The 113,692-nt window shown below is 60.6% G+C and carries 112 protein-coding genes, 1 tRNA gene and 5 pseudogenes (2 of these 118 cut by a window edge); 63 read left to right on the top strand and 55 right to left on the bottom strand.

The genetic code is table 11. The features are described 5' to 3' along the window. The 4 genes in view from coaE to NV382_RS13325 are tightly spaced (at most 10 nt apart) and all read right to left on the bottom strand, a layout consistent with a single transcriptional unit that may run on beyond the window. Positions 1-73, bottom strand: the beginning of a protein-coding gene (gene coaE / locus NV382_RS13340) for a dephospho-CoA kinase (RefSeq protein WP_260597220.1). The gene continues 521 nt to the left of window position 1, outside the view; 73 of the gene's 594 nt are visible here — the first part of the coding sequence; the start codon lies at positions 71-73; its stop codon lies beyond the left edge, outside the window. A gap of 10 nt (positions 74-83) precedes the next feature. Next, positions 84-896 (bottom strand): shikimate dehydrogenase family protein, encoded by an 813-nt coding sequence (locus tag NV382_RS13335; RefSeq protein WP_260597219.1) that lies wholly within the window; start codon positions 894-896, stop codon positions 84-86. Next, complete coding sequence (locus NV382_RS13330) at positions 893-1,483, bottom strand: Maf family protein (RefSeq protein ID WP_260597218.1); 591 nt, start codon at positions 1,481-1,483, stop codon at positions 893-895. The genes NV382_RS13335 and NV382_RS13330 overlap by 4 nt, the downstream gene beginning before the upstream one ends. Then, positions 1,480-2,304 (bottom strand): pyruvate, water dikinase regulatory protein, encoded by an 825-nt coding sequence (locus tag NV382_RS13325; protein ID WP_260597217.1) that lies wholly within the window; start codon positions 2,302-2,304, stop codon positions 1,480-1,482. Before NV382_RS13325 ends, NV382_RS13330 begins: the two co-directional genes overlap by 4 nt. A 396-nt stretch (positions 2,305-2,700) precedes the next feature. Between NV382_RS13325 and hemE the strand changes: the two genes are divergently transcribed. The 4 genes from hemE to NV382_RS13305 all read left to right on the top strand — a co-directional run bounded on the left by hemE (position 2,701) and on the right by NV382_RS13305 (position 6,484). Next, on the top strand, positions 2,701-3,654 hold the full coding sequence (gene hemE / locus NV382_RS13320; protein WP_260600413.1) for a uroporphyrinogen decarboxylase: 954 nt from the start codon (positions 2,701-2,703) through the stop codon (positions 3,652-3,654). Further along, complete coding sequence (locus NV382_RS13315; RefSeq protein WP_260600412.1) at positions 3,654-4,100, top strand: CopD family protein; 447 nt, start codon at positions 3,654-3,656, stop codon at positions 4,098-4,100. Before hemE ends, NV382_RS13315 begins: the two co-directional genes overlap by 1 nt. A 252-nt stretch (positions 4,101-4,352) precedes the next feature. Beyond that, positions 4,353-5,609 (top strand): transcription termination factor Rho, encoded by a 1,257-nt coding sequence (gene rho, locus NV382_RS13310; protein WP_260597216.1) that lies wholly within the window; start codon positions 4,353-4,355, stop codon positions 5,607-5,609. 143 nt (positions 5,610-5,752) lie between these two features. Continuing rightward, positions 5,753-6,484 (top strand): YjbE family putative metal transport protein, encoded by a 732-nt coding sequence (locus tag NV382_RS13305; RefSeq protein ID WP_260597215.1) that lies wholly within the window; start codon positions 5,753-5,755, stop codon positions 6,482-6,484. Between the two features lie 118 nt (positions 6,485-6,602). On the opposite strand, the gene NV382_RS13300 is transcribed toward NV382_RS13305, so the two are convergent. Both NV382_RS13300 and NV382_RS13295 read right to left on the bottom strand, forming a co-directional pair. Continuing rightward, a complete protein-coding gene (locus NV382_RS13300; RefSeq protein WP_260597214.1) occupies positions 6,603-7,295 on the bottom strand; it encodes a dienelactone hydrolase family protein in 693 nt (230 codons plus the stop codon). Beyond that, a complete protein-coding gene (locus tag NV382_RS13295; protein ID WP_260597213.1) occupies positions 7,292-7,774 on the bottom strand; it encodes a methylated-DNA--[protein]-cysteine S-methyltransferase in 483 nt (160 codons plus the stop codon). Before NV382_RS13295 ends, NV382_RS13300 begins: the two co-directional genes overlap by 4 nt. A 50-nt stretch (positions 7,775-7,824) precedes the next feature. Between NV382_RS13295 and NV382_RS13290 the strand changes: the two genes are divergently transcribed. Genes NV382_RS13290 through NV382_RS13265 form a run of 6 tightly spaced genes read left to right on the top strand, consistent with a single transcriptional unit; the run spans position 7,825 to position 13,535 of the window. Next, a complete protein-coding gene (locus NV382_RS13290; protein WP_260597212.1) occupies positions 7,825-8,058 on the top strand; it encodes a DUF6489 family protein in 234 nt (77 codons plus the stop codon). A 3-nt stretch (positions 8,059-8,061) separates the two neighbouring features. After that, complete coding sequence (gene mnmE, locus NV382_RS13285) at positions 8,062-9,336, top strand: tRNA uridine-5-carboxymethylaminomethyl(34) synthesis GTPase MnmE (protein WP_260597211.1); 1,275 nt, start codon at positions 8,062-8,064, stop codon at positions 9,334-9,336. Between the two features lie 56 nt (positions 9,337-9,392). Next, on the top strand, positions 9,393-11,228 hold the full coding sequence (gene mnmG / locus NV382_RS13280; RefSeq protein ID WP_260597210.1) for a tRNA uridine-5-carboxymethylaminomethyl(34) synthesis enzyme MnmG: 1,836 nt from the start codon (positions 9,393-9,395) through the stop codon (positions 11,226-11,228). Continuing rightward, complete coding sequence (gene rsmG, locus NV382_RS13275) at positions 11,225-11,842, top strand: 16S rRNA (guanine(527)-N(7))-methyltransferase RsmG (RefSeq protein WP_260597209.1); 618 nt, start codon at positions 11,225-11,227, stop codon at positions 11,840-11,842. The genes mnmG and rsmG overlap by 4 nt, the downstream gene beginning before the upstream one ends. Continuing rightward, on the top strand, positions 11,839-12,627 hold the full coding sequence (locus NV382_RS13270) for a ParA family protein (RefSeq protein ID WP_260597208.1): 789 nt from the start codon (positions 11,839-11,841) through the stop codon (positions 12,625-12,627). The genes rsmG and NV382_RS13270 overlap by 4 nt, the downstream gene beginning before the upstream one ends. Continuing rightward, entirely contained in the window at positions 12,624-13,535 is a 912-nt protein-coding gene (locus NV382_RS13265; protein ID WP_260597207.1) for a ParB/RepB/Spo0J family partition protein, read from the top strand. Before NV382_RS13270 ends, NV382_RS13265 begins: the two co-directional genes overlap by 4 nt. A gap of 333 nt (positions 13,536-13,868) precedes the next feature. Here the strand turns inward: NV382_RS13265 and holA are convergent, their stop codons facing one another. From holA to NV382_RS13245, 4 genes are read right to left on the bottom strand one after another with little or no spacing between them, the layout of a single operon-like run. Further along, entirely contained in the window at positions 13,869-14,882 is a 1,014-nt protein-coding gene (gene holA, locus NV382_RS13260; protein ID WP_260597206.1) for a DNA polymerase III subunit delta, read from the bottom strand. 4 nt (positions 14,883-14,886) lie between these two features. Beyond that, complete coding sequence (lptE, locus tag NV382_RS13255; protein ID WP_260597205.1) at positions 14,887-15,408, bottom strand: LPS assembly lipoprotein LptE; 522 nt, start codon at positions 15,406-15,408, stop codon at positions 14,887-14,889. Next, complete coding sequence (leuS, locus tag NV382_RS13250) at positions 15,405-17,954, bottom strand: leucine--tRNA ligase (protein ID WP_260597204.1); 2,550 nt, start codon at positions 17,952-17,954, stop codon at positions 15,405-15,407. The genes lptE and leuS overlap by 4 nt, the downstream gene beginning before the upstream one ends. Before the next feature lie 16 nt (positions 17,955-17,970). Further along, positions 17,971-18,405, bottom strand: a complete 435-nt coding sequence (locus tag NV382_RS13245; RefSeq protein WP_260597203.1) for a DUF3576 domain-containing protein — start codon at positions 18,403-18,405, stop codon at positions 17,971-17,973. 225 nt (positions 18,406-18,630) lie between these two features. Here NV382_RS13245 and NV382_RS13240 point away from each other — a divergent pair, with 225 nt between their 5' ends. Next, the gene (locus NV382_RS13240) at positions 18,631-19,320 is read left to right on the top strand and encodes a hypothetical protein (protein ID WP_260597202.1); all 690 of its coding nucleotides are present in this window, start codon (positions 18,631-18,633) and stop codon (positions 19,318-19,320) included. On the opposite strand, the gene NV382_RS13235 is transcribed toward NV382_RS13240, so the two are convergent. Next, positions 19,293-19,868, bottom strand: coding sequence for a thiamine phosphate synthase (locus tag NV382_RS13235; RefSeq protein ID WP_260597201.1), 576 nt, complete (start codon positions 19,866-19,868; stop codon positions 19,293-19,295). The two genes, NV382_RS13240 and NV382_RS13235, sit on opposite strands and share 28 nt — an antisense overlap. A 22-nt stretch (positions 19,869-19,890) precedes the next feature. Here NV382_RS13235 and NV382_RS13230 point away from each other — a divergent pair, with 22 nt between their 5' ends. Beyond that, positions 19,891-20,559, top strand: a complete 669-nt coding sequence (locus tag NV382_RS13230) for a YggS family pyridoxal phosphate-dependent enzyme (protein ID WP_260597200.1) — start codon at positions 19,891-19,893, stop codon at positions 20,557-20,559. After that, positions 20,556-21,236: an HAD family hydrolase gene (locus NV382_RS13225; RefSeq protein ID WP_260597199.1), complete on the top strand. Its 681-nt coding sequence runs from the start codon at positions 20,556-20,558 to the stop codon at positions 21,234-21,236. The genes NV382_RS13230 and NV382_RS13225 overlap by 4 nt, the downstream gene beginning before the upstream one ends. On the opposite strand, the gene NV382_RS13220 is transcribed toward NV382_RS13225, so the two are convergent. The 5 genes from NV382_RS13220 to NV382_RS13200 all read right to left on the bottom strand — a co-directional run bounded on the left by NV382_RS13220 (position 21,233) and on the right by NV382_RS13200 (position 26,983). After that, entirely contained in the window at positions 21,233-21,757 is a 525-nt protein-coding gene (locus NV382_RS13220) for a YdcF family protein (protein ID WP_260597198.1), read from the bottom strand. The two genes, NV382_RS13225 and NV382_RS13220, sit on opposite strands and share 4 nt — an antisense overlap. Positions 21,758-21,764: 7 nt before the next feature. Continuing rightward, entirely contained in the window at positions 21,765-22,826 is a 1,062-nt protein-coding gene (ribA, locus tag NV382_RS13215; protein WP_260597197.1) for a GTP cyclohydrolase II, read from the bottom strand. Further along, positions 22,823-23,617, bottom strand: coding sequence for an exodeoxyribonuclease III (locus NV382_RS13210; RefSeq protein WP_260597196.1), 795 nt, complete (start codon positions 23,615-23,617; stop codon positions 22,823-22,825). The genes ribA and NV382_RS13210 overlap by 4 nt, the downstream gene beginning before the upstream one ends. Before the next feature lie 225 nt (positions 23,618-23,842). After that, positions 23,843-24,457, bottom strand: coding sequence for a LolA family protein (locus NV382_RS13205; RefSeq protein WP_418066699.1), 615 nt, complete (start codon positions 24,455-24,457; stop codon positions 23,843-23,845). A 213-nt stretch (positions 24,458-24,670) separates the two neighbouring features. Beyond that, positions 24,671-26,983 (bottom strand): FtsK/SpoIIIE family DNA translocase, encoded by a 2,313-nt coding sequence (locus NV382_RS13200; RefSeq protein ID WP_260597195.1) that lies wholly within the window; start codon positions 26,981-26,983, stop codon positions 24,671-24,673. A 110-nt stretch (positions 26,984-27,093) separates the two neighbouring features. Here NV382_RS13200 and NV382_RS13195 point away from each other — a divergent pair, with 110 nt between their 5' ends. Then, entirely contained in the window at positions 27,094-28,311 is a 1,218-nt protein-coding gene (locus NV382_RS13195) for a UbiH/UbiF/VisC/COQ6 family ubiquinone biosynthesis hydroxylase (RefSeq protein WP_260600410.1), read from the top strand. A 118-nt stretch (positions 28,312-28,429) separates the two neighbouring features. Here the strand turns inward: NV382_RS13195 and NV382_RS13190 are convergent, their stop codons facing one another. Together NV382_RS13190 and NV382_RS13185 are read right to left on the bottom strand one after the other, a co-directional pair. Continuing rightward, positions 28,430-29,059, bottom strand: a complete 630-nt coding sequence (locus NV382_RS13190) for an LON peptidase substrate-binding domain-containing protein (RefSeq protein WP_260597194.1) — start codon at positions 29,057-29,059, stop codon at positions 28,430-28,432. Next, a complete protein-coding gene (locus tag NV382_RS13185; RefSeq protein WP_260600409.1) occupies positions 29,056-29,952 on the bottom strand; it encodes a tetratricopeptide repeat protein in 897 nt (298 codons plus the stop codon). Before NV382_RS13185 ends, NV382_RS13190 begins: the two co-directional genes overlap by 4 nt. A gap of 180 nt (positions 29,953-30,132) precedes the next feature. Between NV382_RS13185 and NV382_RS13180 the strand changes: the two genes are divergently transcribed. The 5 genes from NV382_RS13180 (at position 30,133) to NV382_RS13160 (ending at position 35,175) form a co-directional block, all read left to right on the top strand. Then, positions 30,133-30,207 (top strand) — tRNA-Gly (locus tag NV382_RS13180). Between the two features lie 433 nt (positions 30,208-30,640). Beyond that, positions 30,641-32,461, top strand: coding sequence for an ATP-dependent nuclease (locus NV382_RS13175; protein ID WP_260597193.1), 1,821 nt, complete (start codon positions 30,641-30,643; stop codon positions 32,459-32,461). A gap of 1,769 nt (positions 32,462-34,230) precedes the next feature. Further along, positions 34,231-34,566 carry a GrlR family regulatory protein gene (locus tag NV382_RS13170; RefSeq protein WP_260597192.1) on the top strand — a complete coding sequence of 112 codons (336 nt, stop codon included), beginning with the start codon at positions 34,231-34,233 and terminating at the stop codon, positions 34,564-34,566. A gap of 185 nt (positions 34,567-34,751) precedes the next feature. Beyond that, positions 34,752-35,033 carry a hypothetical protein gene (locus NV382_RS13165; RefSeq protein ID WP_260597191.1) on the top strand — a complete coding sequence of 94 codons (282 nt, stop codon included), beginning with the start codon at positions 34,752-34,754 and terminating at the stop codon, positions 35,031-35,033. Between the two features lie 16 nt (positions 35,034-35,049). Further along, the gene (locus tag NV382_RS13160) at positions 35,050-35,175 is read left to right on the top strand and encodes a hypothetical protein (RefSeq protein ID WP_260597190.1); all 126 of its coding nucleotides are present in this window, start codon (positions 35,050-35,052) and stop codon (positions 35,173-35,175) included. A gap of 169 nt (positions 35,176-35,344) precedes the next feature. Here NV382_RS13160 and NV382_RS13155 read toward each other — a convergent pair whose 3' ends face one another. The 3 genes from NV382_RS13155 to NV382_RS13145 all read right to left on the bottom strand — a co-directional run bounded on the left by NV382_RS13155 (position 35,345) and on the right by NV382_RS13145 (position 37,514). Next, entirely contained in the window at positions 35,345-35,605 is a 261-nt protein-coding gene (locus NV382_RS13155; protein ID WP_260597189.1) for a hypothetical protein, read from the bottom strand. Between the two features lie 789 nt (positions 35,606-36,394). Then, positions 36,395-37,141 carry an eCIS core domain-containing protein gene (locus NV382_RS13150; protein ID WP_260597188.1) on the bottom strand — a complete coding sequence of 249 codons (747 nt, stop codon included), beginning with the start codon at positions 37,139-37,141 and terminating at the stop codon, positions 36,395-36,397. Positions 37,142-37,334: 193 nt separating this feature from the next. Further along, positions 37,335-37,514: a hypothetical protein gene (locus NV382_RS13145; RefSeq protein ID WP_260597187.1), complete on the bottom strand. Its 180-nt coding sequence runs from the start codon at positions 37,512-37,514 to the stop codon at positions 37,335-37,337. Between the two features lie 405 nt (positions 37,515-37,919). Here NV382_RS13145 and NV382_RS19595 point away from each other — a divergent pair, with 405 nt between their 5' ends. Beyond that, complete coding sequence (locus tag NV382_RS19595) at positions 37,920-38,120, top strand: DUF6771 family protein (protein ID WP_312026742.1); 201 nt, start codon at positions 37,920-37,922, stop codon at positions 38,118-38,120. Positions 38,121-38,418: 298 nt separating this feature from the next. On the opposite strand, the gene NV382_RS13140 is transcribed toward NV382_RS19595, so the two are convergent. Continuing rightward, positions 38,419-39,141 carry a M90 metallopeptidase family protein gene (locus NV382_RS13140; RefSeq protein WP_260597186.1) on the bottom strand — a complete coding sequence of 241 codons (723 nt, stop codon included), beginning with the start codon at positions 39,139-39,141 and terminating at the stop codon, positions 38,419-38,421. A 311-nt stretch (positions 39,142-39,452) separates the two neighbouring features. Here NV382_RS13140 and NV382_RS13135 point away from each other — a divergent pair, with 311 nt between their 5' ends. Further along, positions 39,453-40,271 carry a MipA/OmpV family protein gene (locus NV382_RS13135; RefSeq protein ID WP_260597185.1) on the top strand — a complete coding sequence of 273 codons (819 nt, stop codon included), beginning with the start codon at positions 39,453-39,455 and terminating at the stop codon, positions 40,269-40,271. An 822-nt stretch (positions 40,272-41,093) separates the two neighbouring features. On the opposite strand, the gene NV382_RS13130 is transcribed toward NV382_RS13135, so the two are convergent. Further along, positions 41,094-41,732, bottom strand: coding sequence for a carbonic anhydrase (locus tag NV382_RS13130; RefSeq protein WP_260597184.1), 639 nt, complete (start codon positions 41,730-41,732; stop codon positions 41,094-41,096). A 279-nt stretch (positions 41,733-42,011) separates the two neighbouring features. On the opposite strand from NV382_RS13130, the gene NV382_RS13125 reads away from it, so the two are divergent. Next, positions 42,012-43,661: a putative bifunctional diguanylate cyclase/phosphodiesterase gene (locus NV382_RS13125; protein ID WP_260597183.1), complete on the top strand. Its 1,650-nt coding sequence runs from the start codon at positions 42,012-42,014 to the stop codon at positions 43,659-43,661. Positions 43,662-43,707: 46 nt separating this feature from the next. Here the strand turns inward: NV382_RS13125 and NV382_RS13120 are convergent, their stop codons facing one another. Next, positions 43,708-43,995: a hypothetical protein gene (locus NV382_RS13120; RefSeq protein ID WP_260597182.1), complete on the bottom strand. Its 288-nt coding sequence runs from the start codon at positions 43,993-43,995 to the stop codon at positions 43,708-43,710. A 191-nt stretch (positions 43,996-44,186) separates the two neighbouring features. On the opposite strand from NV382_RS13120, the gene NV382_RS13115 reads away from it, so the two are divergent. Continuing rightward, entirely contained in the window at positions 44,187-44,555 is a 369-nt protein-coding gene (locus NV382_RS13115; protein WP_260597181.1) for a hypothetical protein, read from the top strand. Positions 44,556-44,635: 80 nt separating this feature from the next. On the opposite strand, the gene NV382_RS13110 is transcribed toward NV382_RS13115, so the two are convergent. After that, the gene (locus NV382_RS13110; protein ID WP_260597180.1) at positions 44,636-44,902 is read right to left on the bottom strand and encodes a DUF6894 family protein; all 267 of its coding nucleotides are present in this window, start codon (positions 44,900-44,902) and stop codon (positions 44,636-44,638) included. Positions 44,903-45,288: 386 nt separating this feature from the next. Between NV382_RS13110 and NV382_RS13105 the strand changes: the two genes are divergently transcribed. Further along, a complete protein-coding gene (locus tag NV382_RS13105; protein WP_260597179.1) occupies positions 45,289-46,053 on the top strand; it encodes a Crp/Fnr family transcriptional regulator in 765 nt (254 codons plus the stop codon). A gap of 13 nt (positions 46,054-46,066) precedes the next feature. Here NV382_RS13105 and NV382_RS13100 read toward each other — a convergent pair whose 3' ends face one another. Both NV382_RS13100 and NV382_RS13095 read right to left on the bottom strand, forming a co-directional pair. Continuing rightward, positions 46,067-46,330, bottom strand: a complete 264-nt coding sequence (locus NV382_RS13100; RefSeq protein WP_260597178.1) for a DUF6894 family protein — start codon at positions 46,328-46,330, stop codon at positions 46,067-46,069. 220 nt (positions 46,331-46,550) lie between these two features. Beyond that, positions 46,551-46,724, bottom strand: coding sequence for a hypothetical protein (locus tag NV382_RS13095; RefSeq protein WP_260597177.1), 174 nt, complete (start codon positions 46,722-46,724; stop codon positions 46,551-46,553). Between the two features lie 233 nt (positions 46,725-46,957). On the opposite strand from NV382_RS13095, the gene NV382_RS13090 reads away from it, so the two are divergent. Further along, a complete protein-coding gene (locus tag NV382_RS13090; protein ID WP_260597176.1) occupies positions 46,958-47,113 on the top strand; it encodes a hypothetical protein in 156 nt (51 codons plus the stop codon). Positions 47,114-47,312: 199 nt separating this feature from the next. Here the strand turns inward: NV382_RS13090 and NV382_RS13085 are convergent, their stop codons facing one another. Together NV382_RS13085 and NV382_RS13080 are read right to left on the bottom strand one after the other, a co-directional pair. Continuing rightward, positions 47,313-47,693: a response regulator gene (locus NV382_RS13085; RefSeq protein WP_260597175.1), complete on the bottom strand. Its 381-nt coding sequence runs from the start codon at positions 47,691-47,693 to the stop codon at positions 47,313-47,315. A gap of 52 nt (positions 47,694-47,745) precedes the next feature. After that, positions 47,746-48,747 (bottom strand): sensor histidine kinase, encoded by a 1,002-nt coding sequence (locus NV382_RS13080; protein WP_260597174.1) that lies wholly within the window; start codon positions 48,745-48,747, stop codon positions 47,746-47,748. 519 nt (positions 48,748-49,266) lie between these two features. Between NV382_RS13080 and NV382_RS13075 the strand changes: the two genes are divergently transcribed. Further along, positions 49,267-49,401: a hypothetical protein gene (locus tag NV382_RS13075; RefSeq protein ID WP_260597173.1), complete on the top strand. Its 135-nt coding sequence runs from the start codon at positions 49,267-49,269 to the stop codon at positions 49,399-49,401. Positions 49,402-49,574: 173 nt separating this feature from the next. After that, on the top strand, positions 49,575-49,787 hold the full coding sequence (locus NV382_RS13070; protein WP_260597172.1) for a hypothetical protein: 213 nt from the start codon (positions 49,575-49,577) through the stop codon (positions 49,785-49,787). A 270-nt stretch (positions 49,788-50,057) separates the two neighbouring features. On the opposite strand, the gene NV382_RS13065 is transcribed toward NV382_RS13070, so the two are convergent. Both NV382_RS13065 and NV382_RS13060 read right to left on the bottom strand, forming a co-directional pair. Further along, a complete protein-coding gene (locus NV382_RS13065; protein ID WP_260597171.1) occupies positions 50,058-50,747 on the bottom strand; it encodes a hypothetical protein in 690 nt (229 codons plus the stop codon). Between the two features lie 87 nt (positions 50,748-50,834). Next, positions 50,835-50,990, bottom strand: coding sequence for a hypothetical protein (locus NV382_RS13060; protein ID WP_260597170.1), 156 nt, complete (start codon positions 50,988-50,990; stop codon positions 50,835-50,837). Between the two features lie 666 nt (positions 50,991-51,656). Here NV382_RS13060 and NV382_RS13055 point away from each other — a divergent pair. From NV382_RS13055 to NV382_RS13035, 6 genes are all read left to right on the top strand, one after another. Continuing rightward, positions 51,657-52,268, top strand: coding sequence for a hypothetical protein (locus tag NV382_RS13055; protein WP_260597169.1), 612 nt, complete (start codon positions 51,657-51,659; stop codon positions 52,266-52,268). Further along, positions 52,268-52,735, top strand: a complete 468-nt coding sequence (locus NV382_RS19730) for a recombinase family protein (protein ID WP_418066698.1) — start codon at positions 52,268-52,270, stop codon at positions 52,733-52,735. The genes NV382_RS13055 and NV382_RS19730 overlap by 1 nt, the downstream gene beginning before the upstream one ends. Positions 52,736-53,595: 860 nt before the next feature. After that, the gene (locus tag NV382_RS13050; RefSeq protein WP_260597168.1) at positions 53,596-54,354 is read left to right on the top strand and encodes a PEPxxWA-CTERM sorting domain-containing protein; all 759 of its coding nucleotides are present in this window, start codon (positions 53,596-53,598) and stop codon (positions 54,352-54,354) included. Positions 54,355-55,376: 1,022 nt separating this feature from the next. Beyond that, on the top strand, positions 55,377-56,054 hold the full coding sequence (locus NV382_RS13045; protein WP_260597167.1) for a hypothetical protein: 678 nt from the start codon (positions 55,377-55,379) through the stop codon (positions 56,052-56,054). Positions 56,055-56,900: 846 nt separating this feature from the next. Further along, the gene (locus NV382_RS13040) at positions 56,901-57,281 is read left to right on the top strand and encodes a GGDEF domain-containing protein (RefSeq protein WP_312026782.1); all 381 of its coding nucleotides are present in this window, start codon (positions 56,901-56,903) and stop codon (positions 57,279-57,281) included. Between the two features lie 204 nt (positions 57,282-57,485). Next, on the top strand, positions 57,486-57,887 hold the full coding sequence (locus NV382_RS13035) for a response regulator (protein ID WP_260597166.1): 402 nt from the start codon (positions 57,486-57,488) through the stop codon (positions 57,885-57,887). Positions 57,888-58,000: 113 nt separating this feature from the next. Here the strand turns inward: NV382_RS13035 and NV382_RS13030 are convergent, their stop codons facing one another. From NV382_RS13030 to NV382_RS13010, 6 genes are all read right to left on the bottom strand, one after another. Further along, positions 58,001-58,885, bottom strand: a complete 885-nt coding sequence (locus NV382_RS13030; protein WP_260597165.1) for a hypothetical protein — start codon at positions 58,883-58,885, stop codon at positions 58,001-58,003. 949 nt (positions 58,886-59,834) lie between these two features. Then, a complete protein-coding gene (locus NV382_RS13025) occupies positions 59,835-60,188 on the bottom strand; it encodes a hypothetical protein (RefSeq protein WP_260597164.1) in 354 nt (117 codons plus the stop codon). Beyond that, positions 60,100-60,450, bottom strand: coding sequence for a PilZ domain-containing protein (locus NV382_RS19725; RefSeq protein ID WP_418066697.1), 351 nt, complete (start codon positions 60,448-60,450; stop codon positions 60,100-60,102). The genes NV382_RS13025 and NV382_RS19725 overlap by 89 nt, the downstream gene beginning before the upstream one ends. A gap of 113 nt (positions 60,451-60,563) precedes the next feature. Further along, positions 60,564-60,824 (bottom strand): hypothetical protein, encoded by a 261-nt coding sequence (locus NV382_RS13020; RefSeq protein ID WP_260597163.1) that lies wholly within the window; start codon positions 60,822-60,824, stop codon positions 60,564-60,566. Between the two features lie 252 nt (positions 60,825-61,076). Continuing rightward, on the bottom strand, positions 61,077-61,250 hold the full coding sequence (locus NV382_RS13015) for a hypothetical protein (protein WP_260597162.1): 174 nt from the start codon (positions 61,248-61,250) through the stop codon (positions 61,077-61,079). Positions 61,251-61,327: 77 nt separating this feature from the next. Beyond that, complete coding sequence (locus NV382_RS13010) at positions 61,328-61,891, bottom strand: FxDxF family PEP-CTERM protein (protein ID WP_260597161.1); 564 nt, start codon at positions 61,889-61,891, stop codon at positions 61,328-61,330. A gap of 601 nt (positions 61,892-62,492) precedes the next feature. Here NV382_RS13010 and NV382_RS13005 point away from each other — a divergent pair. Continuing rightward, positions 62,493-62,756: a hypothetical protein gene (locus NV382_RS13005; protein WP_260597160.1), complete on the top strand. Its 264-nt coding sequence runs from the start codon at positions 62,493-62,495 to the stop codon at positions 62,754-62,756. Between the two features lie 23 nt (positions 62,757-62,779). Here NV382_RS13005 and NV382_RS13000 read toward each other — a convergent pair whose 3' ends face one another. Continuing rightward, on the bottom strand, positions 62,780-63,085 hold the full coding sequence (locus NV382_RS13000) for a hypothetical protein (RefSeq protein ID WP_260597159.1): 306 nt from the start codon (positions 63,083-63,085) through the stop codon (positions 62,780-62,782). Positions 63,086-63,652: 567 nt separating this feature from the next. On the opposite strand from NV382_RS13000, the gene NV382_RS12995 reads away from it, so the two are divergent. Then, positions 63,653-64,126 carry a PilZ domain-containing protein gene (locus tag NV382_RS12995; protein WP_260597158.1) on the top strand — a complete coding sequence of 158 codons (474 nt, stop codon included), beginning with the start codon at positions 63,653-63,655 and terminating at the stop codon, positions 64,124-64,126. 3,069 nt (positions 64,127-67,195) lie between these two features. Further along, entirely contained in the window at positions 67,196-68,191 is a 996-nt protein-coding gene (locus NV382_RS12990) for a DUF1996 domain-containing protein (RefSeq protein WP_260597157.1), read from the top strand. 24 nt (positions 68,192-68,215) lie between these two features. Here the strand turns inward: NV382_RS12990 and NV382_RS12985 are convergent, their stop codons facing one another. Next, the gene (locus NV382_RS12985) at positions 68,216-68,353 is read right to left on the bottom strand and encodes a hypothetical protein (RefSeq protein WP_260597156.1); all 138 of its coding nucleotides are present in this window, start codon (positions 68,351-68,353) and stop codon (positions 68,216-68,218) included. 124 nt (positions 68,354-68,477) lie between these two features. Next, positions 68,478-69,173 (bottom strand): PEPxxWA-CTERM sorting domain-containing protein, encoded by a 696-nt coding sequence (locus NV382_RS12980; protein ID WP_260597155.1) that lies wholly within the window; start codon positions 69,171-69,173, stop codon positions 68,478-68,480. Between the two features lie 621 nt (positions 69,174-69,794). Between NV382_RS12980 and NV382_RS12975 the strand changes: the two are divergent. After that, a pseudogene (locus tag NV382_RS12975) lies at positions 69,795-70,281 on the top strand (DDE-type integrase/transposase/recombinase); the annotation flags it as partial. 244 nt (positions 70,282-70,525) lie between these two features. Here NV382_RS12975 and NV382_RS12970 read toward each other — a convergent pair. From NV382_RS12970 to NV382_RS12960, 3 genes and pseudogenes are all read right to left on the bottom strand, one after another. After that, positions 70,526-71,134 (bottom strand): PEPxxWA-CTERM sorting domain-containing protein, encoded by a 609-nt coding sequence (locus NV382_RS12970; RefSeq protein ID WP_260597154.1) that lies wholly within the window; start codon positions 71,132-71,134, stop codon positions 70,526-70,528. 346 nt (positions 71,135-71,480) lie between these two features. Further along, positions 71,481-71,726, bottom strand: a complete 246-nt coding sequence (locus tag NV382_RS12965; RefSeq protein WP_260597153.1) for a YozE family protein — start codon at positions 71,724-71,726, stop codon at positions 71,481-71,483. 44 nt (positions 71,727-71,770) lie between these two features. Beyond that, positions 71,771-72,151, bottom strand: a pseudogene (locus tag NV382_RS12960) (transposase); the annotation flags it as partial. A gap of 683 nt (positions 72,152-72,834) precedes the next feature. Here NV382_RS12960 and NV382_RS12955 point away from each other — a divergent pair. The 3 genes and pseudogenes from NV382_RS12955 (at position 72,835) to NV382_RS19720 (ending at position 76,500) form a co-directional block, all read left to right on the top strand. After that, entirely contained in the window at positions 72,835-73,830 is a 996-nt protein-coding gene (locus NV382_RS12955) for a DUF1996 domain-containing protein (RefSeq protein WP_260597152.1), read from the top strand. A gap of 1,202 nt (positions 73,831-75,032) precedes the next feature. Beyond that, positions 75,033-76,198: pseudogene (locus NV382_RS12950) on the top strand (IS3 family transposase). A 47-nt stretch (positions 76,199-76,245) separates the two neighbouring features. Then, positions 76,246-76,500: an IS1096 element passenger TnpR family protein gene (locus NV382_RS19720; protein ID WP_418066696.1), complete on the top strand. Its 255-nt coding sequence runs from the start codon at positions 76,246-76,248 to the stop codon at positions 76,498-76,500. A gap of 119 nt (positions 76,501-76,619) precedes the next feature. Here NV382_RS19720 and NV382_RS12945 read toward each other — a convergent pair whose 3' ends face one another. Continuing rightward, positions 76,620-77,672 carry a cell wall hydrolase gene (locus NV382_RS12945; protein ID WP_260597151.1) on the bottom strand — a complete coding sequence of 351 codons (1,053 nt, stop codon included), beginning with the start codon at positions 77,670-77,672 and terminating at the stop codon, positions 76,620-76,622. 272 nt (positions 77,673-77,944) lie between these two features. Here NV382_RS12945 and NV382_RS12940 point away from each other — a divergent pair, with 272 nt between their 5' ends. From NV382_RS12940 to NV382_RS12905, 9 genes and pseudogenes are all read left to right on the top strand, one after another. Next, complete coding sequence (locus tag NV382_RS12940) at positions 77,945-78,208, top strand: hypothetical protein (protein ID WP_260597150.1); 264 nt, start codon at positions 77,945-77,947, stop codon at positions 78,206-78,208. Beyond that, positions 78,126-78,371: pseudogene (locus NV382_RS19715) on the top strand (transposase); the annotation flags it as partial. The gene NV382_RS12940 and the pseudogene NV382_RS19715, both read left to right, overlap by 83 nt. Positions 78,372-78,427: 56 nt before the next feature. Continuing rightward, a complete protein-coding gene (locus tag NV382_RS12935) occupies positions 78,428-78,607 on the top strand; it encodes a hypothetical protein (protein ID WP_260597149.1) in 180 nt (59 codons plus the stop codon). A gap of 715 nt (positions 78,608-79,322) precedes the next feature. Beyond that, positions 79,323-80,429, top strand: a complete 1,107-nt coding sequence (locus tag NV382_RS12930; protein WP_418066695.1) for a PEPxxWA-CTERM sorting domain-containing protein — start codon at positions 79,323-79,325, stop codon at positions 80,427-80,429. A 362-nt stretch (positions 80,430-80,791) separates the two neighbouring features. Continuing rightward, entirely contained in the window at positions 80,792-81,499 is a 708-nt protein-coding gene (locus tag NV382_RS12920; RefSeq protein ID WP_260597148.1) for a PEPxxWA-CTERM sorting domain-containing protein, read from the top strand. 225 nt (positions 81,500-81,724) lie between these two features. Beyond that, positions 81,725-82,282, top strand: coding sequence for a hypothetical protein (locus tag NV382_RS12915; protein WP_260597147.1), 558 nt, complete (start codon positions 81,725-81,727; stop codon positions 82,280-82,282). Positions 82,283-82,837: 555 nt separating this feature from the next. Beyond that, the gene (locus NV382_RS19710; protein WP_418066694.1) at positions 82,838-83,518 is read left to right on the top strand and encodes a PEPxxWA-CTERM sorting domain-containing protein; all 681 of its coding nucleotides are present in this window, start codon (positions 82,838-82,840) and stop codon (positions 83,516-83,518) included. Positions 83,519-83,546: 28 nt separating this feature from the next. Next, the gene (locus tag NV382_RS12910) at positions 83,547-84,185 is read left to right on the top strand and encodes a L,D-transpeptidase family protein (RefSeq protein ID WP_260597146.1); all 639 of its coding nucleotides are present in this window, start codon (positions 83,547-83,549) and stop codon (positions 84,183-84,185) included. Positions 84,186-84,268: 83 nt separating this feature from the next. Next, positions 84,269-84,787: a CAP domain-containing protein gene (locus NV382_RS12905; protein WP_260597145.1), complete on the top strand. Its 519-nt coding sequence runs from the start codon at positions 84,269-84,271 to the stop codon at positions 84,785-84,787. A 48-nt stretch (positions 84,788-84,835) separates the two neighbouring features. Here NV382_RS12905 and NV382_RS12900 read toward each other — a convergent pair whose 3' ends face one another. Continuing rightward, on the bottom strand, positions 84,836-86,221 hold the full coding sequence (locus NV382_RS12900) for a sugar transferase (protein WP_260597144.1): 1,386 nt from the start codon (positions 86,219-86,221) through the stop codon (positions 84,836-84,838). Between the two features lie 105 nt (positions 86,222-86,326). Beyond that, a complete protein-coding gene (locus NV382_RS12895; RefSeq protein WP_418066693.1) occupies positions 86,327-87,283 on the bottom strand; it encodes a UDP-glucuronic acid decarboxylase family protein in 957 nt (318 codons plus the stop codon). Positions 87,284-87,583: 300 nt separating this feature from the next. On the opposite strand from NV382_RS12895, the gene xrtV reads away from it, so the two are divergent. Both xrtV and epsI read left to right on the top strand, forming a co-directional pair. Further along, positions 87,584-88,462, top strand: a complete 879-nt coding sequence (gene xrtV, locus NV382_RS12890) for an exosortase V (protein ID WP_260597142.1) — start codon at positions 87,584-87,586, stop codon at positions 88,460-88,462. Positions 88,463-88,497: 35 nt separating this feature from the next. Further along, positions 88,498-89,148 carry an exosortase-associated protein EpsI, V-type gene (epsI, locus tag NV382_RS12885; RefSeq protein ID WP_260597141.1) on the top strand — a complete coding sequence of 217 codons (651 nt, stop codon included), beginning with the start codon at positions 88,498-88,500 and terminating at the stop codon, positions 89,146-89,148. Here epsI and NV382_RS12880 read toward each other — a convergent pair. After that, positions 89,145-89,414, bottom strand: coding sequence for an XrtV sorting system accessory protein (locus NV382_RS12880; RefSeq protein WP_312026741.1), 270 nt, complete (start codon positions 89,412-89,414; stop codon positions 89,145-89,147). The genes epsI and NV382_RS12880 overlap by 4 nt on opposite strands. A 50-nt stretch (positions 89,415-89,464) precedes the next feature. On the opposite strand from NV382_RS12880, the gene NV382_RS12875 reads away from it, so the two are divergent. The 3 genes from NV382_RS12875 to NV382_RS12865 are packed head-to-tail and all read left to right on the top strand — an operon-like array spanning position 89,465 to position 92,607. Continuing rightward, a complete protein-coding gene (locus tag NV382_RS12875; RefSeq protein ID WP_260597140.1) occupies positions 89,465-90,313 on the top strand; it encodes a SurA N-terminal domain-containing protein in 849 nt (282 codons plus the stop codon). Positions 90,314-90,328: 15 nt separating this feature from the next. Then, entirely contained in the window at positions 90,329-91,414 is a 1,086-nt protein-coding gene (locus NV382_RS12870) for a glycosyltransferase family 4 protein (RefSeq protein WP_260597139.1), read from the top strand. Beyond that, positions 91,411-92,607, top strand: a complete 1,197-nt coding sequence (locus NV382_RS12865; protein ID WP_260597138.1) for a glycosyltransferase family 2 protein — start codon at positions 91,411-91,413, stop codon at positions 92,605-92,607. Before NV382_RS12870 ends, NV382_RS12865 begins: the two co-directional genes overlap by 4 nt. Before the next feature lie 24 nt (positions 92,608-92,631). On the opposite strand, the gene NV382_RS12860 is transcribed toward NV382_RS12865, so the two are convergent. Together NV382_RS12860 and NV382_RS12855 are read right to left on the bottom strand one after the other, a co-directional pair. Next, positions 92,632-93,390: a WecB/TagA/CpsF family glycosyltransferase gene (locus NV382_RS12860; protein ID WP_260597137.1), complete on the bottom strand. Its 759-nt coding sequence runs from the start codon at positions 93,388-93,390 to the stop codon at positions 92,632-92,634. Then, positions 93,390-94,934: a tetratricopeptide repeat protein gene (locus NV382_RS12855; RefSeq protein ID WP_260597136.1), complete on the bottom strand. Its 1,545-nt coding sequence runs from the start codon at positions 94,932-94,934 to the stop codon at positions 93,390-93,392. Before NV382_RS12855 ends, NV382_RS12860 begins: the two co-directional genes overlap by 1 nt. 147 nt (positions 94,935-95,081) lie before the next feature. Between NV382_RS12855 and NV382_RS12850 the strand changes: the two genes are divergently transcribed. The 4 genes from NV382_RS12850 to NV382_RS12835 are packed head-to-tail and all read left to right on the top strand — an operon-like array spanning position 95,082 to position 99,211. Further along, positions 95,082-95,723: a polysaccharide biosynthesis/export family protein gene (locus NV382_RS12850; protein WP_260597135.1), complete on the top strand. Its 642-nt coding sequence runs from the start codon at positions 95,082-95,084 to the stop codon at positions 95,721-95,723. Positions 95,724-95,731: 8 nt separating this feature from the next. Next, positions 95,732-96,970: a porin family protein gene (locus NV382_RS12845; RefSeq protein ID WP_260597134.1), complete on the top strand. Its 1,239-nt coding sequence runs from the start codon at positions 95,732-95,734 to the stop codon at positions 96,968-96,970. After that, positions 96,970-98,406, top strand: a complete 1,437-nt coding sequence (locus tag NV382_RS12840) for a GumC family protein (RefSeq protein WP_260597133.1) — start codon at positions 96,970-96,972, stop codon at positions 98,404-98,406. The genes NV382_RS12845 and NV382_RS12840 overlap by 1 nt, the downstream gene beginning before the upstream one ends. A 10-nt stretch (positions 98,407-98,416) precedes the next feature. Continuing rightward, positions 98,417-99,211, top strand: a complete 795-nt coding sequence (locus NV382_RS12835) for a CpsD/CapB family tyrosine-protein kinase (RefSeq protein ID WP_260597132.1) — start codon at positions 98,417-98,419, stop codon at positions 99,209-99,211. Between the two features lie 22 nt (positions 99,212-99,233). Here NV382_RS12835 and NV382_RS12830 read toward each other — a convergent pair whose 3' ends face one another. Together NV382_RS12830 and NV382_RS12825 are read right to left on the bottom strand one after the other, a co-directional pair. After that, positions 99,234-99,890, bottom strand: coding sequence for a glycosyltransferase family 25 protein (locus tag NV382_RS12830; RefSeq protein WP_260597131.1), 657 nt, complete (start codon positions 99,888-99,890; stop codon positions 99,234-99,236). Continuing rightward, positions 99,887-101,134 (bottom strand): glycosyltransferase family 4 protein, encoded by a 1,248-nt coding sequence (locus NV382_RS12825; protein WP_260597130.1) that lies wholly within the window; start codon positions 101,132-101,134, stop codon positions 99,887-99,889. The genes NV382_RS12830 and NV382_RS12825 overlap by 4 nt, the downstream gene beginning before the upstream one ends. A gap of 69 nt (positions 101,135-101,203) precedes the next feature. Between NV382_RS12825 and NV382_RS12820 the strand changes: the two genes are divergently transcribed. Then, positions 101,204-102,895: a glucosamine inositolphosphorylceramide transferase family protein gene (locus tag NV382_RS12820; RefSeq protein ID WP_260597129.1), complete on the top strand. Its 1,692-nt coding sequence runs from the start codon at positions 101,204-101,206 to the stop codon at positions 102,893-102,895. Here the strand turns inward: NV382_RS12820 and NV382_RS12815 are convergent. Next, positions 102,886-103,878: a glycosyltransferase family 2 protein gene (locus NV382_RS12815; protein WP_260597128.1), complete on the bottom strand. Its 993-nt coding sequence runs from the start codon at positions 103,876-103,878 to the stop codon at positions 102,886-102,888. The two genes, NV382_RS12820 and NV382_RS12815, sit on opposite strands and share 10 nt — an antisense overlap. A gap of 571 nt (positions 103,879-104,449) precedes the next feature. Here NV382_RS12815 and NV382_RS12810 point away from each other — a divergent pair. Beyond that, on the top strand, positions 104,450-105,661 hold the full coding sequence (locus tag NV382_RS12810; protein ID WP_260597127.1) for an O-antigen ligase family protein: 1,212 nt from the start codon (positions 104,450-104,452) through the stop codon (positions 105,659-105,661). A gap of 5 nt (positions 105,662-105,666) precedes the next feature. Here NV382_RS12810 and NV382_RS12805 read toward each other — a convergent pair whose 3' ends face one another. Continuing rightward, a complete protein-coding gene (locus tag NV382_RS12805) occupies positions 105,667-107,622 on the bottom strand; it encodes an acyltransferase family protein (protein ID WP_260597126.1) in 1,956 nt (651 codons plus the stop codon). A gap of 775 nt (positions 107,623-108,397) precedes the next feature. On the opposite strand from NV382_RS12805, the gene NV382_RS12800 reads away from it, so the two are divergent. The 3 genes from NV382_RS12800 (at position 108,398) to NV382_RS12790 (ending at position 112,303) form a co-directional block, all read left to right on the top strand. Then, entirely contained in the window at positions 108,398-109,393 is a 996-nt protein-coding gene (locus NV382_RS12800) for a DUF1996 domain-containing protein (protein WP_260597125.1), read from the top strand. Between the two features lie 234 nt (positions 109,394-109,627). After that, positions 109,628-110,710 carry an acyltransferase family protein gene (locus NV382_RS12795; protein ID WP_260597124.1) on the top strand — a complete coding sequence of 361 codons (1,083 nt, stop codon included), beginning with the start codon at positions 109,628-109,630 and terminating at the stop codon, positions 110,708-110,710. Between the two features lie 153 nt (positions 110,711-110,863). Then, positions 110,864-112,303, top strand: a complete 1,440-nt coding sequence (locus NV382_RS12790; protein WP_260597123.1) for an oligosaccharide flippase family protein — start codon at positions 110,864-110,866, stop codon at positions 112,301-112,303. A gap of 23 nt (positions 112,304-112,326) precedes the next feature. Here the strand turns inward: NV382_RS12790 and NV382_RS12785 are convergent, their stop codons facing one another. Together NV382_RS12785 and NV382_RS12780 are read right to left on the bottom strand one after the other, a co-directional pair. Continuing rightward, entirely contained in the window at positions 112,327-113,133 is an 807-nt protein-coding gene (locus NV382_RS12785; RefSeq protein WP_260597122.1) for a glycosyltransferase family 32 protein, read from the bottom strand. A 171-nt stretch (positions 113,134-113,304) separates the two neighbouring features. After that, positions 113,305-113,692, bottom strand: a pseudogene (locus NV382_RS12780) (IS3 family transposase); it runs 783 nt beyond the window's last position.

Below are 113,692 nucleotides of genomic sequence, written 5' to 3'. Positions count from 1 at the left end.
CGCGGGCGGTGAACATCGCCGCTACTGTCGACTTGCCCATGCCGATCGATCCGGTGAGCCCGAGGACGATCATCGGCGTACGGTCATGCGGTCAACAACGCGCGCAGTTCATCGTCGCGGTCCTGCGGCGGCGCGGCCCCGAACAGCAATTCAAAGGCCAATGCCGCCTGGCCGACCAGCATCTCCAGCCCATCCACCGTCTCCAGCGCGCGCGCGCGCGCCGCTTTCAGCAATGGGGTTTCGAGCGGGGCATAGACCACGTCATACACGACCGCATCGTCGGGCAGCGGATCAAGGTCGATGTCCAGCGGCGGCTGACCGACCATGCCGAGTGCGCTGGTGTTGACCAGCAGGGCGGCGGGCGGCAGCGGGGTGCCGAGCGGCAGGGCCTTCCCCTTCAAGCCGAACGACGACAGCAAGGCAGCCGCCTTCAACACATTGCGGTTGAGGATGGTGACCGGCCCCACGCCGATCCGCGACAGCGCGAACAGCACTGCGCGCGCCGCGCCGCCGGCGCCGATCACCACCACCGGAGCGCCGGGCAAATCGAGGTCGGAAATCGGCGCATAGAAGCCGCCGGCATCGGTATTGGTGCCGACGAACGTGCCGTCTTCGCCGCGGAACACGGTGTTGATCGCGCCGATCGACGCGCGCACGCCGCCCGGATCGGCGACATGGTCGAGCGCCGCCTGCTTGTGCGGGATGGTGATGTTGCAGCCGCGCCAGTCGGGATCGAGCTGCCGCCCAGCCAGGAACGCGCCGAGATCGTCCGCGCCTACCTGCGTGCGGCGATACTCGGCATCGATGCCCAGCGCCTCCAGCCAGAAACCGTGGATCAGCGGCGATTTGGACTGGGCGATCGGATCGCCGATCACCTCGGCATAGGGTTTCGTCATGACGCCAAAACTCCGCGAACCCGCAAATAGTCGAGCACCGGCAGCAGCGGCAGCCCGAGCACGGTAAACTGGCTGCCTTCGATCCGCGCGAACAATTGCGCGCCCGGACCCTCGATCCGGTAGCAACCGACACAGCTCGAAATCGCCGGCCATTCCGCATCGAGATAGGTCTCGATGAAAGCGTCGGACAGCGGCCGCACATACATCTTGGCGCGATCGACCACGCGCCACACCGGCTTGCACTGTTCGGCGATCACCGCGGCGCTGACCAGTTCGTGGCGCTTGCCCGACATCAGCCGCAGGTGGGCCGCCGCCTGTTCGCGCGTCTCGGGCTTGTCGAGCAAGGTGCCGTCCTCCAGCGCGACGACGGAGTCGCTGCCCAGCACCAGTGCATCGGGATCCCGCCCCGAGACGCGCAATGCCTTCAACTCGGCCAGGGCATCCGCCAGGTCGCGGGCATTCAGATCGCGCAGGCCAGCTTTGGCCGCCTCCTCGTCGACGCCGGCCGACACTGCTTCGAACGGCACGCCTGCCGCCACGAGCATCGCCCGCCGCGACGCGCTTTGCGACGCCAATACGACCTTCATTCCGAAACCGCCGATTCCCCACGCCGTTCACTGACCAGCGCGATGATCGCCGCCGCCGTTTCCTCGATCGAACGCCTGGTCACGTCGATCACCGGCCAATCATTGTCGGCGAAAATCCGCCGCGCAAACGCCACTTCACGGGTGACCGCCTCATGATCGACATAGGATGTCTCCGGCGCCTGGTTGAGCGACAGCAGACGGTTGCGCCGCACCTGGATCAGCCGTTCCGAACTGGTCGTCAGCCCGATCACCAGCGGGTGCTTCAATCGGTAGAGCAGGTCGGGCGGCGGCGATTCCACCACGATCGGGATGTTCGCCGTGCGATAGCCGCGATTGGCGAGATAGATCGAGGTCGGCGTCTTGGACGAGCGCGATACCCCTGCGAGCACGATATCGGCCTGTTCCCAATTCTCCCAGCCGATCCCGTCGTCATGCGCGATGGTGAACTGGATCGCCTCCACCCGGTCGAAATAGGCATCGTCGAGAACGTGTTGCCGCCCCGGCCGCGCCTTGGCCTGTTGGCCGAGCATACCGGAGAGTGCATGGTTCACGGCATCGAGCGGTGCCACCGCCGGCAGGCCCAAGGCGCGACACCGCGCCTCCAGCGTCCGCCGCGTGGCGTGATTGACCAAAGTGAAGATCACCAGGCCCGGATTCTGCGCAATCTCCTGCAGGATGCGTTCAAGGTGCGCCTCGGTCCGCACCATCGGCCAGAAATGGCGGATCGTCTCGACGTCGTCATATTGCGCCAGTGCCGCCTTGGCGATGTTCTCCAGCGTCTCGCCGGTCGAATCCGACAGCAGATGAAGGTGCAATCGCACGGGTCAGGACAGGTCTGTGGACAACATCGGCAGAATCGCTAGCGCAACCGCGGCCCCTCGCCAAGCGGTGGATAAGCCGCAACTTGTCCACAAATTGCTCCCACCCACCTGGTTCCATCCACAGCCTGTGGATATCGTGGACGACGTTCGGGAATCGCACGCTTTGGTCCGGCGCGTTGCGGTCAAGCTGTTGGCAGATCGGGGATGAGCGCATAAGCCCCACAACCAACGCGCCAACCACCGCTACAATCTATTCAAGATTCTAATTCTTATTGAAGTAAGGGCTCGTCCGGCTTGTCGATAACGTCCGAAATCCCCGCTCCGGAGCCCCTCCCGGCCAAGCCGCTGCTCAGCGTGTTGAAGGGTGTGCGGCAGAGCGTCCCACCGATCTGGCTGATGCGCCAGGCGGGCCGGTATCTACCCGAATATCGAGCGCTGCGGGCCGAGAAAGGCGGGTTTCTGGCGCTCGCCACCGATCCGGAAGCGGCGGCCGAAGTCACGCTGCAGCCGATCCGGCGCTTCGGGTTCGACGGCGCGATCCTGTTTTCCGATATCCTGATGGTGCCCTGGGCACTGGGGCAAGATCTGAGCTTTGGCGTCGGCGAAGGCCCGCGTCTGGCGCCGCCGCTGTCGAGCGCCACGCTGGAGGGCCTACAGGGGGCAGCAGAACGGCTGGAGCCAGTCTATGCGACCGTCGCCCGGGTCGCGGCTGCCTTGCCGCCGGAAACCACGTTCCTGGGCTTTGCCGGCAGTCCCTGGACAGTGGCGACCTATATGGTCGCAGGCCAAGGCAGCAAGGACCAGGGTGAGACCCGCCGCCTGGCCTATGGCGATCCGCAGCGCTTCGGCGAGATCATCGATGCGATCGCCGCGATGACGATCGACTATCTCTCCGCGCAGATCGATGCCGGCGTGGAAGCGGTGCAATTGTTCGACAGCTGGGCGGGATCGCTCAGCCCGGCGCAATTCGAACGCTGGGTGATCGCCCCCAATGCCACGATCGTCGCCGGACTGAAGGCGCGCCATCCCGACACGCCGATCATCGGATTCCCCAAGGGCGCCGGCGGCAAGCTGCCCGCTTATGCGCGGGAGACCGGTGTCGATGCGCTGGGGCTGGACGAGACGGTCGATCCAATATGGGCGGATGCCAATCTGCCCAAGCATATGCCGGTGCAGGGCAATCTCGATCCGCTGGCATTGATCGCCGGCGGCCCTGCGCTGGAGGAAGCGATTGATCGCGTGCTTGCGGCGTTCGACGATCGGCCGCATATCTTCAACCTGGGCCACGGCATCCTGCCGGACACGCCCATAGAGCATGTCGAGGCGCTCCTCGCGCGGGTACGACGATGATGGAGCGTTTGATCGTGGCGTATAATTGGTATCTCGCCGCGCATGTGATCTTCGTGATCTTCTGGATGGCCGGGCTGTTCATGCTGCCGCGCTATCTCGTCTACCACCAGGAAGCGCTTGCCGCCGGCCGCGCCGACGAGGCCGCTTTGTGGGTCGAGCGCGAGAGCAAGATCCGCAAGATCATCCTGACGCCGGCGATGATCATCGTCTGGCTGCTCGGCCTGACGCTGGCGACGATCGGCCAGCATTGGGCGGAGGGCTGGCTGCACGTCAAACTGCTCTTCGTACTGGGCTTGAGCGGCTATCATGGCTGGGCGGTCGGCTATGCCAGGAAGCTTGCGGCGGGGAAGCCGACGCTGAGCGGCAAAACGCTACGTATGTTGAACGAGATCCCGGCAGTGGCCGCGACGGTGATCGTCATCCTGGCGTTCGTGAAGCCGTTCTAACGCTGTCGTCACCCCGGGCTTGTTCCGGGGTCCACGGTGCATCACTACCAAAAGCGTTGCGTTTGCGGGCCGGTGGACCCCGGAACAAGTCCGGGGTGACGGGTTTCCCGTTGACTTGGCCCCCTCCCCCTCTTACCTCCTGCGACTGTCGGCACACGGTTTCTCCGCGTCGGCATCCTCCTCCCGCATCGCTTGCCCGAGTCCTTCGCGCACCCCTCCGATGCCCTCCCAGACTAGCCGGACGCTATCCCCATGCATCTCAAAGACCTCAAGAACAAGAAACCGGCCGAACTGGTCAGCATGGCCGAAGAGTTGGGCGTCGAAGGCGCATCGACGCTGCGCAAGCAGGACTTGATGTTCGCGATCCTCAAGGTCCAGGCCGAAGAGGGCGAGCAGATCATGGGGCTCGGCACGATCGAGGTGCTGCCGGATGGCTTCGGCTTCCTGCGCTCGCCGGAATCCAATTACCTGGCCGGACCCGACGACATCTATGTGTCGCCCAACCAGGTGCGCAAATTCGGCCTGCGGACCGGTGACACGGTCGAAGGCGAGATCCGCGGGCCCAAGGACGGCGAACGCTATTTCGCGCTGGTCAAGCTCACCGCGGTCAATTTCGACGATCCCGATGTCGTCCGGCACCGCGTCAATTTCGACAATCTCACGCCGCTCTATCCCGAGAGCAAGCTCACGCTCGACACGCTCGATCCGACGCAGAAGGACAAGTCGGCTCGCGTCATCGATATCGTGTCGCCGCAGGGCAAGGGTCAGCGCACGCTGATCGTGGCACCACCGCGCGTCGGCAAGACGGTGATGCTGCAGAACATTGCGCGTGCGATTTCCGAGAACCACCCGGAAGTGTTCCTGATCGTGCTGCTGATCGACGAGCGGCCGGAGGAAGTCACCGACATGCAGCGCAGCGTGAAGGGCGAGGTCGTCTCCTCCACCTTCGATGAACCCGCGCAGCGCCACGTGCAAGTTGCTGAAATGGTTATCGAAAAGGCCAAGCGCCTGGTCGAGCACAAGAAGGATGTGGTTATCCTTCTCGACTCGATCACGCGTCTCGGCCGCGCCTACAACACGGTCGTGCCGAGCTCGGGCAAGGTGCTGACCGGTGGTGTCGACGCCAATGCATTGCAGCGCCCGAAGCGCTTCTTCGGCGCGGCGCGCAACATCGAGGAAGGCGGTTCGCTGTCGATCATCGCCACGGCACTGATCGATACAGGCAGCCGCATGGACGAAGTGATCTTCGAGGAATTCAAGGGCACGGGTAACTCGGAAATCGTGCTCGATCGCAAGGTTGCCGACAAGCGCGTCTTCCCGGCGCTGGACGTCGGCAAGTCCGGTACCCGCAAGGATGAGTTGCTCGTCGACAAGGTCAAGCTCAGCAAGATGTGGGTGCTGCGCCGCATCCTCATGCAGATGGGCACGATCGACGCGATGGAATTCCTGCTCGACAAGATGAAGGATTCCAAGACCAACGAGAATTTCTTCGACAGTATGAATCAGTGACCGAGTGCGGCCGGATTTAGCGTAGCTAGATCCGGACTCGCACCGGTCCGGCCGGCGGGGTATCACCCCGGCCGACGGCGTGGGCTTTGCCCACGCCTTTTTTTTGAAGTACGTTACCAAATCATCCAATCGCGGAGCCCCCCATGAGCCTCATCGCCCTGCTGGCCGCCGCCACACCCACTGTTGAACCCATGTCGCTGGGCTGGCTATGGAGCCACATCGTCAGCGACTTTGCCAATATCGGCACGACATCGGCGCTGACTGCCTTTGCCACTGTCGTCCTGCTCGACGTGGCACTGGCCGGCGACAATGCGATCATTGTCGGCGCACTGGCTGCCGGGTTGCCGGCGGAGCAGCGCCGCAAGGTCATCCTGATCGGTATCCTCGCCGCGCTGGTGCTGCGGATCATCTTCGCCGTGGCGGTGCTCTACGGTCTCGAGAGCTTCAAGCATTACGGTCTGGTGCTAGGCGGTGGCCTGCTGCTGCTTTGGGTGGCGTGGAAGATGTACCGCGAGTTGAAGCCCAAGAGCGTCAATGGCGGCTCGCCCGAGGTGGATGGCGACGAGACTAGCGGCATCCGGCCGGCCAAGAGCTTCATTGCAGCGGCCTGGGCAGTGGCAGTGGCCGACGTATCGATGAGCCTCGACAACGTGCTGGCCGTTGCCGGCGCGGCGCGCGAGCATCCCGGGATCATGGTGATCGGCCTGATCCTGTCGGTCGCGCTGATGGGCCTCGCGGCCAACGTGATCGCCAAATATATCGAACGCTATCGGTGGATCGCCTGGGTCGGCCTGGTCATCATCGTCTATGTCGCTGGCAAGATGATCCTGGAAGGCTGGCACGATCTCCAGCCGTTCCTTGGTACGCTCGGCTAGAGAGAGACCTTCTACCTGTTCCCCGGCGAAGGCCGGGGCCCAGTCGCGGCACATGCGATAACGGGCGTCACGCCCGCAACCACAGCCGCGACTGGGACCCCCGCACCCGGCGATCAGATCACCCGAGATGCTCGGCAAAGAACGCCGCCGTCCGTCCGTCCGCTAACTCGGCTGACGCAGGCGAACGCCGTGACCCGATCTCGGTCGCGAAACCGTGATCCTCGCCCGGATAGTCGTAGAGCGTCACCTTGGGATGATCGTCCAGGCCGGCATGCATGCGCGCCTGGGCATCCTTGTCGACGAAGTGATCCTCGACCGGCACGTGTAGCAGCACGGGCTTGGCGATGGCGTGCTTCTCGCCCAACAGGCCGTCGATCCCGACACCGTAATAGCCGACGCTCGCATCCACATCGGTGCGTGTCGCGGTCATGAATGCGAGCCGGCCGCCCAAGCAATAGCCGACCGCGCCGACCTTCCCGCCGCCGATCTCTGCCCGGGCCGCGCGGATCGTTGCTTCGATATCCGCGATACCTAGGTCCTGGTCGAACGTGCCGAACAGGTCGAGCCCACGCTGCATCTGCTCGGGCACGTCGGGATCGAGTTCGATCCCGGGCGCGGTACGCCAGAACAGATCGGGCGCGATCGCCAAATAGCCTGCCGTCGCCAGCGCATCGCACTTACCGCGGATGCCGGCATTGATGCCGAACACTTCCTGGATGACGATGATCGCCGCCTTCGGCTGCCCCTCAGGTCGCGCGACATAGGCGCTAAAACTGCCATCATGGTCGAGCGTGTCGATCGTCATCGTCATAGGAGAGTCCTTCCGGAATGGAGCCGCTCATGGTCGAGCAGCCAGGGTTTGGTGGCAGGGCCTCCCCCCGCCGAATAAGCGCCCAGCGTCCCCTTGCCATCGAGCACGCGGCGACACGGCACGATGATCGGTAACGGGTTGCGGGCACAGGCTTGGCCGATCGCCCGCGCGCTCGACGCGATGGTCTGCGCAAGCTGGCCATAGCCGATCGTCTCGCCATAAGGCAGTGCGATCATCGCGGTGCGGAGAACAGCGCCTCTTTCCGTCGCTGCCGGGGCAAGGGGCAGATCGAATGTGAACAGCGTACCGGCGAACCAGGCGCGTAGCTGTGTCGCCGCGTCGGCGACCGCACCGCCGTTCGGCTGCCGCTCTGCGGTGATGTACGACAGGATGGTGATCGCGATGACATGCTCGGCGGTGCCGCTCACCTGCACCATGCCGATGGGCGTTGCGATCAGGGCGGTGTCGCGCGCATACATGGGGCAGATGATTATGCCGCGCACGGCGCCGGCTCAAGCGGAGAAGATCGATGAAGTTCAATGTCGAGGTCGATTGCACCCCGGAGGAAGCACGCCGCATGATGGGCCTGCCCGACCTGACCCCCGTGCACGAGAAGTACATCGCCTCGCTGACCGGCGCTTTGGACGGCGTCGTCCAGCCGGAGATGGTGGAAGGCATGATGCGCAGCTGGGCCCCGATGAGCGATGCCGGGCTGAGCTTCTGGCGCCAGATGCTCGAGACTTCCGGTAAGTCGACCGGCTGAACCATGGATACGATCTTCGCGGTGTCGAGCGGCGCTCCGCCTGCCGCCATCGCCGTTTTGCGCATCAGCGGCCCACGCGCTTGCGCAGCCGCGAGCCTGTTGTGCGGCGCGCTTCCCCCACCCCGCCGCGCCTCGCTACGCCGTCTCGTTGATCCTAGCAGCGCTGGGCCCTTGGACAATGCACTGGTCATCGTGTTCCCCGGGCCGAGGACGGCCACGGGAGAGGATCTGGTCGAACTCCACCTCCATGGGGGACGAGCGGTGGTTGCCGCAGTGGAGGCGTCGCTCGGCGCGATCGACGGATTGCGTCGAGCCGAGCCTGGCGAGTTCACGCGGCGTGCCCTGCAGGCGGGGATCATCGATCTGAGCGAGGCAGAAGGCTTGGGCGACTTGCTTGCGGCTGAGACAGAGACGCAACGGCGCGCAGCGTTGACCGCGGCCGAAGGGGGCATTCGTCGGCGCGTAGAGGCTTGGCTGACCCGCCTGTTGACGATTGCAGCACAGGTGGAGGCACAACTCGATTTTTCCGACGAGGACGACGTTCCCGAGGAGGATGAAAGCGCTATTGCCGATGCCTGTCGCCAGCTCGCAGGCGAGATGACGACGATCCTTGCCAAGCCGCCGGTCGAGCGGTTGAAGGATGGCATTCGCATCGTGCTCGCCGGACCTCCGAATAGCGGCAAATCAACCTTGATCAACGCGCTGGCAGAGCGCGACGCCGCGATTGTTTCTTCAATTGCCGGAACGACACGCGACAGGATCGATGTGCCCGTTCGTCGCAACGGCATCGCTTACTTACTGACGGACACAGCCGGCCTGGCGGAAGCGACCGATGATCCGATCGAAGCTCAGGGTATCGAGCGCGCACGTTTGGCCATTGAGGCAGCCGATGTGGTGTTGTGGCTTGGCGACAGCGATGCTCCTCCCGGCGCGATCTGGCTGCGTGCCCGCGCTGACGAAATTGGCCGGACCGAAACGGGAGCAGAATTCTCGATTTCTGTGCACAGGGCATTGGGATTGGATGCGCTCTGGAGCGAGATCGAACGTCGCGCCGCGGGTCTGCTGCCGGTTTTGGATGATGTTGCCCTCAATGCTCGACAGCGTGATCTGCTCTCTACGTGCACCAACGAACTTTTACTTGCCGCGCGAGCTATCGATTTATTGATGACCGCCGAACACCTGCGTCAGGCCCGGAACGCGCTCGACGCGATTACGGGGCGTGGCGATACTGAGCGCATGCTTGACGCGCTGTTCGGCGCGTTTTGCATCGGTAAGTAGCGTTCCACGTGGAACACTCTTTGACAGACCATGCGGTGAGGCATAGCGCCGTCCGCATGAACTTCGACGTTATCGTCATCGGCGGCGGCCATGCGGGGACCGAAGCTGCCGCCGCGGCAGCCAGGCGGGGCGCCAAGACCGCGCTGATAAGCTTCGACCCTGCGAAGATTGGCGCGATGTCCTGCAACCCGGCGATCGGCGGGCTTGGTAAAGGCCATTTGGTGCGCGAGATCGATGCATTCGATGGCTTGATCGCGCGGGCTACGGATGATGCGGGCATCCACTATCGCATGCTCAACCGCAGCAAGGGCAGCGCGGTTCAGGGTCCTCGTGTGCAGGCGGACCGACGGCTTTATGCGGCTGCAATCCAGCGCATGCTACATGCACAGCCTAGCCTCACCATTGTCGGTGGCGAGGCAGCCTCGCTTATCCTGAACGACAGCACAGTCGCGGGCGTGATCCTAGCGGATGGTAGATCGATCAGCGCTCCCGCCGTGGTGCTCGCGACGGGCACCTTTCTCGGCGCGCGTATGTTCCGGGGCGAGGAACGGCTGACGGGAGGACGCATCGGCGAAGCTGCCGCGAGCCGCCTTGCCGTGCAGTTGCGCGACGCACGCTTGCCGATGGCACGTCTGAAGACGGGCACCCCGCCGCGCTTGGACGGTCGGACGATCGACTGGGCCGCGCTACCCGAACAGCATAGCGACGACGAGCAATGGACGATGTCGCCATTGTCGCCCGGCCGAATCCAGCCGCAATTGTTCTGCGCAATCACCCGTACCACGCAACACACGCACGACATCATTCGGGCGAGCCTGGATCGATCGCCCTTGTTCAGCGGCGCGATCGACGGGACTGGCCCGCGATACTGCCCGTCGATCGAGGACAAGATCCACCGCTTCGGTGATCGTGACGGGCATCAGATCTTCCTTGAACCGGAAGGTCTGGACGATGTCGCGATCTATCCGAACGGCATCTCCACATCTCTGCCGAGCGACGTGCAGGCGGCAATGATACGCTCGATCCCTGGCTTGGAGCGCACGAAGATCATCGTGCCCGGTTACGCGGTGGAATATGACTATATTGACCCGCGCGCCTTGGCCCCGACATTGGAGGTGCGCGCGTTGGGCGGCTTGTTCTGCGCCGGTCAGATCAACGGTACGACCGGCTATGAAGAGGCGGCGGGCCAGGGCCTCGTCGCCGGGATCAATGCCGCAGCCCACGCACTGCAGCTCGATCCGCTACTGCTCGATCGATCGAGCAGCTATCTCGGTGTGATGATCGACGATCTCGTTCTGCAAGGGGTGACCGAGCCTTACCGCATGCTGACAGCGCGCGCGGAATATCGCTTGCGGCTGCGCGCTGACAATGCCGAGACCCGGCTGGGGGAAACCGCTGCGGCGCTTGGCGTTTTGGGGAATGACCGCAGACGGCACCAAGCATCACGCCAGGCCGATCTCTTCAAAATAGCTGGGCGATTGAACCAGCCGGTCAGTGCTGCAGAATTGATTCGCAACGGTGCGACTGAGATCGCTGGCGAGAAAAGGTCCGCAGCGGCATGGTTGCGCCTGCCCGGCGTAACGGTGATGCATGTCGCCCCGTCGCTCCTGGGCGCGTTCGATGCTGCGTTGATCGCCGAGGCAGTCGAAGACGCACGCTATGCGCCCTATATCGAGCGGCAGTCGGACGAAGTAGCACGGCTGCGCAACAATGATGCCGTCGTCCTGCCGCTCAACTTGGACTTTGCGACGATCCCAGGACTATCCAGCGAAATGGTAGAGCGATTATCGATGGCCAGCCCGACGACTCTCGGCGCGGCGGGTCGTATTCGCGGCATCACCCCTGCCGCACTGACGGCGATCCTGCTGCACGCCAAGCGACGTGCGGCATGACCGAGGATGACGCTCGCGACTGGATCGAGCAACGATATGGCGCGGCCGCGCTCGCGCGGTTGCGTCTCTTTGCCGACATGGTGGTCGAGGAGTCCGGCAACCAGAACCTTATTGCCGCCTCGACGATCGATCATCTGTGGGTCAGGCATATGCTCGATTCTGCGCAGCTGGTGCCGCTTGCGGCCGCCGCATCGGCAGGAACCTGGCTGGACATTGGAACCGGCGCAGGGTTTCCGGGGATCGTGACGGCGCTCTTGTCGGGAACTGAGACGCGTCTGATTGAACCACGCCGTCGGCGTGCGGCCTTCCTGGACCATGTTGTGGAGCGTCTGGGGTTACAGCATCAGATCAGCGTCGCCGCCATAAAGGTCGAGGCCGAGGTGTTGAAGGCGAGTGTCATCTCGGCGCGGGCAGTGTCACAGATCGACGCCCTGCTTAATTCCGCGCGGCATTGCGCCTCCAAAGAGACCATCTGGCTCCTGCCGAAAGGCAAGACCGCGCGAGAAGAGGTAGCGCAAGCGCAGCGTTCATGGCATGGAGTGTTCCACGTGGAACAAAGTGCTACGGACCCAGAATCTCTCATCGTAATCGCCAGCAAGGTGTCTCGTCGATGAATGTCATTGCGGTGGCGAATCAAAAAGGTGGCGTTGGCAAGACCACCACCGCGATCAATGTGGGGACGGCGCTTGCCGCCACGGGGCTCAATGTATTGATCATTGATCTCGACCCTCAAGGTAACGCGTCGACCGGCCTTGGCATTAATCGCGCCAGCCGCGGCAAGTCGACTTACGATATCCTGCTTGGCGAGATGCCTGTTACCGATGCGGCACTCGCGACCTGCGTGCCCAAGCTCGACATCGTACCTGCCAATTCGGATCTGTCCGGGGCCGAGATAGAGTTGGTCGAATATGAGGAGCGGACGCACCGCTTGAGCCGTGCGCTTGCCCGGTGCGAAAGCCGCTGGGACGTGGTGCTGATCGATTGCCCGCCATCGTTGGGGCTGTTGACGCTCAACGCGATGGTCGCCGCCAATTCTCTGCTCGTACCGCTGCAGTGCGAGTTTTTCGCGTTGGAAGGCCTGAGCCAGTTGCTCGGCACGGTCGAGCGCATCCGCGAGCGCTTCAATCCCGGCCTGTCGATCCTGGGCGTTGCCTTGACGATGTACGATCGCCGCAACCGGCTGACGGACCAGGTGTCGAACGATGTCCGCGCCGTGTTGGGCCGTGTGGTGTTCGACACTGTCATCCCGCGCAACGTCCGCCTTTCCGAAGCGCCGAGCCACGGATTGCCCGCGTTGATCTACGATCATCGCTGCTCGGGATCGGAAGCGTATATGGCACTGGCCCGTGAACTCATTCCGCGCCTGCCCAAGAGCGCCGACGCTGCGAAGGCCGCATGACCGACTCCCCTGCACCAGACAATGCCACGCCGATGCGTGCGAAGCCTCGATCTGGACTTGGTCGTGGGCTGAACGCGTTGCTTGGTGATATCGCGCGCGAAGAGCCGATCGGACAGAGCGAGTCGCTGTCTCCAGGACTGCGGACCTTGCCGGTGGGATCGATCAGCCCGCATCCCAATCAGCCGCGGCGACATTTCGACGAAGCGGCGCTGGAGGAACTCGCCACCTCGATCGCGGCGCGCGGGCTGATCCAGCCGATCGTCGTACGCCCGCACGGCAAGGGGTATCAGATCGTCGCCGGGGAGCGTCGCTGGCGCGCCGCGCAGCGCGCCCGGTTGCACGAGGTGCCGGTCATCGTCCGCGATTTCGACGATGCCGCGACGATGGAAGTCGCGCTGGTCGAGAACATCCAGCGCCAGGATCTCAACGCGATCGAAGAGGCGGAGGCGTATCATCGCCTGATCGACGATTACGGTCATACCCAGGAAGCGCTGGGCAAGCTGGTACACAAGTCGCGGAGCCATATCGCCAACCTGTTGCGTCTGTTGGAACTGCCACAGCCGGTGCAGGAGCGCGTCGTCACCGGTGATCTCACCATGGGCCATGCCCGTGCGCTGATCGGTGTTGCCGATGTCGAGGGGCTGGTCGATCAGGTCATCGCCAAGGGCTTGTCGGTGCGCGAGACCGAGCGGCTCGCGCGCGGCGCCAAGCCGGAGCCGCGCGGGCGATCGGCGGGTGATGGTGGGCGCGACGCAGATCTCGCGGCGCTCGAACATCAATTGGGTGACCTGCTCGGCCTGCAGGTGCGCATCGCTTATGGGGCCAAGGGCGGGTCGCTCACGCTCAACTATGCGACGCTCGACCAATTAGACATGCTTTGTCAAAGACTTAGCGGAGAGCAGATTTAACGGCTCGTTAGAGGCGCCAGCGCTTGCGATGCGCGATGTTGATCGCTTTCCACGGCGCGATGCTATGTTCCCCCTCGCGCTCCCACCTGACCCGAAATTGCGGCGGGAGCGGGAGCCAACGGCCACCCTGTTGCCGGAATAGCTCCGCCCCACAACTGTTGCAGCGTGTGAAGTGCAGCCCGGCGTTGAACACGCCGGGTTCCTCTGGGGCATGGCCCGTCATCTTGCATCGAATCGCCATCACGGCCTCCCCTGCCCTCTTATCGTCCAATAGGCGTTAAGTCAGGCTGAAGGCACGCGGCGCTTGCGCCAGCTGCTACCATCATCGGCATGTCAGCGCTGCCGTGCCGCCTGCCGTGCGATGGCCAGCATCGCCGCCTCGGCCAGCACACTGCCTGCGGTGGCGGCGCCCATCATCGCGCGCTCGGCTTCGCGCACGCGGTCGATCGCAATGGTCAGCATGGGGCTTTGCCAATGTCGGAGTGCCCGCGCGGTGATCGCTTTCTCGCGGAAGAAGATGCCATCGGTGACATGCGCGACCCCTGCCCCGCCATCCAATTGCGCGCGCAGCTCGGCCAGCGTCATCAAGCGCCGCGCGAGCTGCCGCAGCACCGGGATCGGCGATACGCCGGCTTCGTTCAGCCGTGCGAGCTCCGCCCCGAGCACGTCGGGCTTACCGTCGATCGCCGCATCGATCGCGCGGCTCATCTCGGCATCGCCGATGTCCGCGCCGATCGCGTCCAGCGCGGCATCGTCGATCTCGCGTGGCCGCTCGGCATCGGCATCGAGGAACAGCGCCAGTTTCTCCAGCTCGCGAGTCATAATCGCGCGGTCGCCGCCAGTGGCGAGCGCCAGCCGCGTCGCGGTGTCTCCGGTCGTGCTCATGCCGAACTCGCGCGCGATGGTCGAGACGAGTTTGTCCGCGTCCGCGCCCTCAGGCATGTAGAACGCGCAGACCATTGCCGCCCGTGCCACGGTGGCGAGCTTGACCAGCTTGGCGCTGCTCTTGAGCGATGGTGCAATCGCCACGACCGGGTTTCCGGCGCGTTCGGTCGCCAGCAGGAGGGTGAATGCCTCCAGGCATTCCTCGCCTGCGCCCGAAATGCGGATATGCCGCGCGCCGCCGAACAGCGATAACGAAGCCGCTTCGTCGGCAAGCCGGCCGGGATTGCTCTTGAGCAAGGCGGGCTCGAGGTCGACGCGCTCGGCGTCCGGCCCCATCTTGCGCGCCAGCCTCGTCGCCAGGTCCTGAGCGCCTGCCTCATCGGGCCCATGCAGCAGGAACAGGCGGATCGACGGGTCGGCGGCATCGATCGCCGCGCGGATCTGGTTTGTGTTGGCCTTCACGCCGTCATTGCGGCGCGGGTGCGGCAGCCGTGGATTGCGGCTGCGTCCGCTGCGCATAAAGCGCGACGCGTGCCACGATCTGATCGGCGACGATCCCCGCCAGCCGTTCAAGCGCGGTATTCTCCGCCGCTATGGTGGCATATTCCGATCCGACCACGTCGATACCGGCATCGGAGCCGGCGGTCGCGTCCAGCAGGACCGATCCATTGGCGAGATCGATAAGCTGATAGCGTGCGCGCAGCGTGCGCCGTTCGCGCGCGATACTGTTGTCGCGCCGTACGCCCAGGCCCGTGATATCGTCGTCCAGCCGTACTTCCAGGCGATAGGCGGGGGCGGTCTTGCCCGCTGACAGACGGTCGTTCAGCGCATTGGCCATCAGCCAGCCGGACTTGCCCTGGATCGGCGCGACTTCGATCCGCGTCAGCGTGGTCGCCACGGCGCCTGATCCGCCGCCGCTGTACAGCGGATGCAGGCCGCAGCCCGATAGCGTGAGGGTCAGGAGGGCGAGACTGAGGATGCGCTTCATGCGACGAGGTTTACCAGACGATCGGGTACCACGACGATCTTTTTCGGCATTGCGCCATCCAGCACGCGCTGCACGTTGACATTGGCGAGCGCCAGCGCCTCCATCGCATCCTTGGGCGTGCCCTTGGCGACCTTCACTGTGTCGCGCAGCTTGCCGTTCACTTGCAGCGCGATCGTCACTTCGTCCTCGACCAGCAACGCCGGATCGACCTCGGGCCAGGGCGCATCGGCGATCAGGCCGTCATTACCGGCCAAGGACCAGGCCTCCTCCGCCAGATGCGGCGCCATCGGTGCCACCAGCCGCATCAAGGTGGCGATGGCCGTGTCGCGCGATGCCGAGGGCTTGGCCTTCTCGATATCGTTGACCAGCGCGTACAATTTGGCGACCGCCTTGTTGAAGCCGAGCGCTTCGATGTCGAGCGCAATGCCGGCGATCGTCTGGTGCAGCTTGCGATCCAGCGCCGCATCCCTGCCCGATCCGTCGGATCGTTCGCCGTCGAACAGCCGCCACAGCCGCTGAATGAACCGCCAGCAACCCTCGATGCCGCTCTCGCTCCACGGCAGATCGCGCTCGGGCGGCGAATCCGACAGCATGAACCAGCGCACCGCGTCTGCGCCATATTGATCGACGATCGGTTCAGGATCGACGGTGTTCTTCTTGGACTTGGACATCTTCTCGACGCGCCCGACGGTGACGGCATCACCCGTTGCGCGGTCGAACACACCATCATCGCGGCGCTCGATATCGTCCGGCGCCAGCCACAACGGCTTGGCGATCACGTCCACGCCGTCGGTACCCAGCGTCTCCACCGTCCGGCTATACGTCTCGTGCGTCACCATGCCTTGCGTGAACAGCCCGGCGAACGGTTCCGCCACATCGAGATGGCCGATGTGCTTCAGCGCGCGGGTCCAGAAACGCGCATAGAGCAGGTGCAGGATCGCGTGCTCGACCCCGCCGATATATTGCCCAACCGGCAGCCACTTCTCGGCCACGGCGCGGTCGAACGGCCTGTCCTTGGGCTGGCTGGCGAAGCGGATGAAGTACCAGGACGAATCGACGAACGTGTCGAGCGTGTCGGTCTCGCGCCGCCCCGCGCCGCCGCAGGACGGGCAATCGACCTGATTCCAGCCGGTATGACGATCGAGCGGATTGCCCGGCACGTCGAAGCTGACATCCTCCGGCAACACCACCGGCAGCTGTTCGCGCGGCACCGGTACTGCACCGCATTTGTCGCAATGGATGATCGGGATCGGCGTGCCCCAGTAACGCTGGCGGCTGACGCCCCAGTCGCGCAAGCGGAACACGGTCGAGCCCTTGCCCCAGCCATCGCTCTCGGCGCGTTCGATGACGATGCGCTTGGCATCCTCGATGTCCATGCCATCCAGGAAGTGCGAATTCACCAAGGTCCCCGGCCCGGTCCACGCCTCGTTGCCGACGAATACCGGATCCTCGATCGGGCCGTCCGAAACCACGCGCTTGACCGGCAGGCGGTATTTGCGCGCGAAGTCCAGATCGCGCTGATCGTGCGCCGGCACGCCGAACACGGCGCCGGTGCCATATTCCATCAGCACGAAGTTCGCGATGTAGACCGGCAATTGCCACGTCGGATCCAGCGGATGCGTCGCGGTGATGCCAGTCGCGAAGCCGAGCTTCTCCTGCGTTTCGAGCTCGGCCGCAGTCGTTCCGCCGCGCTTGCACAAATCGATGAATGCGGCGGCCTCGGCGTTGGTCTCGGCCAGCTTGCGCGCAATCGGGTGATCGGCGGCGACGGCGACGAAGCTCGAGCCGAACATCGTGTCCGGCCGCGTGGTGAAGACGTCGACCTTTTCGCCATCCGACAGCTTGAACGAGAAGGTCAGCCCCTGGCTGCGCCCGATCCAGTTGCCCTGCATCAGCTTGACCTTGTCCGGCCACTGATCGAGCGCGTCCAGGCCGTCGAGCAGCTCGTCGGCGAAATCGGTGATCTTCAGGAACCACTGGCTGAGCTTGCGCCGCTCGACCAGCGCCCCCGAACGCCAGCCGCGGCCGTCGATCACCTGCTCGTTGGCCAATACGGTCATGTCGACCGGATCCCAATTGACCGCCGATTCCTTGCGGTAGACGAGCCCGGCCTTGAACAGATCGAGGAACAAGGCCTGTTCGTGGCCGTAATAATCCGGCTCGCACGTCGCCAGTTCGCGCGTCCAATCGAGCGCGAAACCGAGCCGCTTCAACTGCGCCTTCATCGTCGCGATATTGGCGCGGGTCCAGCGGCCGGGATGGACGCCCTTTTCCATCGCGGCATTCTCGGCCGGCATGCCGAACGCATCCCAGCCCATGGGATGGAGCACTTCATGCCCGATCATGCGGCGATAGCGCGCCAGCACGTCGCCCATCGTGTAGTTGCGCACATGGCCCATGTGGATCCGCCCCGACGGGTACGGAAACATCTCGAGCACATACGAACGGGGCTTGGGGCTGTCGTCACGCGCGGCGAAGGTGGAGCGTTGATCCCACACCCCCTGCCACGCCGCGTCCGCCTTCAGCGCATTGAAGCGCGACGCCATATCTTTGGTCTTTCTCTTATCCGGCAACAGAGGCGCGGCGCAGATCGCGGGCGCGCGTCAGGATCGCATCTTCGAGTTTCTGGACGGTCGCGGCCTTGACCGGTGCGGCAACCCACTGCCCGCCTTGGTTCACTTCACGCAGCGCCGCGACGCGCAGGCCATCGGCGCGCAGATCCTGATCCAGGATCGTCACCGTCACCTTGACGCGCTCGGTCGGCACGGCCGGGTTGATGTACCAATCGGTCACGATCACGCCGCCGTTCGAATCGGTCTGCAGCAGCGGCATGAAGCTCAACGTGTCCAGGCTGGCGCGCCAGAGATACGAATTCACACCGATGGTGGTGACGCGCGATGCCGCGAGATCGGCGCTCGGCCGTTCCCTGCCGCCACATGCCGTCAGGGCAAGCGGCAACGCGAACAGGGCAAGCATGGGGGCCGGAAGGCGGATCATCGGCGGTTTCCTGCGGGTAAGGGCAACATGTAGCGGCATCTATAGATGGTCTCGCGTCCGCCGCAAGCACGGCGGTTTCGCAAGGCCCTGTGGGCGGATTACAACACTCTGGCGTAAACTGCTTTCTGATGGTGGTGACGGCGGACCAAATCGTGATAGACGCGTTTTGGAGCAGCGGCAGGAATTTGCCGGTCAAGGGGTGTCGAAGTGGTTGTGGGTCGCGCGATGGCGGGAATGGTAGTGGGAGCGCTCGTCGCTGCCGGTATCGCCGTGGCGCCTGCGATCGGCGCCCCCGACATCACTAACCGCCCGGAAAAGCGCGTTTTTACGCCGCGTGCGATCGGATCGTTCACCCCGGCCTCGGCCGATCCGCGGCTCGCTGCGGTGTTCGCGCGGGGCGGACTCGATTCGAGCGGCTTCCGCTTCACACCGTCCGAATCGCGCCGTACCGGCACCAGGGCCGTGACCGTCGCGGTCCGTGCCCGTTCGACTCGCACCGCATTGAGCGAGCGTATCTCCACCGCGCCATCGGCGCTGAGCCTCGCGCCGATTGCTTATAATCTGGGTGTCGCGGTCGGCTGGAAGCGGTTCGCTTTGTCGAGCGACATGGCGCGGGTCGATCTTGCCGGTCTACCGGGCAGCCGCGAGACGGTCGATCTCGGCCTCAGCTATGCCGGCAAGCGCTTTAGCGGCCAGGTGAAGGCGACCGCCGACCGCCCGCTCGCGGGCACGCCCAAATTGGTCGAGGATGCACCGGCCTATGCGCTGGACGTCGGCGGCTCCTATTCGTTGACGCGCAACTTCGACGTGACCGCCGGCGTGCGCTACAAGAGCGAGCGTGACCGGTTGGAGCGGCTGAAGGACGATCGTCTCGACAGCCAGGCCGTTTATATCGGCACTGCCTTCCGCTTCTGATCGCGCGTCGGGCGCCAGGCATCGATCGCCGCCCAGCCGTAAAATCCCAGATTCGCCAGTCGCCGGTGTCGGCGTGCCTGCATGCCGCCCAGCGCGACGGCCGGCACATCCAGTCCCTGCATGATGGCAGCCGCACGTAGCGGGCCCAGCGGCTTCTTGCCGGGATGCGAGCGGGTGGCGAACACTGGCGATACCAGCAGCAGGTCGGCCCCTGCCCTGCGGCCGGCAAGCGCCTCGCTCCGGGTATGCGCCGGCCAGGTGCGAATGGCGCTGCCGTGCAATCGCGCGGCGCCGTGCACGCCGTCTTCCCCCGGCATCCTGGTCTTGCCGGCGCGGATGAGCACCAGCCGCCGGCGCCGGGCGATCGCGGCGATCGCGGCAAACAGCGCCCGGCGCTCTGCCGGGGGCGTGGCATAGTGCCGGAAGATGATACCGGCGCCCGCCGGCAAGGCCTCCAGCATCGCGAACAATTCGGTGCCGACGCGTTCGTCGGTCATCAGCCACAATCGCGGCAGCGTCTTGGGCGGGGCAGGGTGGCGGGGGCGCACACCGCACCCTATAGCGGCGGCGATGTCATCATACGATCCCACCACCGCCCTCGCCGCCGTGCGTCAGCAGATCCAGCATGCCGCCGGCCTTGCCCGCCGCAAGGCTGAGGACGTGACCCTGATCGCGGTTTCCAAAACGCAGGATGCCACCGCGATCCAGCCCTTGCTGGAGGTCGGGCAGCGCCATTTCGGTGAGAATCGCGTGCAGGAGGCGGCGGGCAAGTGGCCGGCGTTGGCCAAAGCCTATCCCGGCGTCGTGCTCCACCTGATCGGGCAGCTGCAATCCAACAAGGCGGAGGAAGCCGTCGCCTTGTTCGATTCGATTCATTCGGTCGATCGTCCCTCGCTGGTGACGGCACTGGGCAAGGCGATGGACCGGCTCGACAAGCGTCCCGATTGCTTCGTGCAGGTCAATATCGGCGATGAACCGCAAAAGGGCGGCTGCCCGATCGCGGAACTGCCGGCATTGATCACCCTGGCGCACGAGGTGGGCTTGCCCGTCGCCGGCCTGATGGCGATTCCGCCGGCGGACCTCGAGCCCGCCCCCTATTTCGCGCTGCTCGCCGCGATGGCGCGTGACCACGGCCTGGCCGGGCTCAGCATGGGCATGTCGAGCGATGTCGAAACCGCGGTGACCATTGGGGCCACGCATGTCCGGGTCGGCACCGCTTTGTTCGGAGCACGCGCATGACCGCCGCCACCGCCAACCTTTATGCCGCGATCATCTTCGATTTCGACGGCGTGCTGCTGGAGAGCGAATTCGCCGGCAACATGCAGATTGCCGATTATCTGACGCGTATCGGGCACCCGACCAGCGCCGAACAGTCGATGGCCAATTTCATGGGCCTGTCCGGCGCCGATTTCCTGGGCGCGATCGAGCGCTGGATCGGGCGTACCGTGCCCGATGACTTCCATGCCGAGCGCGAGGCCGAGAACGAACGGGTGTTGCGCGATGGGATCGGTGCCGTCGCCGGTGCGATCGACTTCGTGCGTGCGCTGCCCGCCGCCCTGCCCCGCGCGATCGCCTCGTCGAGCTCGACGCACTGGATTCGCACGCACCTCGATCACCTTGGCTTGCGCGATGCGTTCGAGCCGATGATCTTCAGTGGCAAGGAACATGTCGCGCGCGGCAAGCCGGCGCCCGATCTGTATTGGCACGCGGCCCAGGTTCTGGGCGTGCCGATCGCCGAGTGCGTCATCCTGGAGGATTCGGTCGTCGGTGCGACGGCTGCCGTCGCTTCGGGGGCGACGGTGATCGGCCTGTGCGCCGGCACGCATTGCGCGCCCGACCACGCCGATCGCCTGCGTGCCGTCGGGGTCACGCACATCGCGCACGACTTCGATGACGTTGCTCGGCTGATCGCCTAGCGTCGCCGCAGCAGATCGCGCGCTCGCGCGCCGAGTCCGGCGACGAAGTCGTACGGCAAGGCTGCGCCCTCGCGCGCGCGCATCCGCCACCACGCCGCCGTGCGGACATCGTCGCGGTAGAACATCACTGGCCGTGCACGAATGCCGTAGAAGGCGAACAGCATCATCGTCCGCGCCTGATGATAGCGGTCGGTGCAACTGATGCACTGATCATAGCCTCCGGCGCGGAAATAGGCGGCAGCGGCACGGACTGACGTCAAGGTGTCCACACTCTCCTCGTCGAGATGCAACCGTGCGGGGTCGACGGTCTTGGCGAGGATTTCGGCCATCACCGACGCTTCTGACGGTCCCACGCGGCCGGCGGCACCCGAACAGAACAGATCGGCGTTGGGGAAGCGGGCGGCCGCACCCGCGGCATAATCGATCCGCCGCCGCAATGTCGGGCTTGGCCGGCCATCCGCGCGGACGGGGGCGCCGAACACGACGATCAACTGGCGCGACGGTTTTGCGCGCTTGCTCACCGGCAGGTCACAGCTGATGGCCGGTGCGGTCGCGTTTGGTCGCCAGATAGCGCTCATTATGCGGGTTGGCGGGTAGGAAATGCGGCACGCGCTCGACCACCGACACACCCGCACCTTCGAGCTGCGCGACTTTTTCGGGATTGTTGGTCAGCAAGCGCACTTCGCGTTGCCCGAGCAGCTCGAGCATCCGCGCGGCAACCCGGAAGTTGCGCGAGTCGACCGCAAAGCCCAGCCGGGTATTGGCGTCGACCGTATCGAACCCCTGATCCTGCAGCGCATAGGCGCGCAATTTGTTGATCAGCCCGATGCCGCGGCCCTCTTGCCGCAGATACAGCAGGATGCCCCAGCCGCTCGCGGTGATCGCAGCGATCGCGGCATCTAACTGCGGCCCGCAATCGCATTTCAGGCTGCCCAGTACATCGCCGGTTAGGCATTCGCTATGCAGCCGAACCAGCGGCGGCTGACCGTTGGGCGCGCCGATCAGCAGCGCAATATGTTCGCCTGGCATTTCGGGCGTGCGGAACGCGACGATCTCCGCCGTCTCCGCGCCGGCCACGGGCAGGCGCGCGCGGGTGGCGATGGCGAGGCGCGCGGCATCCTCATGCTGGGCGATGTCGTCGACCGTGATGCTCAGCGCGGCGGTGCCACCAGGGACCGCGAAGAATGCCGGTAGCACGCCGCCGATTCGCGCGAGGCGCAATGCGGCGGCCCCCGCCTCGCTCTCGGCCAGTGGGATGGCGCGGAAAGGTCCCTTGAGCGGCGTTTGGAGGTCCAATTGCGGGTCGGCCAGCGCCGTGGCGGTGGCGAAGTCGAGCCACGGCGCGCGCTCGACGAGGACCGGGGCATCGGGCACCGCCGCGGCGCGTTGATTGGCGAGCTTGAGCGTCAGCGCGCGGCCCGCCGACAACAAGACGGCTGCGGTTCCCGCCCGGTCGAATGCCGCCAGCCGGACCGGATCGGCGGTCTCGATCGGCAGCAGCGCCAACGTGCCGTCCGATCCGCTGATCGCCACCGGCCACCCACGGCGCAAGGCGTCGATCGCAAGCGCCGTCTGCTGCGCATCGCTCAACAGGCGAACTCGGTCATGATCGGCACATGATCGGAGGGTTTCAGCCAGCTGCGGCAGTCTTCGAACACGGTGTGCGCCTGCGCCGTCGCTGCCACGTCGGCGGTCGCCCACATATGGTCGAGCCGCCGCCCGCGGTCGTTGGCGGTGAAATCGGGCGAGCGGTAGCTCCACCAGGTGTGCAACCGCGCCGGCGAGGGATGGAAGTGCCGCCCGAGATCGACCCAGGAATTGGACGCCTTGAGCGCATTCAGCGCCGCCACCTCGATCGGCGTGTGACTGACGACGTTCAGCAATTGCTTGTGGCTCCACACATCGGCCTCGAGCGGTGCGATGTTAAAATCGCCGGTCAAGATCGTCGGGGTGGCAAGCTCGGCCGACCAGCGCGTCATGCGGTCGACGAAATCCAGCTTCTGCCCGAATTTCGCATTCACCTCGCGGTCGGGAACGTCGCCCCCCGCCGGCACATAGACGTTGTCGAGGCGCACGCCATTGGGCAGCCGCACGCCGACATGCCGTGCCTCCATGTTCGCCTGCCAGTCGTAGCGATCGTCCTCCACGATCGGCACGCGGCTGATGATCGCCACGCCGTGATGCATCTTCTGCCCGTGCAGGATGATCTGGTCGTAGCCGAGCGCGCGAAACGGCGCGGTCGGGAAGTCGCCGTCGACCACCTTGGTTTCTTGCAGGCATAGCACATGCGGCTGCACGTCGCGCAGGAAGCGTTCGACGATCTCGATGCGGAACCGCACCGAATTGATGTTCCAGGAAACGATCTTGAGCGTGTCCGCCATGGCGGAGCATGTAGCTACGCGATCCGGCCGGCGCCAGTGCACTGCTACATACTTGAAAAAGGAAAGGCCCCCGCTCCGGGGGCATGGAGCGAGGGCCGACCTAGCGTTCGTCACGCAGGCAGGATGGGGGCTGACAATTCGAGCAACAGGGGGGAAATCTCGAACCGCCCCTCATCCGCCAGGCATAATTAGGACAGTGAACCTGTCGCCAATATGAATGAAACGTTATTTCGGCCCGGATGCACGCCGTGGATCGTTCCAGCGGAACGTTCCGTCGCTAACAGGCGCGTTAAAGCGCTGATTGGTCAGCCGGATCGTCGTCCGGTTGTTCTGACTGTCCAGTGCGACCCAGCCCTGCAGCATCAGTCCACCCGGAGCCGACGTGCTACGCAGGAACACCAAGGTGATGCGGCCATATTCGGGATGCTTGGGGTCGTTCGCCTCGACCGAGATGATCCGGGGATCCACGCCGGGCACGACCTTGGCGAACCGAGTCATGTCACGCGATGGATCGAGCAGCACGGCCAGCGGCGAGTTGCCGATCGGCCAGCGCTGCACCTGCCGCACCGAATAGTCGATGAAGGTCAACGCCTTGCCGTCGCCGACGATCAGGATCGGCACGCCCTTTTCGTACTGGAAGCGGATCTTGCCCGGCTTCTTCAGCGTCAGCACGCCGGTCAGCACCTTGTTGGCGCGATCGGTCTGCGTGAAATTGGCCGTCATGCTCTGCACCGATTGCAGATGTTTCTGGACGAGGCCGAGCTCGCCCGGTGCGACTGCGGCGGGCGCCGCGGCGATCAGGGCAGGGGCGAGCGCCAGGGCGCTAAGTCGCAAATTCACGAAATTCTCCTCAGGGATGCCGGTCGTCTGACGTTCGCGCGTTGAACCCGCTCTGAACCAATAGAGCCTTTATGCGGCGCTTCGTCATCCCCGCGAAGGCGGGGATCCATTATCTCGAAGCTAGGCCGTAAAATCGAAGCGTCGGCCAATATGGATTCCCGCCTGCGCGGGAATGACGAAGTCGTGCGTGTGTGTGGAAGAATCTTCCGGGCGCTATAGCGGATTACCCTCGCGGTCGCGCAGCACTTCGCGGCGTCCGACATGGTCCGGGCGGCCGACGACGCCGTCTTTCTCCATGCGTTCGATCAACCGAGCGGCGGAATTGTAGCCGATGCGCAGTTGCCGCTGCAGCCAGGAGGTCGAGGCCTTCTGGCTTTCCACGACCAGCTGGATGGCGCTGCGATACTGCTGGTCCTCGGTCGAATCCTCGCCGGTCGGCGCGCCGTCCATGATGAAGCTCTCTTCGGGCTCCTCGGTGACCGACTGGATGTAATCGGGCTGGCCCTGCGCGCGCCAGTGATCGGCGACGGCGCGCACTTCGTCATCGCTGACGAACGGGCCGTGCACGCGCACCACGCCGCGGCCGCCGGGCATGTACAGCATATCGCCCTTGCCCAGCAGCTGTTCGGCGCCCTGTTCGCCCAGGATGGTGCGCGAATCGATCTTCGACGTGACGTGGAAGCTGATCCGCGTCGGCAGGTTCGCCTTGATCACGCCGGTGATGACGTCGACCGAGGGGCGCTGCGTCGCCATGATCAGGTGGATGCCCGCCGCGCGTGCCTTCTGCGCCAGGCGCTGGATGAGGAATTCGACTTCCTTGCCTGCGGTCATCATCAGATCGGCAAGCTCGTCGACGATCACCACGATCTGCGGCAGCGGCACGAAATCGAGCGTCTCTTCCTCGTAGATCGGTTGGCCGGTATCGGAATAGCCGCACTGCACCTTGCGCCCGAGCGGCTGGCCCTTGGCCTTGGCCGCACGCACCTTTTCGTTGAAGCTGGCAAGGCTGCGCACGCCGACCGAGGACATCTGACGATAGCGGTCCTCCATCTGCTCGACCGCCCATTTCAGCGCGCGTACCGCCTTGGCCGGATCGGTCACCACCGGCGACAGCAGATGCGGGATATCCTCGTACATGCTGAGTTCGAGCATCTTGGGATCGATCATGATCATGCGGCACTGATCCGGCGTCAGCCGATAGAGCAGCGACAGGATCATGCAGTTCAAGCCCACCGACTTGCCCGAGCCCGTCGTGCCCGCGACCAGCAGATGCGGCATCGGCGCTAGGTCGGCGATCACTGGATCGCCGGCGATGTTCTTGCCCAGTACCAGCGGCAGCGATGCCGCCTGATCCTCGAAGCTCTGCGATCCGATCAGTTCCTGCAAGCCGACCATTTCGCGCTTGGCATTGGGCAGTTCGATGCCGATCACCGTGCGCCCCGGGATTGTCGCCACGCGCGCCGAGATCGCCGACATGTTGCGCGCGATATCGTCGGCGAGCTGGATCACGCGGCTGGCCTTGATGCCGCTGGCGGGTTCGAGTTCGTACATCGTGACGACTGGGCCTGGCCGTACCTCGACGATCGATCCCTTGACGTGGAAATCGTCGAGCACCGATTCGAGCAACCGCGCATTACGCTCGAGCGCCGCCTTGTCGATCGGCCCGCCGGCGGACGGCGGGGCAGGGATCAGCAGCTCGATCGCCGGCAACCGATAATTATTGTCGCGCAGGTCGAGCCGTTCCTGCTTTGCCTTGGGCTTGGCGACCGAAGGGGCGAGCGTCCGATCGGCGATCACCGGGCCTGGGCGTTCGTCCGGGATCGCCACGGCGCGGGGCGCCGGCACCGCCTTGCGCGCTGGTTCCGGTTCCACGGTCACCGGCTCGCCGAACGGCGTTGTCGCCGGCACGACAGCGGCACCGCGAAATGCGGGCAGACGCGGCAGGCGCCGGCGGGACAGATCGATCTGCAGGCTGCGCGCCCACACGATCGCACCGATTATCGCCGCCAGCAGCCCCAGCCCGCGACCGGTCCACAGGATCGCCACCGGATCACCGATGAAATCCATCCCCCAGCGCAGGATATCGGTGATGCCGAGCCCGAGCACGCCACCCCAGCCGGCCGGCAGGGCGAGTACCGACGATCCCGACATGAAGGCGAGCGCCGTGCCGACCAGCACCGTGCCGATCGCCGCACCGCCCAGCATCCAGCCCCAGCGCCCGGTCGGTTCGTTACGCCATAGCCGCATCGCCATGACCGGCGCGACGGGCACGAGCAGCACCACGGCCGGGCCGAACAGCGTCAGCGCGAGATCGGCGAACCAGGCGCCGGGCAGCCCAAGCCAGTTCTCGGCCGGCCCGCGCGAGGCAGTGTTGAGCGACGGATCGCCGGAATGGTAGCTGGCGAGCGCGATCACCATGACAATGGTGGCGGTGAACAAAGCGAGCGCGGCGAGCAGCGCGCTGCTGCGGACCGCCCCTGCCTTCACCGTTTCGCGCCAAAGCGCAGGCCGAGCACGGCTCGCCATCTCAATTTGTCCCGTCTGTCCGCTATCTGTTCCGGATAATCGCCCTTGCGGCGGGTGCCGTCAAGGCAGCCGCATTGGCAGCGGCGCATGCGGCGGTTACGGTGCGTGGCATGGAACAGGCAGATGTCATCATTCTGGGCGGCGGCCTTGTCGGCAGCGCGCTCGCCGTGGCGCTCGATGCGCACAAGTTGAAGGCGATCGTCGTCGATATCGCCGATCCGCAAGTGATCCTGGCAGCGGGTTTCGATGGCCGCGCTTCGGCGATCGCCAGCGCGCCGTACCGGATGCTGAGTGCGATCGGCGTGATCGACCGGCTGGCGGGCAAGGGCTGCCCGATCGCGGGGATTCGGGTGAGCGATGGGCTGGAGCCCGGCGCGCTGGATTTCGCGCCATCGGCCGATGATGGCGCGCTCGGCCATATGTTCGAGAATCGGTTGCTGCGCGGCGCCTTGTACGAGGCCGCGGTGGCCGCCCCCAATATCGACCTGCGCATGAGCACGCGGGCCGTATCCGTTACCCGCGACGACCAGGGCGTGACCGCCGTGCTCGATTCGGGGGCGACGATCACCGCGCCGCTGCTGATCGCGGCGGAAGGGCGTAATTCGCCGACCCGCGACGCGGCCGGCATCCGCACCGCGCGCTGGCAATATGATCATGCTGCAATCGTCACCTCGCTGCACCATGAACATAGCCACGAGAACATTGCCTTCGAGATCTTCTACCCGCAGGGGCCGTTCGCGATCCTGCCGCTGAACGACGATGCCGAAGGGCATCGCTCGGCGATCGTCTGGTCGGTGTCGCGGGCCGAAGCGCCGGGCATGCTCAAACTGTCCGAGCGCGGTTTCCTGGCCGAGGCGGAGAAGAAGATGGGCGGGTTCCTCGGGCAACTCGGCCCATTGGGCGCGCGCTCCAGCTATCCGCTGGGCTTTCACCATGCGGCGCAGATCGTTTCCAACCGCCTCGCGCTGGTCGGCGATGCCGCGCACGGCATCCACCCGATCGCCGGGCAGGGCGTCAATGTCGGTTTCCGCGACGTGGCGACGTTGGTCGAGGTGCTGGTCGAGGGCAAGCGGCTCGGGCTCGATCTCGGCGATCCGGCACTGCTCGCGCGCTACCAGCGCTGGCGCAGTCTCGACACGCTGATGGTCTCGGTCGCCACCGACGGCCTGCAGCGGCTGTTCGGTATCCCCGGCAAGACCGCCAACGCCGCCCGCCGCCTCGGGCTATCGGCGGTGCAGCGCCTGCCGATGGTAAAAAACCGCTTCATGGCCGAGGCGCGCGGCGAAAGCGGCGAGGTACCCAAGCTGCTACAAGGGATGATGGTCTAGCCCCCGAGCGTCATCCTGACGAACGTCAGGATCCAGAGCCACAAGGGGCGGCCACCGTGACTTTGGATCCCGGGTCGAGCCCGGATGACAGCTCAGATCAGGCGGAACGTACTGACACTTACTGCAGCGTCACCGATTCATCACCGTCATGCCGGCCAAAGAACTGCATCAGCTGGATGATTAATTCGGCGCGATCCTCGATCCCTTCAGCCTCGAGCAGCGCCTGTTTCGCGGCCACGTCGAACGGCGCGATCTGGGCGATGCCGTTGACCAGCGCTTCGTCATCAAGCCGTGCGACCGATTCCCAATCCACCGCATAGCCCTGCGCATCGGCGAAGCGCCGCGATTCCATCTCCAGCGAGGATCGGCGCGACAGCGACAATGTGTCGTCCTCCGCGGCTGGCGGCAGGAATTCGGCTTCGACCTGGCGGAAGGCGGTACTGACATCCAGTTCGCGCAGTACCCGGAACAGCGACACGCCTTCCAGCACCAGATTGTAGCGCCCGTCCTCCATCGCCTCGAACTCGGCGATCCTGCCGACGCAGCCGATATCGAACAGCGCCGGTGCTTCGCCTGGCCCGACCGCATTGGGGCGCGGCTGGATCATGCCGATGCGGCGATCGCGCGCCATCGCGTCGCTCATCATCGCGCGGTAGCGCGGCTCGAAGATGTGCAGCGGCAGATGCATGCCGGGAAAGAGCAACGCGCCCGGCAGCGGGAAGACCGACAGGCGTACGGGTTTGCTCATCCGAACAGGATCGCCGACAATTTGCGCCGCTGTGCCGAGACCCAGGGGTCTTCCAGCCCGACGACCTCGAACAGCTTGAGCAATTGCGTGCGCGCGGCGCCCTCGTTCCATGCCCGGTCGGCGGCAATGATCGTCAGCAGCGATTCGGCCGCGGCATCACGGTCGCCCGCCGCCATCTGCCCGCCGGCCAGTTCAAAACGCTTGTCGTGATCCTCCGGATTCGCCGCTACCTCGGCGGCCAACCCCGACAGATCGTCCACCGGCTTGGCGTCGCGCGCCAGCTCCAGCGTAGCCTTGGCGCGTTCGATCTCCGGCAGTTTCGCCAGCGCCTCCGGCAGCGCAGCGATTGCCGCATCCGCCTCGTCAACGCGATTGGCCATGACCAGTGCCCGTAGCCGTCCCGACAGCACGGCCGGATGCTCAGGTGCGATCTCGACCAATTGGTCGAACACCGACAGCGCGCGTTCTGCATCGCCTTCTGCCAGCACCTGCTCGCCCATCGCGATCAGCGGTTCGAGCTCCGCTTCCAGATCGGCGGCTTCGCTCGGGATCGGCAGCTTGGCGAGGATCTGGTCGATCATCGTCTTCAGCTGCGATTCGGTCCGCGCCGAGGTCAGGTCGGCGACCAGCTGCCCCTGGAACATCGCATAGACGGTGGGGATCGACTTGATCTGGAATTGGCTCGCGATGAACTGGTTCTTGTCGGTATCGACTTTGGCCAGCACCACGCCCTTATCGGCATAGGCCGCCGCGACCTTCTCCAGCAACGGGGTCAGCGCCTTGCACGGCCCGCACCATTCGGCCCAGAAATCGATGATGACTAGCGCGTTCATCGACGGCTCGACGACGTCGCGGCGGAAGCTTTCCACCGCTTCGCGTTCCGCTGCACTCAATCCCAAGGTTGCCAAGGTCGAACTCCGTTTCTGGTGTGCGCCTTATGTGGGCGCTCGGGCCCGCAAGCCAACCCTTTTCGCACGACAGCGAAACAGGGGTTGCCGATCCGCGACACCACTGTTAGAGGCCGCCTCCTTACCCGCCCCCTCCGGTCACCGGCAGGGGCGTTAGGCGCCAGAGCGGGCGTAGCTCAGGGGTAGAGCACAACCTTGCCAAGGTTGGGGTCGAGGGTTCGAATCCCTTCGCCCGCTCCAGTTTCCGTAGTAAATACAAGCACTTAGAAACTGACCGCCGGGGCTGAGGGCAGCCGCGTGTGGTCTGGGGTAACACCGGGGTAACTCTGGGTGGTTTGCTAGTCGCATGAGCATCCTAGACAATGCCGACAGTGCGACTGCTCGCCATGCCATCGAATACTCTGAGTGTCTCGGCGGATTGATGTTCACATGATGCCTTCCGGCAGCCCCCAAGGTATTTCGGAGATCCGCGTTCGCTCTGTGCGGCTGGATCCGACTTTGGTAACAGCCCGTGGCGTTCCACAGCGCCGCATAGCTCCTCCGTCAGGGCACATTTTGTGAAGTGAGCTCGTCGGTGCTTGGCGCGACTGCGCCACTATCCTAGACGCAGGCTCGACAACTCGTTCGACGCTCTCACAACGGTGCGCGATTGGGGGCGAGACGGGGGGATGCCATGGCAGCAACGATTAAGTCGATCCACATCGAGAACTTTAGATCTATCAAGTCCGTAGACGCGGACCTGACTCAGCTGTCGATCTTCGTTGGCAGGAACGACTGCGGAAAATCTAATATCCTGCGGTCGCTCAACCTCTTCTTTAACGGCGAGACGAATCCCGGAGTCGAGTTCGACTTCGCGGAAGATTACAATTTCTTCGCTCCGGTCAAGGTGCGCAAGGCGAAAGAGGTGGTGGTCCGCGTAGAGATCGCCCTACCGGAGTCTTATCATGGCACCAACGGCCACGTCATCATCTGGACGAAGCGTTGGCGTGAAGACGGTCTGTGGAGCGAGGAGTACGACTATTACGGCCAGCGCATTACCGAGAACAAGCGTGGTCTGGAAATTCGGGAGGACGTCAAAATCCCCGAGAAGTCGAACGTGCACGCATTGCTGCGCAAGATTGAATTCGAGTACGTCCCGGCCATTAAAGACTCGGATTACTTCGACGATCTGCGCGGACGAATTTACGGGATTATCTCAGAGGTTGCGACCCGCACGTTTCACGAATCGAGCACTGCGTTCGAGCAGTCGATCGGCGACCACCTTAACGAGCTTACCGCGAGCATATCTACATCGCTTGGGTTCGCCACGCGGCTGGCGTTGCCGCGGGATCTTTCCCACATCTTTGAACGCCTAGACTTTCTGAGCGGCGAGAAGTCGGTGTCACTCAACAACCGCGGGGACGGGATCAAGGCCCGTCACATTCCGCTCATCCTGCGTTTCATGGCGGAGAAGAAGGCGGCGCTGCAACGTCGTGGGGGAGCCCCCATCAGCAGCATCTGGGCGTATGAGGAGCCGGAGAACAATCTCGAGATCGGGAGCGCGGTGCAGCTCGCCGACGAGTTGCATGAACTGTCCAAGGCGGCGACCGCTCAAATCTTGCTGACCACTCATTCGCCTGCCTTCTACGATCTTGGGCAGCGGGAGAGTGACATCGTTTTGCATTTCGTGACGCGCACGACCGACACCGATGGCAGCGAGACGAAGACGGACGCGAAGGGCATCGACGAAAGCCTCGGCACGCTGGCAATGCTGGCTCCGCGCATTTCGGAGATGGTGGCGCAGATTCGGCAACAGGAGGCAGCGAAAGTCGCTGCCGCCGTCATGGCGGAGGAGAGCTGCTGTCGCATCTTCGTCGAGGGTGAGAGCGATCGACTCGTGCTGGAGCGGGCGCTTGCCCTCTTTTTCCCGGCGGCTGTCGGGCAAGTTCGTTTCGAGACTAAGCGAGAGGGGGCCGGCCATACTTACGTCATCGATATGCTTATCGGGTGGCGTTCCCAGCACAAGCATCATCCGGACAGGCCAAAGGCGGTGGGGATCGTGGACGGTGACGCCGAGAAGGTTAAGAAGGACTTCAACCGGCTGCCCGACAACGTTCGGTCGGCGAAATGCCTGGTGTATCCGGTGCCGATGAACCTGCGGGCGGCGCGCACCGCTCATTTCGGCGTTCATGCGACGCTCGAGGCGCTGTATCCAGAAGACGTTTGGAGGGAGGCGGAGAAAAGAAAGAAGCTTGTGCCGCGTGAGCCGGGTAAGATCTGCCACCCGGATCTTGTCAATCGGATCATACTCGGCGAGACTACTTTCGAAGCTGAGCTGGCCCCGACGTGGGCCTACTTGGTGAAGAACGACTTCGCGACCGAACACAAAATTCCGACTGCGACCCGGCTCTGCCAGCAAACGGACGACCAATGTCGAACGACGTTCGCGAACTTCGAGCCAATCCTGAAGGAGGCGCTGGACTTTCTTGGGGTGAAGATCGACATCGCGGCATAATGATCGCGACGGCAAATACGGATGGGGCCAATGTCGGGTTCGATGGGTTCAGCAGGCTTAGGGGTTGGATCCCGTGTGCATGTGGATCGGGCTCTTTGACCCTCTAAGAACCCAGCCGCATCATCCTTTAATCACCGACGATCACCGGCACTATTAGCCTTTTCGGTAAGCGCCCCGCCGTAGCTCGGAAGCGACCTCTTTAATTGCACCTTCCTAGACAGGATCGACAGGGCTTCGGCGAGACTCAGCAGTTCGAGTTCTGACCCGATAGGGCGAGCGGATTAAGTAGATTGGCCGCCACTACTGGCTATTTCAATGGGTGGATGATCTAGCTGCCTCAAATTGGCGCAGATCGCGCGAATGAGTATCCGAAGTTGAAAAGAGGGAAACGGGCCTGAATGCCAACGTATGGAGCAGCGGTTTCGGCAGCGAACATCATCGATCATGCTCCGATATGCCCGATTAGTCCTACGCCTTGCTCGGTCTGTTGCATGCCAAGCAATATTTGGTATCCATTATCAAAATACGGAGGCGGGAACAGGGCTCTCACGTTATGCATCGCACCCGACCCAAGCCAGTCTATTCCATCTTGGAGCGTGAAGCGGACGACGCCAGCAATCGCGCTAGAATAATCCGTAAGCCTGCCTCCTTCTTTCCCACGCGCTCTGAAAAGTAGTCCATGCTGAGCATGCGGTCGGAGAAAAATGGATGGAGCGGCGATCCTTAAATCAACCGTTTCGGCAATGTCGCCCTTCGCAACACCGCTCTTGACGCGCTCGCGACGACTGTCCTCAGTTTTTATTAGCAAAATATAAGAAAAGTCGTCGCCGGATGTCGGCTTTCTAGCGTCAGAGTAGGAACTGATTATTGGGTCTCGACGCTAACGCCCTATGAGTAGCAGACCAAAGAGCGATCCAGGCATTGTCTACGATATCCAGCCAAGTAGTCTGTATCCCATAATGCTGCAGCAAAGGTTCTTGTGCGTAATCAGGTACGCCAGCAAATAGGCAGCTTCTCGTGACGCTTTCCTTGGTTCTTTCTAGTTATTGCGCGATAAAGCGTCGGCAATAAGCTAGGATATAGACAGCCCTGACCTCGCATATATATGCGCTCCCAGGGCTGGGCTGTGTGTTCCAGATAGCCGACCGCTTGCATCAGGCCATGAGGACTGTTGACGTGATATACATGCTGACCGAACGCGTCCTCAACGTAGTTGCAGCCGGCGATCGACAGCTTGGCTAAATCCCCCACCTAAAGATTCCCTGTGTTATTACTTATCGACATAAAGCTCAGTATCAGTGGCGTTTTAATGGTACGCAAGGCGTGATCGGCGTCGCTGGCTGTTCGGCATGGTGGTTCGCCAGATGAGGTCGCATTTGCCGACAGGATCAGAGCAACCGTTTTCAGCCAGCGGCTCTCGACCAATGTTCGTCGTTCGCTTCGTTAGAATACCCTCGGCGACGTTGCCCGGAAGGGCGCGGCCACCATTGGGAGGACTGCTGAATCTCGCTTTTCGCCATCCATCGCCGATTTTTCAACCGCTAGAGGCGGACGTCAGGTTGAGATGAATGGATGTCGGAAGATGAGTATCGCGAAATGGGCGCTGAATATCGCCTGGGCGGGCATTACGGCCGTTGTCGGAAATGGCGGAGGGCTGCTTCCCACATGTAGCATCTGAAAAGGCTTGAACGGGTAGATCCAATCTTACCGTCACTGGTCCCATTTCCCCACCACCGGTATCGACCGTCCTACCCAATAAGGACGTGACGATGCCCCTACCAAACGGCCTATACAAGGTAACCTGGGATACCCCCGCCGGAACCGAGTACGGCGTAGCGTATCTGCTGGACGGCCGCCTGCGTGGCGGTGACAGCGGCCTCTGCTACGTTGGCACGTACCAGCAGCAAGGCCAGCTTTTCACCGCTGAGATGTCCGTCACGCGTCATCGGCACGTCCCGGGCGCCATTGCCGCGCTTGGCCTGGACGACGTTCTGGTGGAGCTTACAGGCGTCGTAGAGGAGGGGGCGGCGCTGCGGGTGCGCGGCACCAGCCCCGAGAGCAGCGCAGTGCGGTTTTCCGCTCGGTTGGCGATGATTGCGGATTAAGTGCCGTTCCTCGAGACGGTGCGTGGCGCCAGCCAGCTCAACTAGCCTCCTTGTGAGCGCCGTAGCGTCGTCGTTTGGCGCTCGCCCCCCTCCCATATCGCCCGCAAGATATGTTTGGTTCTAGGATCTACCGCGACTCGCAAAGCTTAGGCATACTGTCTTCATCCCCGATGAAAGGCACGCCAATGTCGAGAGCGTATGACGACCATATGGAAACCGTGAACGCTGAGCGCGAACGCGCTTATGTAGCCGGTCAACTTGGCATTGATCCCGACATGCTGGACGAACATCCCTATACCCTTGATTACGCCACCACGAACGATGGCGGCATCGTTACGGCGTGGTTGCTCAATTGGGATGACGACGCCCCGGAAGGCGTGAACGCTGAGGGTAATTCCGGCTCGCTATGGACCTCGATCGCACCCGATTACAGCGACGATAGCGACCGCCAATCTGACGACGAATAAGGACACTCAGGAGCGCATGAGTTACTGGGAGCAAATCGCCAAGCAGGCTTGGACGGATACGCGCGCGGTGGTTCGGCTCGCCCATTTGGGCGCGCATTACGATGACGATCGGGGGGGCATCGCGGCGGGCGTCGTCACATAGCTAGCGACTGGCGGCATTGCTTGGAGCGCCATTGCGGCGATCGGCACGCTTGTGGTTGCCAGCGTGTTGCACTTTCTCACTCGATTGGTTCAGATACCGGCTGAGCACGCCCAGAAAGCTGATGACGAAGCGGCTAAAGATAAGCTCGATCCTGCCCGCGACACCGGCCTTACTGAGGCTTTGTGTTTCGCGAATCAGGCGTCGCCCGATAATCGTACTGCCCTTTACTGATCACAACCGGGTATTCGTCGCCGCTTATCATGCGTAACGAGGCTGGCCCTTCCGGTACGTCTTCTGCTGTTTCATTCACGAACCGAAACGACAACCTCTCTGTTGCCTGATCTTTGTGAAAGGTGAGCCGGCCAACTTCGCCATGGCTTACGGTAGTCAGCAGGGCTTTGAACGATTTCGGTAGATCGGCGGCGGACATAATCGATTCCTTCGGAGGCGGACCAGTGAGGTCGACCTAACGATACTGTTGCTCAACCGCGCGGCAACCCGCCAGCCACGCAGCAAGGGCAGCTATTTACCGCGGAGATGTCCGTCACGCGCCACCGGCACGTTCCGGGCGCTATCGCCGCCCTTGGCCTGGACGACGTTCTAGTGGAGCTTACAGGCGTCGTAGAGAAAGGGTCAGCGCTGCGGGTGCGCGGTACTAGCCCTGAGAGCAGCGCGGTGCGGTTCTCGGCGCGCCTGGCGATCATCGAGGATTAGTAGCATGCCCAATTCTGGCACCTGTGGTCCGGTGCGGCCGTCCTCTAGAGCGCGCGGCGCTCCGCTGGTATGTCTCGGCTTTTGAAACTGGGGCAAGTCTCCGATCGGCGTTAGGAAGGCGGCTCCTTCTGGATCGACCCTTCACGACCAGGCTCAAAGAAGCTCAGCGCTGTGGCACCAGTTCGGGATGCCGAGACCACGTACAGCTTACCCGGAGCCAATGGCTCCATCGGCCCCCGTTGTTCAAAGCCTTTCGGTATGGCGCCATATTGAACCCGGGTCGTGCAGGGTCCTTGAGACGACGTGTCGATGAGCCAAATGGGCTTCGCCCTGTCGGTGGCGGCATAGACGGTGAGACGGTCCAGGCAATAAGGCTCCGAGCTGGGTACGGTAAATGTCACCTGCCCCCGCTCCGACGTCACGGCTACGTTGTACTCCTGTTCGCAGGCGCCCAGCGACAGTGCCGCCAGTAGAAGTCCAACGTGTGCGAATTTACCAATCCTGGTCATTGCCCGAGAATGCCCGTGCCGTTGAGCTTCGAGCGCAACTGCCGGATCAGGGCCGGTGTCCGGCGGACTGGTGGCAACGCAAGCTGCTCGCCAAAATCGCCTACTAACGCCGCCTGGCCCTCAATGCTTTCATCATTGAAACCCTTCTTTCGATGTTTGTAGTCGTACATCTTGTTCGCGTCGCCGCCCGCCGCTTTAAACTCGGCCGCATAACGAGCGCCGAACCTGGCGAAGCCAAGGCGGCCGTATTGCAGGACGTGGGTATATTCATGCAGCAGCATCTCCACTCCCTCGGGGGTCGCTGCCAGGTTGCTACCACCGCGTTCGCGATAGACGCGTTGCTTGATGTATATGGTGTTGCCGATGGTGATCGCCGGATTTCCATTCAGGAACGCTATTGCCGCCACCGTTTGGAGTCCGGGGCCAGGTACAATCCGAACTTGCGAAGGTGCTACTGGCTGTTTGCCGAAAGCCCACGTCACAATCTTCACCTCAGCAGGGGTCAGAGCGCGGGCAAACGGTCCGCGATAGGAATCAGCCACAACGTTAGCGGTCCCGTGCGGAAGCTTGCCAAGTACAGAGGTGAAGAGTCCAATCTTACCCGCTAGGCTCTGAAATTCTGATTGAACGGATCGCCGAATAGCGGCTTGTGCAGATTGGATCGCTCGTTCGAGCGCCATGACCACGACGCGACTAGCGATTTTGCGAGCGTGATCGAAAAGTTCGTCGACCGGATTACCCATCAAGTCTGCCCCCATCTCACGGTTCAATGCGCAATGCTGAGACTGGTTCCGCTCACGCTTCTTCTCCCACCCGCCTGGCAACTACCCGCTGATCCAACCCAGGACACTGCGTTCGTGGCGGCAGGCGATGATTGCGGCCCGCCGCCGTCCCTCCCAGTGTGGCTACCAACCCCTCGTCAGGATCGCCCGAAGCCTACTTCCGCCGGCCGTCCGGTTCCTTGGCGACGCCCTTGAACGGCTTGCTGTCGGCCTTCTGGTCCATGAACTTGCCGTCGGCTGTGTCACGCTTGACGTGATTGCCGCTGGGCGCTTCAGTCTGACTGCGGTCTCTGACCGACCCGACCCGATGTCCCTCGCCAGTGTTCTTCGCCATGGTAGCCTCCGTACTGTTGCGTTCTTCCAAGATGGAGAGGGCACGTCAGCATGCAAGAGGTCGCTTGCGTGCGACGAAGAGGGCAGGGGCGCTATCCTGCAAGCAAGTACGCTAATACGTTACACCCCCTGCCTAAAGCTATATACAAAAGTACTTACCCCACACTCACGCGTATAAATAACCAGGGGGGTACTAACGTATTAGCGTATTCGGTTATGGCGGTTGGCGCTTTTGGTTATCGGGCCGCAGCGACGCCGACAGCGCCGCCGGCATCGCCGCCACTTCTATCCACGCCGACAAGCCGGCCGCCGGCCAGGGCGGAGGGTGATCGGGATTGTACCTGCGCTAGCCGCTGTGTGGCAGATCGAGCTTGGCCATTGTTCCCGATATGTTCTAACATGAGGCATGCTCGATTCGCCACTCACGCCCGCCACCGTGCCGGACTTGTCCGACGCGATCCTCTCCGCTCCTGGCTGGTGCCGCGTGGGAATAGCAATGCCCGACGAAGCTATGCGCCAGCGCGCTGCAGGCGAGCTTGCGCGCGCGATTGTCGAGCGACTGGGCGCTCCCGAGCACAACGCCGATCAGCTGACGTTAGCCCTTTAAGCGTGGGCGGCTTTGACGCGGAGGGCCGTCGAACCGCGTCCGATCTTTTCGAGTGCGCCGCGTGGCATATCGCGATCGTTGCAACGTGCAGGCAGTGTAAGCGCGAGTCTGTCTTTGACCCCCACGCGCTCTGGCATCTTTATCAACGGAAGGGCTGGCGGAACGACCTGAGGAGCGTGCAGCGCCGGATGAAGTGTAGAAGCTGCGGTCCGCAAGTGAGCGATAGCGGACCGTTGGCTTTAGGGCGCCGCTTTGCCGATTCGACGCTTGGTGAAATACGAGCTTATACCATCTCCCTTCATGGCCCTTTTACGCAAAGCGAACGCACCTCGTCAGATCGTTTTCCCCAGATATTTTCCATAAGAGCGTATCCGATAGGGTCGTGGGATCGCAGATCCTGTCTATCAAACGGGAAAAAATCATTACAGCCAAGATAGGCTTCGGTCAGTTCCGCGAAAAACTCTTCCTTATTATTGACAGCGTAGGCGCGCTTTTTGCCGCCGTGGACATAATCCACATTTGCATAGAGCTGCCGCTCAATAGCACTCTGATATGCTGCTTCAATCGGCGAATATCTCTCCCCGAGCACGCGACTATGGTAAGCATGGGCTAACTCATGGAGAACCATCATCGGCTGATCGGTTGTGGCCCACAAGACAAAGTTTTCCGAGTTGGTGATCTCAATACCGCCGGCCTTGTCAGGATTTTGTTTGTGCTCTCGCAGCCAATCTCTAGATGAATGGTAAGTTGCGCCTCCGGTTCCCTGTCGACCTTGGATCCAGAACGAGACCGACTTGAAAAACACCATTTGTGCCGGGGTCACCAGTGCTTGAACTTCTTTAAGGCGTGATTGCAAAACCTTAAAAGTGGTGTTCCTGAGGCGCGTGTCGGAACTAAGGTCTGGACTCATGAAAATATTAAACCCGTCCATCTGGATCAGGCGATAATCGGTTGTGGGTGGGTCGGCGCGGGCAGCCGAAGCGAAGCACCCAGCTAGGATTGCCAGAAAAGCTTTCTTCACGACCTTCAAATCCTACCAGTTCAGCGTTGGAAGTAGCGCGTTGCCCTCGCCCAGTCAGCCTACCTAGTGTCTCTACCGGGGTCTAAAGATCGAGGTCGGGGGTATCGAACAAGCCTGTACGAACGGCGGGTGTCGGCACGTGGCAGAAGCGACTGCATGTCCGCTATTGGGCGTGAGTCGCCATTCACGTTGTGCCGGTGATAACCAACCCGTCAGACCCCTGACAACATCCAACCCCATGCGCGAGTCGCCCAGCCGCTTTTCCTTTGATCCCCCGCCGGATGCTGTACGCTCCTCCAATGACAACACGCATGCTCCTGAGTCTCGCAGCCGGGCCGCTTGCCTTGGCGCTGTTCATTACGAACCCTCCGGCCGCCGCCGCGCAAGCGGAGAGCGACACGAGCACATCCCGGCGAACTCGTCTCGCTCTGGGGCCGCAGATCGTGCCCAGCTTTCCTGGAGCTGACGGTATCAGCATCCGCCCGCTCGTTGACGTTGCGCGGGCGCGCGGCGACGAACCCTTCGCCTTCGAGGCACCGGATGAAAGCTTTGGCCCCAGCCTGGTTCGCACTGGCGGGTTGCGGTTCGGGCCCGCACTAGGCTTCGAAGGAAAGCGTTCGCGCGACAACACGAACGGAATGCTGCCGAAAGTCGGCTTCACGTTCGAACTGGGTGGATTCGTGCAGTATCAGCTCACCCCAAAGCTCCGCCTTCGGACTGAAGTGCGTCAGGGGATCGGCGGCCACAAGGGACTGATCGGGACGGTTGGTGCTGACTATGTCACCCGCGACGCCGACCGTTGGCTATTCTCCATTGGCCCGCGCGTCACGCTTGCGAACGGTCGTTACAACCGGGCCTTTTTCGGTATCGATCGCGCGACCGCGATGACCACAACGCTACCTGCCTTCCGCGCGGACGGTGGCTTGCAGGCGGTCGGCGTGACCGCAGGCTTGATCCGCCAGATCAACGCGCGCTGGGGAATCTACAGCTACGCTAAATACGATCGGCTTGTGGCGGACCCCGGCCGCTCGCCTGTTGTGCGCGCCTTTGGGGCGCGCAACCAGCTCTCGGGCGGCATTGCGCTGAGCTATACCTTCGGCGGCAGCGTGCGGAAAAAGGCTGCGCCGTAACTCAAGTCGCCCACGTGGGGTGGCAGCTATCTGCTCTCCTTATCAGCAGCTAGCGGCTACCGGCAGCCCTACTCACCGGGTTCACGGACGGCTGCTTCCAGAATGCCACTTTGCAGTTGAACGTCCGCTGTTGGGCGTTAGCCCCCGGGTCGCATTGGGCGACAGCGGAAACGCAGATCTTAGCCTTCCGCTTTGCCCGCGTCCCGACCTGTTGGTCAGCTGCCGTTCCGTCTTAGGAGATCACTTGGGTGATAGTGCAAGACCTGCGCACATTCCGAACACTCAGATCGCAGGTCACACGAACCTGTCTGGGGTGCCATGACCCGGTCCAGCGAAGTCCGCCGACTATGGGGTTTCCCTTTCCGGTGAACAGCCGGACTTGAAGAGTTTGGGCGCGATCATGCATTGTCCCGAACTCTCTGCGCCCCGCCCTGCTTACACAAAGCGAACCGATCGTCTGGCACTGCGAAATGCGCCGGTCTGCTCCAAGAGGCCCCGTACGGAACGGGTCACTGCCATTCTCGCCATAGATCAGCATCAAAGCTGGGGCCCTATTGCTACGGTCTGCGGTTCGAACGTTAACGACGAACTCTGGCATAGCGTGGCGCCAGCTTTGGGCAGTAGCGTATGCCGTCCCACCGATAAGCATTACAGCCACCGCGGGTATGCCGAGCTGGATTGCGCTTCTCATGTCGCTACCTCAGAAATGATGCCTCATCTTAAGGCATGGCGGAATGCCCGCGACTGGGCGAAAGCAGACACATCGTCAGATAGCTGCCGAGAGTGCGGATATAATGGACCGGCAGGAGACCGGTCCATCAATCACAACCAGCGCACCTTACCAGTGGCCAGCTCATAGACTGCACCAACGACCATCAGTTCGCCGCGGCTCTGCGGCTCAAGCAGCATAGGCTCGGAATAGGTCTGAAGTCGCTCGACCATTCGCCGGACATTCTCCTCCACGGCTCGCTCAACCAGATCACCATCCTCGCCCGCACGCTCAGCTGCGATTACCGCAGGCAAGATCGGCTCGATCATTCTGCCGATGCTGCCGGGAAACCGCACGTCCTTCGTGACGACATCAGTCGCGGCCGCAACGGCACCGCACTTCTCGTGACCCAAAACGACGATCAGCGGGACCTTAAGCGCCATGACCGAATACTCGATCGAGCCCATTCCAGCTGTGTCGACATTGTTACCGGCACTCCGGACGATGAACAGGTCGCCGAGACCTACGCCGAAAAGCTGTTCCGGACCGACCCGCGAATCCGAGCACCCTATGAGCGTGGCGAAAGGCTGCTGGCCCTGTGCTAACTCCAGGCGCCGCTGGCGCGAGATGTCCGGGGCGTGAGGCGCGTCGGCGACGAAGGCGGCATTACCGGCGATCAGCCGCTGCAAAGCCTCATCGGGCGCGGGTTGAGCTGCGGGCTGTGCAATTGGCTGGGGCGATACAGCTGGCATGTTGATGTTCCTCGTGAATGAAACGGACGCCGGTTAGCGTCGGCTAAATGTTCAGGCGGGGCTGGCGTGTAAACCGCGCAAGCCCCCTGCACGTCGCTCAGCAACAAGTCGTTACGTTCGGTTCATAGAGCGGACTAAATGGTTACGTCAGTTCGGCTTTTCATCGTCATGCGACCCGGGTCAGGCAGGGGCTCCTCCCACTCCCGAGGCATCGGCAATTGACGATGTGTTAGGACTCGCGGGCGGATAACAAGTTCTTGTATCCGCAGGAATTCACCAGTGAAGAGGTATCTCGGGCGAGGTAAGCTGATCAAGCCGCTGGAGCTGGTGGCCTGCATAGTCACGGCCGTTGCGCTTGGCGTGCTGTTCGACAGGATAGATGCCTTCGAACGGTTAGCCGAGTTCATGGCGCAGCACGACGCCTGGCAGCTGGACGAGATCTTCTTCGTGCTGTTCTTCGGCGGCATCGGTGCGCTTATTCTCGCCATCCGGCGCGCGTCTGATCTGGCACGCGAGATGGGCAAGCGGGAGGTTGCAGAGGCCCGGGCGCTGTCGCTGGCGCGGCACGATCCGCTGACCGGCTTGGCTAATCGTCGCGTGTTGCACGAGGATCTTCCCGCCCTGTTGGAGGAGGCGCGCAAAGCAACCACGCAGTGTGCGGTGTTCATGATCGATCTAGATCATTTCAAGCCGATCAACGACGTCTACGGGCACGATACCGGCGATGCTGTGTTGGTCGAGGTCGCGTCTCGGCTGCAGCGCGCGGCAGGTACGGGACTGGTAGCGAGAGTGGGCGGCGACGAGTTCGTGCTGGCGATCCTGCACGAACCCGGCACCGACGCTCCGGCGCGGATCGCAGCACAGGTAATCCGCGCCTTGACCACGCCGTATGATGTTGGTGGCCGCATGCTCCAGCTGGGAGCTTCCGTAGGGATCGCGCGCGCACCCGTCGACGCGACGCTGGGTGACGACCTTCTGCGCGTGGCGGATGTCGCGATGTACGACGCCAAGCGTGCCGGAAAGGGTACTCACCGATTTTTCCATGCCGCCATGGACGAACGGCTACGCGAGCGCGCGGTGCTAGAGGCTGATTTACGCGAGGCGATCGCAGCGGGCGACATCACGCCATATTTCCAGCCGGTCATCTCGCTTGCAGACCAGCGGATTGTCGGTTTCGAGGCATTAGCGCGATGGCATCATCCAACGCGCGGCACCATTGCCCCGGACGACTTCATCCCGCTGGCCGAGGATCTGGGGCTGATCGACGCGCTGTCGCATCGCATCCTGCGCCAAGGCTGCATCGCGGCGCGTGACTGGCATACCGACACGACGCTATCGATCAACATTTCGCCGGTCCAACTCAAGGATAGCTGGCTTGCCGCCCGGCTGCTGGCGATCCTGCAGGAGACAGGCTTCGCGCCGCAGCGGTTGATCGTAGAGGTCACCGAGAATGCGATTATTGATGACATCGAGCACGCTGCCACGGTGTTCGCGTCGTTACAAAATGTCGGCATCCGCATCGCCCTGGATGATTTCGGCAAGGGATATTCAAGCCTGTCGCATCTGCGCCAGCTTAAGTTCAACCATTTGAAGATCGACAGCTCGTTCGTGCGAACGATGGATACCGCGGAAAGCCGCAAGATCGTCAGCGCAGTGGCAGGACTAGGCAAGGCGCTAGGCATGCCGGTGACTGCCGAAGGTGTTGAGACCGGCGAGGTGGCAGACGCGCTGCGGGCGCTGGGATGCGAGAACGCACAAGGCTTCCTGTTCGGGCGACCCGCGCCGGCGGTCGAGGCGGCGCACATGCTCGAAAGTGAGCCCCAAGCAGAGGACCGGCGCCAGCTCAAGCTCGCCAGCCCGGCTCCTCAGGACCGGTTTGAAAGTCGTCTACCCATACCAGCTGTCGCGGAAGTTGCACGTGTCGGTTAGGGCTAGCAGCGGCGGCACATCTCCTTAAACGCGAGCTCGTCGCCATTCATGTGTCGAGCCCTCGTCGCTTCACCTCCCCGGTAACCGCTTCGGCCCAAGAGTCCCCGCCCTCTCCGTTGCTAGCGTGATAATGCGCAACAAGATCGCGGTCGTTCATCAAGATCGCCCGCATCCGGTCACACTGCCGCATAGCGTCATCCGCATCAGCGGTGCGGCCCTCCGCCCACATGCCCTCGGAGAACGAGCAAACTGTGGCGATGTATGACGGCCCGTGCTCATCGAGCAGAGCCCGATCCAGTTCGTACAACTGTTGATCGTTTGGCTGGTTTTCCATCACACACACCTGCGCGCTGATATCACGATGCGCAACATGGAGGCTTCAGTCGTTGGCAATGACCACTAGAAGAAAGGCTCCCGTGATTTCCTTTTACCGGGTACCGTGCTCATGTACCCAATTAAATGGCTGCTTGTATACCGTAATGGATCATCAACCGCGCAGGCGTAATACATGCCCAGAGGTGCATGATGTACGAGATTCGAGTCGATAGAGCTAACGAGCTGATCGAGGTCACGCTCGGGGAGATGATGTCGCTGGATGAAGTGAGTAACTACATCACCGAGTTGAAGCGCCAGATCACGTTCTATGAACTTTCGAGCTATGCGTTGATCATCGACGTGACCCATTGTCCCGTCCAGGCGCAGGACATGATTCGATCCATGGGGCAGCACATGGCGACGATGCCCAAGGCACGCGCTCTTGCAGTGGTCACTGAAAGCGCGCTTGCTCGCATGCAGGTGCGCCGCCTGTTCACGCAACCCTATGCTCGCATCACTGCCGCCATTCCTGAAGGGCGTGCTTGGGTCTTGCATGGGATTGAGCCCGCGACGCGCTAATCGCTCTCGCCCCGGTAATCGGATCTTCGGCTAACAACGCTATCATCCCAAGGGCTTTCCTCGAACGTGGTGTTGGCCGATCAGGCCCTCGCTACGATCTCTCGCGCGCCCAGCCGGATCTTCAGCACATCACAGAAGTGCACGGCAGAGAGGAAGCGACCTTGCGCATCGTGTATCTCAATGGTCTCGCCAAGCTGAAGATCGCCGTCTTGAACAGCTTCGCTCATTATATCCCGCGCCGAAACGGCAGCGGTGGCTACGGCGGCGGCAAGACTGGGGAGCTCGATACCATCCTCGCCACCAATGAAGTCCGTGGTAGTTCTCAGGTTCAAATAGAAGAGGGACACGAACGTACTCCGCAAGCCAAGGGACGGGAGCGCTTCGTCTCTCAGTCGTCGAGGGCCCAATCTGCTCGACGATGATTTTGTTATACCCGCTGCTTGATCGCCGTTGTTAACATTGAACATTGACGACCAATTTATTTGGTTGTCTTGCTTTAATATCCTATGTTTATATCGGCCTACGCGGCTGCAGATCGGCGTTGGTGATTGGCGGTGCATTGGCTACCTGAGTAGCTAGCGTTGCCGAGGCCTGCCGCTAAGTCACCGAGATGCCCGGCGAAAATGCCGACCACCTCTTAACTTTGATCTATGTTATGAGATCGAGACGTGACATAATGTCCGCAGGCGCGACGGTTCAGGATACCTCTGAGCTCCCGCTTGCGAGCGGGAGAATGGATGTGACTGGTGAAGCTAAGGCAAGCCTACAGCCGTTCGTGGACCGCCTCACCATACGTTCGATCCTGAACGAAGAAGAGCGGCAGGCTATCTTGGCCTTGCCTACCCAAGAGGTGCTCCTTCGTTCCAGGCTCGACTATTTGCACGTCAATGAGGAAACCAGCCACGCCGCCCTTGTAGTATCGGGCATGATCGCACGCTTCGGACAGACGTCAGATGGCGCTCGGCAGCTCACCGCCTTTCATCTGCCCGGTGACATGGCCGACCTACTCTCGGCCGTCCGACCCATAGGGATTGGCGGGATGAACGCGCTTTGCGAGACAGTAATCTTGCGAGTGCCGCATGCTGCTATTCGGGCGTTGGCTGCTCGCTATCCATCGATTGCCGAAGCGCTGTGGCGAGATTGCATGCTCGATGCCGCAATTCTGATGGAGTGGGTCGTCAATGTGGGTCGCCGCAACGCGCAAACCCGAATCGCTCACATATTCTGCGAGATGGCGATACGAGCCGGCCACAACCGCAAGGCGGTGCAGGAATATGCCTTCCCCGTCACACAAGAGCAGCTTGGTGATGCCGCCTCGCTCACCGGAGTACACGTAAACCGTACGCTCAGAGCGCTTAGGGATGTTGTGACGTTGATCAATGGAACGGTGCGCATACACGATTGGGCGAAATTGACCCGCGTCGGCGACTTCGACGCTACTTATCTCACTGCCGATACTGGACCTGACCAGCAGAAGCGGCTGCCGGCGGCTGCATAGTTGGACCAGATGTTTACAAACCCGGTTGCGTCTGAGGCCTCATCGTGGCGGCAGTGTCGGTGGCGCTGATGTGCATCACGTAGAGTATGAGCCCCGCGTTGTCGGTTACGTCGACACGCCAGTCCTCATCAGCCCAGATAAGCTCAGCGTGGTCTTTGAGTAGCTCGCCTACAAAGCGCGCCATCTCGAGACGGAGCGCCGTGAGGTCATCTCGTTCGATCTCCGAAGAGGCCGCGATGTGCGACTCGGTTCTTACATTGATGTTGTATATCGGCATACAGGCGCTCTGCTGAAGGCGCTAACGCCATGTTAGGCGTCTGGGCTACACCACTTTCGACTGCTTTCCCACCGGCTTATGCTTTACCAGCTTCACAAGCGGCTCCCCGAAGCGCTCAGGATCCTGGTCGGCGTCGAGCTAGCGCGGGCTTCTTTAAACCGATACGATGCCGGCAGCGCTAGTGACTGACGCTACAACGCCTCGGGCACCGGGGCTCTTGCTACTCCGCACCATCGTCAGGCTCGATGTCACGGCCAGCCTTCGTCAGCTTCTCGGCCTTGTGAGGCTCGTTCGCGTCGGTGAGATCAGCGGTGGTGGTCTCGCCTGGGTTCTGCCCTTTCAAGTCCTTCTCGGGGCCTGCACCTTCATCAACATTCGCTTGATCTTCGGTCATGGTCTTCTCCTATCAGAAGCCCAACGCATTCGCCGCGGAGATGGGCACGAATGATCCGAGGATACTGTGCGAGGGTGGGGCTGAGTTCGCGTTCGTCCCTGGCGCATATATAGTGTCCTCCGCAGCAACCGAATCGGAGCACCGTGTCAGACGCCAGCGACCCAGGGAGCTAACTCTCCAAGCCAGAGCCGTTCGGCAAATGGCTGCTAGCTCAACGCGACTGCGGTGACTGGGTGGACGATCTGGCGAACGCCGCGCGCGCCGATCGAACGTTCCCCAAAGATGCCGATCCGGAGGCGGTGCGCGCTCACCTCCGCAAGCAGCAGGCGGACGGAGACGTGTTCCAGGCGGTCGATGATGCCGAGGCTGATTGGCAGAGTTTGGGGTGATCCGCACTGGGGAGGCGTGGAACGAGAATGACGAAGCCCTGCTGCGCTCGATGGTCCGAGAAGGGATCGCCCTGCCAATGATGGCTCAGCGGCTGGAACGAACGCAATCAGCCGTCCGGACACGCGCGGTCAGGCTGCGGCTGTCGGTCAAGTCACACTGACGGTGCGCGGCTCATTCGAGTATTCGGTCTGTTTATCGCTAACTGGCGGCAGCGAGCTTTGCCTTAACGACGCGCGCCAGGTTACCCGCGGAATATGGCTTTGACATAAACACTCCGTGGTCCGGGATGTCGCCGTCTGCTAATTGGGTGGCGCCTGAGGTGACGACGACTTTCAGGTCCGGTTGTCGGCTGTAGGCGATCCCGGCGAGATCGAGGCCGTCGAGCTCACCGGGCATGTTGATGTCGGTGAATAGCAGGTCGATCCGCCCCTCAGCCGCAATTACCTCTAGCGCCTCTTGGGCGCTGCCAGCTTCGAGGATAACTCTTCCCTCCTCAGCAAGCAGATCAACCGCAACCATCCGGATGAAGGGCTCATCTTCCACAACAAGAATGACAGCACGTTGAGGAATTTCAGCCATCAAGTCCGAACCGTTCCGAGACATGGTCGTTCCAAGGCCGACGCTTACCCCCTCATAGAGCCAAACGGGTGCGCTTGATGCGAAGGCTTACGATCAGTCCGTTTTTCGACCAATCATACTCGATTGATCCGCCGAGCTGGCTGGCAACGCTGCGTCTGATCAACTTGCTGCCATAGCCGTCCGGTCCGTCGGGCGGCGAGACTGGCGGGCCGCCGCGTTCCAACCAAGTCAGGATGATCTGATCGGGTTCGGACGTGCTAGTGATGTCGAGCGTGCCTGTCGCGTCAGACAGAGATCCATACTTCATCGAATTCGTAGCAAGTTCATGGATCACGAGCGCGAGTCCTGTTGCAGCAGTCTCGCCCACGCCGGTCCGCTCAACCGCGACCCTTATTCGCCCCTTGAACGCACCAAGTTCGTCATAAGGAGCTAGTAGAATCGACAATAAGTCGCCGAGCAAGGCGGCCTCGCCTTGGCCCGTCGCCAGCGGCCTGACCAGATCGTGCGCGCGCCCAAGCGCGGCCAGACGCCCGGTCAGGTCCTGCGCCATCTCCTCAATGGTCGTTGCCGATCGTGAGGTGATGGTGGTTAAGCCAGAGGCTATCGCGAGCAAATTTTTGACGCGGTGACTCATTTCGCCAGCGAGCAGCTCGTTGCCCTCCTCGGCTTGCTTGCGACCGGTGACGTCCAGGAAAATGCCGAACATCGTGCGCCCAACGATACCAGCGTCATCGCCTTTTCCGCGCGCCGAGATCCAGCGAACTTCGTCACCAACCATAATGCGGAAGTCAGTCTCGTAGTCGCCAAGGATAGCTCGCGTCGCCGCAAATGCTGCGCGAACACGGTCACGATCTGCTGGATGAATGTGGGCCGACAGTTCTTCGAACGTCACCTTGTCGCTCCAGGATATTCCCCAAAGCTCAAAGCCGCGATCATCCATTTTCAGCAGGTCCGTGTCGACATTCCACGCCCAAAGGGCGACGCCCGCCCCATCGATCGCCAGGCGTAGGTGCTCCGGGTTCCACTCATGTCCCGTAGGCAATTCAGTCGTCACGTCGTTACCTTTGTGAATTCTTTCCCTGCATAGCTGCAACTTGCTAGGCGGCAACCATTACCGCTGCCCGTCAGGGAACTACGCCAGCCGTTCAGGCCATCGCAGTTGGCACTTCGCATGCTCGGTGGCGAAGTGCGCGGGCTGAACGCAGCTTCCTGCGGCTGTATGCCATGTCGGGGCAGCAACGCGCGCAATCCGCCTGATTTAGGTCGATGGCTCCCGGCACAGCAACGGGCTCTGCTACCATGATCGACGCGGCGTTCAACGATCATCGATTTTCGGGCAGATCGGCCCCATCGGGATTGCAGACCCGGGCATTGTTACTCAGAAGCACGAACGCGAACATGCGTGACATCGGGAACGAGGGCTGCCGCTTTACTCAGCCGGCACCCGCAGCCTGAGGGAGTGCCTAGAATCTTCACGGGATGTGCCAGCGGTGAGTCCACCGCGACGCAGCGAGCCTAATTTGGGCTGTCGGCTGTTTGATGGTTTCCCAACGCTGGCATAAACCGCGATTGCTTGGTCGATAAGCTCGGCAGCAAGACCCTCGCTTGTAACGACTGCCAACAGGACACAATCCCGGGCGTGCCGCAGCGACCGGGCTTCGTGATCGGATCGCGCCGCATCCAGCAATTCTTCGTGGATTATCTCTAACATCTACGCCCCAAAGACGGCAACGGCCGTGGCATGCTAAGCACCTAAGTCACGGCGAAGGTTCCGGTTAATTCGCGATAAACCTTGTCAGTTTCGCGTTTTCAAGACCGATCCAGATCATTCACATGCTCTCCGCCCTGGTGATAGGAGGCGGTCCGATCAGGGGGACGCACATGACACGCAAGACTATACACGAAGACATCGGCGCGCTCGACGAAGAGCGCATCGGGCTTAGGGTTCAGATCGCCTTGATGGAAGAGCGCGGCGGCAACTATGCCGAGCTGCTCGAACGTCGGGAACGCTTGAGGGTGATCAACGCTCAGATCACTACCTTGCGGGGCGGGAAGGTCGCCGTCGCCGTTGCTGGGGTAGAGAACGTTATCTGACAGGCTTTATGCTGAACGGGGGCCGATTGCTGTCCGATGTGGATCTGCACCCCAATCGGTGCAGGTCGCGGCGAGGGGCTAGAGCCGCAACCACATCGTTGTGATACGACCGATATATCAACGGACCGCTAACGATCAGGAAGAGCCGTCGCGGCAACTGGGAACGTCAACGCGGTCTCTTGGTGGCTGATGCCAACCGCGCCTGGCATTCAGTCACTTGAGTCGCGGGTGGGGCCGGGAACAGAAGCTCCCGACCCTCCCGGAGACTCTTTACATCGTAGCCAAGCGCGGGCTGTTTACGCTGTGCCCCCCGTTACGGCGCAGGATGTCGCGCACCACCGAGCTATCTGCTCCCGTGCCGCCGCTGACTGTGACCAGCACGCCCCCGCTGCTCAAACGCTCCCCGTAATAGGATGCGTCTTCCTCGCTAACGCCGTGCTCCTTCAGCGTCTCGTTGAACGTACCGGCTACAGCACCAGCAGCGGCACCGAGAGCTAGAGCCCCGGGTACTGCTGAGGCAGCAATGGCGCCGGCAGCAACCAACGGGCCGACGCCCGGAATGGCTAGAGCAAGAACCCCAAGACCGGCACCGAGTGCTCCGCCGCCAAGAATGCCACGAGCAAGATTCTGATGATGCTCGTCAGTGATCTCACCGTCGCCACTGCGGGCAGTCGTCGTACCCTTGTTCTGTACGATCACCGAAAGTGCGCTGTTATCGACGCCTGCGTCACGTAGCTCAGACACAGCGCGTTCGGCTTCCGCCTGGCTGTCGAACATCGCCGACGCGACAGACCGGTCGGTATTAGCCAGGCCTGCTCCTACAGCAGCGACCCCGCCGCTGCCGCCGGTAGTTGCGTTCGCTGTGCGATCCAGGGCGCCGCGGTTGGGATCGTCGTTGCCCAGTGCAGCTGAGACACCGCCGCTTCCGCCGGTGATAGCGTTAGCCGCGCGATCAAGCACCCCGCGGTCTGGGCTATCATGTCCGCTTACCGCGTTTTCTGCGCGGTCAAGCGGGCCACGGTTGGGATTGTCGTGTCCGAGCGCAGCTTAGACGCCGCCGCTTCCACCTGTTACAGCATTGGCTGCACGATCAAGTGGTCCACGGTTTGGGTCGTCGTGGCCACTGATTGCGTTCTCTGCGCGATCCAGGGGGCCGCGGTTAGGATTGTAGCTGCCAAAACCGCCCTTATTGCCGTCGCTCATCATCGTTCTCCTAGGTATTCCTATACGCCGCAGCACACAAGGTAGCTTCGCCGGCTCGCATTGCTACTGGGCACTGGTCGAAGGAGCTATACTGGTATATTGTTCATTCGGAACGCTCTCGAAACGATTGCGAACAACATCAACCGATTAGCCCTGTTAGCATACGGCTCCAGCGCATCTGTCACCCTTGGCGGAATGATGGCCAGCGCTCGCTGTAGGGGCGTCGCGCTTGGTGAACGCGCGCCGCCTACACTGTATGCATACGCTGTTCGCTTTATTGTATCGACGTTACTTTACCGCGGGGTGCCATTCGTCGCTTCGGAGCACCCAAAGGGCTACATCAAAACAGCTGCAAGCATTGTCGACGATACCGATCATGGGCGTGCGTGTCGCAGCGGTATGGCTCGCACGCTATACTGTCACCATGGCCGTCGACGTTGGCCGACGTCGCACCGCGATGACGATAAAAAATAAAACAAGAGGTGTGAAACTTCGATTACGCTGACCGAGGGGCACCTCCACCCCAAGCCGGGTACCCAGCCAAGGTACCATACCGGATTTGCGGCAGACGGTTGCCGCGCGGATCCGTTTCAGGATCGCCATCACTTGCTCGCGTGGAGGATGCGATCGACTGGGTCCACCAACATAGACTGTGGATCCTAGACTGTGAGCAAGAATACAAACGCCGCGCCGCGGGGGACGCAATCCAATCGTCCGAACGCCAGCCGCGCGCTGTTGCTGCGCAAGGCAGTGGAAAAGCTAGGCAACCCCGCTCCGTTTGGCGAGTCCATCGAGGACAGCTTCCCAGTGGCCGAATTCACAGGTCCGATGGTGCCGGCCGTTCTGCCCGCAGCGGCCGACCACGCCAACGGCGAGCCTGCCCCCGACGCAGCGCCGAACGTCGAGTATATAGAGTCGAAGGCGCCAGCAGAGGCGCCGCAGGATCAGCAGCTCGCCGCCGTCGGCGAGCCGTCGAGCGACGCCGCCCACGCTGCGGTTGTGCAGCTGCCCGTTGCTCCCGCGTGGTCTGAGCAGGACGAGGCTTTGCTCCAGGCATTAACTGCGCGCCGCAAGGCCAGTGGCTTCCAGCGTCGTAGCAAGGACGTGTCCGGGCAGATGCTCCGCGTCGGCGAGGTGACGCCTAACCCCGGCACAGTTGTCGCCGCCATTGTGGCGTTGGTGACCGAGCGCCGCGCCATGCGGCGCGGCGAGTTGCTTGACGCCATGGCGGCGGCGACATTCCCGCACCCAAGGGCTAGGCCGCAGGATCGCAGCTAGTGCCAGGGGTATGTGCAAGGCGTGGTAAGAGACGGTTACCTTGCCACGTCGGTCGATGCAGCGGGTGCACCGTCACTCAACGCAGAGGCGTCGCTGTGAGCGCTCGCCGTGCGATCAGCTACGCTCGCGTCTCAACGGCCCGGCAGGGCGCCTCCGGCTTAGCGCTAGAGGCGCAACGCGGTGCGGTTCAGGCGTACGCTGCAGCGAGCGGGCAGTCCATCATAACTGAGGGTGTCGAGGGTGAGTCCGGCAGGCGCGACGAGCGACCCCAGCTGGCGGCGGCCTTTGCAGCTTGCCGATTGCATCGCGCCACCCTGGTAATTGCCAAGCTGGACCGCTTGGCACGCGACGTCCGCTTTATTGCCGGCATCGTAGACTGCGGTCTGGACTTTGTCGCATGTGACATGCCCCACGCCAAATCGGCTGACGTTGCACCTGATGGCGGCCATGGCGGAGCACGAGGCTGAGGCGATCAGCTAACGGACGAGGTAAGCATTGGCGGCGGCGAAAGCGCGCGGCGTGCGGCTGGGGAGCCCAAACGGCGCGGCAGCCCTACGGGCGGGCTGCCGGGATGCGGCGGCGGCCAGCGTCGCAAGGATACGGGTGGCGGAAGACCAAGCCGCGGGTCTCGCTCCGCTCCTTGCACAACTACGTTCTGAAGGCTTCTATACTGCACGAGGCTTAGCTCGCGAGCTGAACTACCGTGGGATACCGGCGCCAAGCGGCGGCAACTGGTATGCCCAGAGCATAGTTTGCGTCTTGGGTGCCGCCGTCGCTGTGCTCTGGGCACACGTATCCTGTTCGTGATTGAGCACGATGTACCTCCTTCGATGTGGTCGGGATTAGGTCAGGCGCATTTGGCGCCGCTGCGCGTCGCGGTCGCCTTCGATGTAGCGCCCTGTGGTGGTGAGCGAGCGATGGCCAGCGAGCTCCTGGGCGTCGCGTAACGATCCGCCAGTCTTGATCAGCAGGCTGAATGATGCGCATGGGTATTACATGGGACCGAGCCCGCGACGGCGTAGTTTCTTTAGCCTGCCCGCTGGAACGTACAATCGAAACGCTGAACGTCGGCAGTCGTTAGACAGCTCCCTCCCTTAATGGCGGGGATAACTGTTATGTGATTGCGGCGCATTTGAGACGCGCCGAAGCACTTAAGCCCAGAATGTGCATTCCGGGTACTCCGCACGAAATCGCCCGAAAATACGGGGTAAACGACAGCTTATCCCGTCGCGGGCAGAAGGCCTTTGACTCTTGTTTAGAGCCATTCTAGTTAGTGGTTAACAACAGGTTAATATTGCGAGTCTTTAGGCTAACGAGGGGTACGACGATGTTGAAGATGATTGCGACTGCCTTAACGGGCCTGATGATTAGCGCGGCGCCTGTATACGCCGCACCAGCAGTCGATGGCGTTGTGAACGACAGCGAGTATGGTGCTCCGACCGCGACCGTGGCAACCAACCCTGCTGCATCACAGTCAAATTTCAATATGCCGGGCAACTCGGCTACAGCCGGCTACAACATCTACCTGAACGATCTGAACGACACGCTTTTTGGTGCCGTCATGCAGACGGGTGGCAATTCCGCCGGACCTTTCGCTAACTTGTATTTCGACATCGATCCGGTAACGGGATCGGGCGGTTCCGAGCTCGGCATTGAAGTGAATAACCGGCGAGGGTTTATTGCTGGGACCTCGAACTTCTTCGACTTGTCGTCAGCAATTACGTTCGCAACCACATCGACGGCGGGATTGACGACGACTGAGTTCTCCATCGCTAACAGCGTCTTCCGCGACTTCATCGCAGGAGCCGCAGCGCAGGGGTACTTTGGCGCCGGTGGATACGCCCCCCAGAATGTTCGACTGAACCTCTCGCAGAGCCTTAGCTACAGCGTCGCTGGTGGAACGTCGTATGGACCGAACGGTCTCGGTACCTTTAGCGTAGCGGCCGCGACGGGAGCTGTACCCGAGCCTGCCACTTGGGCCATGATGATCCTTGGCATGGGGGCAGTCGGTCTTGCGATGCGTCGCCGCATGAAGGCTTCCGAGGCGAACTTCACCAAGAAGGTGCGCGCGATCTCTGCCGCATAAGCTTATTTCATAAGCCAGAAGGAAGCCGCTGCTCTCACCTGAAGTCGGCGGCTTCCTCCTATCGACTACTCCTTCGATGAACGGGAGTATCCGTAAACCATCGCGACACTCGCGCCGTTTGCCGTTAGATCGGTTCTCAACGGACTGATTCATAAAGGATGCTCGTTGCTGCGGGTTTCTGGTTCAGGATCCATGCCGGTGCGGGAGGCCGGCATGGATGGCACGAGCATTGTCGGTCGATCTTCGAGAAAGGGTGGCAGCGGCGATCGCGGGTGGTCTGCCTCGTCTATAGGCAGCGTCGCGTTTGGTGTCAGCACCGTGAGTGCCGTCCGGTGGTAGTACCCCGCAAACCAGCCTGGGACGCCAGCGTCGCTGCTGCAGGGGGGCGTTCGACCGTTCGATGAGGATCGAGGCGCATGCCGGGTTGATTCTGAACGCTTACAAGGCGACGCGACATCACCCTGGCCGAGTTGCAGGCGCTTCCGGCTGATCACGGCAACGAGGTCGCGTTCGGAACGATATAGCGGTTCTTCGCGCGGCGGGGGATTTCGCGCAAAAAGACTGCGCATGCCACTGAGCAGGATCGCCCGATGCCGTTCAAGACGCGATGATCGACAGCGCTCGTAGGTTGCCCAGTGAAACGCGCCTCCGCACGCTTCCATCGCAACTAGAGAGCGTAGTTGTGGAGCGAGAAACTCCAGCAGCTTTGATCCCTAGTCCGCCTACTGCAAGCTGATGTCTGCGGTATCAGCGCTATGTGCCTGGAAAACGGCCTTGGCGATATGCCGATCAATCGTGCTCACCTATCCCACGGACGCCTCCTTCATAGGTGCTGGACACACCTATCTTAGCACCAAATGTCGTGGCGGTGGCGTCCACCTCATCAGGCACAGTGCCCTCCGGCAAACCCCGGCGGTTCAAACCTAGCGATAGATGGCAACGACATGGCGGTGAGTAGCTTCGGTTTAGAATAACTTAGTAGAAGCAGTGCTAAAAGAGCTCTGCGTAGCTCAAGGAAGTTGATGCAAGCCATTCGGCTGTTAATTGCCAGCGCTAGCGTTCAACGTGGCATTGCCACGCTCGGGGCCTTGCTGATCTGTATGCTCGCCGGCGTAAGTGTCGCTCGTGCGGGTTGCATGCCGGTACCGACGCAGGAGCTGCGAAGCCTTGCCGAGCTGGCGGATCGCAATCCCGCTGCTGTGGTGGCTGCAACCGAGCGCGATAACGCGAACGTCATGACCGCTTCTCGTTTCGGCTGGCGGCAGGCGGCACGTGCAGAGGCGTATGACACACTGTCACGTCCTGCAGATGCTCGGCGTATCGCGCAGCGCATGACGGAACGCGACACAGCTTCACGCTCCGCCCTCGATGTCGAACTTCTGACCGGCTACGCGATGGACGGCTTCCGCGTTGAAGAAATAGCACATGCCGTTCCGATGGTAGAGGCAGCAAGGCAGCACCAGGTGCGCAGATCGGCAGCGGACGCTTGCCTGCAGATCGCGCTCGGAGACCTGCAGCGTATTGAGGGCACTCCAGAACGCGCGGTGGCTTCTCTGACGGAAGCATATAGGGCGACTTTACAAGCCCGCTTGAAGCAGCAGCACACCCTGGCAACGGAGAAGCTGGCGCGGGTGATAGATTGGGCAGGTGACCATCTTCAGGCAGTTTCGTTGATCGAGGAGGTCATCGCGTGGGATTAAGCACGAGGGCGGAAAGGCGCGCTATCGAATGACCTATACTTCCGGGGCACGTTCAATTTGCGCTGCGGCGCTTACGACGCGGCCCTTGATGATTTTCGACATGCGCGGGCGCTTGCACCCGCCGACATCGACCCGGTTGGCGCCGCCCTTCTAGATCTCCAAACCTGCGCGACCCTGATTGAAATGAAGATCTTCGACCGAGCGAGGGCGCTATGTCAGCGGGCCGTGAGGATCCTCAGCAGCCGTAGGGAGGTGGCAGCCGGGCAGGCGCAGCTGCTTCTGGCTCAAATCGCGTCGGAACGAGCCAAAGCTTGCTCTTGCGACTCTCAATCGCCTCCTCGCGACCTACGATGTTCTCTTTTCTTTTGCGTCTGTACCGCAAGCCTATCGGCTGCGATCTGACGTAAACGCAAACCTCGGCAGGATCCCGGCTGCCTACAGCGACCTTGATGTTTAAGTCCGCGCCACTGAACGGCAGGGAGCGTCCGAGCAAGCCAGGCAAAGCGCACTATTGCGGGCAAGTCTCGACACAGGCCGGGCCGCTGCACGAAATCAAGGGTTACAGCGAAGCCTTGCCTTCTCGAACGAGCGCGAACGAGAGCAGGCGAAGCGTCACACCGTACTTGCATTTTCGACCTTAGTTGGCGCCATATTGCTGCTCGTAATCTTGGGAATGGGTATCTACCACCGACGTCAGCTGACGCAGATCGCAAATACAGATCCTCTGACCGGACTCCGCAACCCTCGCTTCATCAATGAGCACGAGAGGGCTTTTTTTGTCGGAGATTACGCAAAGACGGGAGGGCGGCTCACCGTAGCGCTGAACGACCTGGATCATTTCAAACCATCAACGATACCCATGGGCACAGTGCCGGGGATGAGATCCTTGTTGCGTTCGCACGGCTCGCGCACAGCGTCCTACGCCACGGTCACGTGCTCGCACGTTGGGGCGGTGAGGAGTTCATCGTTATCTTTCCAAACACGACAGAAGCGGGGGCCGTCGAGGCGCTGCAAAGGCTTCAGACCGCACGGGCGCCCGGCATTATTACGGCGGGCGGCCCTGTTCCTGTAAGATTCAGCGCGGGCGTGGCCTCCTTCAAGGCCATCGAAGACCTGCAAACGATTGTTCGCCGTGCAGATAACGCGCTTTACCGAGTAAAGGCCGGCGGCCGCAATCGGATCGAGATAGAAATTGATAAACTTAGGGCTGAAGATTGGCAGATTTAAAAAAATCGCACGTGTGCCACGTGCAAGCGCAACCGGCGAGCGGCAGGCCACACCGGCCGGACATTTCAAAGCGAAAGGTCATGTCAGGTACAACGGAGTCGTCGCGTCTGAGATATTGGCTGCATACTCATTTGCCTCTGCCGGCTAAGGCTCGGCGCCGCCGTCCTCATCCGAGGGCAGGACTGCAGGCCGGATGGATTGCGCATGACCACGCCGAAAGTGCTACTGATAGAGGACGATGCAATGAACCGGTTGGTATTGCGCGACATGTTTGCTGTGGCAGGTCTGCAGATCGATGAGGCAGCGGGCGGTGCTGAAGGGCTGCAACTGATAGAACAAAATTCGTATGATCTGCTACTTATAGATCTAAGAATGCCAGGCATAGATGGGTTCAGCGTTATGGAGGCTGTGCGGAGCCGGCCTGACGATAAATGCACGACTCCGATCATCGTCGTCAGTGGTGAGGCGGGACCGGAACTCAGGTCTAGCTGCATGAAGGCAGGCGCGAACGATCTGATTACCAAGCCCGTAGCCATGCAGGTGTTATTCGAAAGCATAGGTGCTGTTTTCGCCAAGAGAGCGAACCCGGAAACCAGCTTCTATTGAGCGCGATACATTCGCCGGCAGACGCTCGCCGTTCCAACACCTACCTGCTCTTGTACCAGATTCTGGGCAACTGAGCTCTTCGCGCACGGACAACGCATGATCGCGGGTTGGCGTTAGTTGGGAACCCCTACCTTGTAGAGCGCTCGGTCGACTTCGCGGACGCGAGCAGAGAAGCGCTGGTCAGCGAGGCTGCCGTACCGGCTGCCAAATTCGGCGTTGGTTAGTCCATCCTCGCGTTCGGTCAGCTGGCGAGGTAGCAGGTGCTCGGCAGCAACCGTGCGCAGCCAGGCGGCCGTGCCATCGGCGCGCGCCGGGTCAATCGCCGCGCGTGCGCTGCGGAAACCCGACCGGTCGGCGGACAGATCGGCAAACGAGAAGCCGCTGGGGTCCCCGCGCGCGAATTGAGATTGCTTGCTCAAGCTGTCGGCCAGCTCCTTCCACTCACCCATTGCCTCCGAAAGTTGGGTGCCCGCGCCAGCTGCCAACGCTGCCGAGAGAACCCAATGCTTTGGCCAATCGGAGCGACCGTAAATCGTCACTGGGATCAGCCCGACTCGGCAGCGCTCGCTGTCTGCGCGTGCTGGGCCAGCCAGGTCGCCGGTGCGCTCGTCGACTACCAACATTGCAAGCGCAATTAGAGCAGCGTGGTTATATTCGCTCGACGTCGCACTGGGTTCTGACCAGCTAAAAGCGCGATGCAACAGGTCCGTAAACTCTGCAACCGGTTGGCTTCGCTGCATCTTCGCGAGGCGACAGTAGAGATGGGTTGTTATTCGCGATACAGCGGGCGGCGTCGAGGTCGCAACCAACCCGTCGATTAATCCGGTCTGCTCCGGAAGACTCACCGTCGCGGTGACCCGACCGCGTTTGATCGCTACAGCGCTTACCATCTCATCGAGTGGCGGCAGCCGAACCTGACGCACGCGGAGGAGCAGCCTGCCAACCTGAAGCACCTTCCGGCTCAGGAATGGGTTTAGCGTCATTGAGCCAACGGTCATGCGAGTGGGCGGGAAGCCAATGCCGCCGCCCGTCGTGGATAGGCTGGCGTTAAGCCATCTCCCGCCGGGTAGATGATGACTGCCACGCATGCTGGCGGTACCGTCGTGTATTTCTAAGGCGAGCCGATCAGGGCGGAAGCCGTGGCTAGCAAGCGCCGCGGCGCCATCGAGCTGAGCCCGGCCTAAGTCAACTTGACTCCGCCCGCTTGGGTCGCTTCGGCTCGCCCGCAGCTGACTTGCTGCATCGCGCCCGGCACCAACCTCCGCAGCCGTCGGCGCTGAGCGCTCCTGGACGGAGGGCGTGCGATCCGTAAGCATGAACCAAAGAAGAATACCTGATAGACCGACTAGCAGGGTGGCCTTTGCGAGTCGCCGCGGGAGTCGCCGCCGCAATGCCGGCCGCGTGCCGCAAGGTTCCATCATTTACCTTTCTGTCGGCCGGTTGCACTGCCATGCGGGAGCTGTAAAAAAGTTGCAAGCCGCCGTTAAAGGCGTGTTCGGAATTGGTGACAGTGCTATCAGATCACGGGAGCGAGACGCCGGAGACGCACGACCTGCAACTGCATGAACGCCCTTAAAGGCGAGATGTGGTTCCAGCTGACTAACCAACCGATCTTAGCCGTTGGCGGCTTCTGGCAGCACAACAAAAAGGGCGCCGCCTTCACGATGGTAATGTGCGACACTAACGAACCAGTCGCGCCCGCTCACCCCAAGGCAATGATCAACTTCCCTTACCCGGACGATCACGAGCGCTGGTTGCGTTGGGCGGGCGGGTTGGCGTCCACACGACCGATCCACTCTACAGGACCGACGCGAATAGAAGCTGGTCGTGCTGTGCACTGAGTACGTTGCGTGCTTCCTGGGCAGCGCCAACGGCTTGCTGGTATGAACGGGCGCCGATCCATCTTGGACAACGATTGGCGCCAGTCTCTCTGTATTGTGACAGCCGCTAAAGGGCGACATTCCCGCTGCGGATGCTCATGATGTGGGCGCTCACCTCCCTCAGCCGGTCGCGCGCCTCCAATAATTCGGCAGAATGGCCGCCGCGCTCTTCTAGTAATGCGATGCGGATACGGAGCGCGACGCGCTCGTCATCCAGCGCACCGGCATCGTTGTTCAACATCTTGCGTGTCATGCACAGTCCCCCGATCAGAGGACCGATATCACAGGATTTTAGCGGCCGAGATTGATCTGGATCGAGATGACTCGCTTCTTCATCCGGCAGCGTGCGCAGGCACGCGACATGTCTCAACGATTCGATGTACCACAGCGGAAGGCAATGGATGCGCGAAGTCGATGCCATAACTGCTTTCCCGCCGCCACGCGATCCAACCGTCAAAGCCCGCGAAACCTTGGAAGATCAACGTCACGAACGAACCCACCGTAACGTTATGATCTGCCTCGACCCTGCATCCCAGAACGCTCACATCCACAAGCTTTACTTCACCCGGCGGCAGGCGTTCGCCTCGGATTTCGGCCACGACCCGGGCAGGAAATCGTTCGGCCCTGCGTTCGTCGAGCGCAGACGAGCCCCTTGGGTCGTTGGTTTGCGGCTGTACTCCCATCGGAGCTCGATAGCTGGCGAGAGTGCCGATTTCGTTAATAGCTACTGTTTACTAGGCAGATCGTGCCGGCTGCATCATGAAGGACGGCCCGCGCCGAATAACGGGTAAAAGTGTCACGCGAGCCGCCCTTTGCCGACTCGCTGCTGGCAGGCCAGCGAGAACGGCGAGCTCTTTGTTACCACATCCTTAACCGAACGACATCCGAGTAAACTTAAAACGCCGACGCCATCCTCGCCTAGTGTTCCATATCCGTCCCATTTTGCCATTGGAAGAGTATCGGGATGCGGCAAACGTACGAGACCGCGTGACTTTTCTGCGGCTGCCCATTTGATACAGAGGATTTGACAAACAACAGCTGAAGGCGGCTCGTTCATGCCTGCGACGCCCTATACGAGCCGCCCCTACTGAGCAGTTGCGCGATCGGAGTCGCGTGCACGGCTGAACTTACAGTTGAGCATGCATAACCAAGATCAATGGCCTTGCGAGCTGACGTGATAAACCCCGATCAGCATTCCGTCATGTCTCGCCCTGGGAGCGGGTGCATGGTACAATTTATGATGGAACCTGTGTGAAGAAACGCGCCCTCTGGATTGCTATCCCGCTCGGGATCCTGCTCTGGTGCCTCATTATATGGGCGGCAATAGCTCTTTAAAGGTCGATCCCGCACCGCTCGCGCCATCCGTACGCTCATACGCTGCTAACAACTCGGCATCCGTCATCTCGCGGATGACCAATTCATCGGTGAGCCATTCGATCATAATGGCGCCAGTGTGCTTGGCTGGAACGATCCGCACGGGCATCGCCCCGTCCCATGATCCAAAGCAAAAGCCGCCAGCCTTCCGGCCAGCGGCTTTCCTAACGTGCTGTAAAGCGTAGCTTATGCGTAGCTGACAGTTGTCTTGACCGCACGGCGGCGGCGCATTGCAAAGCCGACCGCGCCCATGCCGAGGATCATCATGGCCCAAGTCGCTGGCTCGGGAACCGCTGCTGGGGAGAAGTTCAGCGTACCAGAATACGACGCATTGATATTGCTGGCGCCGCTGCCGCCCAGACGAAGAGCGTATTGGCCAGCCGCAACGGACAGGTTGCGGATCGAGTAAAATTCGTCCGTCCCTGGTGCAAGCGGAACATTGGTGAAGCCGCCTGCGCCCGGAGCGTTGATCCGGACCAGGTTGAAATCGATGTCTTGCGGGCTACCATCGGCGCCTGTGAAAGCGGTCGTCAGCGTGAAGCTGAGAAGTCCAGCGCCGAGGTCAAAAAGATAACGATCCACGAAAGGCGTATTGGTGACGTTCGCATTGCCGAACGTACCAGAAATGCCATCGAAGTTGATGACGCACGACGATCCGCTGCCGCACGAGTCAACTGTCGTAGCTGCCGACGCGCTCTGCGCTACAGCCAGCGTGGCGATCGCCACGCCCATCATCGCAAGCTTCCTCATAGTGTTATCCCTTATATATTGCCGCTGACCGATATTCTAAACAAAGCATTAACAAGATTCGTTTCTATGTCCAGTGGGTTTGTCCAGCAAAATATCGCATCGATATGGGACGATCTGTTAAGGGGCTTAGTAGCCAAACCGCGCCTTGAGCCTGAGGAATGATGCGTATTGGTCTGAATTCCGACCGATGGCGAGGCGTGGTTGCGCAGCCTTCCAGCCTTTGCCCGTAAATCTGAATCGCTTTACCGGGTAGCAGACGCCGCTGGGCCCTGCTTGGATGAAGCGATGCCTTCTTCCATGTCGGGTACGGCATAAGCACGGCGTAGACCTGCTGACGTGTCGTTGTCCGAGCAGTCGAAGATCTCGCTTTTGTTCCGGTTTCCGCTGACTGATAGAGTGGTCGTGCCGATACGTCCCGAACACCGCTGGCTTTATCCAATTGATTGGGTCAGTTGTCCGACGTTATCCGGTTCGAGCGCGCGGATCAGGCTGCGCGCGCTGTGCGCGGCCCCATCTGCACCGCGTTTCGCATCTTGGAGACGGGCGCTGGTGGGACGCGCAAGCGCAATACTGGCGATCTGAATGTGGCAGGCGGATCGCGTTGCGCGAGCCGTTCGCTTTCGGCAGCGTGCGCACAACTTATGTGGTGCTCGCCTGCGCCCATCTCGATCACGATCCAAGCAATAACGCGTTCGCTAACCTAGCCGCGCTGTGCCAGCGCTGCCACATGCTGCACGAAGCGGCGGAGCATCGCTGGCAGCGCTGGTGGAACGCTTCCCGCCGGCGCGCTATCCGCGATTTGTTCGAGGATCCCCGAGCCACCCGCGAACGCCTTGCTCGCGCAGCGACGATGCGGTTTCGCTAAGCTCTTGCGGACAACCGAGCGGGTCAGCGCAGGCAGTCGTGCCGTTGTTCGACGACATCGCCGTCTGCCGAACGGGTCAGCACCGACATGGCACGACATTGCCTGCCGTCTTCTTCCTGAAGCATTCCGGCAACGACGAACCCATGGCGGGCAGGCGATGCCTCGCGCCACTCCTGCATGCCGCCTGTAGCAAGCGCAGTCTGCACGGCGAGCGCTTGCGAGATCATTTTGGACGATGGCTGCAAGCTTGCGTCTGCGCTGAGCGGAAGTTCGGAAGATTCGCGTACGGCGGCCGGAACCGCTGCGGCCAAACGTCGGCTGCTCGTCATCGTGGCTGCAGTCGCGGTGCGCTCATCTCCGTAGCCTGGTCCAGATGCGGGACGTGCGATAGGTATATGACGGGCCTTCCGCGGCACAGGGATCGTGATCGAATAGGCCGACCTCGCGCCTACCCGCTCGGCGACAAGGCTGGTTGCCGCCAAAGTGCACATGCACACCACCACGCCGCTAAGTGCGGCGCGACCGGAAAAGAGCAGTGCCTGCGAGCGCATCGGGCGCAGCTCGGATTGGGCATGATCTGCATAGCATCGATGCCACTGGACTAGCGTGAACGGACCGGCGTGGAGGCTCCATCCTCGATCGACAATGAACGAGGCCCCATCACGTATCTGACGATTGTTCATGACCGCACTTCCGCTGACCTGAGGGGCCGACCACTCAGGTGGCTGTAACCGAAGCTATTCGACCAAAGACGACGGGGCAAGTGAGGTCTGGATGGTTCATGATCCGCATCGAGCGGCGAATTCGCAGACCGCTCACCGTTAACGACCAGCGTTGACTTACATAATGTAAACCATTTGCAGCGAACATGCCCGGTGAATCGCTGGGGTAGTAAAATGTCTTTCGTTGCCAAGCTCTATGATGACGATCGACTGGCCGAACGCTATCCGGTTATGCTCGACGGTACATTGCGCAGTCCGCAGGCAGCGCCGCAGGACGTCATAATTGATGACCTATCCGCCGGCGGCTTCCGTACTGGCGTTGCAATGGGCCTTGTCGTCGGTGACGTTATCACTCTCGGGATCTTTGGCGTCGGTCTACGCCCCGCACGCGTGATGCGTGAAAGCGATGGCAGTTACGGTTGCCAGTTTCTCACGCCGCTCAGTGCCGAGGAACTCGCGGCAGCTCTGGCAGGCCTGACCCCGCCGGAGCCAGTCTTGCTTCATCAGCAGGCCGCAGCCAATCCCATCGAGGGGCTGGACGGACGAGAAGCCGAACGGTTGTTATCGCCACGTCTGCGCATTCTTTCCATAGCGACGGCGGCGATCGTTCCTTGGGGTATCGCGGGGCTGCTTTGGAAAATCCTGTGATCGAGTATCTGTCGCTCGCTGCCGCTTGTGGGTGCGACGTCCGAGGGAGCCACTGCCCGCAAAATCGTTGCTCGTTTAGGTCTCAGTTAACCGCGCATCAACAGCTGTAGGTACATAATAACCTCTTGGCGTTAGTGTCGGCGCTCCTTTTTCAAACGGTTGGTTTTAGGTTGTTGGAAGTAGGCCGCCCACGCCCTTTGGCGACGGCGGTTCTCTGCTCCCGCCATTCGGATGGAGGCCACCAGGATTCCGACCAGAACGATTAGCACAATGATTAAAGGATCCATCAGGTGGGGCTAAGCACCTCGAACTGAATGGACGCTGTCTCACGCCGCAATCCGCATTTTCGACGTGGCAATTGCTTTTCTGCGCGAACGGCGCGCTTTGTGGCAGGATCGTCAGGAGTAGCGTGAAGATCGCACCGGCACGCTTGTCGATCCGCAGGCCGCATTCCGCAGGAGAGCAGAACGAGAGGCAAGCTGCACCGCTGATGAGCTTAGAAGACAGAAAAGGCTAGGACGACAAGTCCCCATAGAGCCATCGACGCGAGAAGCGCCAGGAGGAGCCCGCGACCGCCGGCAGGCTGCCATTGCGTATGGAGAGGTATGCGGTCGCCGTATTCGTTCGTAATCATATATCTTGCCATTCGGCCTCGCCTGTCTTGGTCGATCCCAAGAAGGGATAATGCGGCAAATCGGCAGGTTCAATCTTTGTTTACCATTTCATTCGCACCCACCACGATGCCATGGTATGGCCATGCAGATGGCGCGACTCACCGGCTGCGCCGCGGTAAAATAGATCGGTCGCGCTCAAGCATCGTGCTGTTACCAGGCCTGCCGTTCGTGAACTGCCGCCTTAAGACTTTGGGTCGATACCGCCATAAATGTCAGTAACCGAAGGCAGGCCCATCTTCGACCCGGTCACATTCGTCTTGATCCAGGCGCGAACACGCGTTGACATAAAGGCTGCCAGCGCGGTTGTGGCTGCCAAAATGAGAGGCAGCCCCCAAAGGCAAAATACTACAATGATCGCAATTCGCATTACGCTGCCCTGAAATTTCTGCGAGTCGAGTCTTAGTACTCTTCCTAGTGACCGGAAGCGATTGGCTCTGGCGGCATGAGTGTGCCATTATTGGAGAGCTTTTAGGAGCTCGCCGCATAGCCCGTAGACCTAAAGCAACATGACCGCTTTGCGAACCGACGGGGGTAAGGAGCTTCCATTATGACGGCTGTCGCGACTGGTGCGCTTGTGGGGTGGGAGCGTAATCCGGCCGCGTATGGGATCATTTGAGATTGCAGATTCTCACTGCACGCGACGATGAAGGCTTCTCGAACGTTTTTGGAAGTTCAAGTCGCGCTGAACGATCGCCAGCTCCGCTCGCTTGCCCGCGACTTACGCCCGGCGGCGGATGAGCGCGGGTTGCAATTGCGGCCGCACGTCGCTGGTGGCAGCTGCGCAAGCGGTTGTGATATTAGCAAGCAGGAGGACTAACTTCTGCGACGAGTGTTGCGGCGCCCTTGAAGCTCTCGGGAGCAAGCGGGCACCGCAACGTGTTCTTTTGAACCGAGGTAGGTTAACTTCTGGTGACTTTTAATTCCCGCTAAATGCCGACCGGCGTGATTTTCTGTCGACTTTGTAGCGAGTGCGACAATGACTTTTCATCGCATGTCGGTCGCACGCGAGACTTGCTTGTTAGGAGCGTCTCCGTGGTGTTCTCCCAGGCCGGCTGTTCAAGCGATCAGCTTAGCACCAACCCTCAACGTTTCGTGCCACGCGAAGAGTATGTAATTTACCTATAAAGTATTGATTGGCCCCGCTCATCAGAAAAAACGGGAGCGCAGCACGGCAAGTAATACCATAATTTAACGAGTGCGGGTCAATGCAGCGGCCATGGCACAGCTTCACATTGGCACGTGGTTTACCAAAATTCGAAGGCGCTGTAGATCGCATGCCGCTCTACCGCTACTCCTCGTAACGTTAAGCGCGTGCGGCGGTGGGGGCGGCGAACCCGCCCCTCAGGCGGCGGCGCCCGTTCAAGTTGTGCCTGCCGCTGTACCCACTCCCACCCCCACTCCTACACCGGTGCCTGCTCAAGATATATTGGTGGCTGAAGGAGACGCGATCTCTGTACTTGAAGACGGAACCTTCGCTTCGCTTTATGCCGCTGCACATCCTAATGTGCGTATCGTCGGGCTGGCAACGAAAGGCTCTTCAATAGAGTCGATGGTAGCTCGTTCGGGCGAGGTCCTTAAAATAAAGCCTAAGGTGATCAGCATATCGATAGTCTCGGAAGACTTGACCTCTTACGATAGTGCAACATCTTGGGTCGAAGTTGTGCTTAAGTATTCCGATACGCTCCGGGCTAACGGCATAAAGGTGATCGTTGCAACCATATTGCCGCAGTATAGCTCCAACAACGATGATTATACGTCCTTTTTTAATTCTAGAAGAGTCGAAGCAAATCGGTTGATTAGGGATCAAGTTGGCAAGCGCATCGACGCAGTTGCAGACTTTGCAGCAGAATCAGAAATGGGAAAAAATCTCGCTGCCAAAAATCTAAGCCTGTACTTAGCAGGGAAATATCCCACGTTGAAAACGGCAGAAACATTAGGGGGGCACGGCAGGTTGGCGGCCGTATATGCGCCAGTGGTCGACGCATTGCTCAAGGGCCTTGCGCCTCCGCCTCTTGTAGAACCGGCATTTGAACCGATACTGCCAACGCCAACGCCAACGCCAACGCCAACGCCAACGCCAACGCCAACGCCAACGCCAACTCCTACGCCAACGCCAACGCCAACTCCTGTTCCAGATCCGAGTCCCGTAGCTACTCCGGCACCCGAGCCCACTCCCGCTCCGGATCCGGAACCTGCTCCTGCTCCGGCTCCGGCACCTGAGCCTACTCCAGCACCTGAACCAGGGCCTGCTCCTGCACCTGAGCCAGCCCCGCAACCCGGGCCGGCGCCTGCTCCAGGTCCTGCACCAGAGCCCGAGCCTGTACCCGCGCCTGTGCCTACACCTGAACCGACACCAACGGCGTCGCCTACTCCCGAGCCGTCAGTTGCGCAGCCCATGACAGTCACTCCGATCGCAAGTAATTTCACTACGGCACCGTTGATTGTGCCGGGGTACGGCACGCCCAAGAGCATGGCACCCGACGTGGTTGGTGCGTTCCGCTTCATCTGTTCGCCGGCGCAGCTGAACTATGACGATCCGATCCTCTATCCAGGCCAGAAGGGGGCGTCGCCGCATCTCCACCAATGGTATGGGAACACAGGCGGCAACTATGCGTCGACCTACGCCAGCCTGCGCACGAGCGGCGACAGCACCTGTTCGGATATGCTCAACCGATCGGCATATTGGATCCCGGCGTTGATGAATGCGGCGGGCAAGGTGATCGTGCCCGATTACATGTCGATCTATTACAAGCGCCGCCCGGACAGCGACCCAGAGTGCCTCCGCATGGCAGCCAAGGGCTGCGTTGGCCTGCCGACTGGCCTGCGCGTTGTCTCAGGTTATGACATGAAGCGGATGGGGCAGGCTCAGCCGGAGAACATGACGTTCCACTTCCGGTGCATCTCGCCTGGCAAGCCATCGGATCACCGCGGTACGTTCGCCGAGGCTGTCACCGACTGTGGTGGTGCGGGCCAGATCATGGCCGCGATCAACTTCGGCTCGTGCTGGAACGGCCAACTCGACAGCGCCGATCACCGCTCTCATGTCGCACATACAAGCTACGGCGATTGGGGCTATGAAAAATGCCCGACGACCCATCCGTACGTGCTCCCCGAGTTGACGCAGGGAATCGTCTACACGATCGAGAAGAGCGACGGCGAGGCTTGGTTCTCCTCTGACCGCATGAGCGGCATGAACATGGCCGGGGGCTCGACCTTCCACGCCGACTACATGGAGGGCTGGGATCCGCCAACGCGTGCCATCTGGGAGCGCGAGTGCATCGGTAAGATGCGCGACTGTTCGGATGGCGTGCTCGGCGATGGCACCATGCTCAAGCGCGGACTACTGCCAGTGCTGGCGTCGCCGCGACTGATAGATGCGCTAGCTCGATAAGGCATTCAACCTGCCGGGGTACTTTCAAGCGCCTAGATCAGTACGTCGAGAGCCGTCGCAGTCAGGCCGCTCTTCGATGAGCGCGGCAAGGTGCTGCGCCATGCGGAACGCTTTCAGCCCGGTCAGGCCAGTATCTAGCGCTGCTTTGTCGATCATATACATGCGTGATGCGCCCGATTAGTGGCGTCCGCAACGTGCCCAGCGCCGTCCGAACAAATCAGAGCACAGCAGAAAGCCGCCAGCTTTTCGACCGGCGGCTCTCTTTTGCTTCGCTGAAGGGAAGTGCTTACGCGGCGGCGATCGCGCGCACCTTGTTGGTGAAGTTCACCTCGGAGGCCTTCACTCGACGACGCATGGCGAAGCCAATAAGGCCGAAGCCGAAGATCATCATCGCCCAGGTAGCGGGCTCGGGAACGGCCGCGACGTCTTCCAGCACGATATTGTCGAACTGCACGCCGCTGCCCGTCACAGGGGTCCAGCTCAACGATCTGAGCGGCGCAAGGTCGAAGTTGAAGGTCGTGGCCAAATACTTGCCGTCGGTGCTGAAGTTGCGAACCGCCGTGCCAACCGTCCCATCCAAGAAGGCGAAGGCGAAATTCACATTGGTCGAAAACGGCTGATATGCACCGTTGTCGAAATATTCCGAAAAGTCGATAGACTTAAACAGGAATGCCGACCCATTGTCGCGCGTCAGCGTCACCGTCGGCGATACAAACTGCGTGAACAGCGACGCGCCGGTCGTGTCCATGCTCTTAAACGGCTGCACCGCTGCAAAGCACCCATCCTTAGCCGTACCCTGGCAGCTAGATGCATTTATGGTAAAACCGTCTTCCTTGTAAGCGCCCTTTACGTAGGTGTAGCTGGTCGTGTCCTTGTTGCGCAACGTATCGAAATCGAGGGTTGTTGCGGCGGTGGCAGCGGACCCGATGGAGGACAACAGGCTGGCTACTACCACCAGCTTGGTACGCGAAAAGAATGCCATTGTGAAAATACCCTTTGCCTTCGGAGCTTTCGAACCAAAGCGAGCGATTAACAAATCTTAAAGACAGGTTAATGACATCTTAATGACTTCCGCTGCGCGCATCGGGCATGTGTCCCGATAAAGGACTCACTGACGTGCCGCAGTTGCGAATCGAGGGGCCTGCGGATTTAAAGCACCACACCAAGCTGCACGCTAACCGCCAGCCCAAGAAGCGTGCAAAGTGAGCCGACGAGAGGGCGGCGACCGAAACACTAACCGCTGGTAGTCCGAGCCGCTAAAGGCGGCTGATGGACCCGTAATCATCATGCTGATCGTTCTGATCGCAGTCCTGATGGTATCTATCCCGATAGCGGGGCGGAGAAACGGCGTCGTCAAAGGACGTGGGCGGCCTATTCAACTGCCTGAGCCCAGTGTACCAAGAAAGGTGGAGGCACCAATGACGAGTGCTGCCGGTGCTCGCGTCGCCTCGACCGGTAAGCGCGCAAGCACGATGAAACGGCCCCTGTCGTTCGCCATCCCGATCGGCATCGTGCTGTGTGCCTCATCATTTGTGCATTAGTCGTTCTTTAAGGTCGAGCTTGCGGCGGAGGCGCACTGGCAGAGCCTGCGATAGCCGCACCCGTCGCGACTTGGGCGGGGTTCGTCTACATCGCCTTCGTCATCGACACCTACGCCCGCAAGGATCGTCGGCTGGCGTGCTAGAAGGAAAGCACATGCCAGCTTCGTCCTGGATGCGCTCGAGCAGGCGCTTCATGACCGCCGGCCGGTCCACTGTGGCGGCTTGGTTCACCACAGCGACCGCGGGTCACAATACGTGTCTATTAAGTGCACCGAGCGGCTCGCCGAGGCGGGGATCGAACCGTCGGTCGGCAGCGTCGACGACAGCTACGACAACGCTTTGGCCGAGACGATCAACGGTCTCTACAAAGCTGAGGTGATCCACAGGCGTGGGCCAAAGCGCAGCTTCGAAGCTGTCGAATATGCCACGCTCGAATGGGTTGACTGGTTCAACCACCGTCGGCTGCTCGAGCCCATCGGCAGCATCCCGCCTGCCGAAGCGAAGATCAATATTATTGCTGCCGCAGATAACATCGATATGGCGGCGTGACTCACAACCCAAGGCCTCCGGCAGACCCGGGGCAGTTCAGACCGATGGTATGCCGCCACTAGATTGGCATCAGTCAGCTCCTGAATGAACGCCTCGTCGGTAAGCGGCTCGATCATGCGGGCAAGGTGCGCTTGACCGTGCTGATGCGCAACCCGCGCACATCTAGCTCAGCGGATCAACACCGAGCAAGAAGCCGCCAGCCTTTCGACTAGCGGCTCTGTTCTGCCTCGCTGAGTGAAAGCGATTACACAGCGGCGATCGCGCGAACCTTGTTGGTGAAGCTTACCTCGGAGACCTTCATGCGACGGCGCATCGCAAAGCCGACTACACCCATGCCGAGGATCATCATCGCCCAGGTTGCGGGTTCGGGGACGGCACCCGCTGCGGGCGTAAGCACGACGCGATCGGCAAACGTGCCGCTGGTCGCTGGATTCGCCTTGGCGTAAAGGAGATTAGCGACGGCACCCGTATAAGGATTAAACGTCAGGCTAAAGTCATCAGTCGCGCCCCCCACGCCGGTGCTGCGGCCAAGACCTGCACCGACGATGCCGTAAAGCTGGTAGAGATCCTTATCGTTGTATGAGAACGGCGAAGTGTTCTTGAACAGAGCCGCATTTGCGGCAGTGAAGGTGGTCGAGCCAAGCGTGAGATTGACCGATTGCAGCGTCGCCGTCTGCGAATACACCGAGACCGTCGCCGGGTCGTCGTGGAGAACGGAAAAGCTGCCGCTGAGGACAAGCTCTGAACCTTTGTAGGCCTGCAGGTTATAGGAGTCGAGAATCTTGGCAGCCTGTGCGGCATTGCCCGAACAGGCGAGCAGCAGGGAACCTATTGCAACGAAAGACTTGTTCATAAAACACCTACCGGTTAACGTACAGATAACCATTACGGCCTGATTGTGAAGCTTCGGTGGCACCGAAATCGAATTTGGCGGCAGCTAAGTGCAATCCTCCATCGGCCGGGCATAACGTCTCGGGACGGCAGTCGCGCGAGCGAGGGTTCAATCGGTGTCGCGCAGCGCGTTCCGTGTCCGCACGTTCAGCGCGGCCTCACTTTTATCTTCATCGACTTAGAGTAATTAAGCACTGCTAACTTAGTCCGTTCGAGCCGCAGCGCGATCATTGGCAGGCCGACGCCCTCACTCGCCAAGGCGCTAAGCAGGGCCACGTCCTCATCGCTCCAAGCTTTGCGGGTGCGGCTCATCGCAGGCTCTGCCAGTCCGCCTCCGCATCATCGACCGCCTGGAACACGTAGCTGTCCGCCTGCTGCTTGCGCAGGTGCGCGCGCACGGCTTCCGGGTCGCCCTCCTTCGGGAACGTACGATCAGCGCGGGCTGCGTTTGCCAGATCGTTCACCCAATCGCCGCGGTCGCGCTGCGCCAGCAGCCATTTGCCGTAGGTCTCACGCTTGGCGAGATAACTCGCCGGGTTGCTGGTTTCTGTCATGGTGCCCCTCGATTGTCGGCGTTAGTGTCGCGTGGCCTACCCAAGCGCTGTGTCGACCGGTGCTGGCCGAGCACTCGGCACACCCGTCGCTCCGATACTTCCAACACCTCTTTCAACTGGTAGATCCAGCGTCGGCGCCGCGCGGGCTCAGAATTCGCCCCGTGCCGCCTCCTGCAAGATCAGCTTGTCCAGCGTCAGGTCGGAGATCGCGCGGCGTAGCCGCAGGTTCTCCTTCTTCAAATCCTTCATCCGCCGAGCCTGATCCGACTTTAGGCCGCCATATTCCTTGCGCTAGCGATCGTAAGTCTGCTCGCTGACGGCGATCCGCCGGCACGCCTCGGCGGTCGTGCCGCCCTGACCGAGCATGATCTCAACCTCACGCAGCTTCCCGATGATCTCCTCGGCTTGTGTTTCTTGGCAGGCATTCGGCGTTCCTTCCTCGATCCAGATGGTCATAGTCGATGGACCACTCAGAAGGGAGCAGCTCACCGTTTCTAGGTGCCAAAGCAACATCGGACTGCTGCCGACCCAAGGCCTCCCCCAACTGACCAAGGGTCGGGAAATTGGCGCTTCCTATCGAAGCACTTTGGTAAAAACTTCTACGAAAATCGACCTTCGCTATACCTACTTTGCCGCTTGGGCGACCCTTGCAAAGGCAGCTCGAAGGTGGCGGCTGTCAAAACCCGCTCGGGCGCTGGTGGTTGGCTACCAGTTTCGAATCAGGCTAACATCGAGACGCAACGGCGGTCAGTGACCATCGGCTTCGGGTTCAGCTTAGGAATTCGCCCAATCTATCCGAAAATGGGGGCATGTCACGGCAAGCCATACCACAAGTTAACGAGTGCAGGCCCATGCAGCTGCCATGGCACAGCTTCAAAACTGCACTTGGCTCACAAAAATGCATCGGCGCTTGGGATCGCATGTGGCTCGGCCGCTGCTCCTTATCACGTTAAGCGCGTGCGGCGGGGGAGGAGGCGGGGCCACCCCTCAGGGGGGAGAGCCCGTTCTCACTGTGCCCGCCGGCGTCACACCCACCCCAGCGCCTGTGCCTACACCTGAACCGACACCAACGGCGTCGCCTACTCCCGAGCCGTCAGTCGCGCAGCCCATGACAGTCACTCCGATCGCAAGTAATTTCACTACGGCACCGTTGATTGTGCCGGGGTACGGCATTCCCAAGAGCATGGCACCCGATGTGGTTGGTGCGTTCCGCTTCATCTGTTCGCCGGGGCAGCTGAACTATGACGATCCGATCCTCTATCCAGGCCAGAAGGGGGCGTCGCCGCATCTCCACCAATGGTATGGGAACACAGGCGGCAACTATGCGTCGACCTACGCCAGCCTGCGCACGAGCGGCGACAGCACCTGTTCGGATATGCTCAACCGATCGGCATATTGGATCCCGGCGTTGATGAATGCGGCGGGCAAGGTGATCGTGCCCGATTACATGTCGATCTATTACAAGCGCCGCCCGGACAGCGACCCGGAGTGCCTCCGCATGGCAGCCAAGGGCTGCGTTGGCCTGCCGACTGGCCTGCGCGTTGTCTCAGGTTATGACATGAAGCGGATGGGGCAGGCTCAGCCGGAGAACATGACGTTCCACTTCCGGTGCATCTCGCCTGGCAAGCCATCGGATCACCGCGGTACGTTCGCCGAGGCTGTCACCGACTGTGGTGGTGCGGGCCAGATCATGGCCGCGATCAACTTCGGCTCGTGCTGGAACGGCCAACTCGACAGCGCCGATCACCGCTCTCATGTCGCACATACAAGCTACGGCGATTGGGGCTATGAAAAATGCCCGACGACCCATCCGTACGTGCTCCCCGAGTTGACGCAGGGAATCGTCTACACGATCGAGAAGAGCGACGGCGAGGCTTGGTTCTCCTCTGACCGCATGAGCGGCATGAACATGGCCGGGGGCTCGACCTTCCACGCCGACTACATGGAGGGCTGGGATCCGCCAACGCGTGCCATCTGGGAGCGCGAGTGCATCGGTAAGATGCGCGACTGTTCGGATGGCGTGCTCGGCGATGGCACCATGCTCAAGCGCGGACTACTGCCAGTGCTGGCGTCGCCGCGACTGATAGATGCGCTAGCTCGATAATTGTCTGCTGCAGCAGAGTGAGCAGAGGCTCTATTAACGAAAAATGAAGGTATGCGGTAGGCAAGGTGCCGGGTGAGCGGCAACAGCTCCATTTGCTGCAAATCTGGCTTAAACAAAGGACGCACACAATATCGCCCGTGCTCGAGAAGATCCGGCTGTACCCACCCGCCCCGCCAAGGAGTGCAGGTAGCGACTGGCGGGACCCTTCAAGCCGTGAATTGCGCCGTCATATCCCGGGCATGATGATCGTTCCGGGCAAGACCTCGTATTTAATCAAGCACGACGTGTTGATAAGTTCACTTTCAGCACGACCTGAGGCACTGCCTCCTCGCGTTCAATCGAATGTGCGCAATACCAAGCATCGAACGCCAAGCGTCACGTTCTGGCCATTGCCAAAAGGGACGACCATGGTGGATGCGCCAGCAACAAAGCAGCCAACGAACGCCTGTGTGCGCTGAACATAGGGGAGCAAAAAGCCAGCCGTTGGTAGCCTGCCCTTCACGAAACAACCCAGGCTGCTTTCTCTGGCAAGCCATGCCGCGGTTAGGCATTTTGTAATCGTGAATGGCGCCCATTGGCGGGTCGCGTTTACTGAGCATAAAGTGATAAGATAGCCGTAGGTGCCTGTTTGAAGAACAAATATGGCGTAACGGAGACCCTATGAAAAAGTGTTTGATGCTACTAGGCGCGCTGGCAAGCCTTTCCGCGTGTGACCGACCTTTGTCCTCAAACGCTGAGCGTTCGGATGTGGCCCGATACCAGGTCGTTCAGGTGGGTAGTCGAACCGTGCTTTTAGACACTGTAAAAGGTCAGACATGGGAGTTATCGACTGATGTGAACGGGCGTTCACAAGGCTGGTCAAGTATAAAGAGCCTCAACTGATGGCTGTCCGTTCCTATGGCGACTGATCATCAGCGAGCGTTTTGGCCTGCGGGGCGCTTCTTGCCCAGCTTGCGACGCAATCCAAGAGAAAGCGCCGACGCCACTAGTCGGTCGTGGGCTCACGCATGTCCAACTCGACGATTGGGCCGCCAGTTGCTGGGCGGCTCATGCCGCTGAATTGGTCCTGCGAACCTATCAGGCAGGCGGCGTGAGTACCGAACCGTCGCATTCCTGCCCATCGTCTTGAACCACATTTGACGTGACCCCCGTTTTTTTCCTCCAGTTGGAGCTAGAGTCCGACCCCGGAAAGGGACGGACAGATGAAGCGGAAGCAGTTTTCTGAAGAGCAAATCATCGGCATCCTGAAGGAAGCCGAGGCAGGTGCGGTGGTGACGGATCTGTGTCGCCGGCACGGGATGTCTAGCGGCACCTATTACGCTTGGAAGGCCAAGTTCGGCGGTCTGGAGGTGTCCGACGCGAAGCGTCTACGGGCGCTTGAGGAAGAGAACGCCCGGCTCAAACGGTTGCTGGCGGACACAATGCTGGACAACGCAGGTCTGAAGGACCTGCTGTCAAAGAAATGGTGACGCCCGCCGCGAAGCGGGAAGCGGTCGCGCATCTCCAGACGACGCTGGGGATGAGCGAGCGGCGGGCGTGTATGGTCGTCGGAGCGGATCGCACGAGCATGCGGTATCGCTCGTGTCGGGGGGATAATGGCGACCTGCGGTCGCGTCTGCGTGACTTGGCGCAGCAGCGTCGGCGGTTCGGCTATCGGCGACTGCATATCCTGCTGCGCCGGGACGGCATCACAATCAACCGCAAGAAGACCCAGCGGCTCTACCGCGAGGAAGGTCTGACAGTGCGTCGCCGGAAGGGACGAAAGCGCGCCGCCGGCGCGCGGGCGCCGGCCCCGGTGTTGGCGCTGCCCAACCAGCGCTGGAGCCTGGACTTCGTGCACGATCAGATGGCTACGGGGCGGCGGTTCCGCATCCTCAACATCGTCGACGACGTAACGCGCGAATGCTTGCGGGCGGTGCTCGACACGTAGATCTCGGGCAAGCGGGTGGTGCGCGAGCTGGGCGACCTGGTCGCCGAGCGCGGCGCCTCCAGGATGATCGTCAGCGACAACGGGACCGAACTGACCTCGGACGCAGTGCTCGCATGGTCGGGCGATGCCGGCGCCGAGTGGCACTATATCGCACCAGGCAAGCCTACGCAGAACGGGTTCGTCGAGAGCTTCAACGGTCGCATGCGCGACGAGCTGCTCAACGAGACGCTGTTCTTCACAGTCCGCCAGGCGCGCTCGATCCTCGCGCGCTGGGTCGATGATTACAACACCGAGCGGCCGCACTCCTCGCTCGGCTACGCCACACCAGCGGCGTTCACCGCCGAACTCGAAAAGCAACGGGCGGGCTTAAACCCGGCCGTTGCTTCACCCGCGCTCCTGCGCGACAACAACGGTCGGTCTCTGGTTGCCGCTGGGTGAAAGGCGGGGGTCACGTCACATTTCACCTACGGTTTGGTGCCGGGTCGATGAGCCCATCGCCGCCTTCATTGACATGGGATGTGCGAGAACTCGTCTACACCTACGACATGGGAGACGACTGGCGACACATCGTCGCCGAGACGGTCGGTCGCGGCGAGCCGGACGTCAAGTACCCCGCTTTGTCGCCGACGAGCGGCGCTGCCCGCCCGAAGGCATCGGCGGCTTATCCCCGATACGAGATGTTCTTGGACCCCATGGCCGCCCCACCCACGAGGACCACGACCTTACTGCGACTGGTATAGCAGTCCTATAATTCCGACGACATGGACGAGCATTTCACCAAGCGCGCGTCACCGCCATACCACCCGTCGCCATACGGCCAGGCCGCCTACCAAAAGAACCGACCGAAATAACTAACGGCCTACCGACCGCGCTTACCTGCTTCGGTTCTGCGCTGCTCACCTGGCGAGGCACTGCGACCGCCCGGAAAAGGGTCCAATACTATCTGCGGCTTGGACTCCAACGAGGCAATGAGCCTTGCTGGTCTCTCATCTAACCGCAAGGTGCTGCCGCGCATGGCGCGATCAGCAGCTAGGGAGGAGTAAATCTTTAGATCGTCTACTGGGATGGTCTTCGTGGCCAGTTCGGCAACGGGCGTACTCAGAGGAGCGAGAGCATCCGTGTTCAAGGAGCCCGCGACCTCACGTGCGGAATGTGTCCATGTAGTTTCCGGTTCAATGCCGGCATATCGTTGCTGGAAAGCCTTGGATTCTCCCCATCTTCCACTCCAGCGGTAGAAAATGTGTGCTCCGATACTGGTGGCTCGTACCAACGACGAAGCCCAGTAGGGTACCACCCAATTGGCATGGTAGTGCGTGGAATAACCAACAGGTTTGAAAACAAAGCCGGCCAACGCCGCGGTCGCTACCTGCTGAGCGCGCATCCATGCTCGCTTCGATATCGTGCGGGAAAGTGAACCGTCGCAAGTGAAGGTGAACTGGCAACCGGTGACCCGCTCTGCACCTTGATAGACAACGCCACATACACTCGCCGGGAAAGCTGGGTTGCGGACGCGATTTAACACGACCTGGGCAACCGCGCGTTGGCCGGCAAGCTCCTGCGAAGCAGCTTCGTAATACACGGCTTCAGTGAGGCATTTGGCTGCACGAGCGAGGTTTGCGGGAGTGTCTGCATCACGAAATGGTGCAGCCGGGGGACCAACGTTCCCGGCAGGCAATTGTTTTGCATTCAAAGCGAGTGCTTCGCTGGCTGTGATCGGAAGGTATTGCACGGGTGCGACTACTGGTAAGTCGACAAGGCGAACAGCTTCCGAAGCCTTGCGGACGATCGCGTTGGTTTGCTGTGTTGTCGCGGCGGAACTATGCCGCGGTGCCAACCACGTGCGTACCAGCGTAGCGGCGATGACGCTCGCGGTCACGATGAGCACGGCGCAAAAGGCGTAATATTTTCTCATGTTTGATGCGCGCCCGTAGCAGAAGCCGCGCATTTCGGCAGCGAAGATCCAGTCTCGTCCTGGGACAACCTGATCGTGCTAGGCCACGTGGACAAAGGTTGACGATCGACTGATCGGTTGATTCAAGGCTGCTTTTTGGAGGCGGCATGGGCGAGCGGATCGGGATTTCCGATAGTGAGTGGGCGCTGATTGCTCCACTGCTGCCAGCGGAACGTGGCCGTGGCTGTCGACCTGCAGGCGATAATCGGCCCTATTTCTAAGGCATGATGTAGATGGCGCGGACGGGCGGGCAGTGGGGGCATTTGGCGGATGAATACGGCAAGTGGAACAGCGTGTTTCGGCGCTACCGCCGCTGGGTCGTGACGGGCGTGTCCGAAGCCATGCTGGAGAGGCTCGCCGCCGTGGTCGAGCGGGAGGATACCACCGCCGACATGATCGACAGCACCGTGGTCCGTGCACACCACTGCGCCGTCGGCGTCGAAAAGGGATCAAGAAACCGAGGGGCTTGGCCGATCGCGAGGCGGCTTCACGACTAAGCTGCACGCCCACTTCGATGGTCAGGGCCGTCCCCTATGCTTCGTCCTGACGCCGGGACAGGCTCACGACGTGAAGGGCTTTGGTCCGTTATTGGGGATGCTGGCCGACCCCGTCGAGGCGCTGCTCGCCGACAAGGGCTATGACGCCGACTCCATCCGCGAGGAACTCGCCAAGGCAGATGTCGAGACGGTCACTCCAGCCAAGAGAGCAACCGCCGCATGCCGATCCCGCATGACCGCGAGAAATACCGCTGGCGCAATCTCGCCGAGCGCTTGTTCAGCAAGCTCAAGAACTGGCGTCGTGTCGCCACTCGCTATGACAAAACCGCAGAATCTTACCTCGGCTTCGGCGCGCTCGCCTCAGTTACGCTCTGGCTGCCCTTTGTCCACGTGGCCTAGTCCTCGGCAGAAGGTAACGGTAATTTGTCGCTCAAAGGCGACGATCCCCGCTTTGCGGATTACGACGGCTTTCTAACGAATCGAGTATATCGGTTGCGAGATGACAGAAGGTGGGTCGGGGGCTTGCCTGCGCAGATTACCACAGCGAACTGCAGCGACTCACCGTAGATCAGGGAATGCGCCTGTCGCTCGTCCCGGCGGTTAAGAGTCGAACCGACCGATATTCGTCATGGTATCGCGATTGCACAAGTATGAAGATCGCGCTTAGAACATCCCTACGTCTGCGGGTATACTGAGGCGCCGACAAGGTCGCCCCCTCCTCTCCCACGGAGAGAATTGTGGCTACGGCAACTGTTTCTGCTGGCGGTGCGGACCAGATCCTTTTTTGAGATTTTTGCCTGGCACCTCGGCCGACGGTAATGCCCGGAGAGTGCCAGCAGGCAAGCAGCCCAACCTTATGCGCCCGTCCGGCTCACGACACGCGGCGTTCGGATTAGCACGAGGCACTGGTCGCCTACTGCCGGCGTGGTCCAAAGCTGCCACAGTAATCAAAAACACTGTCAGCATCTGATTTTCCTCTTTGAGCCGGGCAGTATCGTAGATGGTCCGGTCACAAATTAACATTTAATTAACATACTTGCATACGGCCGCCCAATTTGTCAGCTTCGAGCTATTGCAAAAGCGAATCACGCGTCATGGCAAAAAAGGTGGGCTGATGAAAAAGTCGATGAAGGTTGCGCTGGCAGTTGCCGGCTTGCTGCTGGCTAGCAATGCCTCAGCAACCAAGTATGTGGCGGGCGACCTGGCTAAGAGTTACATGACCTACACCACGGTTGACCAAGTCAACACCAGCAGGACGTCAGGTTACAGCGGTGTTGGCTCGCTCTTCATTTCGACCGTTTCAACGGCAACGACCGGCCTGGGAGGAGTTTGCACCGGTTCACTTATTGGTGGCGGCACTGTCCTGACGGCGGCACATTGTCTCTCGACTGACGCTGGCGATCCGATCACCTCGATTGCTTTTTATCTGCCGTCGTTCGGTGATCGTCGTGCGGCAGAAACCCAGATTTTCAGCGCAAGTGCCTTTGCAATACACCCAGATTACGCGGTCACAGGATTGGCGGGCGGCAACGATGTCGCAGCGTTCACAATTACCGGTGACACTACCGGCTACGAAAAATACGGCCTGTTCACCGGCGACCCGTTCCAGCAATATACCGAGGTAGGTGCCGGCACCGTGGGCGGGCCGCGTGGCACGAACGTTGGAGTGACGAGTGACTACCGAAAACGTTTGGGTAGCAACATCTACGAATATTACGGCAGCGACATCTTCAGTGGCTCGAGTGAAGGCGTTGTATTGTACGACTTCGATGACGGCACTGCCGCCCACGACGTATTTGGTCGCAACGACGGCTACGTTCAGCGCGGGGTTCTAGGAGAGTCTGCGGCCTCTCCCGGTGATTCTGGCGGGCCAGAGTTCATTAACGGAAAGATCGTCTCGGTAACGTCCTTTGGAATTACAGGCGGTATCTTTGACGGATATTGCGGTGGGAGCTCGACAGATCCTTACAATAACACCGGAAGTACTGTGGTCACGACGAACCTAGCAAACTGCACCAACTCATCGGTTGGTGAGATCGGCGGCAACACTCTCGTCTCGTACAACCGTAACTTCATCGATGGTTATCTAAATGGTACGGTTGCAACACTAGCGCCGGTGCCCGAGCCCGCAACCTGGGCGATGATGCTGACGGGTTTTGGGATCATCGGCTTTGCCATGCGCCGTCGTAAATCGCTTAAGACGATTGTCGGGTACGCATAAGCTCGTTTGTAACATGAAGAGGGGGCCGCTGGCCGAAAGGCTGGCGGTCTGTCGCTGCGTGCCCGGTACCGTCCGATGATGCGGTATCTTCAGTAAATCACCCGCACCGTGCGTTGCATGGGCGCTGTCTTCGCGAAGCGGTGTCGCAGCTACGACAGCAGCAGCGATATCGACGAGATCGGCACGGTACACGCCTAGATAGCTTGTGTCACCTCATAGGATTCCTTTTTCGTAGGTTAGCTAAACGACTAGGAGCTGCTGTCGTGATGGAAGGCGGAAATTAGAAGCCACCTTGTCACAGAGGCTTCACAATTCCCTGCAAGGGAATTAACGCGATCTTAACGAACGGGAAATTTGACACCATGAAGATGATACATGCAGCGGCGTTTGCCGGAGCCGCTCTCCTTGGAGCGCCTGCAAGTGCTGCAACGCTCATACAGTATGATTTTACCGGCGCGCCGGGCAACCAGCCATTCACCGCCGCCAGCAACGTGGCGGATGGGCTGACCGGCCGATCGTTCACCCGCGGGGCGGGGCTCGCTTCACCAAGCGGAAGTGATTCGATCAACGCGAACGGATTTAACGCTCAGGCAACTGACTATTTCAGCTTCGGTCTCAATCTGAACTCGGGCTTCAGTGCATCTGTAAGCCAAATTCTGCTTGGCACCCGATCGTCAGGCACCGGACCGGGCTTTGTTAATTTGCTCGCGTCTGTTGATAATGGCGCATTCATGACGATCGCGTCATTTGCACAGCGGGGGACAAATGATCTTTTCCAAAGCATTTCGTTCGGCCCGCTTACGGCATTGAGCAGCATTGAATTCCGTTTGACGGCAGCCAATCAAACGTCGGCAAACGGCGGTACGATCGCTTCTGGCGGAACCTTCCGCGTGGAGAATTATGCACCTGGCAGCACTAACACGCCGGTTTCAATCAACGGTAACGTTACCCCTCTTCTTGCCGCTGTCCCCGAGCCCGCAACTTGGGGTATGATGATCCTGGGCTTCGGTGTCGTTGGTGGTGCGATGCGCCGTCGTCCTAAGGTCCGTACGACTGTTGCCTACGCCTGATCAGCCGTTAGACGAGAGAGTACTGGGTCGTCATCCCGAGAGATGGCGGCCCTTCTCTTTTGAGCGAACGCTGATGATACCTGACGCGGAGACCACCGCACGCGCATTGCGCCGCGAAGAGCCGCAATGGAGGCACATTCCCCCCGTGAACAGTATCGCTATTGCAACGGCGCACGCGACTAATACCTCGATCAAGAACCAACCAATCTGAGCGTATGATGGGCGGTGGCCACCGATCTGTTCACATTTGGAGATGTCTACGCCATGTCGCGTTCAGCAGGCGAGGCAGTCATCGCCATCCTTCTCCAGCCGCTTTCGCTCATGATGCTTGTGCTGGTACTCTGCATGCTTTTCATGGTTCTGAGAGCAGCGACAGCGTGCAATGGCAGCGACTTCGGGGGCAGGACCGCCGACGGCGGCAAGGTGATCTCGGTGAAAGCGACATTCGCCGGCGTGCGTGGAATGCCTCCTGTGTTTGCTGTCGCGACCAACAGTGCAAACCCATTATTCGCCATTGGGCCCAGGGGCCTAGAATATCGGGTGCTCCGGACTCATAAGCGAAGCTTTGCGGACATCGAACAAATCGACGTTCAAACGGCTTGGCGCACGGTTAACATAGAGGTGCTGTTCCGCGGAGATGTCCTGACCTTGGCGGTCAACGTCGGCACAGAAGCGACGGCACGAGCGACACTGGCCCTTTTTCCCGCCGCCACCCCAATGACCATCCGGGCCAGAATGCTTTTGATTCCTAGCGAATTGCTACTGGCCCGCGCGGGGACGTGACGAAGTCCGCGTCCATCAGATTGCGTCCGCTTTGATCATCTAGAAATGAGCGATGCACCAACTCAGGCTCGGGACTTACAAAAATCGCGTTGGAGCCCAATGCGGCTGATGAAAGTCATCCCGCTGGTCTTGGTCGGCGCCCTGTCATGGACGCTTGGAGAAGATACTGCCTCAGACGCATCATCTGCTTATCCGTTGCCCCGTACAGGTCAAAAATGCCCGTTTTGTCGCAGAACTTGCGTCAGATCGCCTCTACCCCATCAATGAGTCATCCCGCATCGTTAAGATATTCTGTTAAGTATAGGGCAAATTCCCAACGGTCTGAATGTCCCAAAATAAATCGTGCATTTTGCCTTTACGCCCTGTCGGCGCCTTCGAGCGACGATCGTGTAATACGTGGTCAAGATTGCTTTTCTGAGCTAGTGTCTCTTTCCCGAAAGTTTCCTTGTGACACTGGAGGCGGGCTTCGTCGGGTGAGCAGCCGACGGTAAGAGCTGATTGCGCCTGCAGGTTAAGGACGGCGCAACCATAGGGAGGAATAGGAGTTATTAAGCGATGGAGAGCAAGCTGCATTTAATCCGACATAGCATCCGCTGGACGGCCTCAATCGCTAAGCGATGGCCGATTACAACGGGGTTCGTCGCCGTGGGCACAAGCGTGTTCGGTATCGTCGGCGCCGGCGAGGCGCTCACCAGTCCGTCGTACAATGTCGCTGCCACCCCCAAGGCTCACCCTGCCGATCCAGACAGCTTGTTCGATGCCCGCTCGCCTGGCGGTCGTCGTTACGGTAGGCTTTTCAACACAAAACAGCCTCGCACGGGCTTTGACGTCGGCCCGCCGGACGAGCGTGTCCTGACGTCCGTGCGTCGGCACCCTGGGGCGCCTGTGCTGCCAAGCAATACGCCCGTCGTCGTCCCCTTTAGCGCGCCCGATAGTGTGTTCGAGCCCGCACCGTCGCAACCGACTGATGATGCTTTGCTCGACGCTGCCGTTCCCACTGGCACGGGTGGAGTGTTCGTCCCAACCGGGGCGGCTGGCGGCGGGGTCTTGCCTGGCCCGGGCGGTGGAAGCGGAGGTCCTGGCACTGGGGGTACGCCGGGTGACGGCGATACTGTCACGCCACCGCCCGCGGTGCCGGAGCCTGCAACCTGGGGGATGCTCGTCCTCGGGTTCTTCGCTATTGGCGGCATAATGCGGCGACGGCAGCTCAATCTCCAGTTTCATGAGGCGCGATAGAATTATCTTAGCGCGAAGCGCGATTCTGTTGACGATTGCGGCGATGATGGCGGCAGCCTGCCGACAGTCGCCCGAGACGATTGAGAATCTGCAGCTTCCCGCACGGGCGACAGCCGGGCGGACAACTGGCGGCGAAGCTACGGTCGATGGCCGCATCCGTTATGACCCGAACACCCGGCCAGTATTTGTCGCACCTGATGGCAGTCGACATCCCATCGCTAGCCTACTCGCATTACCCGGCAAGATGACGTTCGGCGATTTCGTCTGGAACGATCGCGCGGTCAGCGCAAAACCGATCTGGATCCGGGTGGACCTCCCCCGGCAACTGATCTCAGTCTTCCGCGGTGCCGATGAGATCGGCACCGCAGTGATCGTCTACGGCTCCGACGGTAAGGCGACGCCTTCGGGCACCTTCCCGATCCTCGGCAAAGAACGGATGCACCGATCGTCGCTGTATGATGCAGACATGCCGAACACGCTGTGGCTGACCCATGACGGCGTGGCCATTCACGCCAGCACGGTCGAACTCGGGCGCGCGACGCACGGATGCATCGGCATACCACCGGATTTTGCACGCAAGCTGTTCGCTGTCGCCAGCCCGGGCGATACCGCGATCATATTGCCTGCCCCGCCGAGTGCTGGTGCGGAGCTCGATACCGACGCTTAAAGCCGCGTTTACCAGCCTCTCTAACCGCACGGTCAGGACGGGAGGCCATACTCATTTTTCGATTGTCGAAGGATGAGGACAGCATGTTTTCCGGAGTGTTCGGCAGGTACCAGTTGCTCGCTCTGTTGGCGCTTGTTGGCGCACCGGCACTGACGGGAGCAAATGACGGTTTTGCTTCACGTCTTGTTTCGCGGCACAACGATGAGCGCGCGCGCTTCGACGTCCCTCCGCTAACCTGGGATCCCGCCCTGGCGCGGTCGGCTCGGGTCTGGGCCGATCATCTCGCGACGAGTGGGACGTTCCAGCATGCCCCCGAAAACGATGCGGCGCCGGAAGGCGAGAATCTGTGGGCCGGCACGCCTGGACGCTTCACGCCAGAAGCCATGGTCGATGCGTGGGCGCGGGAGCAGCGTTTCTTCCGTGTTGGGCACTTTCCCGCGAACAGCACTACCGGCCGCGTCGCCGATGTCGGTCATTATACGCAGTTGATGTGGCGGGCCACTCATTCAGTTGGATGTGCTCTCGCGCATGGCCGGCGCCAGGACGTCCTCGTATGTCGGTACAGCAAGGCGGGCAATTACGAAGGCGACGTGCCGTTTTGAGGTGTGACATTAGGATGTCCGACGCTTGCCCATGCAGGCGGACCGCCTTTAATAGGCATTCCGGTGCAACAGCACGAATAGCGTCCGTACCAGGATCGTGATGTCGGTCATCAGTGACCAATGTGTCAGATACTCCATGTCGCTCTCGAGCCGCTTGATCAAGTCGTCCTCATTGTCGGTAGAGCCCCGATAGCCGCGGACCTGTGCAAGCCCGGTCAGACCGGGCTTGATCGTGTGACGCAGCCAGTAACGGCGGTCGACCTGCCAGAAAAGATTGTCGCCAGCGCGTGAGCCCAGCGCATGGGGGCGCGGCCCGACTAGGCTCATGCTGCCTCCGATTACATTTAGCAATTGGGGCAGCTCGTCGAGGCTTGTCGCGCGAATGATGCGGCCAACGCGGGTGATACGCCGATCATCGCGAGCCGTGGAAGTGTTGCCGTGCCCGTCGCTGAGTTCCACATACATGCTTCGGAACTTGAGCACTTCAAACAGGCGGTTGGTGCGGCCCATCCGCTGCTGGCGGAACAGTACGGGGCCGGGCCCCTCCAGCCGGATTGCCAGCGCAACCAGCAGCATCGCGGGGGCCAATAGGATCAGCGCGATCACCGCAATGCTTAGGTCAAAGCCGCGTTTTAGCAGCCGATTGCGCATGTCCATCCGGCCGATTGACACGCGCACGCCCGCAAGACCCAGACCATGAGCATTGCCGAGTGGTTCGAGGCTGTGCAGTTCGGGAACCAACAGCTCGCCGTGGCAGTCAACGCTTTTCAGATAAAACGACCAACGCTCACGATCCTGGACCGCGCAGGATACCGTGACCCGATCGGCACCGGCGACGAGCTTTGAGAAACGATGCAGCATCAGCGGATCGGTTACTTCGGGACGAATGCCGAAGCTCGCCACGTTGATCCGTTCGACATCAGGTGGAATGTTCTCGGTGAAATTTCCATCGACGATCAACACGTGCCGGAAGAAGCTCGAGCCCAATCGCTTGATCAGCAACGGCAGCGGCAAGCGGACGAGAGTGAGGCCGACGATGCTCAGCAATGTTCCGGTGAAGAAGGCGACACGCGATACATCGGTGCTGTTTTTGGTGGCGAATAGCAGCATAATCGTGATCGCGGTCGCACCGATGATCGCGGTGAGCGCTTTCCAGATGCTGAGGTGACGAGCAATTAGGGTCGTATATGAATAGGCGCGGACGTAGAAGCTGACAGCCATAAATACGGGCACGATAAGCCAATAGCTAATCGTCAACATGTCGGTGACGCTGCGGTGCCGGATTACGTCTGACAAGCCGAAAGCCGTGATGACGACCGCAGTGTCGAGCAAAGCGAGCACAAGATAGAGCGCCGCGCGGACCATTTGGGTGTCTGCGCGGCCACTATGTCCCATGTAGAGGTCGTCTGCTTCCACTGTCACCTGGGCCGTCATGATCCGGTGATCTCCTGATGGCGATGCTCGCCGGTTCGCAGAAATAACGTTGTTATACACTTACCCACAATGACGATCATACCAGTGCACCAGTTCGGGACGGCGTCACATGAGCTGTCGGAAATAGGCGACGGTCCGTTCGAGCCCCTGATCGAGCGCGACCGTCGGCGCCCAGCCCAGTTTCTCGTGCGCGAGGCTGATGTCGGGGCGACGCTGGCGCGGATCGTCCTGCGGCAGTGGTAAGTAGCTAATTTCCGACTTGGAGCCCGTTATCGCGATCACCTTCTCGGCTAGTTCGAGCATCGAGAATTCGCCGGGATTGCCGATGTTGATCGGGCCGGTGACGTCGTCCGCGCTGTCCATGAGCCGCAGGAATCCCTCGATCAGATCATCAACATAACAGAAGCTGCGTGTTTGCGAGCCATCGCCATAGATCGGGATCGGTTCGCCCTTCAGCGCTGCAACGATGAAGTTTGATACGACGCGGCCATCTGATGGATGCATGCGCGGGCCATAGGTGTTGAAGATGCGCGCGACTTTAATGCCGAGATTATGCTGGCGGCGATAGTCAAAAAACAGGGTCTCGGCGCAGCGTTTGCCTTCGTCGTAGCAGGAACGCGGGCCGATCGGGTTCACATGGCCCCAATAATCCTCCTTCTGCGGATGAACGACGGGGTCGCCATACACCTCGCTGGTCGATGCCTGAAAGATCCTTGCGCCTGTCCGCTTGGCGAGACCAAGCATGTTGATCGCCCCGTGAACGCTGGTCTTGGTGGTCTGGACCGGATCGTGCTGGTAGTGGATCGGCGAAGCCGGACAAGCCAAATTGTAGATCTCGTCGACCTCGACGTAGAGCGGGATCGTCACGTCGTGGCGCATGAATTCGAAGCGGTCATGATCGCGCAGGTGCGCGATGTTCTGCTTGGTGCCGGTGAACAGATTATCGAGGCACAGCACCTCGTCGCCCCGTTCGATCAGCCGGTCGATCAGATGTGACCCGAGAAAGCCCGCTCCCCCTGTGACCATCACTCGTTTGCGAACGCCATATTGTCGCGCCATCATTTTTCCCCGTTAGTCTGTTGATTCCTCTCGTGAGCGAGGAAGATCGCTAAGGCAAGCGGCGCCTCGTAGGGGCGATAAGCCCCTATCGAGATGTGCCTATGCCATAGCAACGGATGCTGCCGCATTCGGATGGCCGCGCAGCCCAAAAAGTTACCATCTTAACAAAAGTATCGAAATGGAACGCGTCCCCCCAAGCCGCGCCTAGTCGCTTGGCCAAGGGCATCGCGCATGCTAAGAATTGGGCGGGGGCTGCGATCATATCACGGCAAGAAGTAGAGCCAGGATCTGGAAATAACGTTAATGGCGACCTCGGCAATCACGACAGGTAACAGCACGTCAGGAGCGATAGCGCCTCTGGTGTTGCTTGCCGGTTTGGCACTCGTGATCGTGCCGACTATGGCCTTCGTGGCGCGGGTGAGCTGGAGCACGGAATCGGGCGCGCATGGTCCGATCGTATTGTTCACCGGTCTGTGGCTGCTATGGCGATTGTGGCCCGAGGCCCGGCCTCTGGTCGCCCCGCCGCCCGCCGGGCTAGCGGCGATCGTGCTGCTGGTGACCCTGCCGCTTTACCTCCTCGCACGCATCGCGCAGATCGTCGAAATTCAGGGGTATTTGATGTATGCGGTTGCGCTAGCGACGACCTATGCGGTCATCGGTTTGCCGGCGATGCGGCGGCTATGGTTCCCGCTGCTCTATCTCGCTTTCATGTTTCCGCTGCCGGACACATTGGTCGCGGCGCTAACCGGGTCGCTCAAGACGACGATTTCGCATGCAGCGGTCTCCTTCCTTTATCAATTCGGCTATCCGATCGGCAGCGCCGGAGTTTCGATCCAGGTCGGCCAATTCCAGTTGCTCGTCGCGGCCGCCTGTTCAGGACTCAACTCGATCGTCGCGTTAACCGCGATCTCGCTGTTCTACGTCTATATCCGCCATCAGGCCGACTGGCGCTACGCGCTTTTGCTGACTCTGCTGATCCTGCCGGTGGCGATATTCACCAACTTCATCCGCGTACTGATCCTGATTCTGCTAACCTATCATGCCGGCGATGCGACCGCGCAGGGCTTCCTGCACAATTTCGCCGGCCTGACGATGTTCACTATTGCGCTGCTGACGATCTTCGCACTCGACAGCGTGATCGAACCAATCTGGCGCCGCATCACCGCCCGGAGTACGGCATGACTTCTACTTATTCGTCACTGCTTAACCGACGGAGTATGCTGATAGGCACCGCTTTACTGGGTGTCGGGGGCGCCGCGATCGCCCGCCAGCCCGAGCCGATCGCGGTACCAGTGCGTAAGGAAGCACTCGACAAGCTGATCCCGCTACAGATCGGCAACTGGACGTATCGCGATGCGTCCGGAATCGTGCTGCCGCCGCCCGACGCCTTGTCCGACGCGCTTTACAGCGGGCTCGTCACCCGCAGTTACGTCTCGCCCGATCGCCTGCCGATGATGTTACTGGTTGCCTATAGCAACGTTCAGGATGGCATGTTGCAGGTCCACAGGCCGGAGGTCTGCTATCCGGCGGGCGGCTATCATCTGTCGCCGACCCAGGTAGAACAGGTGCCCAACGGCGTAGGCGGCGGTATTTCGGCCAACATCTTCTCGGCCGATGGTATTAGCCGGACCGAGCAGGTGCTGTACTGGACGCGGATCGGCAACAGCTTTCCAACCAGCTGGCTTGACCAGCGGATGGCAGTGGTACGTGCCAACCTCGACGGCATGATCCCTGATGGTATCCTCGTCAGGCTATCCACGCTTGCGCCGGACATGCCCGCGGCGCAGGCCGACCTGGCGGCGTTCGCCGCGCAATTGGTCGAAAGCGCATCGCCGGCTGCCCGCCAACTGCTGATTGGCAGGGCCTAGCGCCGTCGCCACAGCTCCAGCGGCTTTAGTACCACATGAACATAGGCGACCACTCCGACGATGATCGCGACCGCGACAAGGGTTTGTCCATGATTGCCAGCGTAATTGGCGACCGCACAACCTATAGCGGGAATGATGTACTGCCAAAGGTGATCGCTCGGCTCCGCCTTCGACGAACGTTCGAGAAACAGGACGATCAAGCCCCCGAACAACGCCAAGGTGATCCAATCAAAGGGAGTTTCCACGTCGGCGGGGCCTTTCTGCAATAATGTTGCCGCCCTATCCTAAAATATTCGCTATCTCCAGAGGAACGTCAATGCGCCCCATGTCCCCCTTAAAGACCCCTGCCCCGATCCTGATCTCGTGCCTCGCGCTGTCGCTGGCGCTGAGCGGCTGCGGAAAGAAGGCGACTGGCCAGGTCGCTGCCGTCGTCAACGGCGACGAGATCACACTGCAGGAGGTGAATGCCGAACTGGGCAACGCTAAAATCCCTGAGGGTGCCGAGAAGGACAAGGCGCGGGGCATTCTCATCCAGCGATTGGTCGACAAGCGCCTGCTTGAACAGCAGGCTAAGGCTGCAGGGCTGGACCGAGATCCCGATTTCCTCAACCGTCAGCGCCAACTGAGCCAAGGGTTGTTGCTGGAATTCTACGCCAAGCGCGCACAGGACACGCTGCGCGTGCCTGATCAGGCGGCAATCACCAAGTTCATCGGTGACCATCCGACCAACTTTGCTGGCCGTACGATCTATACCGTCGATCAATTGCGCTTCACGCCGCCCAGCGACACGAGTGTCATCGCCAAAATGAAGGATCTGCATTCGCTCGATGCAATTGCGCAATATCTCGAAGGCCGCGGAGTCAAAGTCGCTCGGGGTGCGAACAAGATCGATTCCGCCCAGGTTCCCGCGGCGATGATGCAGCAGGTGCTGGCGCTGCCGCCAGGCGAGCCCTTCATTGTGCCGACACCGCAGGGCATAGTGGCGAGCGTGATCGTCAGCAAGGAAACCGCGCCGCTGTCGCCCGAACAGGCGCAGCCGCTGGCTGTGCAGATGATGCGCGCGCAGGCGCTGGACGCGGTGGTTCAGCAGCGGCTGAAGGATGCGCGCGCCAAGGCGAAGATCGAATATCAGCCAGGCTTCACCCCCCCGGCGGCACCGAAGTAAGACGTCGCCGACAGCATGGCGATGCGCCTCCTCTTCGCCCTGCCGGGCTTTCACCGCTTTGACCGAGGTGCGGAGGTGGCGCTCCTCGCCGTGGCCGATCATTGCGCCCGCGCCGGCGATGCGGTGACAGTGATGGGGTCGGGCGGGCCGAGGCCCGATACCCCTTACGCCTTCCGCCACGTTCCCGCGATCGATCGAAAATGGTTTGAACGGATGCCGTCCATGCCGCTGCTGCGCGGTGACACCGTCTATGAGGAGGCGAGCTTCCTGCCGGGGTTGTTACGGAGGTACCACCCCGATGCATATGACGCGACGGTTACCTGTTCCTTTCCGTTTACCAACTTGGCGCTGCGGCGGCCACGGATCGGCGGCAAACGACCAGCGCATGTTTTCGTCACGCAGAACGGCGACTGGCCCGCGATAACGCGTACGTCGGAATATCGCTGGTTCGGGTGCGAGGGGCTTGTCTGCACTAACCCCGACTTTTACGAGCGCAACAAGGACCACTGGCCATCGGCATTGATCCCGAACGGAATCGACCTGAGGCGCTTCTCGCCGGGATCGGGAGAGCGCGTGCGCCTTGGCCTGCCAGAAGGCCGCCCGATCGTATTGATGGTTAGCGCACTGATCACGAGCAAGCGCGTCAGCGACGGTATTCGCGCGATCGCGGCGGTACCCGGGGCGCACCTGGTGGTCGCGGGCGATGGCGCGCTGCGGGGCGAGGTGGATGCGCTCGCTGCAACGCTGCTGCCGGGTCGCTTTACCCGCCTCACGGTCTCGCCGTCGGACATGCCAGCACTCTATCGTTCCGCGGACGCCTTCCTCCACCTGTCGTTGCTAGAATCGTTCGGCAACGTCTTCGTTGAGGCGATGGCATGCGGATTGCCAATTATCGGCCATGATACGCCGCGCCTCCGCTGGATCGTTGGCGATAACGAGCCGTTGGTCGATACCCAGTCGATCCCTGCGGTAGCCCAGGCAATCGCCACCACGCTAGCCGCAACGACCGGTCGGGCCGATGGCTCCGCACGGGCTGAGCGCTTCGGTTGGGATCAGGTGGGTGCCGCCTATCGCAGCTTCATCTCAGGACTGCTGCGATGAGCATCATCACCGTCGTCGCATGGCTCGTCGCGGCACCGCCGCTGCTAATGCTGGCGATCTATACCATTGAAGTCGTTGCTGGCCTGCGACCGCTTTCACAGCCGGCGGATTTGGGTGAATTGCCGCGTACCGTCGTGCTAATCCCAGCGCATAACGAAGCAGCAGGGATCGCCGCAGCCATCGTGGCGCTGCGAGCGACGACCGACCCTACCATTGAGTTACTGGTGGTTGCCGACAATTGTACAGACGACACCGCAGCGCAGGCGCGTAACGCCGGCGCGCGGGTGATCGAACGCAACGATCCAGCGCGTCGCGGCAAAGGCTATGCGCTCGCTTTCGGCCGCGATCACGTGGCCGCCGCCTCGCCGCCCGATTGCATCGTGGTACTCGATGCCGATTGCACGGTCGAAGGCGCCGGCGTGGCTGCGCTCGCGCGCGCCGCCGCCACGTCCGGGCGAGCGCTCCAGGCCTGTTACCTGCAACACGCAGACCTTGCCGCAACACCAATAGCGCAAATTTCAAGCTTTGCCTTTCTCGTCAAAAACCTTGTGCGCCAGCGTGGTATGATCCGGATGGGCGGGGTCGCAGCGATGACCGGCACCGGCATGGCCTTGCCGTGGAAGTTGCTTGCCGACGCTCCGCTGGCGAGTGCCGATCTTGCGGAAGATATGTCCCTTGGCGTCTGGCTAACGCAGCATGGCAAGCATCCACGGTTCATGGAGTCGGTGCGCGTCTGGAGTGATGCAGCATCGGGCGGCGCATTGATGACACAGCGGCATCGTTGGGAGCGGGGCTTTCTCACGATCGCGCGGCGAAAGGCGTTGCCACTGGTGGTGCAAGGCATAGTCGGCACCTCGCGCGGCCGTTTGTGGCTCGGCGTACATTTGTTGGTGCCGCCGCTCGCCCTACTTTTTGCGGGCTCCGGAGCGGTGCTTGCCCTCCTTCTACTGCTGGCGCTCGTCGGCGCTTCGCTGTTGGTGGCCAGCGCGCTGGCCGCAGCATCGATCGTTGCAGGCATTGCGACGATCGCTGCATGGTTGGTTGCGGGCCGCGAGCAGATCAGCGGTTTGGCACTGCTCCGCGCACCGCTCTACATCGCTAGCAAGCTGCCGCTTTATCGCATGATGCTACGCCGGGGTGACAACGCCGGCTGGGTACGAACACGTCGCGCTGGCGACGAAGAAATATCTTGAGCATTAGCTTGCTAAATCACCTTTTCAGCGCTGCCGTGCCCAAATAGCGAAGATGCGTGGGCCATCGACGAGATAGCGGCGCCAGAGCCGGCGCGGCTCACTACCCAGCCGGAAGGCCCATTCCATCCCAATGTGCTGCACCCAACGAGGCGCGCGGCTTTTCTCGCCGATTATAAACTCCAGCGAGGCGCCAATGCACAGGCCGATGCCGCGCGACCGGCCCTCGTACAAGCAACGATGCGCTGCAATCTCGCTTTGGGGCGCGCCTATTGCGAACAGCACAACGTCGGCACGCTGCTCGGCAACGAACTGCTCGATCTCCGCCACAGCCACCTCATTGCGCAGCACGTTCATCGGGGGGCGCAGCTGCATTAAGCGAATACCGGGAGCGCAGCGCTGGAGCGAGGCGACCAAAGTTTCTGAGCCCCCGATGATAGCGACCGTACGTCCGGCCATGCGAGGATCCTCTAGAAGGACTCGCGTAAGGTCGCTGCCCGGAACCACCGGCAGCGACAGGCCCGACAGTTTTGCCAACCGCTGAAGGATACGGCTGTCGCATAGCACCAGCCCCGCCGCGGCGTAAGCGTCGGCAAACGCGCGGCCGTCGACATTGTCACGTGATTTATCGAGGCGGACGACATGGTCAACATTGGGCGTGACGACATAGGAGAAGGTTGTCGCTTCGCAGCCGCGCAGTACCGCGTCGATAGCCTGCTCCATCGACAGTGATGCCATCGGCAGACCGAGAAATACGGTTCGCATCGAGGCGGATGAGGATGTCATCAATTCAGTCGGCCAATCAGCGCGATAGGAGGCGGTGTGCCGGGTACAGGATCAAGGCCGTAGCGCGATCGGGCTTGCTTGGCACCCTCTGCGGCCTCGGCGCGGCACTCCTCGCCGCCCGTCCTGGTACAGGCTGTGGCGTAAATTGACCATGCCCTGACCAACGACGGTGAGTCGAGCGCAAAGCGGCGCGCGACATCTACCGCATGCTCCCTGTCCGCCATCTGCAACAGCACAGCAATATAATCGCGCGCAAGCGGCAGGCTTTGCGGCAAGGCCTTGCGCCCGTCTTCGAAGGCGCGGCGGACACCGTCCGTCCGGCCTTTGCTGGCATAAGCCCGCGCAAGACCTAGATAGCCTTCCTCCCACTTGGGATAGTCCCGAATGACGCGCTGGTAATCGATAATCGCGACAGCCGGCTCATGTCGCGTCATCGCGTCGGCCGCCCGGATCAGCAACGCATCGCCATTGTCAGTGTCGCGCTTAAGGATGTTGTTTGCTGCGGTGCTAGCCGCAGCGCTATTGCCCGCTGATCCGATAGCCCTTGCGTACAACGCCTCAATATCAGTCGACCAGCCGGTCGCGAGCGGGCGCAGCAGGGAGATCGCGGTACCCGCGCGCCCGGTTGCAATATAGAAGCGCGCGAGCACTAGGCGGGTTTCTACCGATGCCTTGGTCGCCGCCCCGGCGATCTGCTCGGCCGTCAGCGCATCGTTATCATAAGCATAGAACAGGCGCGCGAAGCGGCTGGCCTCCTCCGCGGTGAGCGTCGGCTCTGCGACCAGCGAGGCGGCTTCGCTGCGAGCTTCATCGGTATGCCCCAGGCGGTAGAGCGTATCTACCAGGTCGAACCGATAATCACGGTTCTCGGGCGCAAGCTGGCGGATCCGACGCAACGAAGCGAGAAAGGCATTCGCATCGCCGCCGAGGCGTTGCAGCTCGGCCAGCGACATCGCTAATTCGCGCGTCTCACCCGCCTTCGCGATGCCGCCGCGGATCAGCTCCAGGGCTGCATTGCGGTCTCCTCGCAGCGCGAGCGCGCGTGCTTTCAAGATCGTCGCGGCGACCTCCCCAGGCTCGATCGTGAGTATCTGGTCACTAAAGCCAATCGCGCCATCAAGGTCGTTGCGCACCATCCTAGCGATGCCTTTGACCAGCAGCGCTTGGCTCTGATTGGGATCAAGGACAAGGACCTTGTCGGACGCAGCATCAGCCTCGCTAAGGTGACCAAGTCCGATGCCTGTCTGCGCAACGCCGAGCAGCGCTTCCAGGTTCGCCGCTTCGAGCGATTGCGCATTAGCATAAGCCCGATAGGCATCCTCAGGCTTGCCCAGCGCAAGCGCGATCTTCGCTTGTAGCAGATAGGAAGCCGGCTGATCGTCTCGTTCGCGGATTGATCGTCCGATAAGGACGAACGCCTCCACGGGCTGGCCGCCGTCGAAAAGCTGCTGGGCTTGAGCGGCCATGTCGGCGGCTTGTCTATCGCCGCTGGTGCAAGCAATGGGCAATGTAACGAGCAAAGTCAGGCAGACATGCGCGATCAAAGGGCGTCGACGGATCATTACCTTCTGTCTCGTAACTGGACATGGCGAATTCGCAACGGTCTTTAGCTATGGCAACCTACTTTTCGTCTCGCCAGTTACAAGGAAAACCCGTAAGATGGCCGCTTGCAGGGTAAAGGGGTAGCAGTAATGACCGTATTCTCGTGGCGTCGCGCACTCGCGACCGCCATGCTGGCAGGCACGGCCGCGGCACCTTTAATGGCACAGGGGTCGCAGGACGTCATGCCCACTGCACAGCCCCCGGTGGTTCGTGCGTCTGGCGTCACCCCTTATCGGATCAATCCCGGTGACGAGATCGAAGTCTATGTCTGGGGCGAGGAGCGGCTGCAGCGCCAGATCCGCGTGCTGCCCGATGGCACAATCGCGATGCCGCTTGTCGGCCAGATCTCTGTCCAAGGATTGCTGCCCGAACAGGTGCAGGACGCCATCTCTAACCGCCTGACCGGTCAGTATCGCGGCACCGTGCCCCAAGTGACGGTATCAGTTCGCAACCCCGCCGGACTTCAATTCTCCATTGTCGGCAAAGTCAAATCTCCCGGTTCGTTTACCCCAGGCCGCTACGTAAACCTGCTAGAGGCGCTCAGCCTCGCTGGAGGCCCGGCGGAGTTTGCCAACCTCGATAATATCTCGATCGTGCGCAAGAATGGCAATGCCGTCACCAGCGTCCGCGCGCGCTTGTCCAGCGTGATGCGCAACGGCGTGCCGAACGATGCAAGCGGAGATAAGCTGATCCCGCGCATCGAGAGCGGCGACACGATCATCGTTCCATGACTTGCCTCATGGCCTCGCCTCTGGCTGGTACCCGCCGTCTGCTCGTAACCCTAGGTGTGCTTACCGCTTTTGACCTTCTTGCCATGATGGCACCGGCTGCCGCGCAGAATCGGTTGACCGTCGATGCCTCCGCCAGCGTAGGCGTCGCGACAAATCCATTCCTCGATGTGGGCTCGACGCCTACGGCCATCAGCCCTACACTGGACCTTCATCCATCTTGGGTGAGCGAGCGTCCGCTTACCACATTGCGGGTGGAGGCGGACCTGCAGGCTTCCTTCTACAACCACGACTATGGCACTAACGCGAGTGCAACGATCCAGGGGTCTGGGACGCACAAGCTGAGCGAATATACGTCGATCAATGCCTCCCTGGGCTACTTTAATACGATCGTCGGCACCCTCAACAATGTTCGCGTGCCCGTCGGCATCGTGGTTCCCGTCGGCTCCGACTTGCCCGAATTCGTCAACGATCCCGCACTCGGCGGAATTGGCAGACGTCGTCAATCCTATCAGGCATCGGGTAATCTCGTCTCGATGCTCTCGCCGCGCGATCAGGTAGAGTTCGGGGTATCCTTGTCTGCCAACCGGTTCGAGGGAATCGGGTTTAATGACTTCAACTATGTCACGCCGTCCCTCTCCTACTCGCGCTTGTTAAGCGAGAATTTCAACATTGGCGCGAGCTTTGCCGTCGGATTGTCTGATTATCGCCGGACGCCGGTCGGTGATGCGACGGTCTACCAGCCCTCACTGACCGTCTCACGTGGCATCAGCGAGCGATGGACATTGAAGGGATCACTGGGAGCGGCAATCGTCGATTTAACCGAAGGACTGGGCCAAAGCCGTACCACCACCAGCCTGAACGGATCGGCCGATCTTTGCCGCCGCGACAGCTTGTTGACCGCATGCTTCAGTCTTTCGCGGCAGACGGTGCCTTCGGCCTTCCAGGGTGTACGGACATCGACGAGCGCGTCTACGTTGATAGGTTATCGAATGAGCCCGACGGACGATTTGTCCTTCACCGGTGGCTATTCACGCGCTAGCAGCCCCTTGCAGCGTAACATTATCGGCACAACGCGGGACGACTCGTTGGACTTCCTAAACGTCAACGCGAGTTACTCGCGTCGCTTCCGGCCGGGGTTCTCAGGCTTCGTGTCGGCCGGTTATGCCAAGGCCTTTGGCGACAGCATCAAACGCGACGCGAATCTCACGGCCTCCGCAGGCGTAACTTATAGGTTTATTGGGCTATAATGAAGCAGAACGACCAATTCGAAGCCGAGCAGGGCGGCGGCGGGTCGCTATTCGCCCATCTGCCAGCAATTATCTGGCAGCGGCGCTGGTATCTGATCGTCCCGATCCTCTCCATGGCGATCGTAGGAGTTGCGGCAGCTTTCCTTATGCCGGTACGCTACACCTCGTCCGCAACGCTACTGGTACAGTCCTCGACGCTGCCGCAGGCAATCGCCGCGGGTAATCCCGATGACGTGATTGATCGCCGAATTGCGCGGATCCGCGAGCAGGTGCTCAGCCGGCCCGAGCTCATCGAGTTGGTGAATCGATATCAGCTCTATCCTAAGCAGCGGGCAGACGCCCTGTCGGATATCGTCGATACGATGCGCAAAGCGGTGACGATCTCACCGCTCAGCGCGGAGCTGCAACAGCAGGGCAACAACAGCAACACGATCGCCTTCACGCTATCTTACTCCTATGCTGATCCCAACAAGGCACAGGCAGTGGCGCAGGATCTCAGCGAACAGGTCCTGCAGCTCGCGGCGACGCAGACGACGCAGCAGGCTGGCGCCTCAGTGCAGTTCCTCGCCGATCAGGCACGCAGTCTGCAACAGCAGATCGGGGAACAGGAACGCCAGATTTCTGGAATCAAGAGCGCCAACGGATCGATCCTATCTAGCGCCGGTGTGACGATGCTGGGTGGCGGGGGCGGCAGCTACGATGTCCAGATCGCCGCCCTGCAGCGCGAAAATTCGCAGTTACTCGCTCAGCGTAACCTAACGCGAACCGCCGACACCCGCGATCCCATCGTTGCCCAGGCCGAGGCACAGCTGGCTGCAGCGCAAGCGGTCTATTCCGATGATCATCCCGACGTTCGTCTCGCTCGCCAGCGTCTCAACGAGGCGAAAGCACTCGCGCGCAAGAATGTGGCCAATGCACCGGTCGGTGCAATCGACGAGCAGGTGTCGTTCAACAATCGCCAGATCGCTGCGTTGCGTTCGGCGCAGGCCGGTGAGTCGGCGCGTGTTAACGCAACTGTCGGCGCGCAATCACGCGCGCCCCTTGTCCTTCAACAGATCGCGCAGCTTCAGCAGAAGCTCGACGGCTTAAATGAGCAATACAAGGGCGTCTCCGATCGTCTCTTTCAAGCGCGAGCAGGCGTGAAGGCAGAGAACGAGCAACTCGGCGAGCGCTTGTCGATCGTCGATCCGCCGGTGGTGCCCGACGAGCCCACTTTCCCCAAACGTTGGATGCTGATTGCCGGCGGACCGGTGGCCGGGCTTGCACTCGGATTAATGCTGCTGTTCCTGGTTGAGCTGATACTGCGTCCTATCCGAGATCCAGCGACGCTCACGCAACTGTTCGGCGAAGACCCCTTAGGGGTTATTCCTACGGTGTCCGCGACAGTGCGCTCTTCTAAGCGGAGTTGGTTCAGACGTCGCAAGGCCCAGGTTTAGGATGGAACACGTGACGAACATTACCTCGCCTATCAAGGCTGGCGCTGACATTCCCGCCATCTATATTCCCAAGGCCGCGGAGCTTCCCATCCTCACGCTTGATCCCGATCATCTCGCCAAGCGCAAGATTATCGGATTTGATTCCCGCGATATCCGGTCGCGCGCGTTCAATCTTCTGCGTTCTCAGGTTGCTAAACGTCTGAACCAGGACGGTCTGAAAGTGCTCGGCATCACCTCGGCCGCGCCCAATGCTGGCAAGTCGTTTATTTCTATCAATCTGGCCGCTGCGTTGTCTCGAATGCCCGATCGTGAAGTCTATCTATTTGACTTCGATCTCCGTCGGGGATCAATCGCACGCGAGCTGGGGCTGCAGTCAGGGCGTGGTCTCGGCCTCTTCTTGGAAGGGAAAGTGCCCGACCTGCACGCTATTGGTCATCGGGTCGGTGAAACTGGCTTCGCCTTTTTCCCGTGTTTTGCGAGCATGGACCGCTCCGCAGAGTTGTTCGCCAGTGACAGCTTCAAGGGACTTGCTGCAGCGATGCGAACGCTTCCTGACAATGCCATTGTGCTGTGCGATCTCCCGCCGGCTTTCGCCAACGACGATACGGCAGTGATTTGTGAGCATCTCGATGCCTTCTTGATGGTTGTCGAGCAGGGCGTAACGACGCGCAATCAAATCCTTGGTACGCGCACAATGCTCAGCCCTACTCCTTGTCTTGGCACCGTTCTCAACCGCTATGATGGCGGGTGGTCAGATCCTTATGGCTATGGCTATGGCAACCCGTACGGTAAATACTACGCTTGATCCAACCTACGCTCCTTCTGCGTTAAGGCCGAGGCCAGCGTTTGATTCCGCGTTTTATGCGCCGCGCCGCGCTGGCCATACTTCTCAAGCCCCGCCAGCGATCAAAGAAGGCGAGACTAGCAATATCAGTGCGGGACGATCGCTGATGACCGAGGGGCGGCGCTGCGAAATGCGTCACAACACCGGGGTGTGCACGGCGGAACCACACATAGACGCCATCGATTGGTGGATGGATGCCAGTGTAGCTTAGGTCGCGCAGATAATCGCTCATCAGCCGCGCGCCTGTGGCACTAAACCCCATCATGTGTGCGCCGATGATGTCGCTGCCTTGGAGATCTGCCCAATTGGACGGCTCGTAGCCGCCATAGAAGATGTCCCAAGCGTCCGGCGCCTCGTAGTGCGTGACATGCGGCTCGAAGTCGCAATCGTCTTCTAGGATCAGCACTGACTCACCCGCCTCGGCGGCTTCGTCAAGTATCGCCTTCTGGCTGGCATAAACCCCACGTGCGCCGACCGATGTAAAGTCGCCGCGATCGTCAGGCCGGAACGCCGGGAAGAAGGACACTCGCGGGTCGCCTGCTAGTCCGATGCGGCGCAGTTCGCCTTCCATCTGAGCGCGCCGGTCGCGGCGGTGGGCAAGATTGACGACTCGGATGCGATCAAACCTATCGAGGATCATTGCGGTGCATCCTTGGCAAAAAGCGCAGGTAGCGGGCTGACCGCACGCTCTATCGCGAAATCTTGCTCGATACGCAGACGGCCGGCTGCCACGAGCCTTTCGCGCAACGGTGGGTCGGCAGCCAGCCTAGCGATCGCATCAGCCAACGCGACCCAGTCTGCTGGGTCGAAGAGCAAGCCGCTAACCTCGTCCCGCACCAACTCGGGAATGCCCGCGACCCGCGTCGCAATGACAGGAATGCCGAGTGCCATCGCCTCCATCAGCACAACGGGCAAGCCCTCCATGAAGCTCGAAAGCACCAGCACATCCGCGGCCGCGATCGAGCGCAGCGTCGTGCGCTCGTCTTGCCGTCCGACAAAGCGAACCAGCGCGCCAATCCTGAGACGATCGACTTGCGCATGCAGCGATGCCTCTTCTGGGCCATCGCCGACTATGGTCAGGGCCACGTCAATGCTGCGGTCGCGTAGCATCGCAATTGCATCGAGCAGACCCGCCTGCCCTTTTTCTGGTGATAGGCGGCCGACAGCGATCACCTGCAGCGGCCGCCCGCCCTCGATGCTCTGATAGGGAATTGTCGGGAGGTCGGCGAGGTCGATGCCGCAGCGCACGATGCTAAGCTTGGGCCACTGGCCAGGCGGTATCAGCCGCATCGCCTGCGCCATGCCGAAACGCGACACGCAGGCGACGAAGTCGGCCGCCGCAATCTTGTCGCGCAGCAACAGGCCGGCAGGATAGTCGAATTCGGAGATGCCATGGAGCGTCAGACTCCAGTTGATGCCGGAGAAGCGGCTGGCGAGCAGCCCGACAGTCGCGGCCGAATTGGCGAAATGATTGTGAAGATGCGTGACGCCGTCCGCTTCGAGCCGTCGCGCTAGCAGGATAGCTTCAGCGAAATGAAACATTGACCACACTGCAGCACGTATCCCCGGTACGCGATGACGGCAGGCCAGCGTAAGGGTACGCAGGTAGCGCCCCGGTCGCGTCGCCACAGCCGTCAAATGCGCCTTGGCAAAATCGAACGCGGAACGCGAGAGCACGGTGAACGTGTCCGCCGCCGCTGCACGGTCCAGAGCAGCATCCAGCCCCGCTGGAGGGCGCTGGATGCTGTAGGTAAAGATGTCGAGTCCCATCGCCCGCAGCGCTGCGATTTCACGACGAATGAAGGTGTGGGACGGTGCGGGAAATTGACTGGTGAGATAGCCGATGATGGCCGCGTCTGGGCATGCTTCGTCCGATCGAGACATTTAAAAGTCTACCATTTCGGCTGCCGTAGGCTAAGCCGACCTTTACAGTATAGATGGGTGGGCGGACTATTGGTTCTCAAATTCGTTCTCTTGGTTGATGACGATGTTGTGCCGGCTTGGCAAGCGCATGCGGTCGAGCTGCTGCTGAAGTCCAAGACCGCAGAAATTGTGATGATCGTTCGCAACGGCGCGCCTCAACGTTCGCCACTTCGGCCCTCGCGTTGGCGACAGCTCAGGCCGAGGGGACGGGGATTATGGCAAATGTTTGAGCGGGTCGTCGCGCGCCGGTCGTTAGCTATATTGCCAACACCGCTACCGGTCGCACTTGATTTGGTACCACGTCTGACAGCCAATCAGCTTCTTGGGTCGTCGCGAACGGAAAGCTTTACACCTGATGAGATGGAAGCCATCCGAGCCGCCCGCCCTGACGTCATTGTGCGGTTCGGCTTCGGTATCCTGAAGGGAGGCATCCTGACGGTAGCACCGCACGGCGTATGGTCGTTCCACCATGGCGACCCTTCGGCCATCCGCGGCCAACCGCCCGGCTTTTGGGAAATCGCTTTAGAGCTTCCCGTCACTGGTGTGATTCTGCAGCGCCTGAGTGCAGAGCTTGATGCAGGCGCCATTCTGCAGCGCGGCTGGTTCGGTACGATTGCGCACTCTTATCCCCGCCAGCGTGATCAATTATATTTTGGCGCGGCCAGTTGGATCGCACGGACCAGCGCGGCAATTTTGGCCGGGACGCTTCGAGAAGAGCCGCAGAAGGACCTCGGCCCGATCCTGCGTAAACCTGACAATATGCAGTTTCTCTGGTTCGCTTGGAAAACTGCAAAAGCAACCGCAGCTATCCATATTCGCAGTCTGTTCCAACATCAGGATTGGACAGTCGGCGTCATCAAGCAACCGATCGCAGAAGCAGTACACATACTAACCGACGAACAGCAGCAAAATAATAGCGAAATTCATTGGCATGTAGGCGAACAGGGAGCATTTTTAGCCGATCCCTTCCCCATTGCCGCGGGCGACGGTATCAGGATCTATGCCGAGCGCCTACCCTGGCGGAGCGGCCGTGGTGATATCGTTGCGCTGGATTATTCCGCCGCGCAGGGTTTCACGCCCTTACGACCTCTATGGCAACCGCCTTATCATTGTTCCTATCCCTATATCTTCGATGACGGCGAACGGTTCTGGTGCCTGCCTGAAACGAGCGAGGCTGGCGAAGCGTACTTGTTCCCGATCACGGATGACGGGCACGTTGCCTTCGCGTCAGGAGGCCGGGTGATCTTCCCTGATGGCCTCATCGATCCCACGGTTATATGGCACGATGATCGCTATTGGATGTTCGCAAGCGACCCCAGCGACAGTAATACCGTGTTAAACATCTTTCATGCTCATCAATTGATAGGACCTTGGGTGCCGCATGCCCTAAACCCGGTCAAAACCGATATACGCAGCGCGCGACCGGCGGGGAGGCCATTTATCTTGGACGGCAGCCTGATCAGGCCGGCGCAGGATTGCTCACTCCGTTATGGCGGCGCCATTTGCCTCAATCAGATTGTTGTACTGACGCCAAATGATTTTCTTGAAAATGTGTGGAAGGTAATCGCGCCTCGTCGCGGACGGTATCGTCATGGCCTTCACACCCTCAGTTGGACGGGGGGATGGACCGTCATCGACGGCGCGCGTCTAAAATTTCAGCCTGCCGAATTCGCCCGCGCGTTGAAGACGAAGTTAGGTATGACCCGCAAGAATCAACGATAAAGGATTGCTCCGCGTTTACGGCCAAGAAGCGTGTCTACCCCACACTTCATAGCGCCCAATGTTTCGGCAAATTTACCAATCAGGCTCAACGCGGCATTCTTGAACGCGAGCGGATAGCCCATACTACGCTCACGCAAGGAAAGCCGAGCAAACTGCAGCGGATAAAGCAGAAACAGCGCAATTGCGATCAAGGTCCATCCTAGCAGCAACGCGATCACTATGGGAATCGGTAGCAACGACCAAGTCAATGCGCGCCGCAGCAAGGCGATCTCAGACTTGGGATAGCCCGGGGCGCGAACTGCCGCCTGAGCATAGCCGAAACCCGCCCGAACGTTTCTTCGCCACCATTGCGAAAACTGCATGATATTTGCATCGTGCAGAGTCATTGGCTCATCAATCCGCAGGATAATGCCCTCCCGATTGCGTAAACGAGCACAAAGCTCGGGCTCTTCATGGGCGATCATGGAATCATCGAAGCCGCCGACCGCCATGAAAGCTCCCATCCGCATCATCGCATCCCCGCCGCAGGCAAGTGCCTCGCCTACGGGCGTGTTCCATTCTTTATTGCAAAGACGATTGTAGAAGGACCGCTCGGGGTAACGCTCCGATCGCTGTCCGCAGACAGCAACGACTTCGGGCCGGGTATCCAGCACCATTTGCGCCTTAGCGATCCAGCCATCAACGATCTCGCAATCGCCATCGACGAACTGGATGTAACGTAGCGCTGGTGCACAGCGGATCAGCGCCGCTGCTCCCTCATTTCGCGCACGCGCAGCCGTAAAGGGGCGTGATAGATCGAGTTCCACCACCTCGGCAAATGCCGCACCCGCCACTTCACGGCTATTATCGGTCGAGCCGCTATCGACATAGACCATTGGCAGGCCCAGCGACGCAACCGAGCGTAGACAGGCGACCAGCCGCTCACCTTCGTTACGGCCGATTATCACGACACCAACGGTCGCAATACCCAATCTACGTGCCATAATCATTAGGGTCCTAATATCCTGTCTAACGTCATGCGACCCCTCCTAACCAGAAACGTGATTATGTCGCTGCAGATGCGGGAACCTTTAACTGGACTGCCTCGCGAGAGGCTGCCAACAGCGTACGCGAGGGGTAGAGGATTTTTAAAACTAAGTTCTACGTTACAATGCCTGCGTATGGGTATCAACAAGCGCTCGGGGGCAGGCGGCAGGCGGTGCAAGCCTTCGGAAGTTTTTTGGGCGATGCGAGATGTCCGATCACCCGCAAAATTAGCTGATCGATTTTGCCCATTTGCAAAGGAGAATCCGCTGCATAGCGAGCTTTCGCGGAAGCGGTTCCTCGTGTTCAACGCTATGGGGTTTAAGCGCCACAAATTTATAAGATCGGCCCTCAAGCAAAAATCCAGGCGATTCTATGACAAAGCGCGGAGTATAAGCTGTGTTGCGAGTAATTGGGCTATTTATAGTAGCCATATCCATCCCTATATTCTGCGCACTTCTAAAGGGAAACCCGCTATCTCGACGGTTTTCATGGTTTTTTATAGGGCTTTCCCCCTTCATAATTAGCTATATGCACCTCGATGTATCTCTTATATCTTGGGCCTATTGGCCTGGCTATGTCAAGGGTGCGCTGGTATCTTTATTAGATGCAGTGGCTGTTGCGGTCTTAATTACCCTAAGACCTACACCACACAAGAGTGTTATTTTGTGGTCTTACCTTTTTTATCTATTTGCTACTTTAGTATCTGTCCTCTTTGCCGACCCGTGGATGGGATCGATCTTCTTTCCATGGCAACTCGGTCGCGCCATCATAGTCTTTGTCGCCGTTGCCAGAGTTTCTGCCCAGCCTAATGGTGCGCGCTATGTTATTGGTGGCCTCTCCGCTGGTATTGCTTTTCAAGCTTTATTTTCTGTGATGGAGAGACTGCATGGTGTGACGCAGGCCAGTGGCACACTTGGGCATCAAAATCTGTTAGGCTTGGCGACGCACTTTGCTTTATTGTCGTCCATGGCAGTTATGCTCTCCGGCGACAGGAGGTGGCTACCCAAAATTGGTGTTCTGGGTGGTGTCATAGCTGTCGTATTAACGGGATCACGAGCCACAACTGGCTTAGCCGCACTAGGCATAATCCTTTTAGTCATTTTGTCTTTACTAAGATACAGAACTGCATTAAAGATGAGAGTTGTAGGAATTGGGGTAGCACTGTTTGTCGTCGGCGCGCCAATCGCTTATCTGACACTGCAGCATCGTTTTGCTAACGAACCTAAGTCGAATGGTTATGATGAACGTGCCGCATTCGAACGCGCGGCGCGTGCCATGTGGTCAGATCATCCGATGGGCGTAGGCGCGAACCAGTATGTAGTGATTGCAAATACCCGCGGGTATTCTCAACGTGCTGGTGTGCTATGGACCTCCGCATCGCGTGGAACTAACGTTCACAATACATACCTTCTCATGGGCGCCGAGACTGGATATTTCGGCCTTGTTGCGTATCTGACTTTGTTATTCTCAGGAATACTAATTGCAATGCGCTCTGCTTGGGCGCGTCCACGTACACCAGACGGAGAGATTTCTCTAGGGGCCGCAGTTACTCTCATCGTTGTGGCGCTACATTGCCTCTACGAATGGGTGTTCCTGGATTGGGTAATCCAATATCTCTTTGCCATTACGTTGGGTATCACTGCAGGGATTTCAGCTCGCCAGAAATCAAATAAACATGTTCTCCGTCGGTCAGCGCACGTGCTCAGCGTTGCAAACTCGCATGATAAATCGCAGGGATAAAGCATCTAGCGGACATTCTTAGGCGGTCTTAGCCCTACATAGAGTGGCGCGAGCGACCTCGACGCGTCCACGGTCAGGTGATTGTGGTCAAAGTAGAGCGGCATGCCGTTCGCTGTTGTAGGGCATATCCCTGAGCGGCACAGCTGCATTGCGGGCCAGATCATAGATACTCCCTTACGTTTTTCCACGCTTCGCAGGAAGGTAAGCGCGACGCTATGGCGTCCGAAATACTCAGCAGGCTTGGGAGCCGGGGCGAGACCGAAGCTACCCACAAACAGCCGATGAGGCACATTGTAGGATGGCTCGGGCATGGGCCCAACAATCACGACGTTCTTCCCTGCGGCGATAAGGCGATCTAATAGGGCGGTAAAGGCTTTTTCAAACTTCGACCGGTTGCCCGCTGTCGAACTGGCCGTGCCGGTCGCATCCACCAGACGCAGATCAACCGAGGACTCGCTTGGGTTTGCCGGCTCCCCAATGCGCCAGTTCGTCCACCGCGACGACAGCACGACCGTCTTCACGTCTGGCTGGAGAGCACGTTTAAACATATTGGCATTGTACTCGCCGCACCGCTGGTAAGAGGTTTGATCTGCAAGGGAGCCGGCGTGACTCGCGTCGATCGATAGCCCGAGCCCGATCGGACAGTCCGCGTCTGCTGCAAACAGGAACGGCACTCCCGCAGCCTCCATCGAGGTTGCAGTTACCATCGCGTGACTGTCACCCCACAGCAAGACAGACGGTCGTTCGCCAAACTGGCAAGGCTTGGCCGGATCCACAAACCCTGCGGCGATTGTCATGCATCGGGATGGATGGCGTGCCTCGTCGCCCTGGACTGCGAGCTGGCGCGATTGCAGAGGCAAGAGGCGGGAGGGGGCTCCAGCGGTGAACACTACGACGAGCGCCAGGGCCGCCAACAGAGGCATTCCGAGCGCCGCTTGCGCGGCCAAGCGAGGCTTGTTGCGCCCCACGCGGAAAGGCGTCTCGACATAGCGATAGGTTAAGGCTGCCAAAGCAAGCGACACCACCGAAGCCATCAGCCCACCTAGCGGCGATAGTGGGGCGTCAGTCAGATACCTGGCGAAGTCGATGACGGGCAGATGCCAAAGGTAGAGGCTGTAGGATAGCAATCCGATCCTTACCATCCAGCGACTCGACAGCCCCCATCCGCGCCCCCAGATGAGCAGTGCAGCGCCGAGCACAGGAGGAAGTGCAGCAAGACCGGGAAATGGGGTTGAAGGTGTGTAGGCGAAGACGGGTACCAGGATAAGCCCATACCCAGCTAGCGAAGCCAGCTTGCCCTCGCGATCGGACGAAGGTCCACCGAACCTCTCCATAGCAAGCAGCCCGCCAAGCATTAACTCCCAAGCTCTGCTGGGGAGCAGATAGAAGGCGGCAGAGGGTTTGATTGCCACCAGCGCCGCAGACAGCGCAAGCGACCCGATTAATACCGTCCATAAGGCAGCCACCATCCAGTTCTTCCGTTTGTGCATCACTAAGAAAAGGATTGGAAAGAACAGATAGTACTGTTCTTCTACCGCAAGTGACCAGGTATGTAAAAGGGGCTGAATGCCGGGATCGAAATAACTTACTGACTTCCAAAAGTAGAAGTTGGAGGAGAATACTGCAATACTTACGGCACTGCCGCCGAGAGCGACGTATTCCTTGGGCGTTAGCACCAGATATCCGATAAGAATGGTTGTCAGCACAACTGCCGTCAAAGCAGGAAAAATACGACGGGCTCGGCGCCTATAAAACTCCAAGATGCTGAAGCGCCGCTCACTGATCTCGCGCGCTATTATGCCGGTGATCAAAAAGCCAGAGATTACAAAGAACACGTCGACACCGATGAAACCGCCAGTGACGTAGGGTATGCCTGCATGGAAAAGTACCACCGGCAGCACGGCAAGCGTTCTTAATCCGTCGATGTCTGGGCGGTAGCCGGAAGACGCAGTGTTTCTCACAATTTCTTCCCTGTTTCGGTCTGGGGAGCACTGGCGCAGGTACTCGCTAGCGACAATCGAGATCAGCGCCTCCGGGCACGGCGACGCTCGCCCAATCGGCGTGCTGCGTCAATTAGAAGCAGTATTTTCACGTATGCCGTTGATACCGAGGCGATCGATGGCCGCGACAGTGATAGCGGAATTTGTCGAGCTTTCGCGATGCGGCTGTTAGGCGTGGCCTTTAACCTACGGCTGAAGTTGCGGGACGATGTCTGCGACCGGGTAAACAGGATGGGGTGCAGCCTCGTCGAGTAAGCGACGCCTATCTACCAGCAGGCGCCTCGGACATACCACAAGGCGGAGATAGAGTGCAGCTCGCGAGGGAACCGAAGCGATCGAGGGCCAATGGACCGCACCAACTAATCGCCTCGTCACGCGGCTTACGGTATAGCTCCTGCTGTGGCTAGGGTCGCGCAGCGGGCCAATTTATCGCAGTGTGCTGTCCTAACGCCAGATAGAGACCGCTTCACCTTCACAAGTAGCGTAATAACTCTATTATTATTCACTTAACGTACCGCTCCGGCGGGACAATCTCTTGCGCTGATTGTTTGACTTTAGAAGGCTGCTGATACACCAGCGGGGAACCAGTGAATCAATTTATTGTTTCTGCGGTAGCGTTGCTCGCCGCCGGTTTAGCGGTTGCCCAAGGCGAAAAATGCGCGGACGCCGCCAAGATTGAACAAAGGCGAATTGTTGTGGGCAGGTGCCGGCTCCGGCGATGTCAATCATGCAATCCATGACGGTTACCCCGGTTTCCAGCACCTTCGATACGGCACCGCTGATTGTGCCGGGCTACGGCATTCCCAAGAGCATGGCACCCGACGTGGTTGGTGCGTTCCGCTTCATCTGTTCGCCGGGGCAGCTGAACTATGACGATCCGATCCTCTATCCAGGCCAGAAGGGCGCGTCGCCGCATCTCCACCAATGGTATGGGAACACAGGCGGCAACTATGCGTCGACCTACGCCAGCCTGCGCACGAGCGGCGACAGCACCTGTTCGGATATGCTCAACCGATCGGCATATTGGATCCCGGCGTTGATGAATGCGGCGGGCAAGGTGATCGTGCCCGATTACATGTCGATCTATTACAAGCGCCGCCCGGACAGCGATCCGGAGTGCTTCCGCATGGCAGCCAAGGGCTGCGTTGGCCTGCCAACTGGCCTGCGCGTTGTCTCCGGGTACGACATGAAGCGGATGGGGCAGGCTCAGCCGGAGAACATGACGTTCCACTTCCGGTGCATCTCGCCTGGCAAGCCATCGGATCACCGCGGTACGTTCGCCGAGGCTGTCACCGACTGTGGTGGTGCGGGCCAGGTCATGGCCGCCATCAACTTCGGCTCGTGCTGGAACGGCCAGCTCGACAGCGCCGACCACCGCTCCCACGTCGCACATACAAGCTACGGTGATTGGGGCTACGAAAAATGCCCGTCGACCCATCCATACGTGCTCCCCGAACTGACGCAGGGAATCGTCTACACGATCGAGAAAGGCGATGGTGACCTGTGGTTCTCGTCGGATCGCATGAACGGCATGACGATGGCGGGTGGCTCGACCTTCCACGCCGACTACATGGAGGGCTGGGATCCACCAACGCGTGCTATCTGGGAGCGCGAGTGCATCGGCAAGATGCGCGACTGTTCCGACGGCGTGCTCGGCGATGGCACCATGCTCAAGCGAAAATCTCTACCCGTTTTGGCGTCCCCGCGGGTGATGGAAGCCCCTTCTCTTTAACCGGCAAGTGATCATTCTGCAGGCGCAGTGAGCCCCGGGCGAGCTCAAGCTCGCAGCAGTCGGGATGAGGCCATTGGGCACTGGGGGTTCGCACAACAACATTGCCAGCGACTTAGCTTAACAACAGCGCTAGAGCCCGGCAAAGGCGTCAGACCGCTGCTGAGATCCCTTTTTATCTGCCGAATGACAGACCTCAGGCAAATCGATATGCCTCATTACCGAGGACAAAAGTGTATGGCCAGCTGGCATGAAACAGCGATCAAGACGATCTACGCAACACCGGAATTGACTGCAGCCGAAGCGGGCGGCGGCGATGCGCGCGTCGGCGCGCCGACACGGATCAGTGAACTCGACGGATGGCGAGCGATGTCGATCCTTTGCGTCATTGCCGGCCACTGGCTACCGCTGGGGCCTCATGCTTGGGGCTTAAACACTGCGACTGCCGCAACCGGGATGGCGCTGTTTTTTAGCTTGTCTGGGTTTCTCATTGCGCGGGTTCTTATGACCCGTGAGCAGGTGCCGGTTTTCCTAATCAGACGCTTGTTCCGGATTATGCCGCTGGCATGGGCGGCGACCCTGATTCTAGTCGTGGTTAACGGCGTATCGCCGATTACTGCCCTGGCGAACTTTGCCTTCTTTGCCAATTTGCCTCCCGATCATCTAATGCCAGGCGGGCATCATCTCTGGAGCCTCTGTGTCGAGGTGCAATTCTACCTTGCTGTCGCGGTGATTGTCGCCGTTGCCGGCCCGCGTGGATTGTGGCTGGCGCCGTTGGGCGCAATCGCCGTGACGATTGCCCGGATCGACGCAGCGCAGCCGATGAGCATTGTCACTTGGCATCGCGTTGACGAAATCTTAGCCGGCGCAACGCTCGCGTTACTGATTTACTGGACGGATGCGCCACGCTGGATAGCGCGACTGCCGCGCTGGACACCGCTGATTTTGGCAGCGTTGCTGCTGTTGTCGGGCATGGAGACGTTAGTGCCTCTTGCTTATGCGCGGCCATATCTCGCAGCTATGACCATTGGGGTGTCGATCTTTGCCGCGCCAGGCTGGTTGCGCGCGCTTCTATGTTCCACACCGGCGCGTTATATCGCATCGATTTCTTTCGCCGTATATGTGATCCATGGCATGCTGGGCGACACATGGCTCGGTACTGGCGACACGCTCGAGAAATACGCCAAGCGCCCTATTCTGGCGGCGGTGACATGGCTTCTTGCCCACCTGTCTACTTTTCGATTCGAAAACCCGATGATTGATCTTGGTAAAAGGGTCTCACATCGGTTTCAACGTTCTGAAGGAAGCACCCGCCCTTGACCGCAGCAGGACGGCACTGCGTGCTTATAGCACGTACGCTCATGCTGCTCTTCCAGCGAAGCATGGCTGCAAATGCGGAGACGAGCTTCGCACTTTCTAGCCTATTCTTCATCGAGTAGCAGCCCCGAACTTCAACATGGTAAGGTATATAACGTGTCGATCAAGAGATCGCTCGCTTGGATGGGCATTGCGCAGGCGGCGACCTTCCTGTTTCAGTTCGGCTCATCCGTGGTTCTGGCCCGGTATCTCACTCCGCAGGAGATGGGCGTCTTCGCCATCGGATTGGCCATGGTTGGGATGCTTGCCGTGCTGCAGAACTTCGGATTGCAGCCCCTGATTGTCAGGGAGGAGACCCTTACGCGGCCCATGGAAGCCACGACGTTCACTGCTAATACCATAATTTGCATCGTCCAGACGATCGCAACTTTTCTTTTCGCGTTCGTGGCCGCCTCTTTTCTGCGTAATGAAGGGGTCAAGCACATCCTCGTTGTGCTATCCGTCGTTCCGCTGTTCGGCATATTATCATTCATGCCGGGTGCTAAGCTTGAGCGGAACGGCCGTTTCAAGGAAATCGCTCTCATCGGTGCTGTAACAAGCTTGATTGGAAGCAGCGCAACGATCATCTTTGCCGTCTTGGGATTCAAATATATGAGCTTGGCCTATGGCCAGGTTATTAGCGCTATAACTCTTTCTGCCTCATTTATCATTGTTGGACGTAGGTATTGGTTCGCAAGCTTCGGCTTATCGGAGTGGAAGTACATTTTCGGCTTCGGCGTCCAGATGTTTAGTTATTCCGGAATCGTTAATTTGTCCCAGCGCTTCTGCGAGATCATGCTCGGCCGAATATTAGGGCTTAGCGCCCTAGGATTGTACAACCGGGCGAGCGGCATAAACAATATGATCTGGGGCAACATCCACTATCTTGCTAGCCGTGTCATGCTTGTCGATTTCGCCAACCACCATCGGTCCGGAATCCCGATTGGTGACCGGTACATTCAGACGGTTGCCGTCATTACGGCAACCCTCTGGCCTGCCTTCGCGGGGCTGGCGATCTTGGCGCATCCATTCATCGTCATCGTTTATGGGGCGAAATGGGCGGCGGCGGCAGTGCCGCTGGTCTATCTTACGCTATCCTCCATCATCCTTGTTGCCATGACCATGTCATGGGAGTTGTTCACGGTGACTGGCAACGTCGGCACGCAGACTCGACTTGAGGCTGTGAGAACGATTGTATCTGTTTTGCTATTCGTCGGCGCGTGCTTTATCAGCATCGAGGCAGTTGCATTCACAAGGATCATCGACGCTGCCTTTATATTTGTGCTTTACCGTCCCTATCTTAACAAGATGACGGGAACATCATTTAGGGGAATGGCGAAGACCTATTTGCAAAGCACCCTTTTAACGCTCGCCGCCATCTTACCTGTTGCTATTCTCATGCTTACGGCCAAAGGAGCTCAGCCATCCTTATTAATGCTTCTCTGCGCGATTACCTCCGGGATATTGTTATGGGGAGTGAGCTTGTTCATTGTCCATCACCCCCTCACGGACGAAATTCGCGCGATACGGACGCGTGTCTTAACTAAGCCATCTTGACCTTGCCCAAGTGCTTCAGCGCGTCAATTGCGAGCCTGCCTTCGAAGGTTTTGGCACGCGACGAAGCCGCGCGTCAGCATTGAAGAGATCACGCCCTTTCTCACGACAGGGCCGGTGCATTCGGAATAGTGGCTAGAGGTGAATGGGCTACGTTCGACACAACTGAATTCGAAACCGATTTCCTGCTCACTCTTAACCCGACGATGGGGATAGTACGCCAGAAGCGGCGCGATCGCACGCGTGTAGGCAATCGGTCCTGTAACGCGAAGCACGCCATTGCGACCGACGCCGGTCCATGGTCGGTAGGCTCGAATGTTCTCAAGCACGCTATTAATCACGGCGGCTAGAAACGGGTGTCCTGGACGAGCCACGATGTGCCACTGCTGGAATTCACCGCCCGCGATGCCCGAAAGCTCCCGGTGTAATCCATGGCCAGAGTGCGGCTCTTCGGCCTTGTTACGCCATTGCGAAACGACAAACTGTTCATCTAGTGCCAGCACGTCGTTCAGCGGCTTCGAGATACGACTTTTGGTGTCGAGGTAGACGCCGCCGAGCTTATACATCACCAAATAACGGAACAAGTCGGACCGGGCGGCGAGATACTCCGGGCTGATCCGTTCGTAAATTTCGTAAACGCGTGGGCCGTAGTGTAGGAGCGTAAACTCTCGGATCTCCGCTTCTCCATAGAGGCGCTGATGCCAATCGATATTCTCGCGAGCCCCAGCATCCAAATTAGCTTGCAGGACGGACGGTAGTTTGCCGCCCAAATGGACCCGGTGGATAAGGCGAGGAAGGGCAGAACCTAGCGCGAAGCTCGGAATGGAAACCATTATCAAAGCTAGCTCATTCTCAACTGCCGAACAAGGTCGCCTTAAAGCAGATCCCTTAGGTTTGCATCATAGCCACGGCTGGCTTAGTAGTTTGCACCCTTGGCAAGCCCGTAGAGGTCTCCAGCAATCAAAAGGATTGCCTGAGCTGCTGCCGGTCCCATGGACACCAAGTTAGGCTATATGAGCCTGCTTCTCGAAGTCCATGGGCAGAGATAGCCCAAGGTCGAGTGCCTGCGCGTGGGATTGTAGAAGCGCTCGATGTAATCGAACACGTCCTGCCTTGCCTGATTGCGCGTGCGGTAGGTTTTGCGCGCGATGCGTTCGGTCTTCAGCGAGGAGAAGAAGCTCCCTATCGCGGCGTTGTCCCAGACGTTGCCCGACCGGCTCATCGAGCACGTGACCCCGTTGTCGGCCATCAGCCGCTGGAACTGCTCACTAGTATATTGGCTGCCCTGGTCGGAGTGATGCAGCAGCGCATCGGGCTTGCCACGCCGCCAGATCACCATAACCAGCGCATCGGTGACGAGTTGCGCCGTCATCGTATCGCTCATCCCTGTCC

The sequence above is a fragment of the Sphingomonas endolithica genome (assembly GCF_025231525.1).
Taxonomy (GTDB): domain Bacteria; phylum Pseudomonadota; class Alphaproteobacteria; order Sphingomonadales; family Sphingomonadaceae; genus Sphingomonas; species Sphingomonas endolithica.
This window is presented reverse-complemented; position numbering and strand designations above follow the sequence as displayed.

Bases quoted from the DNA above. Each gene is read 5' to 3' on its own strand.
- NV382_RS13335 (WP_260597219.1), bottom strand. From the start codon at position 896: ATGACGAAACCCTATGCCGAGGTGATCGGCGATCCGATCGCCCAGTCC.
- NV382_RS13330 (WP_260597218.1), bottom strand. From the start codon at position 1,483: ATGAAGGTCGTATTGGCGTCGCAAAGCGCGTCGCGGCGGGCGATGCTC.
- hemE (WP_260600413.1), top strand. From the start codon at position 2,701: ATGCGCCAGGCGGGCCGGTATCTACCCGAATATCGAGCGCTGCGGGCC.
- NV382_RS13315 (WP_260600412.1), top strand. From the start codon at position 3,654: ATGGAGCGTTTGATCGTGGCGTATAATTGGTATCTCGCCGCGCATGTG.
- rho (WP_260597216.1), top strand. From the start codon at position 4,353: ATGCATCTCAAAGACCTCAAGAACAAGAAACCGGCCGAACTGGTCAGC.
- NV382_RS13305 (WP_260597215.1), top strand. From the start codon at position 5,753: ATGAGCCTCATCGCCCTGCTGGCCGCCGCCACACCCACTGTTGAACCC.
- NV382_RS13300 (WP_260597214.1), bottom strand. From the start codon at position 7,295: ATGACGATGACGATCGACACGCTCGACCATGATGGCAGTTTTAGCGCC.
- NV382_RS13295 (WP_260597213.1), bottom strand. From the start codon at position 7,774: ATGTATGCGCGCGACACCGCCCTGATCGCAACGCCCATCGGCATGGTG.
- NV382_RS13290 (WP_260597212.1), top strand. From the start codon at position 7,825: ATGAAGTTCAATGTCGAGGTCGATTGCACCCCGGAGGAAGCACGCCGC.
- mnmE (WP_260597211.1), top strand. From the start codon at position 8,062: ATGGATACGATCTTCGCGGTGTCGAGCGGCGCTCCGCCTGCCGCCATC.
- mnmG (WP_260597210.1), top strand. From the start codon at position 9,393: ATGAACTTCGACGTTATCGTCATCGGCGGCGGCCATGCGGGGACCGAA.
- rsmG (WP_260597209.1), top strand. From the start codon at position 11,225: ATGACCGAGGATGACGCTCGCGACTGGATCGAGCAACGATATGGCGCG.
- NV382_RS13270 (WP_260597208.1), top strand. From the start codon at position 11,839: ATGAATGTCATTGCGGTGGCGAATCAAAAAGGTGGCGTTGGCAAGACC.
- NV382_RS13265 (WP_260597207.1), top strand. From the start codon at position 12,624: ATGACCGACTCCCCTGCACCAGACAATGCCACGCCGATGCGTGCGAAG.
- lptE (WP_260597205.1), bottom strand. From the start codon at position 15,408: ATGAAGCGCATCCTCAGTCTCGCCCTCCTGACCCTCACGCTATCGGGC.
- leuS (WP_260597204.1), bottom strand. From the start codon at position 17,954: ATGGCGTCGCGCTTCAATGCGCTGAAGGCGGACGCGGCGTGGCAGGGG.
- NV382_RS13245 (WP_260597203.1), bottom strand. From the start codon at position 18,405: ATGATCCGCCTTCCGGCCCCCATGCTTGCCCTGTTCGCGTTGCCGCTT.
- NV382_RS13240 (WP_260597202.1), top strand. From the start codon at position 18,631: ATGGCGGGAATGGTAGTGGGAGCGCTCGTCGCTGCCGGTATCGCCGTG.
- NV382_RS13230 (WP_260597200.1), top strand. From the start codon at position 19,891: ATGTCATCATACGATCCCACCACCGCCCTCGCCGCCGTGCGTCAGCAG.
- NV382_RS13225 (WP_260597199.1), top strand. From the start codon at position 20,556: ATGACCGCCGCCACCGCCAACCTTTATGCCGCGATCATCTTCGATTTC.
- NV382_RS13210 (WP_260597196.1), bottom strand. From the start codon at position 23,617: ATGGCGGACACGCTCAAGATCGTTTCCTGGAACATCAATTCGGTGCGG.
- NV382_RS13200 (WP_260597195.1), bottom strand. From the start codon at position 26,983: ATGGCGAGCCGTGCTCGGCCTGCGCTTTGGCGCGAAACGGTGAAGGCA.
- NV382_RS13195 (WP_260600410.1), top strand. From the start codon at position 27,094: ATGGAACAGGCAGATGTCATCATTCTGGGCGGCGGCCTTGTCGGCAGC.
- NV382_RS13190 (WP_260597194.1), bottom strand. From the start codon at position 29,059: ATGAGCAAACCCGTACGCCTGTCGGTCTTCCCGCTGCCGGGCGCGTTG.
- NV382_RS13175 (WP_260597193.1), top strand. From the start codon at position 30,641: ATGGCAGCAACGATTAAGTCGATCCACATCGAGAACTTTAGATCTATC.
- NV382_RS13170 (WP_260597192.1), top strand. From the start codon at position 34,231: ATGCCCCTACCAAACGGCCTATACAAGGTAACCTGGGATACCCCCGCC.
- NV382_RS13165 (WP_260597191.1), top strand. From the start codon at position 34,752: ATGTCGAGAGCGTATGACGACCATATGGAAACCGTGAACGCTGAGCGC.
- NV382_RS13160 (WP_260597190.1), top strand. From the start codon at position 35,050: ATGAGTTACTGGGAGCAAATCGCCAAGCAGGCTTGGACGGATACGCGC.
- NV382_RS13155 (WP_260597189.1), bottom strand. From the start codon at position 35,605: ATGTCCGCCGCCGATCTACCGAAATCGTTCAAAGCCCTGCTGACTACC.
- NV382_RS13150 (WP_260597188.1), bottom strand. From the start codon at position 37,141: ATGGGTAATCCGGTCGACGAACTTTTCGATCACGCTCGCAAAATCGCT.
- NV382_RS13145 (WP_260597187.1), bottom strand. From the start codon at position 37,514: ATGGCGAAGAACACTGGCGAGGGACATCGGGTCGGGTCGGTCAGAGAC.
- NV382_RS19595 (WP_312026742.1), top strand. From the start codon at position 37,920: ATGCTCGATTCGCCACTCACGCCCGCCACCGTGCCGGACTTGTCCGAC.
- NV382_RS13135 (WP_260597185.1), top strand. From the start codon at position 39,453: ATGCTCCTGAGTCTCGCAGCCGGGCCGCTTGCCTTGGCGCTGTTCATT.
- NV382_RS13130 (WP_260597184.1), bottom strand. From the start codon at position 41,732: ATGCCAGCTGTATCGCCCCAGCCAATTGCACAGCCCGCAGCTCAACCC.
- NV382_RS13120 (WP_260597182.1), bottom strand. From the start codon at position 43,995: ATGGAAAACCAGCCAAACGATCAACAGTTGTACGAACTGGATCGGGCT.
- NV382_RS13115 (WP_260597181.1), top strand. From the start codon at position 44,187: ATGTACGAGATTCGAGTCGATAGAGCTAACGAGCTGATCGAGGTCACG.
- NV382_RS13105 (WP_260597179.1), top strand. From the start codon at position 45,289: ATGGATGTGACTGGTGAAGCTAAGGCAAGCCTACAGCCGTTCGTGGAC.
- NV382_RS13100 (WP_260597178.1), bottom strand. From the start codon at position 46,330: ATGCCGATATACAACATCAATGTAAGAACCGAGTCGCACATCGCGGCC.
- NV382_RS13095 (WP_260597177.1), bottom strand. From the start codon at position 46,724: ATGACCGAAGATCAAGCGAATGTTGATGAAGGTGCAGGCCCCGAGAAG.
- NV382_RS13085 (WP_260597175.1), bottom strand. From the start codon at position 47,693: ATGGCTGAAATTCCTCAACGTGCTGTCATTCTTGTTGTGGAAGATGAG.
- NV382_RS13070 (WP_260597172.1), top strand. From the start codon at position 49,575: ATGACACGCAAGACTATACACGAAGACATCGGCGCGCTCGACGAAGAG.
- NV382_RS13060 (WP_260597170.1), bottom strand. From the start codon at position 50,990: ATGAGCGACGGCAATAAGGGCGGTTTTGGCAGCTACAATCCTAACCGC.
- NV382_RS13050 (WP_260597168.1), top strand. From the start codon at position 53,596: ATGTTGAAGATGATTGCGACTGCCTTAACGGGCCTGATGATTAGCGCG.
- NV382_RS13045 (WP_260597167.1), top strand. From the start codon at position 55,377: ATGCAAGCCATTCGGCTGTTAATTGCCAGCGCTAGCGTTCAACGTGGC.
- NV382_RS13035 (WP_260597166.1), top strand. From the start codon at position 57,486: ATGACCACGCCGAAAGTGCTACTGATAGAGGACGATGCAATGAACCGG.
- NV382_RS13030 (WP_260597165.1), bottom strand. From the start codon at position 58,885: ATGACCGTTGGCTCAATGACGCTAAACCCATTCCTGAGCCGGAAGGTG.
- NV382_RS13025 (WP_260597164.1), bottom strand. From the start codon at position 60,188: ATGGCATCGACTTCGCGCATCCATTGCCTTCCGCTGTGGTACATCGAA.
- NV382_RS19725 (WP_418066697.1), bottom strand. From the start codon at position 60,450: ATGGGAGTACAGCCGCAAACCAACGACCCAAGGGGCTCGTCTGCGCTC.
- NV382_RS13020 (WP_260597163.1), bottom strand. From the start codon at position 60,824: ATGAACGAGCCGCCTTCAGCTGTTGTTTGTCAAATCCTCTGTATCAAA.
- NV382_RS13015 (WP_260597162.1), bottom strand. From the start codon at position 61,250: ATGCCCGTGCGGATCGTTCCAGCCAAGCACACTGGCGCCATTATGATC.
- NV382_RS13010 (WP_260597161.1), bottom strand. From the start codon at position 61,891: ATGAGGAAGCTTGCGATGATGGGCGTGGCGATCGCCACGCTGGCTGTA.
- NV382_RS13000 (WP_260597159.1), bottom strand. From the start codon at position 63,085: ATGACGAGCAGCCGACGTTTGGCCGCAGCGGTTCCGGCCGCCGTACGC.
- NV382_RS12995 (WP_260597158.1), top strand. From the start codon at position 63,653: ATGTCTTTCGTTGCCAAGCTCTATGATGACGATCGACTGGCCGAACGC.
- NV382_RS12990 (WP_260597157.1), top strand. From the start codon at position 67,196: ATGACAGTCACTCCGATCGCAAGTAATTTCACTACGGCACCGTTGATT.
- NV382_RS12985 (WP_260597156.1), bottom strand. From the start codon at position 68,353: ATGTATATGATCGACAAAGCAGCGCTAGATACTGGCCTGACCGGGCTG.
- NV382_RS12980 (WP_260597155.1), bottom strand. From the start codon at position 69,173: ATGGCATTCTTTTCGCGTACCAAGCTGGTGGTAGTAGCCAGCCTGTTG.
- NV382_RS12970 (WP_260597154.1), bottom strand. From the start codon at position 71,134: ATGAACAAGTCTTTCGTTGCAATAGGTTCCCTGCTGCTCGCCTGTTCG.
- NV382_RS12965 (WP_260597153.1), bottom strand. From the start codon at position 71,726: ATGACAGAAACCAGCAACCCGGCGAGTTATCTCGCCAAGCGTGAGACC.
- NV382_RS12955 (WP_260597152.1), top strand. From the start codon at position 72,835: ATGACAGTCACTCCGATCGCAAGTAATTTCACTACGGCACCGTTGATT.
- NV382_RS19720 (WP_418066696.1), top strand. From the start codon at position 76,246: ATGAGCCCATCGCCGCCTTCATTGACATGGGATGTGCGAGAACTCGTC.
- NV382_RS12945 (WP_260597151.1), bottom strand. From the start codon at position 77,672: ATGAGAAAATATTACGCCTTTTGCGCCGTGCTCATCGTGACCGCGAGC.
- NV382_RS12940 (WP_260597150.1), top strand. From the start codon at position 77,945: ATGGCGCGGACGGGCGGGCAGTGGGGGCATTTGGCGGATGAATACGGC.
- NV382_RS12935 (WP_260597149.1), top strand. From the start codon at position 78,428: ATGCCGATCCCGCATGACCGCGAGAAATACCGCTGGCGCAATCTCGCC.
- NV382_RS12930 (WP_418066695.1), top strand. From the start codon at position 79,323: ATGAAAAAGTCGATGAAGGTTGCGCTGGCAGTTGCCGGCTTGCTGCTG.
- NV382_RS12920 (WP_260597148.1), top strand. From the start codon at position 80,792: ATGAAGATGATACATGCAGCGGCGTTTGCCGGAGCCGCTCTCCTTGGA.
- NV382_RS19710 (WP_418066694.1), top strand. From the start codon at position 82,838: ATGGAGAGCAAGCTGCATTTAATCCGACATAGCATCCGCTGGACGGCC.
- NV382_RS12905 (WP_260597145.1), top strand. From the start codon at position 84,269: ATGTTTTCCGGAGTGTTCGGCAGGTACCAGTTGCTCGCTCTGTTGGCG.
- NV382_RS12900 (WP_260597144.1), bottom strand. From the start codon at position 86,221: ATGACGGCCCAGGTGACAGTGGAAGCAGACGACCTCTACATGGGACAT.
- NV382_RS12895 (WP_418066693.1), bottom strand. From the start codon at position 87,283: ATGATGGCGCGACAATATGGCGTTCGCAAACGAGTGATGGTCACAGGG.
- xrtV (WP_260597142.1), top strand. From the start codon at position 87,584: ATGGCGACCTCGGCAATCACGACAGGTAACAGCACGTCAGGAGCGATA.
- epsI (WP_260597141.1), top strand. From the start codon at position 88,498: ATGCTGATAGGCACCGCTTTACTGGGTGTCGGGGGCGCCGCGATCGCC.
- NV382_RS12875 (WP_260597140.1), top strand. From the start codon at position 89,465: ATGCGCCCCATGTCCCCCTTAAAGACCCCTGCCCCGATCCTGATCTCG.
- NV382_RS12870 (WP_260597139.1), top strand. From the start codon at position 90,329: ATGGCGATGCGCCTCCTCTTCGCCCTGCCGGGCTTTCACCGCTTTGAC.
- NV382_RS12865 (WP_260597138.1), top strand. From the start codon at position 91,411: ATGAGCATCATCACCGTCGTCGCATGGCTCGTCGCGGCACCGCCGCTG.
- NV382_RS12860 (WP_260597137.1), bottom strand. From the start codon at position 93,390: ATGACATCCTCATCCGCCTCGATGCGAACCGTATTTCTCGGTCTGCCG.
- NV382_RS12850 (WP_260597135.1), top strand. From the start codon at position 95,082: ATGACCGTATTCTCGTGGCGTCGCGCACTCGCGACCGCCATGCTGGCA.
- NV382_RS12845 (WP_260597134.1), top strand. From the start codon at position 95,732: ATGGCCTCGCCTCTGGCTGGTACCCGCCGTCTGCTCGTAACCCTAGGT.
- NV382_RS12840 (WP_260597133.1), top strand. From the start codon at position 96,970: ATGAAGCAGAACGACCAATTCGAAGCCGAGCAGGGCGGCGGCGGGTCG.
- NV382_RS12830 (WP_260597131.1), bottom strand. From the start codon at position 99,890: ATGATCCTCGATAGGTTTGATCGCATCCGAGTCGTCAATCTTGCCCAC.
- NV382_RS12825 (WP_260597130.1), bottom strand. From the start codon at position 101,134: ATGTCTCGATCGGACGAAGCATGCCCAGACGCGGCCATCATCGGCTAT.
- NV382_RS12815 (WP_260597128.1), bottom strand. From the start codon at position 103,878: ATGGCACGTAGATTGGGTATTGCGACCGTTGGTGTCGTGATAATCGGC.
- NV382_RS12810 (WP_260597127.1), top strand. From the start codon at position 104,450: ATGCACCTCGATGTATCTCTTATATCTTGGGCCTATTGGCCTGGCTAT.
- NV382_RS12800 (WP_260597125.1), top strand. From the start codon at position 108,398: ATGACGGTTACCCCGGTTTCCAGCACCTTCGATACGGCACCGCTGATT.
- NV382_RS12795 (WP_260597124.1), top strand. From the start codon at position 109,628: ATGGCCAGCTGGCATGAAACAGCGATCAAGACGATCTACGCAACACCG.
- NV382_RS12785 (WP_260597122.1), bottom strand. From the start codon at position 113,133: ATGGTTTCCATTCCGAGCTTCGCGCTAGGTTCTGCCCTTCCTCGCCTT.